The organism is Nocardia sp. NPDC127526, assembly GCF_042672265.1.
Taxonomy (GTDB): Bacteria; Actinomycetota; Actinomycetes; order Mycobacteriales; family Mycobacteriaceae; genus Nocardia.
Genome location: NZ_JBHXVO010000011.1, coordinates 1 through 115,343, shown reverse-complemented (window position 1 = coordinate 115,343; position 115,343 = coordinate 1). Strand labels below are relative to the sequence as shown.

Here is a 115,343-nt window from a genome sequence, read left to right as displayed (position 1 = left end):
GCGATGTTGTGAGCGCCCGGCTGAGGAGGCGCGGAATGGGGCGGATTCCTACCACGGTGGGGTTGGCGCGCGGAGACGGGCTGGTCGCGCGATTCGGCAATGTGGTGATCTTCCTGGCCGGTGAAAGTCCTTCCACCGAAAGGGTTCTCGGCGCGGCGGAAACTGCCTCCAGCGCCGGCGATCCCGGCGTGGCCATTGCCCAGCGCCTGGCCGCCACCGTCTTCACCAGCGGGTCGGCCCACCCGCCCGCCTTCGGCGTCGTGGCCCCCACCTCCGGCGGCATCCTCATCCTGCTGCGCGGCCCGGTCCGCGCCGTGGTCGACGGCCCCGAAGGCACCCGCCAGCTATCCGGCGTCCGCGCCATGACCTGGGCCGACGAAATCCTCCGAGACCCGGTGCGCCGCCTCACCATTGCCGCCGACGCCCGCACCACCACCGAAATCCCGCACACCGACCTCCGCGCCGGCGTAGCCGCCGCCGGCGGCTTCATCCTCCACGCCCCACCCACCGGCATCACCCCCCACTCCCGCACCACCAGCAGCGCCCTCCCCAAACCCACACCCCCACCCACCGACCCAGCAGCCTCCACCCCCACCCCCGACCAAACCCGCCGCGCCCCCCTCCCCACCCCCTCCCACACCCGCTTCGCCTCCGGCGAAACCCCCGCCCGCCACACCCCACCCACCTCCGCCACCTCCGAATCCCCACCCGAACCACCTGTCACCCGCCCGCAAACCCGCGCCCCCGAACCACCCGCGCCCCAACCGAAAACACCCCCGAGCGCTGCGCCCGCCGCCCGCCACCCGCAGACCACCGCCGAGCCGCCGCCCGCCGGTCCGGAAACCATCGCAGCCGGACCAGAAGCATCCGCCCACTCGAAAGCCAGTACCGCCGGTCCAGCGGCGTCCCGCCGCACAACCTCCCCCGAACCGGCGGAGACACAGGCCATGCCCGCCGACGACCAGAAGAACTTCGGACCCTCCGCCGCCTCTCCACTCGCCCACCGAGATCCACCGTCCAGCGGCCACCCGATCGCCGGATCGGCCGCGGCCCGCGCGGCAAGGTCCTCGAGTGAGCAGGCCGCGGCCCAAGGTGCGGCAATCCTGGCGCGGGGTGGCGAGCCGGGAGCCGCGTCGCCATCCGCACGTCGGGTTCCGTGGTCTTCGGACGATCCGGTCGCCTCGCCGGCCGGGCCGAGTTCGCCGGCCGAACCGGATGTCACCCGGGTTGCTGCGGCCGAAGGTCCGGCGGGCGAGCATGGGGCCGTCCACCCGCAGGACCCACAGGCAGAGGTACCGACCGTCACCCGTGGGCCCAGGCAGCAGCCGCCGACTCCGCCTGCGCCGGAATCCGATCCGCAGGCGGCCGTGCCCACGATCGACCGTGCGACCGGGTCGCCGAAGGACCGGGCGACGCCGGTCTTGTCGGATCCGCCGCCCTACCCGTCGCTCGGCAAGCGGTCGGGGAAACCTCCGCGCGAGGCCACCACCGAGGCGCGGATGCCCGGACCGGTGCCGAGTTGGCCGGGCGAGAAGGCTCCGCAGCGTCAAAACGCCTCTTCCGCATGGGATTCCGAGCCGGGTAGCCCACGCGGGGACGCCGGTCGAGCCCAGGATCCGCTGGGTCCACGCGCGAGCGAGCCCGCGGCGGGAGGGCAGCGCGGCAATGTATCGAGCGGAGGTCGTGGCGAGTCGGAGGTGGCCGGAGCGCCGGCGGCCTGGCCGCACAGCGGCGCGAGCGCAGGTGCTTCCGATTCGGATGCGGCACGGGCACAAGCAACGACGCGTATGGACAATGCGACGCCGGGTGCGGGTTCGTCCGGTGGTGAGGCGGTGGATGCGGGCGGCAGGCGGCTCGGTGATCAGGGTGCGGCACCCGCCATGCCGGGGGCGGATGCGCCGCATTCCTTCGGGTGGCGGCCGAAGATCTCGGAACCCGGTGCGGGTGCAGGCGGGCCGGGCGGGCGCGCGGGCAGGCCGGATCCGGAATCGCAGCCGCCGACGGCCGAGTTCGATGCGGAGGCGGCGGCTTTCGAGGATGTGGCTTCTGGTCAGCAGGCCGCGGCCGGGGGTGGGCGGCCGGCGGCCGCGCAGGCTGTGGCGCCGGGGGCGTTGACCACGTCGGATGGGTCGGTGTATCCGCTGGATCGGCCGTATGTGGTGGGGCGGGATCCGATGATCGATGATGCGGTGCGGCGGGCGCAGGCGGCGCCGATCGTGATTCCGCGGAATCGGCATGTGTCGCGGGTGCATGCGTATGTGTATGTCGAGGGCGGGGTGGTGTTCGTGCGGGATGCGGCGACCCCGGGCGGGACGTTCGTGGCGGCCCCGGGGGCGGCGGACTGGATTCGGGTGGGGCAGCGGCCGATCGAATTGAAGCCCGGGTGGAGTGTCCGCATCGGCCAGCGCATTCTCACTTACCGGGCAGACCCGGGCCGGCGATATCTGGACGGGTGATCACCGGGAACTGGTGGCGGCATTTCGCGAGTAGCGGCCGCCACCAGTTCCCGGTCGGTGATGTTTCAGATCAGGTGCGCACGCGGTCGCGATCGCGATCGCGGTGCAGGCGGACGTAGCGGTAGCGTTTGCCGATGCGGCGGCAGCCGGTGGCGAAGGCCAGGCCGGCGGCGGCGCCCAATGCGGCGCAGGCGATTACGGCCGTGACGGTCGGTTCGTGGCCGAGCAGTATCCAGGAGGCGCCGACGGCCACCACGCCGAGCAGGGCCGCGCTGATGGTCAGGCCGATGGTGGCGGCGAAGCGGGCGCTGCCGCGGCGGAGGGCGCGGGCATTGGATTCGGTGTAGGCGGTGGCGAAGAGCAGTAGCAGGGCCAGGGCGATGGCGGTGACCGTGGTGGTGGCGCGCTGGGTGGTGCGGATGTCGAATTCGTAGGTGGCGGTGGTGGTTCCGCCTCGGGACAGGGTCAGCTCTCCGGTGAGGTCGCCGGCCAGGACGTACTGGTTCACCGGGGTGGGCAGTTCGGCGGTGGCGGGATTGCCGGGCTGCAAGGGTGTGGTCGCGCCGCCGATGCCGGCGCCCAGCACATTCAGGCCGAGTTTCGCCGAATCGGCGTCGGCTCCGGTGATCTCGATCGGCACCGGCTCGGACAGGTCGAGATCTATTGCGCTCACGGCCGGATCGGCGCCCGCAATGCGAACCACACCGGCGGGCGGCGTATTCGGCTCCGCCGCGGCGCCCACCCCGAGCACGGCCGCCCCGCCCGCGACCACTGTGAGCACCGCCGCGGCCAGGAACGGCAGGCGCGGCGACGGCAGGGTGACCACCCGCTGGATCGGCACCAGATCGCCGCGATCCACATCGATCAGCCGAACACCGTTGTGCTGCACGGGTTGTAGCGGGCGCACGCGCACACCCGGTGCGGCGCGGAAGCCCGCCCCCTGCTGCCCGCGCGCACCGGCGTAGGGATCCGAAACCCGGTAACCGCCAGGAGTGCCCGGCGGCACCCGGAATCCGCCCGGAGCTCCCGGGCGGCCGGACGGTCCATTCGGCCTGTCCCCTCCAAGGGGCGCTGCCGGCCGCAGATAGTCCGGGCGGGCGGGCTGGGGTCGCATCGTCGTACCCTGGTGCGCCGCAGGCTGTATCGGGCGCGCGGGACCGGATCGCCGCTCGGCCTCCCGGGCAGGGTAGGGCGCGGCCTGGTTCGGTCCCGATGCCGGTGCGCGGCCCGCTACGGGTGGCGACGCCAGGTTAGGATTGGATGCGGTGCCCGGCAATGGGTTTCGGTTCGGATCGGATGCGGCGCCCGGGGGCGGGGTCAGGTTCGGGTCCGATGTGTCGGCGGGGTGGGCGATCGAAGATGGGGCGGTGGTGCCGTAGGGGTCGGGCAGGGGGCGGGGGGTGTGGGGTGGGCGCGGGATCGGCCGGGGGGTCATGACCGAGCGGGTGGCGCCCGTGGCGGCGGCGACAATGGTGTCCGCGCCTATCACCGGAATGCCGATGGGGGTGAGCCAATGTGCGCCCCAGCAGGAGACGGCGGGTTCGCCGAGGGCGATGCCGAAGGCTTCGGCGGAGTCGTAGCGGTTGACCGGATCGGAGGCGAGGCCGTGCATGACGACTTCGGCAATGGGTTCGGGGACGGTGGGCGCGACTTCGCCGAGCTGGACGGGTTCGCCGTAGGCGTGTGCGAAAAGCACCGCGAGGGCGTCGGCGCCGGGCGGGAAGGGCAGCGTGCCGGAAAGCAGCTGGTAGAGCATGGTCGCCAGCGCGTAGACGTCCGTGGAGGGCGAAAGCTGCTGGCCGCGAACCTGTTCCGGGGCGATGTAGGACGGGGTGCCGATGATCTCGCCGGCCCGCGTCACCAGCGTCTCGTCACCGCCGACGATCTTGGCGATGCCGAAGTCGGTGAGCTTGAGCGTCCCATTGGCCGCGAACATGAGGTTCGACGGCTTCACATCGCGATGCAGGACGCCGTGCCGGTGCGCCGCGTCCAGCCCGGCCGCACAGGACAATGCCACCGCGACCGCCGCCATGGCCTCGAATCCCGCTGTGATGAAACGGTTCTCGACCGTCCCGCCGGGCAGGTACTCCAGGACCAGCAGGCACAGGTCCTCGTGCTCGATGTAGTCGTACACCGGCACCACATGCGGGTGGTCGAGGGCGGCCATCACCCGCGCCTCGTCCACGAAGCGCCGCCGCACCTGCATATCGTCGGCGAACTGCGGCGGAATCTGTTTGATGGCGACCCGCCGGTGCAGCCCGCGATGCGTGCCGGCCAGCACCACCCCGCAGCCGCCGCGCCCGATCTGGCCGTCGATGTCGTATCCGGGCAGCGCGGCGCGCACCCGCCCGATATCGGTGCTGTTGAGATCCTTCACGCTCATCCGACCGCGCCTCCGGGCCGGAGCCGGTGCGTCCCGCCGGGCCCGGTGCGAATGGTCGGCTCGTCCGCCGGATCACCGGTTGGCCTGTGCGCCTGCGGATCCCGCCCGATGGTCACATCGTCGGGCCCGCCGACCGCCGGGCCGAAGACCTTCGAGGCCGGACGGCCGACCGGATACGGAGGCGGCCCGCCACCGGGCGCCACGGCCGGGTCGGGTGTGGTGGCCTGGTAGCCGGGGGCGAGCTTGTGTGTCGCGCCCAGATCGGGAGCGCCGCCGACCGGATAGCCCTGCGCACCCATATTGAGGGCGACGGTCAGGTCGTCGGCCGCGCTCGCCGGATAGCCCTGGGCGTCGAGTTCGCGGGCGGCCGCGAGTTCTTCGGCGTCCAGGCCGAGGTCGTCCTCGTCGCGCGGGGTGGGTGAGAGGTACCCGGCCAGGAAGAAGACGGTGGCGGTGACGCCGGCGAGAGCCAGCCACAGCCCGGTGCCGGGCGCCCACCAGCGGATGACCGAGGCGGTGAAGCCGACCATGAGCCCGATCCCGATGCCGGGCGCCAGCAGGCGCAGCCCGCGCTGCCAGCGGTTGGCGGCCAGCCGGTGCCGCGCCACGGTCAGGGCGGCGTCGGCGATGGCGAGGGCGGTGAGCACGGCCAGGATGATCCCGAACAGCCCGTATATCGACACGAGTGAACCGCGCACGTCGATGACGGTGCCCACGCTGGTGATCGGATCGCCGTCGGCGCCGATGAGCGTCAGATCGGAGCCGATCAGTCCGGTGGCCTGTCCGCCCAGCCCGGCCGGGTCGAGGCGATAGGTGAGCTGCTCGGTCTTGCCCGCGGCGACGGTCAACTCGACCGAGGTCGAATAGGAGAAGAAGTTCAGTCCGAGCACATGCCCGGCCAGGTCCACCCGGCGGATGGTCACCGGGTTCGCGGAGCCATTGGTGATCTCCACCGTGACCTCGCTGACCTTGGCGGGGTCCAGCCGCACCGGATTCTGCGCATTCGCCCCGGCAATGGCGCGGCCGTCCATGGTGGCGGTCGCGCTCACCGAGCCCTCGGCCGCGGCGGGACCGGATCCGAACAGCGTTGCGGCACCGAACAAGCCGAGCACGGCGAGGAGCGTGACGATTGTCTTCCGGAGCGGGCGAAGGTGACGGCTGATCATCGGGGCCTCCGGGCGGGCAGGTGGGATACCAGGCGGTGGCCGTAGAACCAGCCGCCGATGAGCAGGAAGAACAGCAGCACGGTCGCGGTCGCCGCGCCGCCGCCGACCCGGCTGACCAGCACGACATCCAGGTCGGCGGCGAGTTTCACACCGCATTCGGCGGTCACCTGGTGATGCCCGATCTCGGTGGACCCGGTCGGCAGCGTCGCGTCGAAGACGCCGTCGGAGCCTGCACGGGTGTCGGCGACCTTGGTGTCGCCGATCGAAAGTCGCACCTGCGCACCGGGATCACAGCCGCGGCCGGTGGCGGTGACCTCGGTCCCCGGTGTCGCGGCGGGCGGATCGAGCTCGAGGCCGGTCGTCACCGCCGGGTTCGGGAAGACATCGTTGTTGCCCGGGCTCGTCGGCTCGCCCTCGGGCCGGTCGGTATTCGGATCCGGTTGCGCCGGTTGACCGCCGGGATTCGTGATGTCACCCGGGTTTCCAGAACCCGGATTTGTCCCGGGATTCGTGCCGGGGTTCGTGCCCGGATTGGTTCCGGGGTTCGTGCCCGGATTGGTGCCAGGGTTCGTCCCACCGTCGGTGCACTGCCCGTTCGACGGCTTCACACTCCCGTCCGGGCACTTCTCCGGCGCGACCGGGCACTGCCCGTTCGAAGGTTTGTCACTCCCATCCGGGCACTTCTCCGGCACGGTCGGGCACTGCCCGTTCGAGGGCTTCACGCTGCCATCGGAGCAGTACTCGATGGGCTTGGGGCACTGGCCATTCGACGGCTTCACACTGCCGTCCGAGCAATACTCGATCGGCTTCGGACACTCACCGTTCGACGGCTTCACACTGCCGTCCGAGCAGTACTCGATGGGCTTGGGGCACTCACCGTTCGACGGCTTCACACTGCCGTCCGAGCAATACTCGATCGGCTTCGGACACTCACCGTTCGACGGCTTCACACTGCCATCGGAGCAGTACTCGACCGGCTTCGGACACTGACCATTCGACGGCTTCACACTGCCGTCCGAGCAGTACTCCACCGGGTCCGGGCACTGCCCGTGTGACGGTTTCAGGCTCCCGTCCCAGCAGTACTCCGGTGTGGTTCCGCCGCAGGACGGCTGGCCCCAGTCACCGCATTGCGGCGTCGAGCCATTGCCCTCTCCATTGCCCTCCGGGGTTCCGCAGGTGGTTCCGCACGGTTGCTGCTGGGGTTGCTGGCCGGGGCCGTCCGAGGTTCCGGAGCCGTCGCCGGGATTCGGGTTCGAATCACAGCCGCCGCCACTGCAGTCCCCGCCGCTGGTTCCGGGAGAGGCGCCGCCGTCCTGGGTTCCGCCGTCATAGGTTCCGCCGCCGGTATCGGGTTGCGCCGGAACCGGGGTGAGGGGTGCGCTGGTCGCGACCGGTGAAACTCCGCCGGCGGGAGGCAGATTCGCCGGCAGCTCGGCCTGCGCCGACCCATCGGGGCTGGTGAACGATAGCGCCGGGACGGTGATGGCGGTGTACGCCGCGCCGAGGGCCGCGGGCACCGCCAGGGCGAGCAGGGCGGCGAGGAGCGCGATCATCCTGGCGGTGCGGTTCGAATACCGCTCGCCGCGTATCGGTTTCGCCTGCCGGTGGGAGCTCCCGGCACGCCGACCGTATTGTGCACGTGTCATCATCCGGCGTGACCTCGCTCGTTCGATGGTAAGGCCGGGAACCCCCGCTGCGGAGACTTCTCACCCAGCCTTTACCTGCTGGACGCCAACCGCATTGGACCCCCGGGCCGATTGGGAGACTGTGCGAAACCGTCGCCTCGTATATCGCGCCCGGGGCACGCCGTGTTCATGCGCGACGAGAGCCGAATCCCGGGGGGCATACGATCCAGTGGCCGATACCGCCTTCGCCACCGAGAGGACAATGGTCGTCATGCATCGTGCCGCGCCGAAAGCCGATATCGACGAGTCAGCCCTGACGGTCTCCGCCCCGAAGACCGAGGCCGCGGGCGTCAAGGCGGTCACCGTGGCCCTGGAGCGGGCGGTGGAGGAGATGGGCGTGGTGCGGACCGCGCGCACGCTGGCCCGGGTCAATCAGCGGCACGGTTTCGACTGCCCGGGCTGCGCCTGGCCGGAACCGACCGGTATGCGCAGGCCCGCCGAGTTCTGTGAGAACGGCGCGAAGGCCGTCGCCGAGGAAGCCACGCTGCGCACGGTCACGCCGGAGTTCTTCGCCGCGCACTCCCTCGACGAGCTGTCCGAGAAGTCCGGATACTGGCTCGGCCAGCAGGGCCGCATCACCCATCCGATGGTGCTGCGCCCCGGCGCGGCCCACTACTCCCCCATCGACTGGGCCGAGGCCTACCGCCTCATCGCCGACACCTTGCGCGGGCTGAGCACCCCCGACGAGGCCGTCTTCTACACCTCCGGCCGCACCGCCAACGAGACGGCGTTCCTCTACCAGCTGCTGGTCCGCTCCTTCGGCACCAATAATCTGCCGGACTGCTCGAATATGTGCCACGAGTCCTCCGGCACCGCGCTGACCAGCTCCATCGGCATCGGCAAGGGTTCGGTGACGATCGACGATTTCAAGAAGGCGGATCTGATCATCGTGGCCGGGCAGAACCCGGGCACCAATCATCCGCGCATGCTGTCCGCACTCGGCGAGGCGAAGGCGCACGGCGCCACGGTGGTCGCGGTGAATCCCCTGCCGGAGACCGGGCTCATCGGGTTCAAGGACCCGCAGACGGTGAAGGGTCTCACCGGCGGCATCACCATTGCCGACGACTTCCTGCAGATCCGCCTCGGCGGCGATATGGCGCTGTTCCAGGGCCTGGCCAAGCTGCTGTTCGAGGCCGAGGACCGCAAGCCCGGCACGGTCGTCGACCGCGTCTTCGTCGACACGCACACCGCCGGCTTCGACGAGTACGAAAAGCACATGCGCGCAGTCGATCTCGGCGTGGTCGAGGAGGCGACCGGCCTGACCCGCGAGGATCTGGACCGCACCGCCCGCCTGCTCGCCGAATCGAACAACATCATCATCTGCTGGGCCATGGGGCTCACCCAGCAGCTGCACGGCGTGGCCACCATCGAGGAAGCCACCAATCTGCTGCTCCTGCGCGGCATGATCGGCAAGCCCGGCGCGGGTGTGTGCCCGGTGCGCGGCCATTCCAATGTGCAGGGCGATCGCACCATGGGCATCTGGGAGAAGATGCCGGAGACCTTCCTGGCGGCGCTGGACGACGAATTCGGCATCAAGAGTCCCCGCGAACACGGCTGGGACACCGTGCATGCCATTCGCGCCATGCGCGACGGCCGCGCCAAGGTCTTCTTCGGCATGGGCGGCAATTTCGCCTCCGCCACCCCCGATACCGAGGTGACCGAGGCGGCGCTGCGCAGCTGCGAGCTCACCGTGCACGTCTCCACCAAGCTCAATCGCAGCCATGTGGTGCACGGCCGGACCGCGCTCATCCTGCCGACCCTCGGCCGCACCGATGAGGACGTGCAGGACGGTGTGCGCCAACAGGTTTCGGTCGAGGACTCGATGTCCATGGTGCATCTGTCCACCGGGCGGCTGAAGCCGGTGAGCGAGCACCTGCGCAGCGAGGTCGCCATCGTGTGCGAGCTGGCGGCGGAACTCTTCGGTCCGGGACATGCGGTGCCCTGGGCGGATTTCCGGCGCGATTACGACAAGATCCGCGATGCCATCGCCAATGTCGTGCCCGGGTGTGCGGGATACAACGACAAGGTGCGCGGCCGCAATGGCTTCGAGCTCCCGCACCCTCCTCGCGACGCCCGCGAATTCCGTACCGCCAGTGGGAAAGCCAATTTCGCGGTCAACGAGCTGCATTGGCTGCCGGTCCCCGAGGGGCGGCTCATTCTGCAGACGCTGCGCAGCCACGATCAGTACAACACGACCATCTACGGTCTCGACGATCGCTATCGCGGGATTCACAACGGCCGGCGGGTGGTGCTGGTCCATCCGGAGGACATCGCGGCTCTCGGTTTGGTGGAAGACGAACTGGTGGACCTGATCTCGGAGTGGACCGACGGGGTCGAGCGCCGGGTGACGGGCTTCCGCGTGGTCGGCTACTCCACGCCGCGCGGCAATGCGGCGGCCTACTATCCGGAGACCAACCCCTTGGTGCCGCTGGATCACGTTGCGCTGCGGTCGAATACGCCGGTGTCCAAGGCGGTCACCATTCGCATGGAACGGCACGTCCACACCGCATGAGCAGAGTCACCGCCCGCCGACCCACGCTGCGCATCTCCCCCACGGGAACGGTGCGGCGGCCCGATACCCTGGCCGTCGAGGAACCCCTGGAGATCCGCACGCGCGGGGAATCCCTCGCCGTCACCATGCGCACGCCCGGGGCGGACATCGATCTGGTCCACGGCTTCCTCTTCAGCGAGGGCATCATCACCTCCGCCGAGGACATCGTGACCGCACGGTATTGCGCCGGTACCGACGAGAACGGCCAGAACACCTATAACGTGCTCGACGTTCAGCTCCGCAACCCGGTTCCGGTCACCCCGCGCAACTTTCTGACCAACAGCTCCTGCGGCTTGTGCGGCAAGACCGCCCTCGACGAGGTCCGTACGCGCACTCGTTACCCGCTGCCGGAGGGTGTTCCGCTTCTGGAGGTCGATACGCTCGCCAAGCTTCCCGACGAACTCCGTTCCCGCCAGCAGGTTTTCGATGCCACGGGCGGGCTGCATGCGGCCGGGCTGTTCACTGTCGACGGTGCTGCGCTGGCCGTTCGGGAGGATGTCGGGCGGCACAATGCCGTGGACAAGGTCATCGGGTGGGCGCTGCGCGAGGGACGGCTGCCTGCGCATGATCTCGTGCTCATGGTCAGTGGGCGGGCGTCTTTCGAGCTGGTCCAGAAGGCGGTGATGGCGGGTGTACCGGTGCTCGGTGCGGTGTCTGCGCCGAGCTCGCTGGCGGTCGACCTGGCGGCTGATTCGGGGCTCACGCTGGTTGGGTTTCTTCGGGGCGCGAGTATGAATGTGTACAGCTCGGCTGAGCGGCTGGCGCTGTGATATGAGGGCATGCCTGCCGGGAAGTGGTGGCGGAGTATTGCGGTGCGGATAGCTGGGGGCTGTGTTTGATTTGTGGGGGACACCCCCACGCCCCCGGCGGGGACACCCCGCACCCCGCAGGGGCTCGCCCCCGCACCCCCACAAGGGGCTCCGCCCCCTTGACCCCCCTTTGGGGATGGTCCCGCCCAGTGACGTGGGGTGTTTCGGGGTGGGCGGGAGATTGCTACGCTGCGCGATTAGAACACGTTTCAATCTGTTGGGAGTTGTCGTGGCAGTGCAGCCTCGTGATGTGGTCGAACAGTACGTGAAGTTGGTGGCCACGGGGCCTACCGAGGAGATTGTGGCGTTGTATGCCGCCGACGCGGTGGTGGAGGATCCGATCGGGAGTGAGCGGCGGCACGGGCACGAGAAGATTCGGGAGCTGTATACGGCGCTGGAGAGTCTGGAGCGGTCCACCGAGCTGCATGCCGTGAAGGTGAACGGGAAGCATGCTGCCGTGTCGTTTACGCTGGTCACGGCGTTCAACGGGCAGCGGATGACGCTGTCGCCGATCGATGTGATGGAGTTCGACGAGGATGGCAAGATCGTGCTCATGCGGGCCTACTGGGGTCCCGAGGATCTGAAGATGGAGCAGATCTAGCGCGGGTGCTTGTTACCGCCCGTCGCGCGAATTACCGTGATCACACAGCGATTCGGCGATGGGCGGAGGGCCGATGCGGATCTCGTTTCGCGGCACCGGGGACGGCATCAATGTGCGCATGCGGCTGGAGGTGAATCGCCGCCGCTGGCTCGCCCTGCTCATCATGCTGGGCATCCTGGCCGCACAAGGCTTCGTCGTCGGCCTCTGGGCGGTGTTCGCACCGGAGTCCTTCTATGACGACTTCCCGGGCTTCGGCACCCGATGGGTGAGCCCCGACGGGCCGTACAACCACCATCTGGTCGGCGATGTCGGCGCGTTCTTCCTGGCCTTGGGCGCTATCGCGGCCTTCGCCCTGTACCACCGCGACAGCATGATCGGGCGAGCCGCCGGACTCGGCTGGCTGGTCTTCAGCGTCCCCCATTTCGTCTACCACGTGACCCACCGTCCCGACGCCATGAGCACCGCCAGCTACACGATCAGCCTCATCTCGATCCTGGCCCTCGGAGCTCTCGGCGCGGCCTGCCTGATAGTCGCACCCCGCGAACGCCATCCGGTCCCGGAACCCGCCCCGATGAACATCCGTTTCCCCCGCCGCCCGAACACCGAAACTTCTCGCCGCCGCGGCCCGTCGAACCGCTGAATTCTCAGCTGCCGCACCGTCGTAACAGGTGAGGCTTCCCGTCCGATTCCCGGATATCGGAGTAAAGGTTCAATGGCGAACCACGGGGGATCACCGTCGATCCCCAGCACTGGGCGCGATCGGCACCCCCGACCGTCACCATCTCCGCGACCACCCGAACCGGCCGTCGGGTCCGAAACCGACGTGACAGCACCTTGCCGGCATCCCATAATGTCGGCGCGTCGGTTTCCGAACGGACGCACCAGGTTCGAGGGGACGGTACGCCGATGGTGGTCGACGACGCATGGAACAGCGGGGCACCCGGTGCGAGGGGAGGGCGCGGTGATCTTCGCCCGCTGCGGAAACCGGCGGTCGCCTCGATCGCACTGCTCGGAGTGACGGTCGCATTCTCCCTGTTCACCGCGATCGCGAATGCGTTCGCGCTCGCGGATTTCGAGAGCTATCAGCCCACCTCGGCGGACCACAGCAAAGAGTGGCGCACGAACGACCGGCTGGTCGGTCTGTGGGCGCTGGCATTCATCGCGACGGGAATCGCCTTCCTCATCTGGTTGTGGCGCGCCCGCCGCAATGCGGAGACGCTGTGCGCGGCACGGCATCGGCGATCCATGGGATGGATACTGGGCGGCTGGTTCTGCCCGGTGGTCAATTTGTGGTTCCCGGCAATAATTCTCGCCGACGTCGTACGCGCCAGCGATCCGCGCACCCCGGCCGACGCGCCCACCCTACGCGGGCGACCCGGCGCCGGACTGGTCACCGCGTGGTGGGCGGCGCTGCTGGTGCACTGGGCGCTCGCCTGGCTCGGCCTGGCGCTCAGCATCCCGAAGTTCGAGGTGCACACGAGCGGCGACGACGTCGTGTTGACCCGTGCACCGCTGGGCGGCTGGTATCTGATCGTCACCGAGTTCGTCGCGACGGGCGTCCTCGCCGTGGCAGCGATCCTCCTGGCTCTGATCATCGTCCGAGTCGGCCGGTGGCAGCGGAATCGAAGTGGGGCAGTTGCCGATCCGGTCTCGCTCAGCACGCCGATCTCGCTCGGCAAGCCGGTGCTGCCGCCCGCGGCCGGCGCCGGAAAGCCGAGGACCGGTGGCGTCGCGGTCATGGTTGTCATCGCGGTGCTGGTGACGACCGGCATCGTCCTCGGTGTGATCGCCGCCTACGGTTTCCGCCGCGATTCCGGTGACGAGGCATCCTTGTCCGCGCCGACCTCGACATCCACATCGACTTCCTCGGTGATTGCGGCCACGACGACACCGGTACCGCTGGAATCCCGGCAGCGGATCGCCGACCTGTTTCCCGGGCTCGTTCCGGCCCCGGGCCTCGGGCCGGATGGACGCGGGTATCTGAACGCGACGTGCACATACTCCACGTACAACGGGATCGACCGGGTCGCCTGCTCTCCCCAGGACGGCGGCTTCGACAGGCTGACCTACGGCGTGAACTGCGATGCGAACGGCGCGCTCTATCGCGAACCGCCCTACAGCCAGGAACTCGACGATCGTTTCTTTCGGACCGAACCGTGGCAGCGAGCGTCCGAGTCCGGCTACTTCCGCGTGACGCTCCAGAGCGTCTCCGCTATGGAGCACCTCATAGCCCATTTCGACGAGATGCCCCGTGCCACGTGCAAGCTCTGGTTCCGCTGGTACCAGCACAAGGGCGAGGATGTCATCGCTCAGGTGTGGCCGGGCGTGCCGCTCTGACCAGCGCCTACGTATTCACCGGGCGCAATTTCCGCGAGCCCGTCACGTCCGGCGGGGCTGTCTCGTCCAAGGGGTAGCAGCACACTCCCGGATCGAAGGAGACCGCCATGGGCGTCACCCGTATTCCCGCCGTCACGCCGAAGCAGGCCGGACTGCTGACGCGAATGACGTACTGGTACAGCAAGCGCCGGTTCGGGGAGGTGCCGGAGCCGTTCGCCGTGCTGGCGAATCATCCGAAGCTCATGCGTGCCGCCGGGGTGCACGAGACGCTCGTCGAGCGTGGGTCGACCAAGCTGGCGGTTCCCATCCGCGAGATCGCCGTGTACTACGTGGCCCGCACTGTCGGCTGCTCGTGGTGTGTGGACTTCGGTTCGATGCTCATGCGCTTGTCCGATCTGGATCTCGATCGGCTGCGGCATATCGACGACTATCAATCCTCGGACCACTACAGCGAGGACGAGCGCGCCGCGATCGCGTACGCCGAAGCCATGACCGCGACTCCGCCTACGGTCACCGACGAGCAGGTCACCGATCTGAAGAAGCGGTTCGGGACCGAAGGCGTCATGGAGTTGACCTATCACATCGCGCTGGAGAATTCGCGCGCTCGCAGTTATCACGCGCTCGGCATTACCGATCAGGGGTTCAGTCAGGACTCCTGCCGGGTGCCCTGGGCGGAATAGCGGAGGGCGACCGAATGCCAACGGCCCCGCGATATTTCGCGGGGCCGTTGGACCGTGCGCCCGGATGTCCGGGGGAAGGCGGCTCAGCTGAGGGCCTTGCGGGGCAGCAGCAGGGCGGGGACGATCGCCAGGGCCAGCACCAGCACGGCCCAGCCGTAGGTGCCGCGGAAGGCGTCCGCGAGGGGTTCGGCAATGGCCGCGCGCTCGACGGTCCGGGCCACCGAATCCAGTGTGGCGCCGGGGACTTCGCGCGCCATGGCGGTGGTCAGCAGGACCGAGATGGCGGCGATGCCCACGGAGCTGGCGACCTGCGAGATGATGCTGAGGGTGGTGTTGGCGGCGGGCATCTCATCCTTGGGCAGCGTCCGCGCCGCGGTGGTCATGGTCGGCATGATGGTCGCGCCGACGCCCACACCCATGACCGCACCGGCCAGGGAGACCGCCCAGTAGGGGCTGTCGGCATGGATCTGCGTGGTGATCAGGCCGAAACCGAAGGCCGCCAGTGAGATTCCGCCGAGCACGATCCGACCGGGCGGGATCCTGTCGATCAGCCGGCCCGCGACCTGCATGGTGATACCGGTGGCCAGCACCTGCGGAATGCCGAGCAGACCGGCCTCGGTGGCGGTGGTGTCGCGCACCAGCTGCCAGTACAGCGGGCCCAGCAGCATGGAGCCGAAGTACGCGCCGTTGAACAAGGTCAGGGTGGCGGCGGCCGAGCGGAATGCGCGGTGGCGGAACAGGTTCAGATCGAGCAGCGGATTCTGGATGCGCAGTGCGCGCAGCACGAAGGCGATCACCAGTGCCAGGCCCGCGAGCGTGGGCGCCAGGATGGACGGCCGGGTGAAGTCGGCGTGTTCACCGCCGGTGGCGACACCGTAGATGAGCAGGGCCAGGCCCGGGGACAGCATGAGCAGACCGGGCAGGTCCAGGCGGCGGCCGGGCTGCGGCTGCTCATCGGCCAGCACCCGCACCGCGCCGATCAGGGCGACCGCGGCGATCGGCAGATTGATGAAGAAGGCCCAGCGCCACCCGGCATTGTCGACCAGCCAGCCACCCAGAATGGGTCCGGCCAGCGGCCCGACGAGCACCGGGATGCCGAGCAGGGCGGTGGTGCGGCCCATGTGCTTCGGGTCGGCGGCGCGCATCACCATGCTCATGCCGACGGGCATCAGCAGTCCGCCGCCCAGGCCCTGCAGCACGCGGAAGGCGATGAGCGACGGGGCATTCCAGGCCAGTCCGGCCAGCAGCGAGCCCAGCGTGAACAGGATGATCGCGGTGAGGAAGGTCCGCTTGGCGCCGAATCGGCCCATGGCCCAGGCGGTGAGCGGGATGACGGTGGCCAGGGCCAGCAGGTAGGCGGTCGACACCCAGGCGATGGTGGACAGCGGCACGTGGAAACTGGCGGCCAGCTGGTTCAGGGCCACATTCACGACGGTGGTGTCGAGAACCGACATGATGCCGGCCGCGATCACCACGGCCGCAATGGCATTGACGGAGGGTGCGGGACGGCCGGTGGTCGTCACCTCCGGGGCCGGAGCGGAGATCGTTGTCATGCCGATGACGTTATGAACCGGCCGCCCGGTACCGCCTCTGTCGAATGACCTGGTTCGACCGGATCCGGCGGACCCGGTCATTGCCGCGGCCGAACCCGGTCATCCGACAGAGGCGACCGGAATACCCGTCTCCCTAGCGTTTCCGGCATACCGATACACCGCCCCGATGGGAGATCCCAATGTCCACCACCACCCCGCTGCGCCTGGCCGTCATTGTCGCCAGCACCCGCGACGGCCGCTTCGGCCCCACCGTCGCGAACTGGTTCACCGCCCGCGCCACCGAGCACGCCGGATTCCAGCTCGACGTCATCGACGTGGCCGATCATCCATTGCCCGCCGTGCTCAGCGCCCACCCGGACCCCGCCTTCCACCCCCTGCGCGAACGCCTGGGCGCCGCCGACGCGGTCGTCGTGGTCACCCCCGAGTACAACCACAGCTACCCGGCCTCGCTGAAGACGCTCATCGACTGGCATTACGAGGAATGGCGCCTCAAGCCCATCGGCTTCGTCTCCTACGGCGGTATGGCCGGCGGCCTGCGCGCGGTCGAGCACCTCCGCCAGGTCTTCGCCGAACTGCACGCCGTCACCGTCCGCGACACCGTCAGCTTCCATGTGGCGTGGGACCGCTTCGACAACGACGGCAATGCCCTCGACCCCGACAGCGCCATCGCCGCGAAAACCATGCTGGACCAGCTCCTGTGGTGGGCTTACACCCTGCGCAACGGCCGCGCCGCCCGCCCGTACACCCACTGACTCCCCCCGCCCCCGCCGAGCCGCCCGCCGACCTCATTAGAGTCGCTAACCGTGCTATTCGGTCGTGCCGACGAGACCGCCGTCGTCGAAGAGTTGCTGACCCGGTCCGCCGCCGGCCACGCCGCCACGCTGGTGCTCCGAGGCGAGGCGGGCATCGGCAAATCCGTCCTCCTCGACCACGCCGCCCGGCTGGCCGCCGCATCCGGCCACCGCCTCCTCCGAGTCAGCGGCACCGAGGCCGAACGCGACCTCGCCTTCGCCGGCCTGCACCTGCTCCTCGGCCGAGCCCGCACCGACCTCACCGCGCTCCCCGACGCCCAAGCCACCGCCCTGCGAGCCGCCCTCGACTCCGGAGAAGCCGAGCACCCCAACCGGTTCCTGGTAGGCGCAGCCACCCTGACTCTGCTGGCCCACCTATCCGATCGAACTCCCGTCCTCTGCCTGATCGACGATGCCCAATGGCTCGACCGCGCCACCCTGGACACCCTGCTCTTCGCAGCCCGCCGCCTGGACGCCGAACCGATCGCCCTGCTCTTCGCCGTCCGCGACGACCACCTACCGGAACTCCACGAACTCCCCGGCGCCACACTGCCTTTGGCCCGCTTGGCCGAAACAGCGGCAGCGACCCTGCTCAACGCGGCCCACGGCCCCCTCCCCGCCGCCACCGCGACCTGGCTACTACGCGAAGCGAACGGCAACCCCCTCGCCCTCCAGGTCCTCCCCACCCTCCGCCGCGCCGACCGCATGTACACCTCCCCCTTCAGCGCGAAAACCCCCACCCCGCACCGCATCCAACGCGCCTTCACCGACCGCATCCTCGCCCTCCCCGCCACCACCCAGGATTTCCTGCTCATCGCCGCCACCGACGACACCTCCGACCCCGCAGTCATCCTCTCCGCCGCAGCACACCTCACCGCACACACCGCGCGTCACACAGATCCGGACGCACCCGCGCACACGAATACGCATCACACAAATCGGGCAGCCACCCACCTCAGCGACCGCCACGCAGTAGCCGAAACCGCTCCTCGAACCGCTGCGGATGGCCCCGGCCATCTCGATGTGAACCACCCGGATCCAGAGGTCGGCTCTACGCTCCGGATAGACGCCGAGAACGCCACACATGTGAAGGCCGACCAGCCGGGCACCGAAATCGCCACACCTGTTGAGGCCGGCCGGGTGGGGACCGAAATCGTCGGCGTGGAGGTAGGGGGCGCGGCACAGCGTGAGGCGGCTCGGGCGGACTTGGCGCGGGCCGAACAGGCCGGGTTGATTCGGGTGGAGGATGGGCGGATCGTGTTCAGCCATCCGCTCGTTCGGGCCGCTGCCTATGACGGGGCGACGGCTGCTCGGCGGCGGGAGGCGCATCGGGTGCTGGCCGGGATGCTCGATGCGGTCGCGCATGCCGATCGGCGGGCATGGCATCTCGCTGCTGCGGCGGAGGCGCCGGATGAGGCGGTGGCCGCGGCGCTGGACGAGGCCGCGCGGCGGGCGCTGGGGCGGGGCGGGCTGGTCGAGGTGACCGCGGCCTATCGGCGGGCGGCCGATCTCAGCCCGGATCCGGTGGCGCGGGGACGGCGGCTGTACGCTGCCGCGCGGGCAGCGGCCGAGGGCGGGGATCTGGATGCCGCAACGGAATTCGTGGAGCGGGCGCTGCCGCTGACCACGACGCCGGTGGCGCTGGCGGGGCTGTCGGAGTTGCAGGCCGAGATCGCGCTGGCGCAGGACCGGCCGCAGGCGGCGCAGCAATCGCTCGGCACCGCCGCTGCTTTCGTGGCCGCACAGGATCCGGAGTTGGCGGGCAGTCTGTTGTTCCGGGCGGCCGAGGCGGCCTGGAGTGCGGGGGATCTGGCGGCCGTGGCGCATACCGCGGCCCGGGCCGAGAGTTCGGGGCTGCCCGGGGCCGATCGGGTGCGGGCGCTGGCGGACCTCATGGGCGGGCTCAATCCGGGGGCGGACGTGGATGCCGGGCAATCGATTACGGCGCTGCGATTTCTCATGTCCGGCATCGCGGACGATCAGCTGCGGGAGCGGGCGACGGCCGCGCATTGGCATCTGCTCATTGCGGATATCCCGGCCGCCCGGGATCTTTCGGCCGCGCTCGCCGATGACTGCCGGCGGCGCGGGGCGGTGGGTGTGCTCACCCGGGCGCTCCAGTTGCAGGCGCGCACCGAACTCGTGCTCGGCCGGCTCACCGCCGCGAGCGCCGCCGCCACCGAGGGGTTGGGGCTGGCCGCCGAGAGCGGGCACCGGGCCAGTCTCATCTACCAATCCACCACTCTCGCATTGCTTGCCGCGATCCGCGGCGACGAACGGCAGTGCGCGGAATTCACGGCCGAACCCCTGGAACGCTATATCGCCCCGGCCAATGTGCACGCCATCGCGGCGCTGAGCCTGCTCGATCTCGGCATCGGCAGACCCGACGCCGCTGTGGACCGGCTGCTGACCGTCCTGTCCGGAGCCAATCGGCACGGTGCGATCGCGAGCATTCCGGATCTGGTCGAGGCCGCGCATCGCACCGATCGTCTCGCGGAGACGCGTGCCGTCTTCGACTGGTATCGGATCTGGACCGATCATGTCGGCCAGCCGTGGGCGCAGGCCATCGCGCAGCGCTGCCTGGCACTGCTGGCCGACAACGATACTGCCGAAACGCATTTCACCGCCGCCCTGCGACTACACCACGCCCAGTCCGAGTTCGCCTTCGACCGCGCCCGCACCGAACTCCTCTACGGCGAATGGCTGCGCCGTCATCAGCGGCGCGCCGAGGCCCGCACCCATCTGCGCGCCGCGGCGGAAACCCTGCGCCGCCTGGGTGCGCTCCCATGGGCCGAACGCGCCGAGGGCGAGCTGCGCGCCACCGGCGAGACCCGCGCCACCGCGCCCACGGTCGATGTCCTCGGCCGCCTCACCCCGCAGGAACTGCAAACCGCCCAGCTGGCCGCAACCGGCTTGTCCAACAAGGACATCGGCGCGCAGCTGTTCCTGAGCCCGCGCACTGTCGGCTATCACCTGTCCAATGCGTATCCGAAGCTCGGCATCACCTCCCGCCGTGAACTCGCGGCGATCTTCCGGGACTTCTGATGTGAAACGAGAACGGCCCCGCGATTTCTCGCGGGGCCGTTCTCGTAAAGGCTGGTGGTTACGCCGACTTCTCGCGGCGCTCCGGGCCGGACTGACGCTTGCGCGGCACGATGGTCGGGAGCACGTTGTTATTGACCGTGTCCTCGGTGACGACGACCTTGGCCACGTCATCGCGGCTGGGGATGTCGTACATGACCGGGAGGAGCACCTCCTCCATGATGGCGCGCAGGCCGCGGGCTCCGGTGCCGCGCAGGATGGCCTGGTCGGCAACGGCTTCCAGGGCGTCCTGGGTGAACTCCAGGTCCACGCCGTCCATTTCGAACAGGCGCACGTACTGCTTGACGAGGGCGTTCTTCGGCTCGGCCAGAATGCGGACCAGGGACTCCTTGTCCAGGTTGGTGACCGAGGCGACGATGGGCAGGCGGCCGATGAACTCGGGGATCAGGCCGAACTTGATCAGATCCTCGGGCATGACGTCGGCGAAATGGTCGGCGGTGTCGATCTCCACCTTGGAGCGCACCTCCGCGCCGAAACCGATGCCGCGCTTGCCGACTCGATCCTGCACGATCTTCTCCAGGCCGGCGAAGGCGCCCGCCACGATGAAGAGCACGTTGGTGGTGTCGATCTGAATGAATTCCTGGTGCGGATGCTTGCGGCCGCCCTGCGGCGGCACCGAGGCCTGGGTGCCTTCCAGGATCTTCAGCAGCGCCTGCTGCACGCCCTCACCGGAGACGTCCCTGGTGATGGACGGGTTCTCCGACTTGCGGGCGATCTTGTCGACCTCATCGATGTAGATGATGCCGGTCTCGGCGCGCTTGACGTCGTAATCGGCGGCCTGGATCAGCTTCAGCAGGATGTTCTCGACATCCTCGCCGACATAGCCGGCCTCGGTCAGGGCGGTGGCGTCGGCGATGGCGAACGGGACGTTGAGCATCTTGGCCAGCGTCTGCGCCAGATAGGTCTTACCGCATCCGGTGGGGCCGAGCATGAGGATGTTGGACTTCATCAACTCGACGGCTTCGCCACGGGAATCGCGGCCCTTGTCGCCCGCCTGAATTCGCTTGTAGTGGTTGTACACAGCCACGGCGAGCGTGCGTTTCGCGGCGTCCTGCCCGATCACGTACTGCTCGAGGAAATCGCGGATTTCCGCGGGCTTGGGCAACTCGTCGAGTTTGACCTCGCTCGATTCGGCGAGTTCCTCCTCGATGATCTCGTTGCACAGATCGATGCACTCGTCGCAGATGTACACCCCCGGTCCCGCAATGAGCTTCTTGACCTGCTTCTGGCTCTTTCCGCAGAACGAGCACTTGAGCAGATCGCCGCCATCACCGATGCGCGCCATCTCCTGGGTCCCTACTTCCTTGTCCGCGTGCAACCGTCTGTCCCCGGTTGTCGGCGAAGTGCCTTCTTCGAGCGTAAGCCGTGACCCCCTGAAGCGGATCCGGCGATGCGGCGGGCAGAGCCGACAACCACGAGCAAAGGTCCCTAGAGTGACCGTACCCGCTTCCCGCGACCGAGGTCGACAACTTGGGCACGTTTCTCACCGGACATGTGCGTGGACTCACCCCTGCCCGGGTGGCGAGGACGCACCCGCCCCGCCACCCGTAGCCCTCACTTCTGGGCGCTGAGCTTGCGGTACTCGAACACCGTGTCGATGATCCCGTACTCCGCGGCCTCGGCGGCGGTGAGGATCTTGTCGCGATCGGTGTCCTTGCGGATCGTGTCCGCATCTTTACCGGTGTGGCGAGCCAGCGTGGTCTCCATGAGACGGCGCATGCGCTCGATCTCCGCGGCCTGGATTTCCAGATCGGAGACCTGCCCCTGGATGCCGCCCGAGGTGGACGGCTGGTGGATCAGCACCCGGGCGTTCGGCAGCGCGGCGCGCTTGCCGGGCGCACCGGCGGCCAGCAGCACGGCGGCGGCCGAGGCGGCCTGACCCAGGCAGACGGTCGCGACATCGGCGCGCACGTACTGCATGGTGTCGTAGATGGCCATCAGCGCGGTGAACGAGCCACCGGGCGAGTTGATGTACATGGTGATGTCGCGATCCGGATCAAGGGATTCCAGCACCAGCAGCTGCGCCATGATGTCGTTCGCGGAGGTGTCGTCCACCTGCGCGCCGAGGAAGATGATGCGCTCCTCGAACAGCTTGTTGTACGGGTTGGACTCCTTGACGCCGAAGCTCGAATGCTCGACGAAGGAGGGCAGGATGTAGCGCGATTGCGGCATCTGGGCGGCCGACCCGGCGGCGGCGAAGGTGATGCCCGCGGACCGCGGGTCGATCATGTTCGACATGTGCGTCTCCAAAAAGTCTCGTGGATGGGCGTGATCAGTTGGCGCCGTTGGCCTGGCGCGCGTGCGTGATCACGTGGTCGATGAACCCGTACTCGAGCGCTTCCGTCGGCGTGAACCAGCGGTCGCGGTCGGCGTCCTGGGTGACCTGCTCCACGGACTGACCGGTGTGCAGCGCCTGGAGTTCGTTCAGCTCACGCTTGGTGTAGGCGAACTGCTCGGCCTGGATGGCGATATCGGCCGCGGAGCCGCCGATGCCGGCGGACGGCTGATGCATCATGATCCGCGAGTGCGGCAGGGCGTAGCGCTTGCCCTTGGTGCCGGCGGCGAGCAGGAACTGGCCCATGGAGGCGGCCAGGCCCATGCCGTAGGTCGCGATATCGCACTCGGCGAACTGCATGGTGTCGTAGATGGCCATGCCCGCGGTCACCGAACCGCCCGGGGAGTTGATGTAGAGCGCGATGTCCTTGGTCGGATCCTCGGCCGTCAGCAGCAGGATCTGCGCGCACAGCTTGTTGGCGATGTCGTCGTCGACCTGGCTGCCCAGGAAGATGATCCGATTGCGCAACAGGCGCTCGTAGACCGAATCACCGAGGTTCAGACCAGCAGTCTCGGATGCCATGCGCACCCCTGCCTGATTGATTGTCACGGATACCTGCCCTCTCTCAACGGCTCGGTTAACAAGCCCCTACTGATTCGCTGACACAAACCCTAACGAAGCAGGGCGGCACCGAACTCCCGGTACCGCCCTGCTTCGCTCATAGCGCAAAACTTACTTGGCGTCGGCCTCAGCGGTGTCAGCGACCTCGGCGAGCTCCTCGGCGGAGACCTCTTCGGCCTCCGCGGCCGGGTTGCCGAACATTTCCGCGGTGTCCACCGCATTGCCGGCGGTGTCGGTGACGGCGGCCTGGACCACGACACCGGCGAGGGCCTTGCCGCGGCGGACGTCGGCGAAGACGGCGCCCAGCTGACCGGCCTGCTGGATCTGCTGGATGAACTGATCGGGCGACATGCCGTAGCGCTGCGCCTGGAAGATGATCCGCTCGTACAGCTCGTCCTGGCCGACCTGGGTGTTCTCCTGCTCGGCGACGGCGTCGAGCAGCAGCTGGGTCTTGACCGACTTCTCGGCCGACTCCTGGGTGTCCTTGTTGAACTCCTCCAGCGAGGAGCCCTGGGCCTCGAGGGCCTCGGCCAGCTTGGCCTCGTCGTGGTCGAAACCGTGGACGGCGTCGTGCTTGACGGCGTCGACCTCGGCCTGCACGACCTTCTCCGGCAGCGGGATCTCGACGGTCTCGAGCAGCGCCTCGAGCACCTTGTCGCGGATCTGACCGGCCTGCTCGACCTTCTTGACGCGCTCGACGCGCGACTTCAGGTCGGTCTTCAGCTCGTCGATGGTGTCGAATTCGCTTGCCAGCTGGGCGAACTCGTCATCGGCCTCGGGCAGCTCGCGCTCCTTGACCGACTGCACGGTCACGGTGATGACGGCTTCCTTGCCCGCGTGCTCGCCGGCGACCAGGGTGGAGGTGAAGTCCTTGGACTCCTCCGCCTTCAGGCCGATCAGGGTCTCGTCCAGGCCCTCGATGAGCTGGCCGGAGCCGACCTCGTGCGACAGGCCGGTGGTGGAGGCCTCTTCGACCTCGACGCCGTCGACGGTGGCCGACAGGTCGATGGAGACGAAGTCGCCGTTCTCGATGGCGCGCTCGACCGAGGTCAGGGTGCCGAAGCGCTGACGCAGCGAGGTCAGCTGCTCCTCGATGTCGGCATCGGTGATCTCGATCGGGTCGACGGTGACCTTGATGTCGCCGAAGGCGGGCAGGGTCACGTCGGGGCGGATGTCGACCTCGGCGGTGAAGGCCAGCTCCTGGCCGTCCTCGATCTTGGTGATCTCGATCTCCGGCTGGCCGAGGACCTTCACCTCGGTGGCGATGACGGCCTCGCTGTAGCGCTTGGGCAGCACGTCGTTGACGACCTGCTCCAGCACGGCGCCGCGACCCAGGCGGGCCTCGAGGAGCTTGGCCGGGGCCTTGCCCGGGCGGAAGCCCGGAATGCGGACCTGCTGCGCCAGGGCCTTGTAGGCCTTGTCGAAGTCCGGCTTCAGCTCCTCGAAGGGCACCTCGACGTTAATCCGGACCCGGGTCGGGCTCAGCTGCTCGACGGTGCTCTTCACGGACATGCTCCTTGTTCGTAGTTCATGGTTGACGGCTAGTTCCCCCCTAACGCATCCCGACCAGGTTAGTTGACGGGTCGCGGACACCGGTAACCGGTCAGGGCCCAGGGCAGCGCGGCGGCTGACGCACTGCTCAGCCGCCCTGGTACAGCGCTTATGGATCCGGCGGGAGGGTCCGGGTTTCCAGCTAACCGACCTTGACGGCGTCGGTGACGAAGACCAGCGTCTCGTTCGGCTTGATGCCATTGCCGCCCGCGCCGTAGCCGAGATCCGGCGGCACGATCAGCAGCCGGCGCGTGCCCTGCTGCACGCCGATCAGGCCCTGATCCCAGCCCTGGATGACCTGGCCCGCGCCGAGCGCGAGGGGGAAGGGCTTGCCGCGGTCGAAGGAGCTGTCCAGCTTCTTCTTGTCCGACCAGGTGACCAGGCTGTAGTTCATGGTCAGCTGCTGGCCGGCCACCGCGCCCGGGCCGGAGCCCGCGACCAGGTCCTTGACGATGAGCTGCTCGGGCGGATCGCAGTCGTCCGGAATGGTGATCTTCGGGTTCTCGCCGAAGCCGCCGTCGACCTTGATGTCCTCGGCGGTGCACTCGCGGCCCTTGCTCTGGGCGGCGGCCGAGGTGGTGGCCTTGGCCGAGGTGGTGGCGTCCGACGCCGAGTCGTCACCGCCGCCGCAGCCCGCCAGTACCAGCGCCGCCGCCGCGATCGTGCCGATTGTGCCTGCCAAGCGCATTCCCGCTCCTCACCGAGTCCCGGACTGCCGCAGGGTGCGGCACCGCGCCGAACCTACACGTGTCGGGGTGCGAGGTTGGGAATTGGGTTGCGGTGCTGGGCCGATGCGATGAATCTGAGCTGATGCTGTTGACGATCACCTGCACCCGTCCGCAGGGGGCCGCGTGGGTGGCCTCCGATCTGGGGTTTCTGCTGCACAAGAACCCCGCGCGGATACAGGGATTCGAGCAGTCCTACGGCACCGCGCGGGTGCTGTATCCCGAGGCCGGGGACGAGCGGTGCACGGCGGCGCTGCTGCTGGACATCGACCCGGTCCGCCTGGTGCGCGGAAAGTCCAAGAGCGCACCGGAATTCAGCCTCGGCCAGTACGTGAACGACCGCCCCTACGCGGCGTCGTCGCTGCTGTCGGTGGCCATCTCCACCGTCTTCGGCACCGCCCTGCACGGCCGCTGCAAGGCCCGTCCGGAGCTCGCGGAAACCGCGCTGCCGCTGCACCTCGCGCTGCCCGCGGTGCCCTGCAAAGGCGGCCCCGACCAAGTGGTGAAGATCTTCGAACCACTCGGCTGGACGGTCACCGCCACTCCCCTGCCCTTGGATCCGGCCTTCCCGGACTGGGGTGAATCCCATTACGTCCGACTGGAACTCACCGGCGTACAGCGCCTGTCCGAGGCCCTCTCCCACCTCTACGTCCTGCTCCCCGTCCTCGACGGCAGTAAGCACTACTTCCTCGACTCCGCCGAGATCGACAAGCTGCTCCGCTTCGGCGAAGGCTGGCTCGTCGGCCACCCGGAGCGCGCCTGGATCGCCCGCCGCTACCTGGCCCGCCGCCATTCACTGGTGCAGGCCGCGCTGACACGGCTGGCGGAACTCGATGACGCCGAGCCGGAAGAACTGGGGATCATAGAGACCCTGCCGGAGGACATCGACGACACGCCCGAAGCGCTCGGCGACGCACCGGATGGACCGCCCGCGACGGCCGAACGGCTCACCGCAACTTCCAAGGCAGGGGCCTCGGTCGCTCCGCCCAGCGCCCCTGATACCTCCGGAAACGAGTCGCCTGCTGTGGCGTGCGGCGCTGGAGCCGCGGGAGCGGCGAGTCCCGTCGAGACCGGGTTCGTGGCCGATCGGGCTGGTGTGCGCATGCCTTCGCTGGCTGTGCTGCGGCGGGCGGCTGTCGTGCAGGCGCTGCGGGAGGTCGGGGCGAGCCGGGTGCTCGATCTCGGGTGTGGTGAGGGGGCCTTGCTGCGGGAGTTGGTGGCGGAGCGGAGTTTTGCCGAGATCGTGGGGGTCGATGTGTCGATGCGGTCGCTGCATATCGCCAAGCGGCGGCTGCGGCGGTTGCCGGAGTGGCAGGCGCGGCGGGTGACCGTGCGGCAGGGGGCGCTGACGTATACCGATGCGTCGCTGCGGGGGTATGACGCGGCGGTGCTCATGGAGGTGATCGAGCATGTGGACGAGCCTCGGCTGCAGGCGCTCGGGCATGCGGTGTTCGGGGCGGCCGCGCCGGGGGCGGTGATCGTGACGACGCCGAACGGGGAGTACAACTCGCTCTACGAGGGCATGGCGGCCGGGGCGTTCCGGCATGCGGATCACCGGTTCGAGTGGAGCCGTGCGGAATTCGCGCGATGGGCGGAAGGGGTCTGCGAGCAGTACGGGTACGCGGTGCGCATCGAGCCGGTCGGGCCGGTGCATGCCGAGCTCGGGGCGTCCACGCAGATGGCCGTGTTCACCAAATCGGTGAGCGGCGCGGAGAAGGGGGTGGCGTGATGGCCGAATTGCTGGTTCCGGAATTGTCGCTGGTGGTGCTGGTCGGCAGTACCGGGTCGGGGAAGTCCACGTTCGCGCGCAAGCATTTCCGGTCGACGGCCATTGTGTCCTCGGATGCCTGCCGGGGGATCGTGAGCGATGACGAGAACGATCAGGCCGCGACTCCGGAGGCGTTCGCGCTGCTGCATCACATTGCGGGAGTGCGGTTGCGGCGTGGGCTGCGCACGGTCGTGGACGCCACCAATGTGCAGCCGAAGGCGCGGCAGGCGCTGATCGAGCTGGCTCGCGATCATGACGTGCTGCCGGTGGCGATCGTGCTGGATGTGCCGGACCAGGTGTGCGTCCAGCGCAATGCGAATCGGCCCGATCGCGCGGATCTCGGCCCGCACGTGATCCCACGGCAGCAACGGGAGCTGCGGCGCAGCCTGAAATACCTGGAGCGCGAGGGCTTCCGGAAGGTGCACGTGCTGCGCGGGGTCGAGGAGATCGACGCGGCGACCATCGTGAACGAGCGGCTCTGGAACGACAAGCGCGAGCTCACCGGGCCCTTCGATGTGATCGGCGATGTGCACGGCTGCCGGTCCGAGCTGGAGACCCTGCTGGGCGAGCTCGGGTACGAGCTGGCCCGCGACGGTTCCGGGCGGCCGGTGGACGCGCGGCATCCGGAGGGCCGGACCGCCGTATTCGTCGGCGATCTGGTGGACCGCGGTCCCGACACCCCGGGTGTGCTGCGCCTGGTCATGGGCATGGTGGCGTCCGGAAACGCCCTGTGCGTCACCGGGAATCACGAGTTCAAGCTGGTGCGCGCCCTGGACGGCCGCAAGGTGAAGGTCGCGCACGGCCTGGCCGAATCCCTCGCCCAGTTGGAGGCCGAGGACGGCGACTTCCGCAAGGCGGCGCACGAGTTCATGCGCGGCCTGGTCAGTCACTACGTGCTCGACGGCGGCAAGCTCGTGGTCGCGCACGCGGGGCTGAAGGAGGAGTACCACGGCCGCGCCTCGGGCCGGGTGCGGTCCTTCGCCATGTACGGCGAAACCACCGGGGAGACCGACGAATACGGGCTGCCGGTCCGCTATCCCTGGGCCGACGACTACCGTGGCCGCGCCCTGGTGCTCTACGGGCACACGCCCATGGCCGAGCTGGCGTGGGTGAACAACACGCTGTGCCTGGACACGGGTGTGGTGTTCGGCGGCAAGCTCACCGCCCTGCGCTATCCGGAGAAGGAACCGGTTTCCGTTCCGGCCGAACAGGTCTGGTACGAACCGGCCCGCCCGCTGCAGTCGCCCACCCCGCAGCGTGATCCGGGCGTGCTGGATCTCGACGATGTCATCGGCCGGCGCGTGGTGGAGACTCGCCACCTGGGTCGCGTGGGCGTCCAAGAGGATTCGGCCGCCGCCGCGCTCGAGGTGATGAGCCGCTTCGCCACCGACCCGCGCTGGCTGGTCTACCTGCCGCCCACCATGTCGCCGTGCGCCACCTCGGCCTTGGACGGCTACCTCGAGCATCCGGCGCAAGCCTTCGAGTACTACCGCGCCGAGGGCGTGCGGACCGTGGTGTGCGAGGAGAAGCACATGGGCTCGCGCGCGGTCGTGGCCGTGGCCCGCTCGGCCGAGGCCGCTCGCAGCCGCTTCGGCATCGAGCACGGCAGCACCGGCGCCGTCTACACCCGCACCGGCCGCCCCTTCTTCGACGACGCCGCGCAGACCGAGACCCTGCTGTCCCGTGTCCGCGCCGCCGCCGAGCAGGCCGGTCTGTTCGAGGAACTCGGCACCGACTGGCTACTGCTCGACACCGAACTCATGCCCTGGTCGGCCAAGGCCATGGGCCTGCTCCGCACCCAGTACGCCGCCGTCGGCGCGGCCGCCCGAGCCTCCCTCGACGCCGCCGCCGGGGTCCTGGCCGCCGCGGCCGATCGCGGACTGGACGTGGCAGACCTCGCCGAGCACACCGCGGCCCGCCGCACCGACGCCGCGGCCTTCACCACCGCCTACGGCCGCTACTGCTGGCCCACCGAGGGCCTCGACGGCATCCGCCTGGCCCCGTTCCAGATCCTGGCCGCCCAGGGCGCGAACTACGCTGTCCGCGAACACAACTGGCACCTGGAACGCATCGACCGCCTGGTCACCGCCGACCCGGACCTGTTCACCCCCACCGGCCGCCTGCTGGTCGATCTGACCGATCCCGACAGCGAAGCCGCGGCCACCGCCTGGTGGACCGAACTGACCTCCGCCGGCGGCGAAGGCATGGTCGTCAAACCGCTCGCCTCCCTGGTCGCGGGCACCGCCACCCGCAGCGGCCGGCCGGTCCAGCCCGGCGTGAAATGCCGTGGCCCGGAATACCTCCGGATCATCTACGGCCCGGAATACCTACGCCCGGCCAACCTGCACCGCCTCCGCCAGCGCGGTCTGGGCGCCAAACGCTCCCTGGCCCTCCGCGAATACGCCCTCGGCCTGGAAGCCCTGGACCGCTTCGTCGACAACGAGCCCCTCTGGCGCGTCCACGAAGCCGTATTCGCCGTCCTGGCCCTGGAAACCGAACCGGTCGACCCACGCCTCTGAGGCAGTCCCGCACGCCGCCCCCGAACCCGCCGCCCATCACCCACAGACAGGCGCCTGTCACCTGTGACCCGTAGACCCGCCACCCGTCATTCCGGCGCGCTCTTGGCCGGAATCCACCCCGCCCGTCGGCACGCCGCGGGTGTGGATCCCGGCCGAAAGCGCGCCGGGATGATGATGCCGATTTCCGGGCCGACGACCTAGCCGACTCGTGGACCGACAACCCGGCCGATTCCCAGGCCGACTCCGGGCCGACAACCCGGCCGATTCCCGGGCCGATGACGAGGGGCGACTCCAAGGGTGGGGTCGCGGGTCAATCCTGGGGTGAGAGGGCCTGTTCGGCGAGGTGCTGGGTGAGGCGGTCGAGGAAGGGGCGCTGGCCCTTGCCGAGTTTGTCGAGGGCGATGTCCGGGGTGAACCAGGCGGCGCGGTCGATTTCGGGGAATTGCTGGATGCGGCCGGAGCGAGGTGGCCATTCCATGTCGAAGTGGCCGGGGACGATCTCGGACGGGTCCAGGTCGGCTTCGACTGCCCAGACGGTGACCTGCTTCTTGCCGCGGCCGCTGCCGTATTGGACGTCGCCGAGGGGCGTCCAGTCGCCGGCGGGGACGGGGAGGCCGAGTTCCTCGGTGAATTCGCGGCGGGCGGCGGATTGCGGATCCTCTTCGGCGGGTTCGTATTCGCCCTTGGGAATGGACCAGGCGGAGGCGTCCTTCTTCGCCCAGAGCGGGCCGCCCATATGGCCGAGCAGTACTTCGAGGCCGGATGTGCGGCGGAACAACAGGACTCCCGCGCTGTACCTGAGGCTCATGTTCGCAGTCTGCCCGGTTCCACTGACAGGCGCACACTCGGGGCGCTACAGTGAGCGACGTTGCGGCAAACTGGTCGGCCGGATCAACTCTGGATAACCGCCGGATAATTTCCGTCCGTTTTCGCATGCCCGAAACTCTTTCGCTAACTGAGCTTTCCACTAGGCTTGCTGGCTGGGCCGGCTGGGAATTCGGGGTTTGAAGCTCCTGAGCGTCCCGACAGTGACACACCTGATGACGGATGGGATACCGCATGGAGTTCCGCAGCGCCACGACGGCAGCCGCCCTGGTGATCGGCGCACTGACCGTGGCAACCGGATCGGCGAATGCCGAGCCCGAGGCCCCCGAAACCCCAGAGCACATCACGTACTCGACCAAGCTGGTGGACAAGACGGTCGTCACCACGCTCAAAGGCGGAACCTTCGAACTCTCGCGAGCCCTGGACAGCCAACTCGAAGCCGGCGGCGGCGAGCGGCTGATCGAGAAGAACGGCGTGCTCGTCGCACCGGACGGCACTCCCGCCGACCCGGCCGCCGTGGTGGATGTCGTGGACGTGAAGGACGGCGAGGGCAATGTGCTGCTCACCCTTCCCCTCGAATTCAATCTGGGACCGGTCCCCATCCCGGTGAAGTCCGAGGTCGACAAGGACGCCACCGTCCTGTCCATCACCCCCGACAAGCCGTCGGACGCGGACCTCACCCAGCCGCTGGCCGTGAAACCCGTTGCCTCGCAGCTGGAGAACCAGCGCGCCCTCAATGACTTCACCACCCAGTTCGGCCTGGCCACCACCATCGGCGGCTTCGTCGGCACCGCCATCGGCGCGACCATCGGCTGTATCGTCACGCTGGTGGCGGGCTGTATCCCCGGCCTGACCACGGGCGCGACCGCGGGCGGCATCATAGGCACCATCGCCCTGGGCGGCCCCACCCTCATCGCCTCCGGAATCGACCTGCTCACCACCATGAACGCCGCCGACGGCACCACCAAGTGGGCCGAGAAGCCGAAGGTCACCACCCAGGCCCCCCAGCCCGAACAGCCCAAGTAGCGGCTGGCCCGCCGCCGCGGAACCGCCTGCCGCTCAGTCTTCTTCGTAGACCACGTGGTAGCGGCGGGTGTGGCGGTTGAGGGCGGCGGGGTCGAAGCGGCCACCTCGGCCGACTTCGGCGCGATGCTCGATCAACGCCTCCACCACGCATTCCCAGCCACCGGGCGAGGAGATCTGGACGACCCGCGGCGGCGGCGTCGAACCCGGGCGGATGGCGTGCGGAACACCGTGCGGCAGCAGGACGAACTGTCCCGCGCCCACGGTGTGCACACGGTCGTCGAACTCGACCTCGAGCACACCGTCCAGCACGTAGATGCACTCATCGGCCACATGATGGGTGTGCCGCGGAACCGGCTGGGCGACAGTGACTTCCAGTACCGAGAACAGCCCGTCGGTGTCCTCGGAGCGGGCCTTGACGCCGAAGGCGGGCGGAATCGGGATGCGCCCCGGCCGCACCGCGCCCTTCTCCAGCGTGAAAAACCGTTCCGGATCACCCCATTCGGCGGGATCGCCCTGCCCGAGGTGATAGCGCATCCCATGCCGCTTGCCGATCTCATTGGCCTTGTCCCAGTCGCGATCTCCGGTCCAGTCGCCGCTCTGACGGGCCTCGGTGATGTCCTCCAGATACCGCTCCCAGCCACCCGGCGCCGACAGCTGCAGGGCATGCACGATCGAGCCGTCGCCGCCGAGATTGCGCATGGCGTGCGTGACTCCGCGCGGCACCAGGAAACACATTCCGCTGGTGATCCGGTGGGTCGCGCCGCCGAAGTCGACGCCGAGCTCGCCATCGACGACATAGACGAATTCGTCGAACGTGTCGTGCACGTGCGCGGGGATGTCACCGCTCCCCCGGTTCTCCATCAGCGTGAACCGCCCTTGGGTGTCGTCGATACCCGCTTTGATCGTCGTCCACGGCGGCAACGGCACCCGGGTCGGGCGGGAAGCGCCGGGATCGAGCACGAAGAAACGGTCTTCTGACATGACAAACCCTTCAATAAACGGAGTCGGATTCCGGTTCCGTCAGCCTGCCCGAGCCCGATCCCGATGTCAATGCCACGTATGCTTCCGCCATGCCGACGCCGTCCCGCCGACCTCGCGCCGACGCCGGACGTAACCGCGCACGCGTCCTGGAGGTCGCCGCGCACCTGTTCACCGAACGCGGCGGCGAGGTCCAGATGGCCGACGTCGCCCGCACCGCCGGAGTCGGCATCGGCACCGTCTACCGCCACTTCCCGACCCGCCAGGCCCTGGTCGAGGCAATCGCCGAGCAACGCTTCCTCGAAATCCTCGGCTTCGCACGAACAATGTGCGAGAAGGCAGCATCCGGCCGCGAGGCCGTGCGAACCCTGCTGGAGCACATCGGCCAGGTGCACGAGGACGGGCGCGCACTGTCCCGGGTGATCGAATCGACACTGGGCAACACCGCACCACGCGGCCCGGTCCAGGCCGAACTCCGAGAACTGGGCGACACCTTGATCGCACGAGGCACAGCCGACGGAACCCTGCGCCAGGACGCGACTTTCGACGACCTCTACATGCTCGTGGGAGCCCTCGCCACCGTCGCCCGGGCGAACATCGGCGACTGGCACCGCTTCATCGACATCACACTCGCGGGCCTGGAACCCCGCACGGATCCGGCCTCCCCATGATCACGCCCGGCCGCACGAGAACCTGTTCCGCACGACCCCTACCCGATCCCCTACCGTGGGGCTGAGCACACGGGCACGGAGAGGGGTGCGGACACCATGCGCAGAACGATGGCCAGAGAACTCCACCGCGATGAAATCGATCTGTACGAACCGGTCGGAACAATAGATATGGCGCTCAGCCGATTCGGCGCCGCCGACATCCACGGCGCCATCGACGAGGTGGCCCGCGCCGCCGCGGAACTGGGCGGCGACTACTTCTGGGTGGCCGAGAGCCTGGGCGATCACATCGTCGCCGAAGTCTTCCGGCGTCCGGTTGAGCGCCGATAGCCCGCAGATCCGGGGCAGCGAGAATCGAAAGATGGTCGGGGTGACAGGATTTGAACCTGTCATTTATCACGATCTTGGTAGCAGTATGACGTGCCGAAATGTCTTGTCTGCCAGGTAGAATGAGATGTGATGATGGTGACCGGGAGAGACACGAACGGTCACGTTTTGACCCTTGTTAGGCAGAGATTAGGCACGAATATGGCACAGGCGAAGCGATCGTTCGGCGCTCCTCGTAAGACTTCCTCCGGTCGGTGGCAGGCGCGATACACCGGACCGGACGGTCAGCAGCACAAAGGCCCGCGCACCTGGGAGTCGAAAGACGACTGCATCGGGTGGCTGTCGGAGGAACGCAAGCTGATCGAACTTGGCGTGTGGACGCCCCCGGCGGAGCGGCAGCGCGCCGAGGAGGCAGCAAAGACCGCGCACGTGCTCACTGTGCGCCGCTACTGCGATACCTGGCATGAGGAGTCGGAGAACCGGCTCAAGCCGCGCACGCACAAGCTGTACCGGGGCTACCTGGACAACGTGATTTTTCCCGAGCTGGGAGACGTGCCGTTGGACGAGTTGACGTTGCCCCGGGTGCGGGCCTGGTTCGCCAAGCTGGACCGGTTCCCGACGCGCAACGCCAATGCATATTCGCTGCTGCGGACGATCATGCGGCAGGCGGTGGAGGATGAGTTGATTCCGGCGAATCCGTGCCGGATCAAGGGGGCGGGGTCGAAGAAGCGCACGGTGGAGCCGATTGCGTTGTCGGCGACCGAGATTCGACAGCTCGCCGACCACATGCCGGAAAAGTGGCGAGCACTGGTGCTGGTGGCCGGTTTCGGTGGGTTGCGGTGGGGTGAGGTGAGCGCGTTGCGGCGCGGTGACTTCAAACTCACCGGTAAGGACTGCGAGGTGGCAGTGGCGCGTGCTGCGGTACGGATCAAGAAGGACGTGATCGTGGGAACACCAAAAACCAAGGCCGCGCTGCGAACGGTGTCGTTGCCTACTCCGCTGCGGAAAGTGCTTGCGGCCCATCTGGTCGCGCATGCCGCTGGCGGTCGTGATGGATTGGTCTTCCCGTCCGATCGTGGCGAGGTACTGCACGCGAACACGATTCGAAAGCAGTTGAAGAAGGCTGCCGACAAGCTCGGATACCCGGCATTGCGGTTCCATGACTTGCGGCACTCGGCGGCGACGTTGTTCGCACAGCAGGGCGCGACGCTGTCGGATCACATGGCGTTCATGGGCCACGCCAGCGTGGCGATGAGCCAGCGCTACGTCCATTCCAGCGCCGCGCGCAATCGGCAACTGGTCGCCAAAATGTGGGCTGCGTAACACTTTCCGTACCGCCCCGCCCGATCGTCGCAGGTCGCGCGGGGCGTCCGCGTATCTGACTGGTCGTGACTGACAGAATCATCTCGAGACAGCAGTTGACCCGCGATATTCTCATTTCCAGAACGCAACAGCGTTCGATTCCGGTTAAGGCATGCTCCGCGCGTGCGAGATTCTCCAGGCTCACACCTATGCGCGCACCTTTGACCCTCCCAGCTGCAAGGACAACTAAATATGGCAAACATGGCACGCACCTACCCTCGCTACGTCTCACTCGAAACAGCGGCGGAACAGTGGGGTATTTCCGCACGCACTCTGCGGCGTCGCATCTCGGACGGCACCATCACTGGTTATCGCGTTCCAGGCACTCGTGCTGTTCGGGTGGACTTGAACGAACTCGACAGGCTCATGAAGCCAATGCGGTAACTCCGTTGAATTGTTCCTTCGGTTCGTTCATTTCGATCGTTCACAACTGAATAGGGGTTGCCATGAGTAGACGGGAATCGGAAACGTTTTCGATCGTTCCGCATGCGGTGTTGGACGCGATGGCCGAGGGCAAGGTGTCGGCGCAGGCGGTAGCGTTGTATGCGGTTATAGCGCGTCATGCGGGTCGTGACAGCGGCCAGGCGTGGCCGTCTCGCACCACGTTGGCACGGGCGCTGGGGTGGAAGAAGGCCGATTCGATTGACAAGTACCTGAATCAACTTGAGGCGGCAGGAATTCTCAAGGTGGCAGCGCGGTACGGCAACCGAGCCGATGCGGTTTCCGACGTGCGTGATGACGTCCACCGAGGCCGCCTCAGCAGCCTCTACACCCTGCTGATACGCCACGCTCCCTTGCCCGCCGACAGGGGTAAGGGTCACCCCGCGCAGCGGACAAGCGTTACCCCCGAGAACAAGCAAGGGGCTACCCGCTGGCGGGGGTACAAACAAGAATTCATTCAACAAGAATCAAAAACCAGAGGCGCGCGGCCCGCCCCAGCGGGGGCGCGGCCCGCCGAGCTGCCGTCGTGGCTGATGTCGGTGAAGCAGCCCGAGGATGCTTCTCCGTTTTCACCGCCGAAGCGACCCTTGCCGAGCAACTGGCAACCCAAAGCCGAAGAACAAGAACACGCGCAGCGTCTAGGGCTCAACTTCGGGGACCTGGTGCCGCAGTTCCGGGAGTTGATGGCAGGGCATGAGCGTTCCGAATGGGATACGACCTTCGAACTATTCATCAATGATGTTGCTGCGCAGCGAAACCCGGCGACGCTGCCGATGAGCGCGTGAGCCCAGTACAGGACATCCCTTCCTGCCGGAAGTGTCCCCGACCCCACAAGAGAGCACCAAAATGCCCGAAGATCCAACGTGCCCGCTCCCGGCTCGCATCCCCAATGACCGGCGGGGCTGGCTCACATTCACCACCGAACTCTCAGCACCGTTGCAACGCGCCGAGGACACCACGCACGCAGCTGATTTCGATGCGTGTCCGCGTGACCGCACGCGTCCGGCGACCGAGACGGAGAAGGCGTTGCTGCGGGCACTGGGATTGCGATTGCCCGAAGACCAGCCCGGTGCAACTGAAGCCGCTCGGCTGCTCACGAAAGTCGAGTACCTCGCGCCGACCTTGCGCCGCCGGACATGGCCCGCCTTGGCTGAACAGAACCCCGATTCGCTGACTACCGATGGAGAACAAGAATGAATGCCGATGACGCCGTGAACGATCACGCCGCAACCGATTCCGACGCCCTGAATGCCTTGCAGAGCCACGAAGACGGTTCCGCCAACCATCCGCCCACCCCCACTGACGATAGCGACGCTGACAGCAACGCGAGTGACAACCCGAATGCCGAAGCGGCGAAGTGGCGACGCAAGCTCCGCACCACTGAAGCCGAACTGGCCACCGTGCGCGAACAACTCGGCCGATACCAGCGCGCAGCAATCGAACTGGTAGCAGCGAAGTATCTAGAAGTGCCTGCCGATCTGTTTGATATCGGCCTTGTCGATATGGCCGCTCTGCTGGACGAGAACGGCGACCTAGACGCCACAAAGATCCACAACGCCGCCGAGGAGCTGCTGGCGAAACGCCCTCGTTTGGCAACCGTTGCCCGCCGAACTGGCGTGCGTCATCCAAATTGGGGACAGGGGCAAACCGGGGAAGTTCGCAGAAGCGGCGGCTCATGGAACAAGCTGATCAGCGGCTAGCCAGGGATCATCTAGCCATGTTCTGACAAACCACCGATAATCGAATCAGAACTGCGCGCTACGAAAATTGTTCACAGTTCCCAGCGTTCGCCTTTGATGGCAAACGTCCGAAGCTCCGAGAGCCGGACGAACAGTATCCACGTTCGTTTCTCGGAGCTTTCTCATGTCTCTTTCTACCGTTACCGGCGCTGCCATCCTCAATCATGCACAGATCGAGGAAAGCCTCGTAAAGCCGCTCGAATCCACTGCGGCAATCGCCTTGTGCTCCACCATCGTTCGCACGCCCGGCGCATCGGCGCTGCGTATCCCGATCACCGCTGCCACGCCTACCGCGTCGTTCGTCGCTGAGGGCGCGGAAATCCCTGTCACCGACGCCGATTTGGAAGAGCTGGTGCTCACGCCGCGCAAGCTAGCTGGCCTGAGTGTCATTACGTCCGAACTTGCACAGACCTCCACGCCTGCCGCTGCTGACATTGTCGGCGGCGGGCTGGCGAAGGACATCGCGAAGAAACTCGATATGGGCGCATTCGGGAATCTGCCCGCCCCCGCCCCACCCGGTCTCGCCGCCCTGTCCGGCGTGAAGGCCGTGACCGCGCATGTATCCGGCGGCAAGATGACCGATTTCGATTGGGCCGCAGAGGCGGAAAGCCTGTCCGCGATCGCTGGCGGGAACATTACCCACTGGGTAGCCGCTCCCGATGCCGCCTTGCTGGTGGCTACAACGCCCCTGGGCGGCACGGGCGGGCTCATGCCAGCCTTGCAGCCCGATCCGACGCTGCCGACGCGCCGCCAGGTGCTGGGACGGCCGTTGATCGTTTCCCCCGCCGTCGCGCCACGAACCATTTGGGGAATCGACAACAGCCGCAGCTTCCTCGCCATTAGCGAGGAAGTGACGCTGGAATCCGACCGCAGTGTGTACTTCACCTCCGATCGCATCGCCATCCGCGCGAAACTGCGCGTCTGCTACGGCTGGCCCGAACCGGCGACCGTCGTGAAGATCACCATCCCGGAGTAGCCAAATGAGCGACACCACAACAGTTTCCAACAGCTCGTCGGTGCTCTGCCGTGTCCGAGGACCGCACCTGATATTCGACTCTGCCAGTAACAGCCACATCGGCGCTGACGGACTCGTGCGAGTGCGCCCTATGACGGCAGCGAAATGGGCTCGGCGTGGATGGGCGGACATCGTTCCCGACAACTCCGAGGGGCATGCGGAGAGCAAGACCGAAGCGGCTTCCGCAGCGCGGAAGAAGACGGTTCGAACCACTCGCCCCTCAGTAGTAGCAGCACCCAAACGACCCACAGCCCCAGCCGCACAGCGAGACCGGGACTGACCAGGGGCAACGCCAAATGCCGGGCTATGGGAAGCCCCATGGCTCCCATTTATTGGGCACCGGGTCGCTCTGTTGTTTCTACCGGGTACGGCATCCCAGGCCCTTTTTTCGGGTCAGGTGAGGACACGCGATACCCGGTGTCCCGGAGGCTATCGAGCGTCGGGGCGCGGGTCTCGCATCGACGCCGGCCGCTCTTCGGGGAAGAACGCACCCGGCACCGTTGCGGGGATCTTCCGGCGCTGCTTCCGAACGGCAGTGTCGAGCTGGTCGAAGCGCTGAAGCAGCGCGATGCCAGCCAGCACGGTCTGGCGATGGGACTCCATCGCATCGTCGAAGGACACGGCAGGGTCTTCGTACCGGAAAATCCTGGCAATGGCATGCATCGCATCGTTGCGGGCCGCCGACCATGTCTTGATCTCGGCGACCACCTCACGGAAGGCTGGATCAACCTCCACACCCGCACTGTTCTTGTGACCAACCAACTTGCCGCACAACGTGCCGACCGCAGAAACCGCGATCGAGTCCGTACCCACCAGATGAGCGAGGCGACTCGCGAGCCTGTCCCCGATCAGGGAGTCGAGAATCGCGATCGCCTCGAGGTGGTACCCCTGGCTCAGGCAGCGCTCGACCCTGTCGAATGCGTCGGCGTAACGACGCCAGCGCTTGTTGCCGAGCCCGTTCCCACGCGACTTCTCGCGCATGAGATCAACCATTGCTCCCCCTTTGTACGGTGTGTTCAGCGGTCCGACCCTACCGTGAGATACCTTTGGTTGCTTGCGATCTCATCGCCGAAGCTATGAGCCTGGCTGGTCGTTGTGTCGCTCGCTTCGCCTGCTGATGGCTGCACGGATCAACGCCCGAGCCGCCTCACCCGTGACTGATTGACTCGCCAAGGTGTCGAACGCTCGCCCGTACAACGCGACCTCCCTCGGTTGCGTCACAGTCAATTCGGCGGTGTGTGCCTCGACCTTCACCATGCGGTTGTCGAACATCACGAATCCTTCGAGGACCACGAGCGCTTCGGCAGTCAGCGGAACGATGCCCAGCGTGACGCGGGGCATTCCGATGATCGTCTGAAGTCGGTCGAGCTGGCCTCGCATCACGTCGTCATCTCCGACTGTCGTATACAGCGATGTCTCGCCGATGAGGAAGTGGAACTGGTGGCCTCGCCTGTACAGGACTTGTTGCCGCTCCATGCGCTTGGATACCCCGGCATCCAGGTCGTCAGGTAGGCGGTAGAACTCGATTACTCGTCTCAGCTTGGCCTCGGCGTACTCTGCGGTTTGCAGTAGTCCGGGGATGATCTGCGGCTCGTAGTTCCGGACGAGGGCCGTCTCGGCCTCGAGCCTCAACGCCAGTTGTTGGCCGCGCTTCACACCTGTTCCGAGTAGTCGCCGCCACTCGAGCCATGCGGAGTCGATGTTGTGGAGGCTGGCAAGCAGGTCGGGTAACTGCTCGTTCGCGTCGCAGTGGGAACAGTAGGCGCGAAGGTCAGCTGTTGAGGGCCTAGCTTTTCCATGTTCGATGCGCGAGACCTTGGACTCGTGCCAGCCCTCACGGGCGGAAAGCTCTCGGCCGGTGATTCCGGCATCACGGCGGATCTCCCGGAGCCGCTTGCCAAGAGCCTCCCGCGCCTCCTGTACCGAATCGGTCACTACTGGCTAGTCACCGGAGATTCGTCGATGTACTCCCGATACGGCGTCGCTACGGCCAACAGCCGGTCCTTCACGCCACGGCAATACGTCGCGATCCTCGGATCGGTCGTAATTGCAACGCCAGCTGGCCGCCCCGCCTGGTCAACCAGGTTGAAGGCAACGCGACTGCCGTCGAACAACCACCAGTCATCGCCAGGCACATCGGCTGGATCAACGAGATGCCTTGGCAGATAACGGATGTCCTCGCCCGCCTCGACGTTCTCGCCGGTGACCGACAGCAGCCACCGCTGGTAGTCGCTGTGCGGAACAGTGACAACCCGGACACGGCTAACGGCGACGCCGCGGCCCGTCATCTCCCGGATCATGTCGGTCCAGTCGGACTTGTCGTAGTCCGGCGGCGGCTCACCGTCGAGGAATCGCCGGAGCGGCTCGTACTCGCTCGCGACCGCGTAGGTATCGCGAACTTCCATGTGGTAGGCCGACTCTCGGCATTCGTGAAACAGGTCGTCCCAGTCGTCAACGCCGCGAAATTCCACCGAAGTAGATCCTCTCAGCTCTCGGAACCTCGATCGCTGTCTCGAAGTCTTCCATGGTCAGCTGCTCAAGCGTTCCGCTATCGGTGATCGGCCGTCCCGACAGGATGAAGGACCCCCTGCCTGTATCGGTCATCGCCGTCGCGATGAAACCCTCCTCCCCCACGAATCCGAGCAGCGCGTGCGGAATCTCGATGGTTTCAGGGCGGTCGGTCCTCCAGCCCTGGACGACAAAACTCCGCCGATCAGTGGCGTACAGGGTGGGGCAGTTCTTCTTATCAGAGCCACACTTACCGAGGAAATTCAGATGCATGATCCCAGCCTCCGGCTGACTACTTGCGTGTATTTGGACTAGCGACCTCTATGGTCCTCTGGCCCTGCAAATATCGCTAGCAGATGCATCTAACTGCGCAAGTATTCGCAAGTTCGTAGACATCGGTGCAGGCAGATTCGTAGCGTCGGTTCATGGCGTTCGGGGCTAGTGCAGTCGTCCTAGCCCCGGACTGCCTTGCCAGTGTGGGCCGTCTGCCGGGGAGAGATCGTGAAGCGTCAACTACCACAGCGGAAACCAGGACCGTACCGCTTCATGGCGTGGACGGTTCCGATGCTGTCCGTCGAACTGTTGGCACGGTTTGCCGATGCCGTGGACCGCCGGGCTGCTGAGGCTGCCGAGAAGAGCCGATCACGGACATGGGGCTGAGATGGCTTATCAGCGAAGGGTCTACGAGTTCCCCGGCGGCTTCCTGGAAACCAACGCCTACGGGGACGAAGACGACTCAGGGGTCTATCTGGAGTTCTTCCGGTCGGATGACGACACCAGCGACAACGACGAGCGACCGGAGGCGGGACATGCGGTATAAGCCAACGATTCTCGGCTATCTCCGGACCGACATCAGCGGAATGGCATTGCTGTGGGATCAGTCCCAGATCCGCAAGCGAGCCGATCAACTCGGCTACGACTTTGCCGACATGATCGTCTACGACCCCCGATTCGGTCGGCCACCACTGGCCCGGCTGAAGGCACAAGCCACCCGGTTGCATGCTGAGGCCGTAATCGTGCCCAGCGCAGACCATTTCGGCGGGGAGATTCCGGTCGATCTGATCCGACGGGTGGATGTAGTCACGGTGTCGCCGGAGGAAACCTACGCACGGCGCGCTGTGCCACCGCTTCGCGACCTCCCGCCCGCACAAGCAGACGGGGCGTAGCCGGTGATCGTTGATCCATTCAACAACCCGGACAGCCCGTCAGGGCGCGTACAGGACTGGATCACTCACAGATTCGGGCGGTTCATCGCGGCGTACGCCGTGGTGTGTGTAGCGACCTGGCTTACCGCTGGATCATGGTTGACGATTTTGTCGGCGGTGGTGGTCATCGCGTTCTGCATGTCGTTGTCGGTCGCCCTCGTGCACAGCCAGTTCACACGTATCTGTGTGCTGTGCATGCGGGAAGTGCCCGTGGATGCCGCCGAGCGCGCCGAGCGTCGAAGATGGCTGTTACGGGTCTGGCACATCTGGACTGGCTTCGGTGCCTTGCCGATTGTGGCTGTGCTGGCGGTCATCCCGCTTCTGATCTCCGGACACCTCCCCGCCGCTGTCCGCAGCGTGGCTCTTGCGCTCCTGGAACTCTGGGGAATCGCTACGGCAAGTTCGCTTCGCGTCCATCACCGGTTACGGCCGTGGTGCCCGTACTGCCGAGATTGGGGAGAAGACGGCGACATCAAAAAACCGTCGCCCGATCCGGTCAACCATGACGTTCTGACCACCTAGACCACTCCGACGCTCGGGCACCTGGAAGGGGGTGGACCGTTGGCCGGACCGTAGCAGCGGAATCCGCTGCCCTTCTGCACTTCACATAGCTATTGGCACACTTTGGCTATGGGCAGACCCCGGCAGCCGCAACCGCGCCGGGGGTCTGCCGTGCGACGAGAACCGTCTCCGGTCGGATCGAGGCTGCGTCCTCCCTGACAACGGCTTGAAGACGGGTGGCGGCGCGTCGGGTGGCGATCACGGCGGCCGTGGAGCGTTCAGTTCATAGGATCCCTGCGTGACGGATCCCGCACAGATCACCGACGAGCAGATCGCAGCAAAGTGGAGCGAAATCGGGCCATTAATCGAGCAGGCGATGCAACGAGTAGGTGCGATGAACGAGTTTCCAGTCAAAGCAGGTTCTTCACTCGCTGGGGACGATCGTGCCAGCCAGCCTTATCAGGTGTCACACACCGTTCGCTGCTGCATCCATGCGGGAGTGGATCACCTGCATGCGCTGAAGCGTCAAGTTGTTGACGCAAGTGTCCTACATACGATGGCACCGTTCAGCCTCGCGCGTGGAGCGCTCGAGAACCTTTCCATCGCCTACTGGATTCTGCGCCCGCAACGGCGGGATGAGCGAGTGGCACGGACACTCCGATGGCATGCGCGGAACGTTAGGGATGCCGAGCATGCGAAAGCTCCACGGGGCCTTCCCAACAGCCTGTCCGAGCCGTACTTGCTCAAGATCGAGGAAGTCGCCGGTAAGCGCTCTGGCATAACGGCAAAGGTCCGTGACGGGTACAAGAGCTACGACGCCGTGAAGTACTCCCAAGACAATGCTGTAGCCGCTGGATCAGTCTTGTGGGCCTGGCAGCTCTGCTCGGGTTTTGCTCACGGCCGCCCCTGGGCCATCCTCGGTGCCTCAGACCGCGAAACGTACCCAACCTCTGATCCGGATGTGGTGAACCTCCGGCTAAGTGCAAATCCTGTAGCGGTACAGTTCGTGGCACTCGAAGCGCTTCACCTGTTGACCGATGTCCTGCACACGTACGACCAGCGCGCAGGCTCGCATCTGGAGCAGATCGTCATGGCCTGAGTAGCCCGCAGCGCCGGGCCGGACTCCTCCCTCGGCGGTATGAGATCGGTCACCAACGGAGTCAGGCACGGAGCCGAGGGATGGGATCGCGCAGCGATTGAACCTGCTGTGCGGTCTGGCGATCAGGCACGAATCTGGCACAGGCATCTGTAGGCACTTATAGAAACGAGTCGGCCCCTGAACATACGCAATGCTCAGGGGCCGTTTCGTGTCTCAACCACACGAGTCGGGGTGACAGGATTTGAACCTGCGACCCTCCGCTCCCAAAGCGGATGCGCTACCAAGCTGCGCTACACCCCGTTAGGCATCCCGAGGGATCAGAGCGGGTGACGGGAATCGAACCCGCACCATCAGCTTGGAAGGCTGAGGTTCTACCATTGAACTACACCCGCAGGCCGCACACCGGCGCCGCCGGTGTCGCATGCGTTGAGCACTGTACCGAACCTCACTCGCGGAATGCCAATCGGGCCCCGTTCTCCCATGTCGCCGCCGGTCGGGCGGGCGAAACGGCGCGTCGCTCGAGACGCGCGGAAATTGGGTGTAACACCGGCGGGATCTGAGCGATCAACCATCCGATCGCCATTCGCGAGGTTACGGGAACCTGTTCTGAATCAGGGGTTTTCGAAGCCGGGTGGCTTGCTAGGATCCTTTTTGTCCGGACGGGGGTATCTGGAAAGGGGGCGGTGAGCGTGCACCAGTGGTGTAGCCGACCGCGAGGCAGTGAGTTCCAACCGAAGGGCGCGACCGGCGCTGCCGGCACCGACACCACCCGCGCGAGGTGAGTGGGATGCCGGTGCGAATCGATACCCGAACCTCGGCCGTAGTCGCGGCCACCATCCGGGAATGGGTGCGCGCGGTGCATCCGGCCTGGAACGGCGACGGACCCGAACTGTCTCCCGACGAACTCGAAACCATCTTCGCCCGCATCATCGACGAGCTCCTGGAACTGGCCGGGTGCGAACCGTTTCCGGTGCCCGCCGCCCGCGCGGTCGGCCGCACGCTGGCCGAGGCGCCGTTCGACCGGACCCGCATGCTCGCCCCGGCCAGCCGGGCGCTGCTGGGTCTCGCGCCGGGCGATCCGGGCTCGCTGATCGCCACCCGCTGGCCGTTCGTGGCCAGTCAGGCCATCGACAGCTATGCCGAGGCGCTGCAGCAGCGGGCCCTGGCCCAGCAGGAGCGCAGCCTGTCCGAGGCGGTGTCGGTGCGGGTGCAGGAGATCGCGGCGCTGCAGACCCGGCTGCGGCACGAGGCCACCCATGACGCGCTCACCGATCTGGCGAACCGGTCGCTGCTGCAGGAGCGGGTGCGGATGATGCAGACCGATCCCGCGCGCGGGGTGGGGCTGCTGCTCATCGACCTCGACGATTTCAAGGCGATCAATGACGGTTACGGGCATTCGGTCGGCGACGAGGTGCTGGTCACCATTGCCCAGCGGCTGCGCTCGACCTGCCCGCCGGAGACGGTGATCTCCCGCTACGGCGGCGACGAATTCGTGGTCGCGCTGCCCGCGCGGCGCAATACTCTGGGCGAACTGGCCATGCGAGTGCTCGCGGCGCTGTGCGAACCGGTGCCGACGGCCGCGGGTCCGGTGCCGGCCTCGGCGAGTGTGGGCACCGCCTTCTGCCCGCCCGGCCGGGACTGCGATTTCTCGGATCTGCTGCGCAGCGCCGATCGCGCCATGTACTCGGCGAAGACGGCGGGCAAGCGCCAGTTCGCGGTGTCGGAACTCGACGCCGAGGAGGTCGATCCAGGGGGGCGAGGCTCCCGCTTCGCGGCGGTCGCCGGATGACGGCAGCATAGAGCAATTCGTCAGCAAACTACGCCGGGTAGGCTGGTCGGCGTGGCTACGGTAGTCGTTCTGCTCATTGTCATGGTGGTCGTGCTGCTGGCGGTGCTGCTCGTCGGCCGGGCGCAACGCTCGCGCGCCAGTACCCGGCTCGCGGATGCGAAAGCCGATGCGCGCCGGGTGATCGAGCGCCTCGGCGGACAGGTCTACAACCTGAACGGCACCGACGAACCGTCCAAACAGGCCCTCGCCGACGCCGCCGAACGCTTCACCGCCGCCGGCTCGCAGATCGAGCAGGCGCAGACCCCGGCGCAGGCGCGGCTGGCCAAAGAGACTGCGCTGGAAGGGCTCTACTACGTGCGCGCGGCCCGCACCGCCATGCGCATGGATCCGGGCCCGGCGGTTCCCGAACTCGACGGGCAGCGCAGCGCGGGGCGGGTCACCGAGGATCGCGTCGTCGACTACGACGGGCGGCGCATCGAAGCCTCGCCGAACCCGACATCCCGCACGCCCAACTACTATCCGGGCGGCCGGGTGGCCGGACGTCCCGTTCCGGCCGGCTGGTACTCCGAACCCTGGTGGAAGACAGCGCTCGTCGCGGGCGCGTGGGGCGTCGGCTCGGTCCTGCTGTTCGACGCGCTCTTCGGAGGCATGGCCGGCGTCGGTTATGACGCGGCCGCCTTCGAGAACGGTTACGGCGACGGCTTTCAAGCGGGCCTCGACGCCGGCGACAACGGATACGGCGACGCGGATCAGGGCGGCGATCCCGGCTACGACGTGGGCGCAGGCGACCCGGGCTACGGCGACGCCGGATACGATCCGGGCTACGCCGATCCGGGAACCGATACCGGCGGCGGTGATTTCGGCGGTTTCGACGGCGGAGGCGATTTCGGCGGTGGCGGCGATTTCGGCGGCTTCTAGCCGGGTCTCGGCCGGCGGCGGCATGGGTTGGGGCGGCGGCCGCACGGGTTCGGCTCTGGAGAGTGGAGCGCAATGAACTACGGGCAGGCGAACTACGGGCAGGCGAACTACGCTCCGGCGCGGTACTCGGACGGCGACCTCGGCTGGATCGGCTGCGCGGTCAACCTCGGCGCCGGCCTGATCGCGGGCGCGCTCCTGACCTTCGTCTGCTTCGCCCTCGGCGTCTGGTTCTTCGCCTCGGCCCTCTGGGTCGCCTCGATCTACGTGGGCCCGGTCGTCGCCCTGCTGCTGTGGATCGGCCTCGCCGCTTTCATGCTCCCGAGACTGCGCCGCGACGGCGGCCATCCGGCCGGCCTGGTCTTCCTCGGCGGCCTGGGCGCGGTGCCGGTGACCCTGGGCGTCATCGCCGGCACGGTCTGGCTGCTCTACGCCCTGGCCACCTAGCCGTCATCCGGCCTCGAGCACCTCGTCGGCCGCCCGCTCGCCCGCCTGAACAGCTCCGCTGAGGAAACCCATCCAAACGTCGGCCGTTTCGACGCCCGCGAAATGCACACGGCCGACAGGTGTTTTCGGCAAACGGCGCGCGGTGGTGAGCGCACCCACGGCCAGTCCGCCTTCACACCCGTGGGCATACGGCTCGTCCTGCCAGTTCTTTTCGAGATAGTGGCTGGGTGATCCGGCACGCGGCCCGAACAGTTCGGTGCACACGCCGAGCACGGTGCGGCGGCGCTCGGCGGGGTCGGCGGGCCCGCGATCGCCGGGGAGATAGCCGCCCAGGACGCCGGCGTGCCCGTCCGGCGGCGAGACGTCGAGCAGACCCGGCACCGCATCGAGATCCGTCAGCGCCGCGCCTGACAGTCCGGCCTGCCGCCAGAACGGTTGGTCGTAAACAATATTGATCTTGCGCCCGTGCACCGGTTTCCACGCTTGTTGCAGCACTTCGCGATCGGCGGGCAGCGGAGGATCGAAGGACAGCTCCCCGATGCCGGCGGGCCCGATGGCGGCGATCACCCGATCGGCCTCGAATTCCGTTGCGGCACAACGCACCGTGACACCGTCCGAGCGCCGGACGATCTCCCGGACCGGGCTGGAGACCACGATGCGCTCCCCCAGTCCGGCCGCCAGCGCGCGGGTCAATTCCTGTGCGCCACCGCGGAATCGATAGACCGATCCGGAACCTCCGAAGAGAGCGCCGAGACCACCCCAGGTGCGCAGGAAGTGCAGGGCGTACAGCAGCGAGGTCGAATCGGGCAGATACCCGGCGAAATTGGCCTCGAACAGCAGTCGGGCCCGAGGATCGGGCACTTGTTCGCGCAGCCAGGAACCGAAGGTGCGCTGATCCAGCATTTCGGCCTCGGGAGCGGCCCACGGCGCGGCAGCCGGAATCTGCGCGGCCAGACCGTCGAGGGCCGCGAGTGCGCCGAGCACCTGCATGATCACATCGGGTGGCAGCGGCGGCGCGGTCCATCGCGCGGCGAGGTGCAGCGACGCCCTGAGCAAGGGGCGTAGCGCCCGCCGCCCGAACAGTTGCACGGCACGCGAATTCCCGAACCGGAAACCGTGTGCGACACCGGCGGTATAGAGCAGGAACCGGCCTTCGGAGTTGCTCTCGAACAGGTCGACGCCGTGCGCCCGCGCCAACCGGAAGACATTGTCGTGCACCGGGTAGACCAGCGTCGCCCCCTCGTCCACCACGACATCACCCACCCGCCCGGTCAGCGTTCGCCCGCCGACCCTGGGCAGAGCCTCGAGCACGACCACCGAGCGGCCCCGGTCGGCGACTCGCCGGGCGGCAGCCAGCCCGGACAGCCCCGCGCCGACCACTGCGACATCGACCTTGTTCCTGGAGATTGTGGGCATCATGCCGCCCCGCTTACTCGTGCGATAAAGCGATTCGTACGGTGAACGGTTTCCGTACAACGTACGACTTTCGTTCAGTGTACGAGATTTGTATGATCGGTCAATGCCGGAGAGGACCTCGATATGGCTGCGCACCGGAAAGCCCGTGCGCGGCCGGCCCGCCCTGGACCGAGACCGGATCGTCGCGGCCGCGGTGACCCTGCTCGACGAGGAATCCGCATCCGGCTTGACCATGCGCAAGCTGGCCGACCGGCTCGGCGCTCCGCCGATGACGCTGTACGGCTACGTCGCCACCAAGGACGATGTGCTCGAATACGCCGTGGACGCGGTGTTCGCCGAGACGCTCGAGGACGACGACACCGGCGGCGACTGGCGGGACGCATTGACGAGCATCGGGACCCGCACCTTCGAGGCCCTGCTCCGCCACCACTGGGCGGCACCGCTGATCGGCGGAACCCCGCCGCTCGGCCCGGCCGCGGTCGCACAGTTCGGCACGATCCTGCGAGTGCTCACCGCGGCCGGTTTCCACGGCGAACGGCTGGAGGCGGTGACGACCGGCTTCTACTACTACGTGCTGGGCGCGGCCCTGGCGGAATCCGCCTGGGCGCGCGCCGGTCACCCGGCGGTGGAAATGCTGTCCGGGTACGCCGGAACCGATTCGGGAGCACGCTTCCAACGCGGTTTGAGCGCTGTGCTCGAGGGCCTGCGACCGGCGTGAATAAAAAGGCTGGTGAACGGTCTTTTCCAGGAGATCCAGGACACTGAAATTTCCTGGCGAATTCCGCAGCGGATTTCCCGCCCACAGCATTTGACCTGCGATTATCCCATTCCGCGGCGTCAGGTGCGTTGATCGGCCCAATTGCCGATCCGCATTCTGTTTTCCCCGCGCCTGACGGCGCACACCGAAAGGGAAAACAATGACCAAGTCGAAACTGGCCATCTTCTCCATGTTCGCCGCCGCCATTCCGGTGGCGGTCTGCACGGCCACCGCTCCGGCGGCGGGTGCCACTCCGATCACGGCCATTGCGCAACCCGCCCGCGCCGCGGAGCCGGTTGCACTCGCGCAGCCGATTGCACTCGCTCAGCCGGTCGCCCCGGTTCAACCGGTTGCGCTCGCGCAGTCGGCGGACGGCATCGCCTACCTGGCGCCCGCCCCGTTCGATCCGACCCGGGGACTGCGGTCCGACGTCCGGACCAAGCCGGTGACCATCGACAATGCCGCGCGGGCCGGGGCCGCCCGGGGCGCGGCGGTCGGCGGCACCGTGGGCGCGGTGGTCGGCGGTGCGGCGGGCACGCTGCCCGGCGCCATTGTCGGCAGCGGCGCGGTCGGCCTGGTCGGCATGGCTGCCGGCGGACTCGCGGGCGCGGCCATCGGTGCGGGCGTCGGCTGTCTGGTCGGCCTGCCGTATTTCCTGATCGGCTGTGTGGTGGGCGCACCCATCGGCGCCGCGCTCGGCTTCCCCGTCGGCTTGGCCATCGGCGGCACCACCGGTGCGGTGCTCGGCGCCGCGACCGGTGCGGCGGCCACCGCGCCGATCGCGTTCCCGCTGGGCGCGGCCGTGGGCGGGCTGGTCGGCGCGGGCGTGGGCGCGCTGGCCGGGGCCGGGCTGGGTGCGGCCGACTTCTTCGCCGTCGACGAGATGACCCCGAGGGAGGAGGTCTCGCCCGTGGCCGCCCTGGTGAACCAGGTCGCGGCTCCCCTGATGGCGGCTCCCGTCATCGAGGCCCCGGTGATCGAGGCCGCCGCTCCGGCGCCGGTGCAGGCCGACCCGATTGCGGCGGCCATCCAGGATATCGGCGCGGCCGGCGCCGAGCTCGCCGCCTCGTTCGGCGTGCAGCTGCCGGCGTTCTGATTTCCCCGGGAGGCGGGTTCGATCCCAGCACGGGTCGATCCGCCTCCCGGCCTGTCCGGCAGCGAGGCGAATCGTTGCCTAAAGTTTGCCGATTGAGCGAAAGTGGCTGCTAACGTCGGTCGCACCCGAGTTGCCGCCAATGTTCGAATCGAATCGCCAGAGTTCCGAGGAGCCATCGGGTGGTAGCAGTTGGTGCGCGCAAGCGCTTCGCCGAGCGGCTGGGCCTGCTGTTCGAGGCGGCCGGATCACCGACCATCAAATCGATTGTGCGACGGGCGAACACCCGGGGTGTGCCAGGTAGCAGCGCGGTGACCGTGCAGCGGGTGAGCGATTGGCGCCGCGGCAATCGGGTGCCCGCCACCTGGGAGTCGGTACTGCCGGTGCTGGCCGTGCTGACCAGTGACGCCAAGGTGCGCGAGCAGCCCGCGGATCTCGATCCGGAGCTGCTCGAGCTGCATCGCTGGCGGGTTGCCTGGCAGCAGGCCAAGAACGATCAAGGGGATCTCGCCCTGCGGGTGCGCGAGCCCGGCCATCCGCCCTACCGGGGCCTGTCGCCGTACCGCGCCGCCGACGCGGATCTGTTCTTCGGCCGCGAGAACACCCGGGAGGCCGTCCTCGACGCGATCACCGCGCTCGAGGAGGACGACTACGCCCCGCGGCTGGTCCTGCTGGTCGGCGTCTCCGGGGCGGGCAAGTCCTCGCTGCTGGCGGCGGGCCTGCAGGCACGGCCGGAAGACCATGTGCCCGTACTCTTCACACCGGGCGCGCACCCCGCCGCCGCCCTGGACGAGGCGCTGGCCCGGCTGCCCGAGGCGGGCGACGGACTGCTGCTCATCGACCAGGGCGAGGAATTGTTCACCCTGTGCGGCGACACCGTGGAGCGGCGGCGGTTCGTGGAGGAACTGACGCGGGCGACCGCACCCGAGTCCGACCGCCGGATCACGGCCGTGCTGGCGATCCGCTCGGACTTCTTCAACGACGTCATCCAATTCCCGGCCCTGGCGCAGGCGATGCGCGAGAGCTCGGTGATCGTCGGCGCGATGAGCGATGACGAACTGCGCGAGGTCATCACCGGACCCGCGCTGGCCTGCGGCCTGAAAGTGGAGCCCGCGCTCGTGGACATCATCCTGCGCGATCTCGAGACCGCGACCTCCGAGGACGGCAAAGCCGCACTGCTGCCACTGCTTTCGCATGTGCTGGAGGCGACGTGGTCCAGCCGCAGCGGCCGCACGCTCACCCTGGACGCCTATCGCGCGGCGGGCGAGATGGCGGGCTCGGTCGCCGCGGCGGCCGAGCGGATGTGGTCCGGGCTCACCCCGGGCGAACAGCGCACGGCGCGCTCGGTGCTGCTGGCCCTGACGATCATCGGGCAGCGCTCGGTCTCCCGGAATCGCCTGTCGCGCAGCGTGCTCGTCACCGAATCCGAGGATCCGGGCGCGACCGAGGCGGCGATCGGCCGGTTGGTCGCCGCCCGCCTGGTGATCGTGCACGACGACGAGATCGAACTGCTGCACGACGCGGTGCCCAGGGTGTGGCCGCGAATGGCCGAATGGGTCGCGGAGGAAAAGGAATTCGCCCCCGCCCGCCATCGCATCGAGGAGGATGCGCGCGCCTGGAACGCACAGGGGCAACCGGATTCGCTGCTGTACGGCGCCAAACGGCTGGAGCAGGCCGCGCCGGTGCTCGGCGGCAACGGCACGGTCAATCGTGTCGCGCGGGAGTTCATCGCGCGATCGGGCCGGCGACGCCGCGAAATCGTCAGGCGGCGACGGATCCTGCGGGCCGCCGCCGTGTTGCTGGTGGTGGGCGCGCTGGTCGCCGCCGTGCTCGCGGGCACGCAGCGGCGGGCGCTGGTGCGGGAGCAGCACGACGCGCGAATCGCGGCGCTGGTGGCCGAGTCCCGCCGCGCGGTGGACTTCGATCCGGCGGAGGCGACCCGTATGGCCTTGGCGGCCTATCGGCTCCGCCCGGGTGATGCGGAGACGCAGGCGCGGCTGCTCGCCACCCAGTCCACGCCCGTCATCAATGCCTCCTCCGATCGCCACGCCGGGCGGATCAACGCACTCGCCTACGATCCGCGGACCCGGGTGCTCGCCAGCGCCGGCGACGACACCCGAATCCGGTTGTGGGCCACCCACGGTGGCCTGCGGCCGACCGCCCTGGGCGCCGGTCTGCGCGGTCATTCCAAGGCGGTGGGCTCGATCGCGTTCGCACCCGGCGGCGCCGTGCTCGCCAGCGGGAGTTACGACGGCACCGTGCGATTCTGGGCTACTCGCGACCCGGAACAGCCGCGCGCACTGGGGGTTTCCGATCTCGGCTCACCCGTGCTCGCGCTGGCGTTCACACCGGACGGCCGCTCGCTGATCGCGGCGGACCGCAACGGCGCCCTCACCCTGCTCGATACCGGCGATCCGGCGGCCCCGCGCGTGCGCACAACCATTGCCGCACACACCAATTCGATTTCGACGCTGGCGCTGAGCGCCGATGGGGCGCTGCTCGCCACCGGGGGCGAGGACCGCACCGTCCGGCTGTGGGACATCACCGACCCGGGCAGCCCGGCCCCGCTCGGCGGGCCACTCGTCGCCGCGAACGACAGCGTGCACGCGCTCGCCATGAACCCGGACGGATTGCTGGCCGTGGGACTGGCGAACGGATCGGTCCGGCTGTGGTCGCTCGCGGACCGGAACGCACCGCGCGAGTTGGGCATTCAGCAGACGCGGCACGGCGGCGCGGTCGACGCGCTCGTCTTCGGCCCGGGCCAGCTGAGCTCGGGCGGCGCCGACGGGGCGGTGGTGCTGTGGCAGCTCACGCCGTCCGGATTCCAGCCCGTGGGTCACCCGGTGCGCGGCAATCGCGGGGCCATACCCGCCCTGGGCCTGACCCAGGACAACAATCTGATCTCCGCCGGCGGCGACGGCCGGATCCGGGTCTGGTCGCTGCCGCCCGCCGATATCCCGGTGCTCACCGACTCACCGTTCACCTCGATCGATATGGATGCCGCGGGCACCCGGCTGATCACGGGTGAGGACGACGGCGACTTCCAGGTGTGGTCTCTCGCGCACGACAATCGGGTGACCTTCGCCGGCGCGGCCCGCGCCGCGGTGGCGCCGTACAGCGGTGTGCGGGTGGGGATTCGGCCCGACGGCAAGACGTTCGCAGCTTCGGATTCCGGCGGCGGCGGCTTCCAGCTCTGGGATATCGCCGACCCGGCCCGGCCCACCGCACTGGGATCACCGCAATCGCTGCGGACGCACTACTTCACCGAGACCGTCTTCGGACCCGACGGCAGTTTCCTGATCACCGGCGACGACGACACCTCGCTGCGCATCTGGGATGTCGGCGATCCCGCCCGGCCGGTCCCGCTCGGCGCCGGATCGGCGCAAACCACGAGATCCTTTCGATCGCTGGCTGTTTCGCCTGACGGCAAGCTCGCCGCGACAGGCTCCGGCGACGCGATCATCTACCTGTGGGACATCTCCGACCACCGTCGCCCGACCCTGCGCGCCCGCCTGACCGGCCACGAGGGCCCGGTCGCCGCCCTCGCCTTCGCCCCGGACGGCCGCTACCTGTTCAGCGGCGGCGACGACGAATCGATTCGCTCCTGGGACATCACCGATCCCGCCGCCCCGCGCCCCTCCGGCCGCACCCCCGCCCACACCGCCCCGGTCGCCGAACTGTCGGTGGACAGCACCGGCCGCCGCCTGGTCTCCTCCGGTGTCGATCAAACCGTCCGCCTGTGGAACATCACCGACCCGGCCGACATCCGCCCCCTCGGCAGCTCCCTCTCCGCCGAATTCGGCTGGCGCTGGTTCGTCCGCTTCGACCGCAATCGCGACGACCACGTCTTCGGCATCGGCGACTCGGTATCCCAACTCTGGGCCACAGACCCCGCGGAAGTGGCCGCGGACCTCTGCGACCTGGGCATAGGCGACACCGGCAACGAAGTCGGCCGCACCGACCTCCTCGACGGAATCACCCTGTGCCCCTGAAGGGTCCGGCGTCAGCCCGGCTGACAGGTGGGGCACCAGAACAGGTTTCGGCCCTCCATGTCCGCACGCACGACGGTGGCGCCGCACAGACGGCAGGGTTCGCCAACCCGGCGATAGACGTAGGTGCGAGGCCGGTCGGAGGCGTAGGACGGTGCGCCGTGATCGTGTTCGGGGCGCACCACGTGCATCTTGCCGCGACGGACGCCGACCTTCATGAGTTCCACCAGGTCGGCCCACAGCGCATCCCATGCGGTGCGGCTCAAGGATTTTCCGGGGCTGTGCGGTGAGATGCCGTGGCGGAACAGGACTTCGGCCCGGTAGACGTTGCCCACTCCGGCCAGAACCTTCTGGTCCATGAGGAGGGCGCCGATGGGGCGCTGGGAGCGGTGGATGCGGGCCCAGGCCTTGTCCGGATCGGCGTCCTTGCGCAGAGGGTCGGGGCCGAGGCGGGCGGTGAGGGCGGTGACCTCGGGGTCGAGGAGGATTTCACAGGCGGCGGGGCCGCGCAGGTCGGTGCCGTAGAGGTCGCCGTTGCGGCCGCCGCCGATCAGGCGCATGCGGACCTGGCCGACGGGATCGCCCAGGGGGTAGGGGGATTCGGTGAAGGTGCCGTACAGGCCCAGGTGGACGTGCACGGTCAGGCCCGAATCATAGTGGTGGAGCAGGTGTTTGCCCCAGGCCTCCGCGCGGGTCAGCACTCGGCCGTCGAGGCGGGCGGCGTCGGCGGCGAAACGGCCCTGGGGGCTCGACACTCGGACCTGACCGCCGGCGAAACGCTTGTGGTGCAGTTTCGCCAGGCGGTGCAGCGTATGGCCTTCCGGCACAGGTCAGTACGCGGGGACGGCCGGGGCGATGCCGGTCTTCTCGTACTCGGCCAGGATGTCGATGCGGCGCTGGTGGCGCTCCTCGCCGGACCAGGCGGTGGTGAGGAAGGCGTCGACGATGGCGAGGGCCTCGGGGAGCGGGTGCATGCGGCCGCCGATGCCGATCAGCTGGGCGTTGTTGTGCTCGCGGGCCAGCTTGGCGGTCTCGACGCTCCAGGCCAGGGCGCAGCGGGCGCCGGGGACCTTGTTGGCGGCGATCTGCTCGCCATTGCCGGAGCCGCCGAAGACCAGGCCCAGGGAGCCCGGGTCGGCGACGGTGCGGCGGGCGGCCTCGATGCAGAAGGCCGGGTAGTCGTCGAGGGCGTCGTATTCGAGAGCGCCGCAATCGACGACCTCGTGGCCTTGGCCCTCCAGGTGAGCCTTGACGTGGTTCTTCAGTTCGAAGCCGGCATGGTCGGCACCCAGGTATACGCGCATGGCCCGATTCTGTCAGGGCCCGGCTCACGGAAAACCGCAGGGGCCGTGACCGAACTAGAGTGCAGGTCATGACGTCCGACGATCAGTCAGTACCGCCGGCCGCGCATGCGGGGGGTCCTCCGGCCGGTGAGCGGCCGGGGTGGAATCCGGTGACCGGCATGTCCGGGTGGAATCCGCAGGTGGGGCCGCCGGGGTGGGCGGCACAGGTGCCGTATTCGCCGCCGCAGGTTCCGCCGCATCAGCAGACGCGGGGGTTGTCGCCGTTCGGGATGCCGGCGCGGCACAGCTGGGAGATTCCGCTGCTGGTGGTCGTGGTGGTGACGACGGCGCTGGTGTATTTGTTCGCGTTGCTGATGCTGGTCACGGGATCGTTGAACGACTATGTGCTGCTGATGGTGTTCGCGCCGGTGCTGCTGTGGATCGGGCGCGGTATGAATTACGCGACGCTGCGGGTCAATGGCGTGAAGATGTCGCCGACGCAGTTTCCCGAGGGTTATCGGATGGTGCAGGAGGCGGCGGCGCGGCTCGGGATGAAGAAGCCGCCGGACGCGTACGTGGTGCTCGGCAATGGCGCCATCAATGCCTTCGCCTCGGGGCACGGGTTCCGCCGGTTCGTCGCGGTGTACAGCGATCTGTTCGAAGTGGGCGGCGCCGCACGGCAACCCGATGCGCTGGCGTTCATCATCGGCCACGAGGTGGGGCACATCGCGGCGGGGCATGTCTCGTACTGGCGGCAGTTCGGCATGTTCCTGGTGCCGTTCCTGCCGGTGCTGGGGAGTTCGCTGATCCGCTCGCAGGAGTACACGGCCGACAATTACGGCTACTGCAACCGGCATACGGGCGCGCCGGCCGCCATGCAGACCCTGGCGGCGGGCAAGTACCTCAACAGCCTGGTCGGCTTCGACGAGATGGCCGATCGCGCCGCCGCCGAGAAGGGCGGCTTCGTCTGGTTCGTCAATGCCATGTCCAGCCATCCGGTGCTGACCTGGCGCATGTGGGCGCTGCGCGACCGCAGCCGCCACGGCCGGCTGTTCCTGCGCCCGAGCGCGCCCGCGCAGCCGCCGCTGGCTCCGCCGCCGTACGGGTATCCGCCGTATCCGCAAGGGCCGCAGGGTCGGTACCCGTACCCGGGCGGTTACGGTGGCGCGCCGATCCAGTACAGCGTCGGCGGACCCGGCGGCGGATCCATGCCGTACCCCGACCCCGGTGGGTACGGCGGCCCGTCGCCCTACTCTCCCGGCGGATACGGCGACAGCGGCTGGGCCGGTCCTGGTGGCTACGGCGAGGGTCGCCCGTCCGATTCCGGTGGATATCAGACCCCGTCGCAGTCCGAGCCCGGTTCCTCGGACTGGTCCGGCTCGGGCAGTTCCTCGGGCTCCTCGGACTCGAGCTCGAGTTCTTCCAGCTGAACGGGTCCGGGAGTCGGTCCCGGACCCGTTCCACCGGGCTCAGTCGAATTCCGGGTCTTCGGTGCGGGTGCGCTTGAGCTCGAAGAAGTGCGGGTAGGAGGCGAGGGCGACGACGCCGTCCCACACCTTGCCCGCCTCTTCACCACGCGGAATGCGGGAGAGCACCGGCCCGAAGAAGGCCACATCGTTGACGTGGATGGTCGGGGTGCCGACATCCTTGCCGACCTTGTCCATCCCGGCGTGATGCGAGGCGCGCAGGGCCTCGTCGTGGTCGGTGCTGTCGGCGGCCTCGATGAGCTCGGCGGGCAGACCGGCCTCGGCGAGCGATTCGGCGATGACGACCTTCAGCAGGTCCTCGCGCCCTTCGTACTCGGCGCGGCGATTGTGCAGGCGGGTGCCGAGCGCGGCGTAGAGCGGCGGCAGCACCTTGTCGCCGTGGGCCTGGGCGGCGGCGATGGCCACGCGCACCGGACCCCAGCCGGTCCGCATGAGTTCCTGGTACTGCTCGGGCAGGTCCTCGCGGTCCTCATTGAGCACCGACAGGCTCATCACATGGAACTGGACCTCGATATCGCGGACCTGCTCGACCTCGAGGATCCAGCGGGAGGTGATCCAGCACCACGGGCACAGCGGGTCGAACCAGAAATCAACCCGGTCCTTCTTGGCGTCGCTCACGAGAGCTTCCTTTCACGTCAGGTCGCGGCCGGTGGGGACGGCCGTACTCCATGCGCAACAACGGACATTCTTCCCGGTATTTCCGCCGGGGCCCCGCAACCGCGCGTTAGGGTCGGGTCATCAAGCCTCATCGTCGTCGGCCGCTGTGCGCGGTGCAGGGAGGTTCGGCCATGACCACCAATTCCAGGTTCGTGATCGCGGGCGGCGGACTCGCGGCGGCCAAGCTCGCGGAGGCCTTGCGAGCCAATGATTTCGACGGCACCGTGCATCTGATCTGCGCGGAGGAGCGGCTGCCCTACGAGCGGCCGCCCCTGTCCAAGGACTGCCTGCTGGGCAAGAAGACGCCCGAGGACGCCATTGTCGACCCGGCGCAGTGGTATCGCGATCACCATGTCGAGGTGCTGCTGGGCACCACCGTCACCGCGGTCGACCGCGCAGCCAAAACCGTTGCGCTGCCGGACGGTACGACCCTGAACTACGACAAGCTGGCGCTGGCCACCGGATCCCGGCCGCGCACCCTGCCGATACCCGGCTCCGATGCGACCGGGGTGCACACGCTGCGCAATGCCGAGGACGCCGAGGCGCTGCTGGAGATGTTCCGCGCCGCACGGAAATTGGTGGTGATCGGGGCCGGTTGGATCGGGCTGGAGGTGACGGCCGCGGCCCGCAATGCCGGGCTCGAGGTCACGGTGCTGGAGACCTTGCCGGTGCCGTTGCAGAACGCCCTGGGCCCGGAGATGGGCGCGGTCTTCGCGCAACTGCACCGCGATCACGGCGTGGACCTGCGCTGCGAGACCAAGGTCGCCGAGATCGTGACCGCCGACGGCCGCGCCACCGGCGTCAAGCTGGCCGACGACACCGTCATCGATGCCGACGCCGTGCTGGTGGCGGTCGGCGCGCGGCCGAATATCGAGCTCGCGGTGGACAGCGGCCTGGCCGCCGAGGGCGGTGTCCTGGTGGACGAGAGCCTGGCCACCAGCGATCCGGATATCGTCGCCGTCGGCGATATCGCCGATCAGCAGCATCCGGTGCTGGGGCAGCGAATCCGGGTGGAGCACTGGGCCAATGCGCTCAATCAGCCCGCGGTCGCGGCGGCCACCATGATGGGCAAGCAGGCCGTCTACGACCGGCTGCCCTACTTCTTCACCGATCAATACGACCTCGGCATGGAGTACACCGGCTACGTGGCCCCGGGCCGGGAGGCCCGCGTGGTGGTGCGGGGCGATCTGGGCAAGCGCGAGTTCGTGGCGTTCTGGCTGGATTCCGGCAATCGGGTGCTGGCGGGCATGAACGTCAATGTCTGGGACGTGACCGAGCGGATCAAGGAACTGATACTCAGCGGCGACCCGGTCGATCCGCAACGATTGGCCGATACGGGCGCACCGCTGTAGCCGCCCGGCGAAAGTATGTCGAAAATGCGGGCGGGGTTCCGACCTCTCCGCGAGAGCGCCACCGCGGCGCTCGGAATCGAGGAGCTCCACCGTGAAATACATGCTGCTGAAGACCTACGGCCCCGCCGCCCACTGCGATACCCCGATCACCGAGTGGACGATGGAGGAGATCCAGGCGCACATCGACTTCCAGCGCGTCCTCGGCCAGGAACTGGCCAGATCCGGTGAGCTGATCGACGCCCAGGGTCTCGCGGGTCCGGACGAGGCCCGGCTGGTCAGCTCGGACGGGCGGTCCGCGCCGGTGGTCACCGACGGCCCGTTCCCGGAGACCAAGGAATTCCTGGCCGGCTACTGGATCGTCGATGTGGACAGCCCGGAGCGGGCCATCGAGATCGCGGCCAAAGCCTCGGCGGGTCCCGGCCCGGGCGGTAAGCCGATCGGCGAGTACATCGAGGTGCGGGCGATCATGAGCGCTCCCTCCACCGAGGTCTAGCCGGTCCCGATCCGCCGATGTCTGCCGCTACCTATGAAGTCGACGACCTGCTGCGCGAACTCGCGCCGCAGGTCCTCGGCGTGCTCATGCGCCGCAATGGGGATTTCGACGCCGCCGAGGACGCTCTGCAGGAGGCCATGCTCGCCGCGGCGACGCAATGGCCCGAGCAGGGGCTGCCGGAACATCCGCGCGCGTGGCTGATCTCGGTCGCCCAGCGCCGGCTGGTCGATACGATTCGCGCCGAGGTGGCGCGCCGCAATCGCGAGGCCGCCGACGCGCTCCGGGAAGTCCCGATGCCGGCCGATGTGCTGTCCGACGGCGATGCCGACCGCGACGACAGTCTCACCCTGTTCTTCCTGTGCTGTCATCCGGTGCTGTCGGCGGCGAGCTCCATTCCGCTGACGCTGCGCGCCGTGGGCGGCCTCACCACCGAGGAGATCGCCCGCGCCTTCCTGATCCCGGAATCGACCATGGCGCAGCGCATCTCGCGCGCCAAGAAGCGCCTCGCGAGCGTCGACCGGCCCTTCGCCATGCCGGGCGAGGACGACGCCTATCCGGCCGCCTGGCGGGAACGCGTCGGGGCCGTCCTGCACGTGCTGTATCTGATCTTCACCGAGGGCCACACCACGACCGGCGCGCACTTGCACCGCGCCGACCTCGCCGCCGAGGCCATCCGCCTGACCCGCGCCCTGCATCGCCTGCTGCCCGGCGACACCGAGGTCACCGGCCTGCTGGCGCTGCTGCTGCTCACCGATGCCCGCCGCGCCGCCCGCACCGGTGCGCACGGCGAGCTCATCCCGCTGGCCGAGCAGGATCGCGGCCGCTGGGATCGCGCCGCCGGACTCGAGGGCGTCAAGCTGGTCACCGCGACGCTGTCCACCGGCCTCACCGGGCCGTATCAGATCCAGGCCGCCATTGCCGCCCTGCACGCCCAGGCCGGGCGGGCGGAGGATACGGATTGGGGGCGAATCCTGGTGCTGTACAACAAACTCGAAGCCGTGGCGCCCAATCCGATGGTGACGTTGAACCGGGCCGTGGCCACCGCCATGGTGCACGGCCCGCAGGCCGGGCTGGAGCTGGCCGCCACGCTCGACGACACGCTGTCCGGCTCACACCGGCTCGACGCGGTCCGCGGCCATCTCTACGAGATGTCGGGCGACCGCGACCGCGCCATCGCTCACTATCTGGCCGCCGCCAACCGCACCACCAGCACGCCCGAACGCAACTACCTCACCCTGCGCGCCGCGCAACTGCGCACCGCGTAGCTCAGGCCGCGACCGTCGCCGAGCTGCGAAACGCCTTGGGGCTCACGCCCCGATAGCGCTTGAAGGCGGCGCTGAAGCCGAAAGCGTCGGCGTAGCCGACCTTCTTGGCGACCTGGGCGACGGTCAGGTCGGTGTCGGCGAGCAGTTCCTCGGCCTCGTCCATGCGGGTCTCGGTGAGGTAGTTCAGCGGCGGCCGCCCCATGACCGCGGCGAAGCGTTTGGCGAAAAGCGCTCGGGAGACACCGGATTCGGCGGCAAGAGAGGCCACCGTCCAACCCTTGCCGGTGTAGGTGTGGATGGCCTGCAAGGCCGGGGCCACGATCTCGTCGGCCATACCGCGATACCAATGCGGGGCGTCCGCGCCCGCCTGCTCGAACCAGGTGCGCAGCGTGCACACCAGTCCCCAGTCCAGCAGGCGGTCCATCATGGCCTGGGATCCGGCGCTCAGTTTGGCGGCATCGCTCGCAGCGGCCTCCAGCCAGGGGCAGACGTCGGTCTCCTCGCTGATCACCAGGACCTTCGGCAAGACCCGCAGCAGCCGGTCATGCCGGCGGGCCGAGGTCTTGTAGGCGCCCACCACCAGGGCCGTCGCCTCCGGTTGGTCACTGCCCCAGCGGATTCCGCGCAGTTCCTCACCGCAGCAGTCCTCACCCGAAGTGAAGCAGGAGATTTCGTATTCGGTGGGCGGGCCGGTGAGCGAATCCGGGTCGTCGACCAGGCGGAAGGGTTCGGGACCCTGCACGATCGCGGTGTCCCCCATGGTGATCCGGGTGCGGGTGCCGTCGGCGAGGATGAGGGTGCCGCCGCCGCGGAAGACGCTGATCATGGTCAGCGGGGCGCGGTCGGCGAATTGAATGGTCCACGGGCCGTCCAGCACCGCGGAGGTGACGACCGAGCCTTCGGCGCGAATGCCGCTCAACAAGCAACTCAAGGGGTCCACACCTCGAGCGTAGACGAACTCCTATCCATCGAAGAGTTTCTCCCATGGAACGTCCACGCCATTCCGGATGTACTGGTTCTACCGAACAAGATCGCATCGCAGGAGGAACCCCATGTCGCAGACCGAAAACCCCAGCGCCCGCACCGCTCTCGTGGTGGTCTCGCATCATCGCGACGATTCGCTTACAGCGTATCTGGCCGGTCGCACCGCGCAGCGACTGGAGGCGCAGGGCTACACCGTCGACCTGCTCAACCTGCACGCCGAGGGCTTCGATCCGCGCATGACGGTCGCCGATCAGCCCGATTGGGGCAATCGGGAGAAGGTCTACTCCGAGGAGACCGAGGCCCACATGCGCCGTATTCTCGCCGCCGAGCTCGTCGTCGCGGTCTTCCCGATCTACTGGCAGAGCGTTCCGGCCCTGCTCAAGGGCTGGATCGACCGGGTCTGGAACTACGGCTTCGCCTACGGCCGCAGCAAGCCGCGCCTGGCCGGCAAGCGCATGCTGTGGCTGGGCTTGGCGGGCGCCACCGAGGACGACGCCATCATCCCCGCCATGCGGCAGGTGCTGGACAACCAGCTCAGCGCCGGCATCGCCTACTACTGCGGCTTCAGCCAGTCCACCGTCGCCATCGTTCCCGACGCCGAGGAGCGCCCGCAGCGCGTCGACGCCGCGGGCAATCTGTCCATCGGTGACGCGGTCGCCGGCGCGGCCCGCGAGGCCCACTTCGCGGCGCTCGAGGAGCGCGCCCTGGGCTACGTCGACGAATTCGTTGCGCTGGACCGGGTTCCGGCCTGAAGCACGACGGCCGCGCATCCGCGGGGGATGCGCGGCCGTGCTTCCGAGCGGTGCTACCCGATCAGCTCCAGGACCGGCCGGTGATCAGCTCGTAGGCCTGCATGTACTTCCGGCGGGTGGCCTCGACGATATCGGCCGGGATCTCCGGGCCGGGGGCTTCCTTGTTCCAGCCGGTCGAGGTGGACCAGTCGCGCACGAACTGCTTGTCGAAGGAGGCCTGCGGGCGGCCGGGCTCGTAGGAGTCGGCGGGCCAGAAGCGGGAGGAGTCGGAGGTCAGGACTTCGTCGGCGAGGGTGAGAGTGTCCCCGTCCCAACCCCATTCGAGCTTGGTGTCGGCAATGATGACGCCGCGGGCGGCCGCGTGCTCGGCGCCGCGCGAGTACACCTGCAGGGTCAGGTCGCGCAGCTGCTCGGCGACCTCCTTGCCCTCCTGGTTCACCACATCGTCGAAGGTGATGAACTCGTCGTGGGTGCCGACCTCGGCCTTGGTGGTCGGGGTGAAGATGGGTTCGGGCAGCTTGTCGCCCTCACGCAGGCCCGGCGGCAGCGCGATGCCGGAGACCGCGCCGGTGCGCTTGTACTCGGCCAGGCCGGAGCCGGTCAGGTAGCCGCGGGCAATGCATTCGACCTTCACCATGGTCAGCTTCTTGGCGCGCACGGCGCGGCCGGCGAACTCGGCGGGCACGTCGGTGGTGGAGACGAGGTGGTTGGGCACATCGGCGAAGAACTCGAACCACCAGTTCGACAGCTGGGTGAGCATCGCGCCCTTGTCCGGGATCGGGGTGGGCAGCACCACGTCGTACACCGACACCCGATCGGAGGCGACCAGGATCAGCTCATCGCCGTCCTCGTACAGGTCGCGCACCTTACCGGCGTGGATGTGCTTCAACGTGGTCCTCCTCATAGCGGCGCGGAACAGCGCGGACGGGCGCTGCGCCGCACAGCCTACCGACGGCCGTCCGGCGGCCCGCAGCCCGGCGAGCACCCGGCGGCGGGACCGCCGCCGCGGCGGCGAATGATCAGGTCTCGGCATGCGCCCGCCAACCGGTCCGGCGACGTGGCAAGCTGGGCTGCGTTGCGTCTGCGCCCGTGGCGCCGAGTGGAGAATTGTTCCGGGTCCGGGTGGGCGCACCGCATGACGGTGGGCAGCGTCGCCCGCACCGCTGCGTGAACGCACGGCACAGTACTCCGAGAGCGAAGGAGCCCCCTTGTCCGCACCGAATCTCACCCGCGAGCAGGCGATCGAACGCGCCGCGACGGTCCAGGTGGAGAACTATCGCGTCGAATTGGATCTGACCGGGCAGCCCACCAGCGCCGAGGCCACGCGGAGTGAAACCTTCTTCTCGCGCTCGACGGTGAAGTTCACGGCAACGCCCGGTGCGCAGACCTTCGTCGACATCGTGGGCGCGGGCGTGCGCTCGGCAATCCTGAACGGGACGCCGGTGGATGTCAGCGACTACGACGAGTCCAAGGGCATCACCCTCACCGGGCTCGCCGAGCGCAATGAACTGGTGGTCGAGGCCGACTGCGAGTACTCGCACACCGGTGAGGGCCTGCACCGTTTCGTCGACCCCACCGACAACAAGGTCTACCTGTACTCGCAGTTCGAAACCGCCGACGCCAAGCGGATGTTCGCCTGCTTCGACCAGCCGGACCTCAAGGCCACCTACGATCTGATCGTCACCGCGCCGGAGGACTGGGAGGTCATCTCCAATGGCGCGACCACCTCGACCCGCAAGATCGGCACCGTGGTCGAGCACACCTTCGACACCACGCCGCGGATGAGCACCTATCTGGTGGCGCTCATCGCCGGGCCGTACGCCAAGTGGACCGACACCTATGTCGACGAGCACGGCGATATCCCGCTGGGCATCTACTGCCGCGCCTCGCTGGCCGAATTCATGGACCACGAACGGCTTTTCACCGAGACCAAACAGGGCTTCGGCTTCTATCACGCCAATTTCGGTGTGCCGTACGCCTTCGGCAAGTACGACCAGCTGTTCGTGCCCGAATTCAATGCGGGCGCCATGGAGAACGCGGGCGCGGTCACCTTCCTCGAGGATTACGTGTTCCGCTCCAAGGTGACTCGCGCGTCGTACGAGCGCCGCTGCGAGACGGTGCTGCACGAGATGGCGCACATGTGGTTCGGTGATCTCGTCACCATGAAGTGGTGGGACGATCTGTGGCTGAACGAATCCTTCGCCACCTTCGCCTCGGTGCTGTGCCAGGTGAGCGCGACCGAATACACCAATGCCTGGACCACTTTCGCCAATGTCGAGAAGTCCTGGGCGTACCGGCAGGATCAGCTGCCCTCGACCCACCCGATCGCGGCGGACATTCCGGATCTGGCGGCGGTGGAGGTGAACTTCGACGGCATCACCTATGCCAAGGGCGCGTCGGTGCTCAAGCAGCTGGTGGCCTATGTCGGCGAGGAGCCGTTCCTGGCGGGCCTGCGCGAATACTTCACCGAACACGCTTACGGCAATGCCACTTTCGACGATCTGGTGGGCGCGCTGGAGAAGGCGTCCGGGCGCGATCTGTCGGATTGGGGTGCGCAGTGGCTCAAGACCACCGGCCTGAACATCCTGCGCCCCGACTTCACCGTGGACGCCGACGGCAAGTACAGCTCGTTCAGCGTCATCCAGGAAGGGGCCGCGCCCGGCGCCGGTGAGCGCCGCGTGCACCGCCTGGCCATCGGCGTGTACGACGAGCAGGACGGAAAGCTGGTGCGCACCAAGCGCGTCGAGCTCGATATCCACCCGGCCGAGCGCACCGAGGTGCCCGAGCTGGTCGGCGTCGCGCAGGGCAAGCTGGTGCTGGTCAATGACGACGACCTCACCTACTGCTCGGTCCGCCTGGATCCGGCCTCGCTGGAGACCGTGGTGGCCCGCATTGCCGATATCGCCGAACCGCTGCCCCGCACGCTGTGCTGGTCGGCCGCCTGGGAAATGACCCGCCAGGCCGAGATGCGCGCCCGCGACTTCGTGGCGCTCGTGCAGCGCGGCGTGGGTGAGGAGACCGAAATCGGTGTGGTGCAGCGCCTTCTCATGCAGGCGCACACCGCACTGGCCAGCTACGCCGACCCGGCCTGGGCCGAGACCACCGGCTGGCCGGAGTTCGCCGACCGCGTACTGGATCTGGCCCGCGCCGCCGAGCCGGGCTCGGACTACCAGCTGGCCTTCGTGAACGCCCTCACCGGCGCCAAGCTGGCGGTCCGCCACATCGAGGCGCTGCGCCAGATCCTCGAGGGCGACCTCACCGCCGCGAACCTGCCCGGCCTGACCGTCGACACCGACCTGCGCTGGCGCCTCATCCAGGCGCTCGCCGCGGCCGGTGACATCGACGCCGACGGCCCCCAGTCCCCGGTCATCGACGCCGAACTGGAGCGCGACCCCACCGCCGCCGGCCGCCGCCAGGCCGCCGCCGCCCGGACGGCCCGCCCCCAGATCGGTGTCAAGGAATCGGCCTGGGCCACCGTCATGCACGACGACACGGTTCCGAACATCACCGCCCGCGCCATCGTCAGCGGCTTCGCCCCGGTCGGCCAGTCGAACCTGTTGTCCGGCTTCACCGAACGCTACTTCGCCGAAATCCCCGGCGTCTGGGAGCGCCGCTCCAGCGAAGTAGCCCAAACCGTGGTCGTCGGCCTGTACCCGCACTGGGCCATCACCGAGGAAGCCGTCGCCCTCGCCGACAAATTCCTCTCCGCCGAACACCCGCCGGCCCTGCGCCGCCTGGTGATCGAGGGCAAGGCCGGCATCGAGCGCTCCCTGCGCGCCCGCGCCTTCGACCAGCAGTAACGACAACCCGCTCGCGCCCCCGCGGAATCCGCAGGGGGCGCGGCCATTTCCAACCATAAGGAGCCCGGCCATGGAAAGCCCCCGCACGCCGCGGGAGCAGTGGGCCGCCGAGGTCTCGAGTGCCGCTGCGGGTGGCGCGGATGACGTCACTTCGGCAGTGTGTGCGCGGGGCGAAGATCCTTCGCCGGGTGCCGCAGCTCGACGCGTCGACGGGCACCCGGACCGCTGGAGGGTCCCGCCACGATGATGGAAAGCCCTCGGCTGCGCGAGCTGCTGCATGCGGTGCGAGCTCGCGGTAGCGCTGCTGTCGATGAGTTCTGGGATGAGATCATCGGGTCCGGAATGCCGCTCATCGAGCCGGGGCGGGAGCCGGATCGTTGGCTGGTGACGCTGCTGTGGCGTGAGCGGGAGCCGATCGCGGGTGTCTATGCGCTGGTCAACAGGCTGACCGACAAAGGCCGCGTGGCCGACGGGATGATGCGGCGGCTTTCGGGCACCGATGTGTGGTTCGTTACTTTCGATGTTGCGGACACACTGCGCAGCAGCTATCGGTTCTATCCGTTCGGCGAGCGGGATCGCTTCTTCGGCAATGGTGTTCCCGCGCATCTCGATGCGAAGGCGCTCATGGCGCGGGTCATGCCGGACCCGCACAATCCCGGCTCCGGGAGTTCCGGCGGCCGGGGTTTCGGGTCGGTGCTCGAATTGCCTTCGGCGCCTTCGCTTGCCGAGTGGAAGCAGATGGAGGCGCGGCCGGCGGGCACGCTCTCGGCTTATGACTTCACCACTGCGACAGGTGCGGACACCTATCGCATCCGGCAATATATTCCGGCCGGGCCGATGCCAGCGGGCGGGCTTGCGATGCTGGTTCTGCTCGATGCGCAGCGCTGGTTCGATGATTTCAATGTGCCCGCCGCGATCGACGCGGCGATACGTGCGGGCCGATGCGCACCCGTCGGCGTCATCGGCGTGGAATCGCCTGCGGCACCGCAGGATCGGATGCGGCAGCTGGGCGCGAATCGGCGGTTCGTTCGGATGCTGGCGGACGAGCTCATACCGTTCGCCGAGTCCTCGGGTGTGCGGTGGGCGGGCCGCGAGCGGCGAATGCTGTGCGGGCAGAGCCTCGGTGGGCTCACGGCGCTGGCTGCCGCGCTGTGGACACCGCAGGTGTACGGTGCCGTGCTGGCGCAGTCGCCGTCGGTGTGGTGGCGGCCCGACGGGAGTGTGAATCCGAATACCTACACCGACAGTTCGAACTCGTGGCTGTTCGAGCAGTTCGGAGCGGCGGCGGTGGGACCGGTGCGCATCCTGATCGACGCCGGATCGAATGAAGGGCTGCTCACCGAGCATTTGCACCGGCTCCAGGACATGTTGTCGGACAGAGGTTTTCGAAGCCGGTTGCAGGTTTACACCGGTGGGCACGATTACGCCTGCTGGGCCGCCGCCATGATGAGCGGGCTGGCCGAGCCGTGCGGCGCTATGCCGGCGGACGCACCGTCGCGACGGGGAGCCGGCCGGTCGCCAGCATCAGAAGATCGATAGCGGAGGCGCTGAGTTCATCCGGGCCGTCACCGTAGGTCCAGTCGGCATCGGTGGCGCTCAAGCGCAATCCGCGCACCCGCTTGGGTGCGCCGTAGAAGCGGCTGGCCAGAACCTGGTCCAGGGCGGGGAGCACGCGGGCGACAGGGGTGCGCCAGGTGCGGCCGAGCGGCCGGGCGATGTCCTGGCCGTGAACGATGATGTCCACCAACGGATCCAGCGGGCTCGCACCCGGTGCGCGCTTCATGGTGCCCGCGGCTTCGCGCAGCTGGCCGAGCAGCTGCGCCGGTGTATAGGACGCGGCGCGGTCACGGGCTTGATCGGCCGTCATCCGGTTCCAGTCGAAGCGGGCGCGGACGATTCCTTTCACGGTGTCCCACACCGTTTCCCGATTGGACAGCGTGATGTGCGCGAGCACCTCGTGCGTCGTCCAGCCGTCGCACAGTGAGGGCTGCCGCCATTCGGCCGCGGTCAGGTCGTCCAGGAAGTCGGCGAGCTCGAGTCGCTCGGTTCGAATCCAGGTCGGGATCAGCTCGGGGTCCACGGGTACCTCCCAGGTCGATGCGCGTCATCGATGCAGACGGACCGCACCGGGAAAAATCATCGGACCACGCGCTGAACTGCGGTTTCGCCCCACGCTGCTGTGAGCGGATCCGCTCACAGCAGCGTGGGGCGAAATCCGGGAGGCCGCTGCGGCACGGTGGGTGCATGGGAGACAACAAGCCGATGTTCAACTGGCGCACACGCGAACAACTGTTCAGCCGACGGATTCTGGTCCTCGACGGCGCGCTCGACGACGACAATGGCGCACTGCTCATGACGCAGCTGCTCACCTTGGCGACCGAGGATCCGGAGGCGGGGATCTCGCTGTGGATCCACTCGCCGGGCGGTTCGGTGCCGGCCATGCTCGCCATTCGCGATGTCATGCGCCTGGTGCCCTGTGAGGTATCCACGCTGGCGCTCGGATTGGCCTGCAGCGCCGGGCAATTCCTGCTGTCGGCCGGATCTCCCGGCAAGCGGTTCGCGCTGCCGCACGCCCGGATTCTCATGCATCAGGGTTCGGCCGGCATCGGCGGCAGCGCCGTCGAGGTGGAGGTCCAGGCCAGCGATCTGCGCCATACCGTGCAGACCGTCCTGGGTCTCATCGCCGAGGACACCGGGCAGTCCTACGACCAGATCTTCGAGGATTCGCTGCACGATCGCTGGTTCACCGCCACCGAGGCCCGCGAGTACGGATTCATCGATGCCATCGTCGATTCCTTCTGGCAGGTCGTCCCCCAGCGTCACAAGGTAGGTATCTCCTGATGACCAGCTACACCATCCCCAATGTCATCGCCCAGCACCCGCGCGGCGAACGCATCATGGACGTGTACTCGCACCTGCTCACCGAGCGCATCGTCTACCTGGGCACCCCCATCGACTCCGGCGTGGCCAATGCCCTCATCGCCCAGCTCCTGCACCTGGACGCCGACAGCCCCGGCCAGGACATCAACCTCTACATCAACTGCGAGGGCGGCGACCTGTCCGCCATGCTCGCCGTCTACGACACCATGCAGCACATCAACTCCCCCGTGGTCACCACCTGCGTCGGCCAGGCGATCGCGGTGGGCGCGGTGTTGCTGGCGGGTGGCTCGCCCGGCCGCCGCACCATGCTCCCGCACGCCCGCGTGGTCCTGCACCAGCCCGCCGCCAGCGGCCGCGGCACCATCCCCGACCTCATCATCCAAGCCGATGAAATCGTCCGCATGCGCGCCGAAATCGAGCAGATCCTCTCCAAGCACAGCGGCCAATCCCTGGAAACCCTGCGCCGCGACACCGACCGCGACCGCGTCTTCACCGCCCAAACGGCCCTGGACTACGGCCTCGTCGACCAGATCCTCGGCCCCCGCGAATGAACTGAAACATCACCGACCGGGAACTGGTGGCGGCCTCTTCTCGACAAACGCCGCCACCGGTTCCCTCTCGGCGTGACTCAAGCGGCGAGGGCCATGAGCACCGGCCCCGCAGGCCGATGATGCGCAGGCGGCCGGGAAATCAAAGCCATCCGCTGACGGCGCAGCTCATCGGCCACCTGTCCGGTGAGCTCCCCCAGCGTGGTCCCCAGCGCCCCCGCAAGATTCGAGATCATCTCACTGGACGGATCCTTGCGCCCGCGCTCCACCTCGGACAGATACTGCGGCGAAATCCCGGCCCGCCCCGCCGTCTCACTGAGCTTCTCCCCCTGCTCCTGCCGCAACGCCCGCAGCCGCTCCCCCAGCACCTCCCGCCACAACGGCTCCCCCACCACCCGCTCCCGCGGCCTCTCTTCGCGCCCACCGGGAATCGAACGCAGACGCGGAAACTCCGGCACGGCCGGAACAGCAGGCTCGGACATACCCCGAGCCTAGATCGCCGGGCCCACCCCCGAGCCCCAGTTACGCTCTGGGCGTACAACCCGCCCCGCACGGAGCGGCGGGAGCCGGGCATCCCGTATCGCCCACTCTCCTGCGGGGTTTCAGGGGCGAAGCCCCTGAATTCACCCTTTTCCCGGGGGTTTCAGGGGTGAAACCCCTGAGAGCCCTACGAGAGTTGTCAGACTCGCCCGATGGCCGCGGCCATGACGCGCACGGCGGAGACGAGTCCGTCGATCAGGTCGCCCTGGCGGAAGGAGCTCAGCGCGGCGGTGGCGCCGAGCTGGCAGACGCGGTCGTTGGCGCGCTCGGCGACGTCACGGCCGGAACGGACCTCGACGGAACCGGTGTTGGGGTCCACGGCGATGAGGACGGAGCGGGCCGCCTCGGGGGTTCCGGGGAAGACGGCGTCCGCGCCGGAGGCGGAGTCCGCGCCGAGGTCGCCGATGAAGATGTTGAAGCGCACCTTGGTGGCGCGGGTGGCGTCGGTGAGGGCGTTGTCCATGAGCAGGCGCTCACGATCGGTGAAGGGCACCTCGTTGAAGACGTCGCCGGCTTCGTGCACGCCGGATACGCGTCCGCTGGTGGTGATGGCGTAGCCGTGCGGTAGGTCGGCTGCGTTCACCGCGGGCCAATTAGAACTTGCCACTTGCCCGGCCTCCGATCAGGTCCGCCTCGGCGGATTCGATAGCCGCATGATTGCCATGCGACGACTCAGCAATATCGTGATGACCGGCGCCGGTCACCTCGTCGGTCGCGCTCCACAGCACCGGTGGCTGGGTCCACTGCTGTCCGAGTTCGTAGTGGTCCGGCTTCTTGCCGGGCAGCGGCTTGCCGAGGAACGACAATCCAGCGATCACCAGATAGATCGCAACCGGGATGCCGACATAGATCAGCACTGTCTGGAGAATGCTCACGGCACAACGGTAATCGATGCCCGGATCGTCACCCTAGACCGGTGAGCGAGCCCACGCTCGTGTCGTCGCGTTCCCGGTCAAATCAGCCAGGCCGTAGAGTTTGCCGGAAGTTTTCTAGCGGTAATAGGAGCACTCGCCAGCAACACTTCGCCGGCGGGCAGCAGAATCGGAGCGTCGGTGGCGTTCAGCACGCACAGCAGTCCGCCGCCGCGCCGGAAGGCCAGACAGCCGGGCGGGCTGCCGTACCACTCCAGGCTCGGACCGCGGAATTCCGGGCGCATGGACCGCAATTCGATGGCCATCCGATACAGCGACAGCATGGAATCCAGTCGTTCGAGCTGCCGCTCCACCGTCAGCTGCGCCCAGTACGGCGGCATGGGCAGCCAGGGGCGGCCGGCGGTGAACCCGAACGGCGGCTGCGCGCCCTCCCACGGCAGCGGCACCCGGCACCCGTCGCGGCCGCGCTCGGTGTGGCCGGAGCGCTCCCACACCGGATCCTGCAAGGCCGCCTCGGGCAGGTCGTCGACATTGGGCAGGCCCAATTCCGCACCGTTGTAGACGAATACGCTGCCCGGCAGGGCCAGCTCCAGCAGGATCAGGGCCCGCGCCCGCGCGAATCCGGCCGGGCCGCCGCCGTAGCGGGTGACCTCGCGCTCGATATCGTGATTGGACAGCGTCCAGGTGGGGCTGGCGCCCACCGTCGTGACCGCGCACAGCGAATGGTCGACGGCCTCCCGAATCCGGTCCGGGTGGAAAGGCGTCTCGGCTAATCGGAAGTTGAACGCCAGATGCAGCTCATCGGGTCGCACGTACTCGCCGAAGCGGGTGTTGTCGTCCACCCACACCTCGCCGATGGCCACCGCGTGCGGGTACTCGTCCATGACTTTGCGGATCTTGCGGTGCAGTTCGTGCACGCCGGGGTTGTTGAAGCGCGGGTCCTCATCGTCGTGGCCGAACATCTTGGAGTTCGGGTTGGCCATATCCGGCAGCCCCTCGGGCTTGGCCATGCCGTGCGCGACATCGATGCGGAACCCGTCCACCCCGCGATCCAGCCAGAATCGCATGGTCTGCTCGAAATCGGCGGCGACCTCCGGATTCTCCCAGTTCAGGTCGGGTTGTTCGGGCGCGAAGATGTGCAGATACCACTGCCCGGGCCGGCCGTCCGCCTCGATGACGCGGGTCCACGCCGGCCCGCCGAAGATGCTGGGCCAATTGTTCGGCGGCACAGAACCATCCGGGCCGCGCCCGTCGCGGAAGAAGTACCGGGCCCGCTCCGGACTGCCCGGCCCGGCCCGCAGCGCGGCCCGGAACCACGGATGCCGATCGCTGCTGTGATTGGGCACCAGGTCCATGGTGACCCGGATCCCCCGGTCGTGCGCCTCGGCAATGACCTCGTCCAGCGCCGCGATACCGCCGAAGAGCGGGTCCACATCGCGCGGATCGGACACGTCGTAACCGCCGTCGGCCATGGGCGAGCGCATGATCGGGCAGATCCACAGCGCGTCCACCCCCAATAGCTCCAGATACCCGAGCTTTTCGCGTAACCCGCCGAGATCTCCGACGCCGTCGCCGTCGGAGTCCGCGAACGAGCGGGGATACACCTGATAGAAGACGGCCGATCGCCACCACGGCATTGCCTGCGCAGCCGCGGCCCCCGGCCCGGCGGATGTTTCGGTCACAGTCGTAATGGTGCCAAAGCACACCGCCGCCCGGGGCCGCAAAGACGACACTTGTCCAGTTTCAGCAAATCGTCAGCGGTGTCGCGATCGCACCGGAAACCGTCTGGGCGGCTTCACCTTCTGCGCAATGAATTCAGAAGGGCGAGTTCATGAGCGAATTGGCGGCCATCTCGAAGTAGTCGAGCAGCTGCTTGCGATGGGCATCGTCGAGCACCTCCGGCTCGATCTCGGCCACCGCGATGTGCATGGCCCGCAACCAGGCGTCCCGCTCGATCGGCCCCACCTTGAACGGGTGATGCCGCATCCGCAACCGCGGATGCCCCCGCTCCTCGCCATAGGTCCGCGGCCCGCCCCAGTACTGCTCCAGGAACATCCGCAGCCGCCGCTCGGCGGGCCCGAGATCCTCCTCGGGGTACAGCGGTCGCAACACCTCGTCGGCCGCGACCTCCCGGTAGAAGGCCGCGACGATCCGATCGAAGGTCGCGGCCCCGCCCACCGCGTCATAGAAGGATGTCGTCGTCTGCTCACCGGAAGTCACGGCTCCATTGTGCCCACAGTCCGCGATCGCGGCCCGTCGCGTCCCTCACTTCGGCGTTCGCGGCCGCCGCGCACCAACGTGGCGGCCTCTCGTATACCCCCCGCTGCGCGACCGGCACGGGTACGACGCCCCAGGTCACGTCCTGTTCACCCGTTTGTGCCCGAGAATCTGCAAAATCACCGTGCATTCTGCGGACTTCCATGGTCAACTGGGTGGCAGTCTGCCGAGACGAAGCACCCATCGGACGAATACGGATTCGGGGTATGCCCATGAAGCAGCGGCACAGCGCCAGGCATGAGGCGCGGACACATCGACAACTCCAGCCCGCCGACGTCCACAATCGTGGGTCGGGGGCCATTCCGCTGCATGTTTTGTCCGACCATCATCCGGGTGCGCATCATGATCATCACGCGCATCGCCCGCCCGAAGTCTCCACCGGTTCCAGCTGGGCCAAACGCCGCGTCCTGCTGTTGAACGCCACCTACGAACCTCTCACCGCCCTGTCCGCGCGCCGCGCCATCGTGCTGCTGATCTGCGACAAGGCCGATACCGTTCACGACAATCCCGAGGGCCCGGTCGTGCATTCCGCCGGCACCTCGGTGGCATTGCCCTCGGTCATCCGACTACGCAATTACGTGCGTGTCCCCTACCGCGCTCGCGTCCCGATGACCCGCGCGGCGCTCATGCACCGCGACCGGTATCGCTGCGCCTATTGCGGCGGCAAGGCGGAAACCATCGACCATGTGATTCCGCGCAGCCGCGGCGGGCCGCACACCTGGGAGAACTGCGTCGCCTCCTGCGCGCCCTGCAACCATCGCAAGGCGGACAAGCTGCTGAGCGAACTGGGCTGGACCCTGGTGCATCCCCTGGAATCGCCCAAGGGCCCACACTGGCGACTGCTCTCGGCCAGCTCGGAGCTGGACCCGACCTGGTTGCAGTACCTCGGTGAGGGTGCGGCCTAGTCCGCCGCACTCGGCTTCCGAGAGTTCGTCGGCCGATATGCCGAACGTTCGCTATGCCGTGCGCGCTCGCCCGGCCGGGATCAGCTGTATTCGCTGATGAGCATGGCCCAGGTGCCGGGTTCGAGCGCCTCGAAGACGTGCGGTTCGTCACCCGGATAGCAGATGTAATCCCCCGGCCGCAGTTCCACCGGCGACGCGGCGAGGCCGGCATTGGCGTGGCCCGCGCACAGCATCACGTGCTCGGTGACGCCCCGCGCATGCGGATCGGAGCGGCGGGGCTGCCCGGGTTCGGCGGTCATGCGGTAGATGTCGCGCCGGACGTTCGACGGCGCGGCCGACAGCAGCGTGATCCGGTACTCCGCCTGCGCCGAAGCCAGTTCCGCGCCCTCGCCGGCCCGGATCACCTGCACCTGCGGCCGCGGCGGATCCAGTAGTTGCGAGAATTGGATACCGAGCGCCAGGCACAGCGCCCACAGCGTTTCGATGCTGGGATTGCCGGATCCCGACTCCAGTTGGGACAGCGTGGATTTGGCAATGCCCGCCCGTTTGGCCACCTCGGTGAGCGACAGCCCGGAGCGGGCGCGCTCCCGGCGCAGGGCGGCCGCGATCGCCTCCTGCGGCGAGGTGGTCGGAGGGCTCTCATCGTGGATCATGATGGGTTCACACAGTACCGGCTCGCTGCCGCACCCCTTTGACTATTCGGACTCGATGCGTTCAATATAGACAACATGCGTTCGATATGGCGAACACTGGATCGGGGTGTATTGACCGGTATCGCGGCGATCTGCCTGGCAGTCGCCATGATCGGCGTCTCTTACGGGGCGACGGCCGTCACGTCCGGGCTGCCGGCCTGGCTGCCCATCCTGCTCAGCCTCGCGGTCGTCGCCGGCGGCTCCGAGTTCGTCTTCATCGGCATTGTCACCGCGGGCGGCGGCCTCATCGCCGCGGTGCTGGCGGGCCTGCTCGTCAATGCCCGGCATCTCCCCTACGGCCTGTCGGTCCCCGATGTCGTCGGGACGGGCTGGCGACGTCTCGTCGGCACCCAGATCATGAACGACGAATCCGTCGCCATGGCGCTGTCCCAGCCCGACCGGGACCGGCGGCGCGCCGCCTACTGGCTCTGCGGCCTGGCGGTGGTGGCGGCCTGGCCGATGGGCGCGGCGATCGGCGCGCTGCTGGGCTCGATCGTTCCCGACCCCAATGCCTTCGGCTTGGACGCCGTCTTCCCGGCCGTCCTCATCACCCTGGTCATTCCGGCCCTGAGCGATCCGCAGACGCGTGTCGCGGCCCTGACCGGTGCGGCGGTCGCCGCGGTGACGACGCCCTTCCTGGGCGCGGGGCTCCCGGTCCTGCTGGCTCTCACCGCGGTATTGCTGGTCGCCCGCCGGGGCGACAAGGCCGACGAGCCGTCGAGCGAGGTTCCCGCATGACGAAGGCCCTGTTGCTGGGGGTGTGCGCCCTGGCCGTGGGCACCTATGCCTTCCGCTTCGCCGGGCCCGTCCTGCGCAGCCGGGTCAAGGTCTCCGCCCGTACGGTCAAACTCCTGGAAATCGCCTCGGTGGTCCTGCTGACCGCCCTGGCCGTGACCACGCTCATCCCCTCCGGCGACCATCGAGTCGGAATCGCGCTCCCCGCAGGCGTTCTCGTCGCCGCCGTGCTGGCCTGGCGTAAAGCGCCCTTGCTCGCGGTGATTCTGGCCGCCGCCGTCACCACCGCGGGCCTGCGACTACTCGGTCTGCACTGACCCGCGGCGACCACCGCGACGGGCCGGACACCGCCGCGCCCAGGGTTCACCCGGCCGCACACGGGTATTGCGAGGCGAAGTGCCGAGCAAACGAAGAGGTGCAGATTCATGGCTATTCCCGACCGAATCGTGCGTGGAGTATTCGCCGGCGGGGCGTGGGTGCGCCGCAATCGGGTGTTCCATCCGGCCGGGCTCCCGTTGACGGGTGCGCTGCATGCCGTCGACGGCGAGTACAAGCACCTATTGGGAAGCGCGGATCGTCCTGTGCTGGCACGGATTTCGAAGGGCATCGGACTGCCCGCCGATCTCCCCGACGCGCTGGGCCTGGCTCTGCGGGTGCTGGACCGGCACAACCGGCCCTGGGATCTCGTGCTGGCCACCACCGGCACCGGACCGTGGAGCCGATTCCTGATCCAACCGGCGCGCGGCTGGGCGAGCGCCAGCTACGGCAGCCTCATGGCCTACCGGTTCGAGCAGGGGCCCGTCGAATGGATATTCGCCGAACCCGATGGGGCGCAACCGGAAACATCGTCGCTGGCGGCGCTGCAGGCGCATTTGAAGCGGCAGCGGCTGGGGTTCACCCTCGCGGCCGCACCGCGCACCGGCCCCATGCGCACACTGGCCGAGATCACCATTGCCGAACCCGAGATCGGCGAACAGGCGGCGCCCGGATTCTTCGACCCGGTCCGGAATATGCCGCCGGAGGTGGAACTGCTGCCGCGCGCGGTGGCGGCGGTGCGCGAGTGGGCCTACAGCGGAAGCCGGCGCGGGCGCGGGGAATCGGAGAATGTGGCCACGCAGGGGGTGGCCGGATTCCAGGGCATGAAAGACGGCCATCCCCGTCCGCGCCCGCCGGAGATCTAGCGCCTCAGCTGGTCAGGAGCGGCAGGCCCGGGCCGCGGCGGCGCGCCACGGAACCGTAGCGGGCGTCCAGGCGCAGCCAGGTGCGGGCGGCGCGGACCCGGACGATCTCGTCCACCGAGATGCGGCGGGAGTCGGTCTTCTCGCCGCCGTGCGGGATGAAATCCATTGCGGCGAGCGCGAAGACGACGCGCATGGGGACTTCGACGCTCTCCCCGGCATTGGAGACGGTGAGCACGGTCTGGTCCAGCAGGGAGGCGGGCGGCCCGTGACCGGCGGAGTGCTCCTGCGCCAATTCCGCTCCGCGCTCGGCCAATTCGACGAGCATGCGGGCCGGGACGTCGTCCACGTGGACGAACCCGGACTCGGGCGGCAGCGCCGAACGCCAAGCCGAGTCCATGCGGTAACCCAGCTCCAGCGGTGCGCCGGGCTCGGGCCCGTGCAGGCGGGACAGGACGATATCGCCGCCGACGGTGACATCGTCGGTGCCGAGGGAGCCGACGACCGTGCGCACCGCCAGCGCCTCGAAACCGGTGGCGGCCCAGGCGGATACGTAACGGTCGCCGCGGCGGCGCAGCCGGATGACGGCGGCCGGGTCCAGGCGCATCGCGTGCGAGACGAAGGTGGCCAGGTTCTCCCGTTCCGCCGGATCCGGGATGTGCAGGGTGAGTTCGGACGTCACTGTCGCGGGACTCGCCTCAGTCGTTCAGCCACAGCGACAGGTAGTCGCGTTCCTCGGTGGTGAGGCGGCGCAGGCGCTGGGTGTCGATATCGAAGGCGGCGAGCTGGGTGGAGGCGATCACCGCCGGCGGGGAGTCGGGTGCGGCCGCGGCGGCACGCACCTCATAGGCGACGGTGAAGTCCACGGCGCGCAGCCGCTCGACCCACATGGAGATGTCGAGCGGCGAATCCTCGTGCCGCAGCTGGCCTTTGTACTGCACCCGCAGATCGGCCAGCACGCAGCCGGACTTGAGGCCGACGGTGGGCCGGTCGTCGAGGAACAGCCACGGAATCCGGGCCTCCTCCAGCAAGGTCACCATGCGGGCATGGTTGATGTGCTGGAAGGCGTCCATATCCGACCAGCGCACCTCGACCTTGGTGTGGAAGCGCTTGGGCGTGCCGAACGCCTGCTCTTCCAAAGACGTGCTCTGCACATCCAGCGACTTGCTATGCCCGTTCAGCGAACCGACACTGGTCAACGCGGTACCTCCGATTGCGCACCCACCCCGCTCACCATGCTGCGCACCTGCCGCGCCGCAACCGACAGCGTGGCCAGGTCGTGGGTTCCGGATTCGAACAGTTCCGAGAGGGCGCTACGCGCGCGCCCCAGCCGGGACTGATTTTTCGACTCCCAGTATGCAATCTTTTCCTCGGCCGTCTCCTCCGGGTCGCCGGCGGAGAGCACGTCGAGGGTCAGCGAGCGCAGCGATCCGTACATGTCGTCGCGCAGCGCGAGCCGGGCCAGCGCATGCCAGCGATCACCGCGTTCCAGGTGGCTGACCGCCTGCAACAGCCAGTCGATCTTGAGGTGGTCATTGAGCGCGTAGTACAGCGCGCCCACCTCCTCACCGCGGCGATCGGTGATATCGGCGATATCGATCACATCCAGCAGCGGGAAGAGATTCAGCAGCCCGAACACCTCGGTCGCCAGCTCGGTGGGCGCGCCCTTGCCGATGATCGCCTGCGACTGCACGTTCAAGGTGTCGATGTGATGCCCGCGCAGCCAGCCCGGCACCTTGGGCGCGAGCCGGTGCACCTCGGTGGCATAGCGGTGGATCTCCGCGCCCACCGCAATCGGCTGCGGCCGGTTGTTGAGCAGCCAGCGCGAGGCGCGATCCAGGGTCCGCTTGGTCTCCAGTTCCAGCGCGTCCTTCATGCTCGTGGAGATCTCCGCGGCGCGAATGCGCTCCCAGATGGTGTGCAGTCCGAAGATCTGCGTCGCGGCGGTGAAGGCCCGCACGGCATCGGAGGCGGTGGCGCCGATCTCCTCGTTGAGCCGGTGCGCGTAGGTGATGCCGCCCAGATCCACCACCTCGTTCACCAGCATGGTGGTGGTGATCTCGCGCCGCAGCCGGTGCCGCTTGATGGCGGCCCCGAATCGATTGCGCAGCGGCGTCGGGAAGTACTGCACCAGCCGCGCGGAGAAGTAGGCGGTGTCGGGCAGATCGCTGGCCAGCAGGTCGGTCTTGAGCGAAAGCTTCACGTGCGCCATGAGATTGGACAGCTCCGGCGAGGTGAGCCCGGTGCCCTCCTCCATGCGCCGCTTCATCTCGATATCGCTGGGCAGCGCCTCCAGTTCGCGGTCCAGGCCGCGCCGGTCCGCCAGATCGTCGATGACGCGCATGTGCACATTGAGCATGCGCGGCGCCTCGGCCCGCGACATGCCCATCAGATAGTTCTGGGACACATTGTCCTGCAGCACCAGCGCCGCGACCTCGTCGGTCATGGAGGCCAGCAGCGGATTTCGCTCGTTCTCCGGCAGCTCGCCGCTGGAGACCACGCCGTCCAGCAGCACCTTGATATTGACCTCGTGGTCGGAGCAGTCCACGCCCGCCGAGTTGTCCAGCGCGTCGGTGTTCATCTTGCCGCCGTGCCGGCAGAACTCGATGCGGCCCAGTGCGGTGGCGCCCAGGTTGCCGCCTTCGCCGATGACCTTGACCCGCAACTCGTTCGCATTCACCCGGACCGCGTCATTGGACTTGTCGCCGACCTCGGCATTGGTCTCGGTGCTCGCCTTGATGTAGGTGCCGATGCCGCCGTTCCACAGCAGTTGCACCGGCGATTTCAGGATGGCGCGCATGAGCTCCGGCGGCGACAGCGCCGTCACGTCGGCGGCCAGCCCGAGCGCCTCGCGGGCCTGCTCGCTGATGGGGACGGATTTCACGGTGCGGTCCCACACGCCGCCGCCCTCGCTGATGAGCGAGCGGTCGTAGTCGGCCCAGGACGAGCGCGGCAGCGCGAACATGCGCGTCCGTTCGGCGAAGGAGCTCACCGCATCCGGATTCGGGTCCAGGAAGATGTGGCGGTGGTCGAAGGCCGCCACCAGGCGGATGTGCTCCGACAGCAGCATGCCGTTGCCGAAGACGTCGCCGCTCATATCGCCGATGCCGACGACGGTGAAATCCTCGCTCTGGGTGTCGATATCCATTTCGGCGAAGTGCCGCTTCACGCTCTCCCACGCGCCGCGGGCGGTGATGCCCATGGCCTTGTGGTCGTAGCCGGCCGAGCCGCCGGAGGCGAAGGCATCGCCGAGCCAGAAACCGTATTGCCGCGCAACGCCATTGGCGATGTCGGAGAAGGTGGCGGTGCCCTTGTCGGCGGCGACCACCAGATAGGTATCGTCACCGTCGCGGCGGCGCACCCGCGCGGGCGGGATGACCTCGCCGGTCGCGCGGTCCACATTGTCGGTGACATCGAGCAGGCCGGAGATGAAAGTGCGGTAGCAGGCCACGCCCTCGGCCTGGAAGGCCTGCCGGTCGGTGACCGGGTCCGCGGTGGCGGCCGGCGGCTGCTTCACCACGAAACCGCCCTTGGCGCCGACCGGCACGATGACAGCGTTCTTCACCGCCTGCGCCTTGACCAGGCCCAGGATCTCGGTGCGGAAGTCTTCGAGGCGGTCCGACCAGCGCAGCCCGCCGCGCGCGACCGGGCCGAAGCGCAGATGCACGCCCTCGACCCGCGGGGAGTACACGAAGATCTCGAATTGCGGCCGCGGCCTGGGCAGTTCGGCGATCTGATGCGGTTCCACCTTGAACGACAGGTAATCCCGCGACCGGCCCTCGGCATCGGTGACGTAGTAGTTGGTGCGCAGCGTCGCCTTGATCAGGCTCAGGATGGCGCGCAGGATGCGGTCGGCGTCCAGGCTCACCACATCGTCGATGCGGCGGCGCACGGCCGCTTCCAGATCCTTGGCGTGGCTCTCGTCGGCGGAGTCCGGATCGAAGACGGCGGCGAACAGGTCCACGAACAGCCGCGCCACATCCGGGTAGGCGAGCAGGACGCGGGCGATATTCGCCTGGGAGTAGGGGAAATCCGCCTGCTGCAGGTATCTGGCGTAGGCGCGCAGGATCGAGACCGAGCGCCAGTGCAGCCCGGCGCGCAGCACCAGCTCATTGAGACTGTCGGCCTCGGCGCGGCCGTACCAGAGCGCCTCGAAGGCCTCGGTGAAGCCTTCCCGCAGGCCGCGCACCTGTTCGTCGAGCACGTTCAGCCGCGCGGAGGACTCCACCAGCTGGGCGTCCATGCTCTGGTCCAGGGCGCTGCGCAGCAGTTCCGGCCGGGCCAGCAGGCCGAAGTCGTAGATCCACTGTTCGGGCCCGCCGTCGAGCTCGAGCTCGTGCGGGCGTTCGTCGATGACCTCCACGCCCAGGCTCTGCAGCACCGGCAGGACCTGGCTCAGCGAGATGCCCTTGCCGCCGATGTAGAGGGAGAAGCGCCACGAGCCGGGCTCGGAGTCGGCATCCCGATACAGGTACTGATCGATGCCGCCGTCCTGCAGGCCCTGCAGCCGGACGATATCGGCCAGGCCGCGCCCGGCCGGGAAGTCTTCTTTGTAGCTCTCCGGGAAGGCGTCGGCGTAGCGCTCGGCTATGGCCGGATCGAGCACGTTGGAGGTCGCCGTCTCATCGCGCAGGTGGTCTTCCCAGGTGCGGCTGGCCTCGGCGAGCAGATGCTGGATGCGCAGCCGGTTCGGTTCGGTGGTGTCGGCGGCGCCGCCCTCATCGGGCAGGCGCACCGTGAAATACACACTGGCCAGGTCGCTTTCGGAGACGCGCGCCGAGTAGTCGATGGAGACGCCGCCCAGTTCGCGCATCAGGATGTCCTGCATCTCCAGGCGCACCCGGGTGGTGTAGCGGTCGCGCGGCAGGTAGACCATGCAGGCCACGAAGCGGCCGTAGCCGTCCATACGCATGAACAGCCGAACCTGGCGGCGCATACCGACATTCAGGACCGCGCTGGCGGTGCGGCGCAGGGTCTCGCCATCGGAGGAGAACAGTTCGGTGCGCGGGAAGGACTGGATGACCTCGAGCATCTCCTGACCGGAGAAGGAGTCCATATCGAAGCCGCTGGCCTCGATGATGGAGCGCACCCGCCGCGAGATGACCGGAATGTCGAGCACGTTCTCGTGCAGGGCATTGACGGTGAAGACGCCGATGAACAGGTGCTCGCCGAGCAGGGCGCCGGAGTCGTCGATCTCGGCCACGCCCACGAAGTAGGGGTAGACCGCGCGGTGCACGGTGGCGGGCACCAGGCCCTGGGTGAGCATGAGCAGCGGCTGGTCGCCGCTGTTGTCGGGCACCCGGAAGTCGGTGCCCACCCGGGGCTGCAGCACGCCGAGGCTGGTTTCGGGCAGGATGACCGACTTCGCCTGCCCCTCGACGGTGGTGCGCTCGTAGCGGGCGTAGCCGAGCACGGTGAAGTTCCCGTCGGCCAGCCAGCGCAGCAGATTGGCGCAATCGCCGAGATCGGTTGCGCTGAAAGGAGATGTGCCGTTCTTGGCGGCCGCCTCGAGCTGCTCGGCCACCCGGGCCTGCGCCTCGCGCATGGCCTCGGTGTCCTCGATGACGCGGCGCACGTCGGTGAGCACGTCGGTGAGGGTGCTGCCGACCCGCTCCAGCAGGTCGCGGCTGGTGGAGGGATGCAGCTGCACGTGCATCCAGGATTCGCGTAATCCGGTGGCGCCGTTGCCGTCCACCTCGTGCGGGACGGCGGTCTCGAGCGCGCCCTCGCCGTCGCGGGTCACCTCGAAGATGGGGTGCACCACCTCGCTCACGCTGACGCCCATGCGGCTCAGCGAGGAGGTGACCGATTCCACCAGCAGCGGCATATCGTCGGTGACCATTTGCACGGCGGCGCCGAGGCCGGACTCGTCATCGGGGTGGTGCACTCGCACGTTCGCAATGCCGGGGGTGCGGCGCATGGCGAGATCGACGTGGCAGCGGAAGATCTGGGTGGAGGTGGCCGGAATGGCGCAGTCCGCGTCCCCGGCGTCGACGTGACGGAAGTACGCCTCCTCGAGGGAAACCAGATTGCCGCGCAGTGAGGCGGGCAAACTCGCAGCCCACGCCGCGCTGGACAATTCGGACGAGACCGTCATTTTCGCCAACTCCTGGGATTCGGTTCCGTAACAAAGTGACGCCGGGTCCGAGAGTAGCTGAGCGGCGGATGTGCCGGGCTGAGTTCTTGCCAATGCCGCGCCCGCGTCGCACACTCCGGACAAACCGGACGGTTCGGCGATTGCCGATGCCACGCGGAATCGCCAGGTCGAGTACGACAAACCTTGCACCAAAACGGATTTCACGCACAAATGCGTACGCGAAATCGACGAGTTCGCTCCTCGATAGCCGTTCACTCTGAAGACATGGAAGAGCCCTCTGGCAAACGTCGAGCTGTCCAGCTATCGACTCCCGGCCGATGCGGGGATGACGAGCGCCATCCCCGCGCGAGCCGGGCTGAGACCGGACCCCGCGGGCCCGGTGCGGATATCGGTTCGAGCTATCCGCGGGTGAGCTTGCGGTGGGTGACCCGGTGCGGACGCGCCGCTTCCGGACCCAGCCGCTCGATCTTGTTCGCCTCGTAGGCCTCGAAGTTGCCCTCGAACCAGAACCACTTGGCGTCGTTGTCGCCGTCGCCCTCCCAGGCCAGGATGTGGGTGCAGGTGCGGTCCAGGAACCAGCGGTCGTGGGAGATGACCACCGAGCAGCCCGCGAAGTTCTCGAGGGCGTTCTCCAGCGAGGACAGGGTTTCGACGTCGAGGTCGTTGGTGGGCTCGTCGAGCAGGATCAGGTTGCCGCCCTGCTTGAGGGTCAGCGCCAGGTTCAGGCGGTTGCGCTCACCACCGGAGAGCACGCCGGCCGGCTTCTGCTGATCCGGGCCCTTGAAGCCGAATGCGGAAACGTAAGCGCGGGACGGCATTTCCTGATTGCCGACCTGGATGAAGTCCAGGCCGTCGGAAACCACCTGCCACACCGTCTTGTTCGGGTCGATGCCGGCGCGGTTCTGGTCGACATAGCTCAGCTTGACCGTCTCGCCGACCTTCACGGTGCCGCTGTCGGGCTGCTCGAGACCGACGATGGTCTTGAACAGCGTCGACTTGCCGACGCCGTTGGGGCCGATGACGCCGACAATGCCGTTGCGCGGCAAGGTGAACGACAGGTCCTTGATGAGCTGGCGGTCGCCGAAGCCCTTGTCCAGGTGGTCGACCTCGACCACGATATTGCCCAGGCGCGGACCGGCCGGAATCTGGATCTCCTCAAAGTCCAGCTTCCGCATCTTCTCGGCCTCGGCCGCCATCTCCTCGTAGCGGCCCAGGCGCGCCTTGTTCTTGGCCTGGCGGGCCTTGGCGCCGGAACGGACCCAGGCCAGCTCGTCCTTGAGGCGTTTCTGCAGCTTCTGGTCCTTCTTGCCCTGGACCTCGAGCCGCTCGGCCTTCTTCTCCAGGTAGGTGGAGTAGTTGCCCTCGTAGGGGAAGGTGCGGCCGCGGTCGAGCTCGAGGATCCAGCCCGCGACATTGTCGAGGAAGTACCGGTCGTGGGTGACGGCCAGCACGGCGCCCGGGTAGTTCGCCAGGAACTGCTCGAGCCACAGCACCGATTCGGCGTCGAGGTGGTTGGTGGGCTCGTCGAGCAGCAGCAGATCGGGCTTGCTCAGCAGCAGCTTGCACAGCGCCACGCGGCGGCGCTCACCACCGGAGAGGTTGGTGACCGGCTCCTCCGGCGGCGGGCAGCGCAGGGCGTCCATGGCCTGCTCCAGCTGGGAGTCCAGATCCCACGCGTCGGCGTGATCCAGCTCCTCCTGCAGCTTGCCCATCTCCTCCATGAGCTCATCGGAGTAGTCGGTGGCCATGAGCTCGGCGATCTCGTTGAAGCGGTCCAGCTTCACCTTGATCTCGCCGAGCCCCTCCTCGACATTGCCGCGAACGGTCTTCTCCTCGTTCAGCGGCGGCTCCTGCTGCAGGATGCCGACAGTCGCGCCCGGCGCCAGCCAGGCATCCCCGTTGTTCGGCTGGTCCAGTCCCGCCATGATCTTCAGCACGCTCGACTTACCGGCGCCGTTCGGACCGACGACACCGATCTTGGCCCCGGGAAGGAAGTTCAAGGTCACATTGTCGAGCACGACCTTGTCGCCATGCGCCTTTCGAACCTTCGTCATCTGGTAAATGAACTCAGCCATATCGGCAAGCCTATCTGTGTTGAGTTGCCGGTTCTCCGGCAGTGTCCGCATCGTCGCGTGGCCCGGGGGCCGGGTCCGGATGGGTGGTGGGGGCGAAGTGTTTGCGCTGTACCGGGGCGGTGCAGCGGGCCAGGTCGGGGCCGAGGGCGAGGGCGCGCATTTCCAGGTCGCTGCGCTCGGCGCCGTCTCGGCTGGTGTATTCGTTGGAGCGGAGTTGGCCGTAGGCGATGATCGGGTCGCCGCGTTGGAGGGAGGACTCGACGCCTTCGACCAGTTTGCGCCAGCAGGTTACCGTCAGATACAGGGTGCCGCCGTCGACCCAGTCGCCGGTGGCCTGATCGAAGCGGCGTGAGGTGCTGGCCAGCCTGAAGGACAACACCTGGTCACCGTTTCCGAATTCCCGTCGTGTGGGATGGGTGACCACTCGCCCGATCACCGCGGTATTCGCCTCGTACATCGCACTCCCCCTTGCTGTTTCGGCTGTGATTCGTTCGTGCCTCCAGCTTGGCCCGTGGCGGGCCCGCGCAACAGCCCTGTTCCGGGGATTGTGGACAACCGCGCGGCATGTGAACAACCGCCACATCAGTGGCGTGAATCCGGTTACAGCGTCGCGAGATCCGTATTGGCCCCGCACAGCACGATGACCGGCCGCTCCCCGGCGGCAGGCACGTACGCACCGCTCTGAATGGCCGCCACGGCGGTCGCCCCGGCCGGTTCGACCACAATGCGGAATTCGCGCCACAGGTATTCGCGCGCCATCACGATGTCGTCATCGCTGACCAGCAGGGATCGCACCTGATAGCGCTTGGCGACCTCCATGGCGATATCGCCGATGCGGCTGGCGCCCAAGGCGTCCGAGGCGACGCTGGACACATCGACCTCGACGGGGTGGCCCGCCGCGAGGGCGGCGTGCAGGGTGGGCGCGCCCTGGGGTTCGACGCCGATCACCCGCCCGCGCAGGCCCAGCGCGATGGCGATGCCGGCCACCAGGCCCCCGCCGCCCACGGCCACCAGCACCGGCGGGCGGCCGCGCACCTGCTCCTCGATCTCCAGCCCGACCACGCCCGCCCCGGCCACGACGGCCGGCTGGTCGTAGGCGTGCAGCTGCATGGCCCCGCGCTCCACGGCCAGTTCCCGGGCGTAGCGGTGGGCCTCGGCGTAAGTGGTTCCGTGCCACAGCACTTCGGCGCCGTGCGACCACATGGCGGCGACCTTGGTGTGCGGGGCCGATTCGGGCACCACCACGGTGCAGGACTTGCCGCGCAGGGCGCTGGCCAGGGCGGCGGCGATGCCGGCATTGCCGCCGGAGGCGAGCACCACGCTGCTGTTGTCCTCGCGGGCCTGCAACAGCGCGTTGAGGCAGCCGCGCACCTTGAACGTGCCCCCGTGCTGCAGGTGCTCGAGCTTGAGCGTGACCGGGACCGGACCGCGCGGCCCCTGGATATCGGTGTGGAAAACCGGTGTCTTGCGGGTGTGCCCGTGCAGCAGGCGTCGTGCCCGCCGGACGTCGGATCGATAGAGCCGCTTGACCTTCCGCGTCAAGGCGACATCACTCACTTGGGTACCTCTCGATCACGCCGGGCGAGCTCGGCGAACATGGCGTTGTGCGCGGCCAGCGCCGCGTCGTCGTCACGGTCGGCTTGGCGGTCGAGCCGTTTGGCCATCCGGTCATCGCTGCGCGACCACTGGATGAGCAGGGCGAGCATCACCACCACGAGCGGGATCTCCCCGCTGGCCCAGGCGAGACCGGCGCCGGTCTTCTGATCGTCGAACAGGTCGATGTTCCAGCCCAGTCCGAGGCTGCGATAGAACCAGCCGCCCATGACCGTCTGCATGCTCATCAGCGCGATGCCGAAGAAGGCGTGGAAGGGCAGCGAGCCGAACACCATGCCCAGCTTGGTGAGCGGCTCCACCTGCCGGGGCTTGGGGTCGATGCCGATGACCACCCAGTAGAAGAGGTATCCGCTGAGCAGGAAGTGCGCGTTCATGATCAGGTGCGCGCCGTGCGAATCGAGCACCTTGTCGAAGATGCCGCCCAGGTAGAGCGCGTAGAACCCGCCCACGAAGAAGACCGACGCCACCACGGGCTGGGTCAGGAAGCGCGAGACCGGATTGTGCACCGCGGCCAGGATCCATTCGCGCGGCCCCGGCGGCTGGTCGCGACCGGCCGGTTGAATCGCCCGCAGCGCCAGCAGAACCGGGCCGCCGAGGGCGAACAGGATGGGCGCGAGCATCGACAGCAGCATGTGCTGGCCCATGTGCACGCTGAACATGGCCGGGGCATAACGGCCGATACCGGAACTGGTCGCGATCAGCAGCGTGGCACAACCCGCCAGCCACGCGATGGTCCGCCCCACCGGCCAGGCGTCGCCGCGGGTGCGCAGCCTCGCCACGCCCCGCAGATAGAGAACGGCCAGCACGATCGAGAGCGTTCCGTAGATCAGATCGAAGCGCCAGTCGAACATGATGCGCGCGACGGTCGGCGGACCGGCCAGGTTGTAGCCGATCTCCACCTCCGCGGGCGTGGGCACCTCGAGCAGGGGCGGCGGCGGGGTGCGGCCGAGACCGACCGCCAGGCCGACGGTGGCCGCGAAGACCAGCGCCTCCACGCCCGCGAACCGGATCAGTGCGGCGCGATCGCTCGGATCCTTCTCCAGATCCGGCAGCGCCCGCTGCCGCTGCAGATAGCCGATCAGCCCGAGCACCAGCAGGGCCGCGGTCTTGGCCAGGATCAACTGCCCGTAAGTAGTACTGAACAGGTCGCCGAATTGCGGCAGCCGCACCCAGGAGTTGATGACGCCGCTGGCCGCGATCACCACGAACGAGATGGTCGCGATGAGCGAGAACCGCCGCGTGGCCAGCGCCGTGTACTTGCCGTCCCGCAAGGCGTAGGCCAGCACCGCGAACAGCCCGCCCACCCAGAAGCACGCGGCCACCAGATGCAGGATCAGGCTGTTGGTCGCCAGGTCGTGCGCGCCGCCCGAGGACGAATGCCCGGTCAGGGCGACCGGCATCAGGCAGATGATCGACCCCCACAGCAGCACCGGAGTCCATCCCCACCGCAGGGCCACCCGGCACCCGACCGCGAGCGCCAGCACGAAGAACACGGTCAGCCGCCACGACGAGGCCACGTCGACCTGATTCGCCGCGCGCCACACCGCTTCCGGCCGCAGATTGTCCAGCACCGGTTGCCCGGTGGTGTCCGACAATGTCAGCGGCACCAGCAATGCGGCCGACGCCGCCCACACCACCGCCGCGTTCCCGGCGCGTCGCAGGGCCCGATACCCCCCGGCATCGAGCACCCCATTGCCCTGCGGCGGCACGAAGAACGCTGCGAACAGCAGCGAGCCCACCACCACCGCGGCGGAAAGATCAGCGAGCGCCCGCACCGCCGGCAGCCCGTACGTGGTGAGCGCCCCCGGATCCGGAATCCCCAGCAGCGTCAGGGCCTGCGCCGCCGACAACGCCACCACCAGCGCCGCAGTCACGGCGGCCACCGCTCCGCCCACAGCGGCGATCGCCGCGAACGTCCCCCCCGAACCCGACCGGGTAGCTCGAACGTCGGCTGCTGCGGGCGGGTCCTGCGGTGACGACATACGCCCAGGGTAGTTCGGACTACCCGTCCCGACTCCCCTGGGGTTTCCCGTCCCCCGGTCTGCACAACGGCCCCGACGCGCCGAACAGTTGCTAGGCGACCACCCATTCCCGATCTGGACGCTCGCTATACTTAACCCGCTGGACACCAAGACCGATTTCGGTCAAGGTGTTTGGTGCCCGCATCAACGCCGATGCCCCGCACTGCCTCCGTAGCTCAGTTGGATAGAGCAAGGGCCTTCTAATCCCTAGGTCGCAGGTTCGATTCCTGCCGGGGGCGCTTCTCCACCCTGCCGTGCGCACAGCACGACAGGTTCACAGGTACCCATACCGATCGGCTCTCAAACCGGCGGGTTGTGGTGGCGCTCCTATTCCTCTTAATTGATGTGTATCGGCGGGGTTGCTGGGGCGGCGAATTGGAGACCATTTGGTTTGGTGGGGGTGGGGGCGCGGATAATATTCGGGGGTCTTGTAGGAACGACTCCGGGCGGTCGAGATTTTTGGGCGTTTACCAGCCGACGTTCGGGACCGTGCTGCGGCGGCTGCGGGATGAGCGGGGGGTGTCGCGGGAGAGGCTGGCGGCGGCCACGAATGTGAGTGCCAGTTACATCACGCACTTGGAGAATGGGCAGCGGGGGCGGCCGACGCATGCGGTGGTGGAGGTGTTGACGGGGTTTTTGCATGGGGTGCGGCCGTTGAGTACGGCGGAGCGCCGGCATTTGTTCGATCTGGCCAAGCTGGATGTGGTGGGGCTGCCGTCGCTAGACGATCTGCGGGGGGCGCTGTCGCAGAGTTCGCTGGATGCGCTGCGGCGGCATGAGCCGTGGCCTGCGGTTTATCTCGATACTCGCTCGAATGTGCTGGCTTGCAACGAGTCCTATGGGCGGACCTTCAGCGGGATCCTCGACAACGGGAGCATTCTGCGCTGGCTGTTCCGGGACGAGCGCTCGAAGCGGGTGCTGGTCGAATGGGAGCACGAGGCCATGCTCACGGTGGCGCTGTTCCAGGGGTTCATGGGCAGGTCCGACCATCCGGAGTGGTGGGCCGACAGCATCGACGAACTCTCCGATTGCCCGGAATTCCAGCGCATCTGGAACAGCTGTGAGGCCGGATATGGGCGCGATCCGGCATGGATGGCGCTGCGGCGGGCGGATTCCGGCGAGGAGTATCAGCTGGATTTGCGAGTATTCCAATTCGATTCCGTCGAATATCGCGACCGGATTCTTTTCGTGGCGGGATTCGGAACGAGCACCGAGAACAACGGCTGATTCGTTCCCGGCTGCGCACGGGGCCGGTTCGGGGGCTGTGGCCGGTTCGGCCAACCATGTGACGTGCGCCGTCAACGCGCGGGCCGGCACGGGGTCATACAGTCGGCGGCACGACTCGATGTTCCGGGAGATGGGCATGACCGGTGGCCGGTGGAAGCGCGGCGCGGCCGTGTGCGCGGTGGCGACCGCCCTGCACGTGGCGGCCTCGACTACGGCTCTGTCCGATCCGGGCGGGCAGGTGTTCGGGCCGGAACGCGCGGTACCGGTGACGGTCTGCGGCAACTCGCCTACGGCGGAGGCCATTGCGACCGGTGATTTCACCGGTGACGGACGCGCCGATGTGGCGTTGACCGATCTGTGCGCCTTCGGCATTCGTGTGCTGGCGGGGCGGGGCGACGGCACTTTCGAGCCGGGGCGGCACTTCTTCACCGGTGTGGTGCCGGACGGGATCACCGCCGCCGACCTCGACGGGGACGGCCGGCTCGATCTGATCGTCGCCAATGGGCTCGGCGATCTCGTGGTCCTCTTCGGCGATGGTCTCGGCGGATTCGCCGAGCAGGGCAGGTATTTCGCGCAGGGACTCGCCCCGGGGGCGGTGCGGGCGGCCGACTTCGACGAGGACGGGCGGCTGGATTTCGCGGTGGCGGCGACACCGTCGGCGGTGTTCCGCAACAATGGCGACCGGACCTTCACCGGCAGCACGCTCATGGCCGGGATTGCCAGCGTCGGGCTGGAGACGGCCGATTTCGACGCCGACGGCAATGCCGACATCGTGGTGGCGAGCGGCTTCCCGGTTGTACTGAATGTGTTGTACGGCAATGGGACCGGGGGCTTCGGCCGGAATCGCACGCTGCTCGCCCCGGATCTGGTCCAGGAGGCCATCCGGGTCGCCGATATCGACCACGATGGCCGTCCGGATATCGTCGGCGTGACCAGCCTGGGCGGGGTCAATGTGTGGCTGGGCGGGGAAACCGGTCCGCGACAGTCGAACTGGACGATCGGCACGCCGGGGAATGCCGGGCTCGCGCTGGCCGATTTCGACGGTGACGGGCACGTGGACATGGTGGCCGCGGATTCCATCACGCTCAATATCACGCTGTGGCGCGGTGACGGCACGGGCAGATTCACACGCGCCGAATGGCATTCCGCGCCGGCCTCGGTCGAATCGGTGGAGGCCGTCGATCTCAACGGCGACGGAAGGCTCGACCTCGTGGCCGGTCCCATGATCGGTCCGTGGCTGTCCACCTACCTGCACAACTGAGGGTCTCGATCATGGATGGACTGGGCTGGCCCGCACCCCGCGAACCACGGTTGCGTCCGCGCTGGGGGTGGCTGCGCTATGCGTTCCCCGGTTCCACCCAGGTGTGCTGGATCGGCACGGCGCACCCGCGCCTGCTGGCGGTGCTGTTCGCGCTGGAAGCGCCCGCCGAATTCGGGCAGGGCCTGCTGGCGACGCTGCGGCACCGGGATCTGGAACTCCTTGTGCTGCGGGCCAGCTGGAATGCCGGGCACTTCTATCACTATTCGGTGCACGCGCTGTGGGCGCGCATCCGCGAGCGCGCGGGCTTCCTGGACTCGGTGCACGCGGGTTCCGCCGACCGTCGCTGGAACGACCGTCAGGCGGCTCTGTTGTGCGCGGCCGACGAACTGCACGAGCACCTCGCCATCACCCCGGAGACCATCGCCCGCTTGCGCGAACTCGGGATCGGTGACCGTGAGTTGGTGGAAATCTGTTTCGTCACTGCCCATTACGAGCTCATCGGCATGCTGGAGGAGAGCGCCGGTATGCCGCCGGAACCGCTGCTGGGCAGGCCGCGCTCGGGCACGGGCGCACAGCCTCGCCGGCGGCGCACCGGAATCCGCGGGCGGGCACCGGGATTGAACCCCGCCACCCCGTGGACTCCGGGCGATACCGCGCTCGCCCCGCATCGCGCGCTCCGCACCATTGTGGGCTGGTACGGCCGCACCATGGCACGCGTCAGCACCCTCGATGCCGTTGAAATCGGTGCGTTGCTGCAACCTTCGCCCGATACCGGCACCGAGCGGGCGCGGCTGCTGCACCGCGCGATCACCGAACTCGACCGCGAGTACTTCCTGTCCGACGGCACCTGGCGAGAACTGCTGAACCACCTCACGATTCGGCAGATCATGGAGTTGTGCGTGCTGGTCGGTCACTACCGCACCCACGAGATGCTGGCGAACACCATGGCCAACACCGCCGACGTCTCCGAGTGATCAATCCACTGGCACGGCCGCGCGGACGCGGGGCAGCAGGGTGATGCGGGCATTGTCGGCCGGACTGAGGCCGGTGTGATAGCGGCGCGGCGGTTCCGGGGGGCCTGGAATGGCGGCGATGCGGCGCTGTTCCAGGACGGTGCGGAAGAGGATGCGCGCCTCGGCCAGGGCGAATTGGGCCCCCAGGCAGCGGTGCGGTCCGGCGCCGAAGGTGAGCCAGGTGTGGCCGTTGGGACGGTCGTCGAGGAACCGTTCGGGGCGGAAGGTCAGCGGATCGGGATAGTGCTGCTCGGATTCGTGAATGAGCAGGATGGGCACGATGACAATGGCGCCCTTGGGAATCCGCACGCCATTGACCACGGTGTCGCGCAGTGCGCGCCGGCCGGTGAACGGGGACACCGGTCGCAGGCGCATGGTCTCGGCGACGACGGCATCGAGGTAGGCGTCCAGACGCGCGTGGTCGCCCGCGTCGGCGGCGGCGTCCACCTCGGCCATGGCCTCGGGGTGGCCGGCCAGCATGGCGGCGATCCAGCCGAGGGTGATGGCGGTGGTCTCGTACGCGCCGAGCAGGACGCCGCGCATATTGCGGGCCAGCGCCGGATCATCGTGCTGGTCCAGATCGGTATTGATGTAGCGGGACAGCACATCCCGCCGCCCGGCCTCGGCGGGCTTCGCACGGCGGGCGGCGATCTCCTCGAGGATGACCACGTCCACCTCGGCCCGGCGGCGGTTCAGCGGCGGGTACGGCGGGGTCCAACCACCGAACAGCGGGGTGAGCAGGGTGACGGCGAGGAAGCCGCGGCTCTCGATCTCGCCGAACCACGCGGCGATCGCCTCCTTCAGGCGGTCGCGGCGCTCCGGCGCCACATCGCCGAAGACGACGCCGAGCAGGACGCCGATGGCCAGGTCGTAGCCGGCCTTCAGGAATTCGAACGGTTCGCCGACCGGCCACTTCGGCAGTTCCCGCCGCACCACCTCGACCATGAGCTCTTCATAGGACTTCAGTGCCTTGCTCTGGAAGGGCGGCGAGAACAGCTTGCGCTCACGGCGATGATCGTCGCCGTCGAGGAAGATGAGGGTCTGCGTGCCGAACATGCGGTCGTGGCTGGACAGCCGGCTCAGCACCTGGCCGACGGAGAAATCGTCGTGGTTGGTGAAAACCTCGCGCACATCGTCCATGTCGTGGGTGATCATCATGGTCGGCAGGCCCGGCGGCGAGATGACGAACCGTTTCCCGAGGTCCAGCAACGGCGAACGGTGGGTGCCGGGGCGCAGCAGCGCCCCGAGTCGCCCCAGCTCGCGGGTGCGTAGCCGGGGAAGTTGCCGCAGCGATACCGGGTTGTCTGACACGTAGCCATCCTCACTGCAAGATCGTCGACTGGCAAACGCCAAATCGCTTCGGCAGCAACATGTGTCACGCATGGTGCTGCCCCCAGTTTTCGGGGCACCGGGTGGCGGCCGCGGGCTCGCGGACGCCGTGCGACAGGTGGTAAAGATGGCTATGTTGTGGGCGCTGTTCGCTCACAAAGCGCCGTCTGCACTTCCTCGCCCGGCAGGGACCCGAGGACCGGCCGAATCTCGAATTTCACTGGTAGAGGATGTCGTTCGTGCTCAACACTTTCGTCGAAACACTGTTCGCCCAGGTCGACAATCGGCCCACCGAGTTGGTGTACCGCTTCCTGGACAGTGGTGATGTCGACGGGGTCGTGCGTGAGCTGTCCTACGCCGATCTGGGGGTCCGGGTCCGGGCCGTCGCCGCCGCACTTCAGGATTCGACGCCGCAGCGAGCGCTGCTGCTGTACCCTGCGGGTCCCGAGTTCGCCGAGGCGTTCCTGGGCTGCCTGGCGGCGGGCGTGGTCGCCGTGCCCGCGCCGCTGCCCGAATGGGACAACCGCTCGCTGCGCCGGCTGCGGCGGATGGTCACGCACGCCGAGGTCGAGGTGGTGCTGGCGCCGCGGCGGATCGTCGCCGATTCGGCCGCACTCGGCGCCGAGATTCCCGAGCTGACGGCCCTGCCGTGGCTGGCCACCGACGAGATCACCGACGAGCAGGGATCGCGGTGGCGGGAGCCGGATCTCGGCCCGGATTCGGTCGCGTTCATCCAGTACACCTCCGGCTCCACCAGCGCGCCGCGCGGTGTGCTGCTCACCCACGAGAACCTGCTGCACAATCAGGCGGCCATTGCCGACGGACTCGGGCACGACCGCGCGTTCGCCGACTCCTGGGACGGCGCGCTATTCGCCAGCTGGTTGCCGATGTACCACGACATGGGGCTCATCGCGCCACTGCTGCACACCGTCTACCTCGGCGCGAACTCCGTGCTCATGTCGCCGCTGCACTTCCTGCAGCGTCCCGAACGCTGGTTGCAGGCGATCTCGACCTACCGCGCCCACACCAGCGGCGGCCCCAACTTCGCCTACGAGCTGTGCGCGCGCAAGATCACCCCGGAGCAGCTCGACCGGCTCGATCTGAGCCGGTGGCGGGTGGCGTTCAATGGTTCCGAACCGGTGCGGGCCGCGACGGTGCGCAAGTTCGCCGATACCTTCGCCCGGGCCGGATTCCGGGCCAAATCCCAGCAGCCGGTGTACGGCCTGGCCGAGGCCACCCTCATCGTGAGCGCGTCCGCCGCCACCGAGACGCCGGTCATTCGCGAGCTCGCCGGGCACGACTCGCGCCGGGAGCTGGTCGGCGTGGGCCGGGCGGTCGAGGGCATCTCCATCGCGATCGTGGATCCCGAGACCGGGATCGAGCGCGCCGACGGCGTCGAAGGCGAAATCTGGGTCGCGGGAAAGAGCGTGGCGGCCGGGTACTTCCGGGACGAACAGGCCAGCGACGAGGTGTTCGGCGCGACGCTGCCCGGTGTGGATGGCCGCTTCCTGCGCACGGGCGACCTCGGAATCCGAGCCGATGGCGAGCTTTTCGTGACCGGCAGGCGGAAGGACCTGCTGATCGTCGACGGCCGCAATCACTATCCGCAGGACATCGAGGCCACCGTCGAGGCCGCGCACGGCGGCATCCGGCCGGGCTGTGTCGCCGCCTTCTCCGTCGAACTCGGATCCGCCGGTGAGCAGCCGGTCGTGGTGGCCGAGGTGCGCGGCGAGGATCCGGGCGAACTGGCCGAGATCGAGGCCGCCGTGCGCGGTGCGGTCTCGACCGAGCACGGGCTCACCCTGGCCACGGTGCTGCTCATCCGGCCGGGCACGATCTTCAAGACCAGTAGCGGGAAGATCCAGCGGTCGGCCTGCCGGGCGGCGTATCTGTCCGGCGAGCTGCTGGCGCTCACCGCCGGTCCGCTCCGTTCGCCCGAGGACGAGCTGTTCGACTACGAACCGGAGACGGCGGCAGCGGAATTCACCGCGGCGGCCCCGGCGGATCCGGCCACGCCGTCCGCGGAGGCGATCCGGTCCTGGCTGGTGCTCGAGATCGCGCGGCAGGCGGCGCTGGATCCCGAGCGCATCGACGTGAACCTGCCGCTGGTCGAATTCGGTTTGGGCTCGCACGATCTGGTGGAGCTGGTCATCGAGCTGTCGGATTTCGTCGGCAGCTACGTCGACACCAATATGTTCTTCGACCACCCGACCATTGCCGGGGTGGCGGCGGCGCTCGCACCCGCCGCGCCCATCGAACCGGGTGCGGCCGAGCCGGTCACCGCGAGCGCGGCCGACGACAGCGTGGACGCGCTCGACGAGGCCGCCGATGACGATGCGATCGCGATCCTGTCGATGTCCTGCCGTTTTCCGGGCGCCGCGGATTCCCCCGAGGCCCTGTGGCGGCTACTGGACGGCAAGGGCGACGCGCTCAGCGAGGTGCCCGCCGGCCGCTGGGACATCGACGGCCTGTACGACCCGGATACCACCGCGACCGGTAAGGCGTACACCTTCCGCGGCGGATACGTGGACGGCATCGATCGTTTCGACGCCGCCTTCTTCGGCATCGGGCCGCGCGAGGCCGCGGTCATGGATCCGCAGCAGCGCATGATGCTGCAGCTGGCCTGGGAGGCGATCGAACGGTCGGGGCGCGATCCCCGCACGCTGCACGGCAGTGCGACCGGTGTGTATCTGGGTGTGTACGGCACCGGCTATCTGGCCGATCCGGCGCCGGAACAGCTGAACGGTCAAGTCGGCACCGGGCTTTCGCCGAGCGTGGCCTCCGGCCGCATCTCCTACACGCTGGGATTGCACGGCCCGGCGGTCACCCTGGACACCGCCTGCTCCTCCTCCATTGTCGCCATGCATTCGGCCATGGCCGCGCTGCGGGCGGGCGAATGCGACCTCGCCCTAGCGGGCGGGGCCACGCTGCTCATGTCCCCGATCGCGCATATCGAGCTGTGCAAGCTGGGCGTGCTCTCGCCCACGGGCCGGTGCGCGCCGTTCTCGGCCGAGGCCGATGGAACGGTGTGGGCCGAGGGTGCGGGCCTGGTGCTGCTCAAGCGGCTCGGTGACGCGCGCCGGGACGGGGATCGGGTGCTCGCGGTCATTCGCGGGTCGGCGGTCAATCAGGACGGCCGCAGCCAGGGGCTGAGCGCACCCAATGGCGCTGCCCAGGAACAGGTGCTGCGTTCCGCGCTGCGGGTCTCCGGACTGACGCCGCACGATATCGACTATGTCGAGGCGCACGGCACCGGGACCGCGCTCGGCGATCCGATCGAGGCGCGCGCGCTGGCTCGGGTCTTCGGGCCGGATCGCGATCCGGCGCGGCCGCTCGGCATCGGATCACTGAAATCCAATGTGGGGCACACCCAGGCGGCCGCCGGCGTGGGCAGCGTCATCAAACTGGTTCTCGCCCTGCGCCATGGGCGCATTCCGGCCACATTGAACGCGAGTACGCCGTCGCCGCAGGTCGATTGGCAGCGCAGCGGGATGACGGTGGCGGCCGAATCGGTGCCGTGGGAGCGGGGCGCGCGTCCGCGGCGGGCGGGTGTGAGCGCGTTCGGGCTCAGCGGCACGAACGCGCACCTGATCCTGGAGGAGGCGCCGCTCGAGCTCGCGACCACACCGGAGACTGCTGTCGACGGCGGTGGTGTTGCGCTGCTGCCCATTTCGGCGCGCAGTGCCGCCTCGCTGCACGGTCAGGCGGAGCGGCTGCTCGATCTGGTGCTCGCCGATCCGGGACTGGAACCCGGGCCGGTGGCGCGCGCACTGGCGTTCCAGCGCACCCAATTCGAGCGGCGCGCGGTCGTGGTGGCCGCCGATCGGGACGAGATGGTTTCCGCGCTGCGCGATCTGGTGGACGGCACGCCGTCGCCGAATGTGGTGGCCGGCGCGGGCGCGGTGCTCACCAATGCCAAGACGGCCTTCGTCTTCCCGGGCCAGGGCACGCAGTGGGTCGGCATGGCGCGCGACATGTTCGCCGCCTCCGAGGAGTTCCGGGCCGAATTCCAGCAGTGCGACAAGGCTTTCGGTGCGCTGACCGGTTGGTCGCTGGTGGATCGGCTCGACGGCATGACCGCCGCGGACCTGCTCGATTTCCCCGTGGTGCAGCCGCTGTTGTTCGCCACCATGGCCGCCCTCGCGGCCACCTGGCGTGCGGCGGGGGTCACGCCGGACGCGGTGATCGGCCACAGTCAGGGCGAGATCGCCGCCGCCTACTGTGCGGGCGCGATCGAATTGAGCGATGCCGCCCGGATCGTGGTGACCCGCAGCCGGTTGATGCAGACCATTCCCGAATCCGGGGCCATGGCGATCGTGGGACTGTCCGAGGCCGAGATCGCACGGCGGTTGGCGGACTTCGAGGGCCGGGTATCGGTTGCGGCGGTCAATATCCCACGGTCGACCGTGGTCGCCGGTGAGCAGGCCGCGGTGGAGGAACTGCTGGCAGATCTGGACCGCGCGGGCGTGTACACGCGCCTCGCCGCCACCGGTCGTGGTTATGCCGGGCACTGCCGGCTGATCGAATTCATCCGCGAGCCATTGCTGGCCGAGCTCGCCGATCTGACCGCTAATCCGCCTGCCACACAGTGGTATTCAACGGTGACCGGCGAGCTCGTGACGGATGCGCCGATCGAACCCGGCTACTGGTACAGCAATGCGCGCGAGACCGTCCGCTTCGCGCCCACCGTGGAACGGATGATCGCCGACGGTTTCCGGTACTTCGTCGAAATGGGCGTGCACCCGTCGCTGACCACGGCGGTCACGACGGTGTCGGAAGGACTCGCGCGCGAGGTGGTAGCCGTCGGCTCTCTGGTCCGCGACGAGGACGGCCCGGTCTGCCTGGCCCGCGCGCAGGCGGCCCTCTACGTCGCCGGTCACGAACTCGACTGGACCAGCCTGGTTCCCGAGTCGGCCCCGGTGGACCTGCCCACCTACGCGTTCGATGAACGCCGCTTCTGGACCGAGCGGATCAACCGCGACACCACGGCCCTCGGCCTCGACGATGTCGACCACCCGATCCTGGGCGCGATTGTGCCGCAGCCGGATTCGGGTGGCGTCACCCTGACCGGCCGGATCTCACGCCGTTCGCAGCCGTGGGTAGCTGATCATGCCGGACCGAACGCAGTCCTACTGCCCGGAGCCGCGCTGGCCGAAATGGCCATACGCGCCGGTGACGAGGTGAACAGCACCGTCCTGCACGAGCTCGTCCTGCGTGAACCGCTGCTCGTCCCGGAACGTGGAGTGGTACAGATTCAGACGGCGGTAGGCGGCGCCGATGCCGAGGGCAGACGGACGGTACGCATCCACGCCTGCGAGGAGAACGAGCCAGACGCCCAGTGGACGCTGCACGCCGAGGGCGTGCTGACCGAAGACTCCGAACTCGCTCCCCCACAGCCTGTTTCGGACACTTGGCCACCGACGGACGCCGCACCCATCGACGTGGACGCCCTCTACGCCGGGCTGTTCGCTCGCGGCCACCAGTACGGTCCGGCATTCCGCGCCATGCGAGCGGCCTGGCGGCGCGGGGACGAGATCTTCGCCGAGGTCGAACTCCCCCAATCCGCACACGGCGATGCCGCGCGGTTCGGCATCCACCCGGCCCTGCTGGACGCCACCCTGCACGCCACCACCCTGTTCGCCGAGGATGGCGAACACGCGCTGCTCCCGTTCGTGTGGTCCGACGTGGCGCTGTGGGCTTCCGGCGCCACCGCCCTGCGCGTACGGCTCACCAGGTCCGGCTCCGATACGGTCACCATGTCGGCCACCGATCACACCGGACGACAGGTGGTTTCGGTCGGTTCGCTGCTGTCGCGCCCCGTCGCCGCCGCGCAATGGGATGGCGCCGCGCTCGCGCCCGCGTACCGCCGCCTGTTCCGGATGGAGTGGTCACGGCTCGCGCTCCCCACGCCGGATCGAGCGCTCACGCTGCGCGCATGGGATTCCGCCGGCGCGGCGACGGCCGACGCTCTCATTCTCACCGTACCGCAGGGTGATTCACCAGCGGAAGTGCACACCATCGCCCAGCACATCCTGACCACGCTGCAAAAGATCCTCGGCGACAGCCGATTCGACACGACGAAGCTGATCGTCGAAACGCGCCGCGCGATATCGGTCACCGGTGATGTCGCCGCTGACCGTGACGCCGCCGCCGCACCGGGGACGGCCGCCTTCACCAGGGCCGCCGACGCCGTGTCCGGACCGGAGGTTCCGGATCCGGCAGGGGCGGTCGTGTGGGGGCTCGTGCGCTCGGCGCAGTCGGAGAATCCCGGGCGGATCGTCTTGATCGACACGGCCGAGGAGGGCGTGGACTTCGGTGCGCTGCTCGCCACCGGGGAGCAGCAGGTGGCTGTGCGCGGTGGGGTGGCGTTCGCACCGCGGTTGGCTCGGCTGGCCGAAGGTGCGGGACGGGTTGTGGAGGGGCGGGTGTCGTTGGGGGACGGCGCGATGCTCATTACCGGTGCGCCGGGGCGGCTCGGGTCGGCGCTGGCGCGTCATCTGGCCGATGCGTACGGGGTGCGGGATCTGGTGTTGGTGAGTCGGCGGGGGATCGACGGGCCGGGGGGCCGGGAGTTGCGGGCGGATCTGGAGGATCGTGGGGTGCGGGTGCGGTTCGCGGCCTGCGATATCACCGATCGGGAGGCGCTCGCGGGGTTGCTCGACGGGTTGACGCTGGCGGGGGTGGTGCATGCGGCGACAGTGCTCGACGACAGTACGCTGGGGGCGCTGACGGGCGAGCAGCTCGAGCGGGTGCTGCGGCCGAAAGTTGATGCGGCACAGTATTTGCACGAGTTGACGGCGGATCGGGGGCTGTCGCATTTCGTGCTGTTCTCGGCGGCGGGCGGGTTGTTCGGCACGCCGGGGCAGGCCAATTACGCGGCGGCCAATGCCTATCTCGATGCGCTGGCGTTGTATCGCCGATCTGTGGGGTTGCCCGCGCAGTCGCTGGCGTGGGGTGCGTGGGAGGTCGATATGCACGACCACTACGGGCAGGCCGATATTCGGCGCATCGAGCGCGCGGGGATTCGCACGTTCTCGGTGCCGCAGGGCATGGCGTGCTTCGATGCGGCGCTCGCGCAGGGTGATCCGATGCTGGTGCCGCTGCTGCTCGACACCGAGGTGCTGCGGCGTTCGCCCAGCGTGCCGCCGCTGCTGCGCGGGCTGGTGCGGCGGGCGGCGCGGCGGGCCGTGGCCGGTGCCGCGACGGTCGACGCGGCGGCGGAATCGCGGTTCGCCGAACAACTTCGGGCCGTGCCACGGACCGAGGCGGTCGCGCTGGCGATGGTCGCGGTGACCGAGTGGACCGGGCAGGTGCTCGGTCACTCCGGCACCGGGACGCTCTCGGCGGAGGAGACATTCCAGAGTCTGGGCCTGGACTCCCTGATGGCGATCGAGCTGCGCAACAAGGTGCGCGAGCACACCGGGATATCGGTGCCGCTGGGCACCATCCTCGCCGAGCAGAACCTCGGCGATCTCGCCGGCTATCTGGTCGGAGAGGTGTTGCGGCAGCAGGAATCCAGCGGATCCGACATCGCGTCGGTCGAGGTTCCCGAGGTCGAGGTGCTGCCGGTGACCCGGGACATGATGCGCCTGCTGCGGACCGAGCAGCTCGGCATCCCCAGCGCCGCGCAGACCGGCGGCGTCGCCGTGCGGCTGCCCGCACGGGTCACCCGCCCACAGCTGGAACAGGCGCTCATGCGGCTGGCACGGCGACATGCCGCACTGCGCACCACGATTCGGGTCGGTGCGGAGCACGGCAGGCAGCTGGAGATTCGGCGCGAGCCGGGCGATCTCGCCGCGTGGCGCGATCTCGCTCACCTCGATGACGCGATCGTGCAGGAGCATTTCCGGAATCTCATGGCGCTGCCGTTCGATCCGGAGACGGGGCCGCTGTGGCGCTTCGAGCTGTTGAATTGCGAATCCGCCGGCCAGGTACTGCTTTTCGGCGCGCACCACGGTATGAGCGATGTGCAGTCGATGCTGCTCGTCGCCGGTGAGCTCGCCGCCGACCTGTCCGGCGCGCCGCTCGGTGACACGGTGACCAACCGCGATATGCATCAACTTCTCGCCGCGCAGCCGAACAGCCGTGACCGCGACGATGCGGCGGTCAGCGAGTGGCGCGAGGCCTTCTCCGGAGCCCGCAGGCTCGAGCTGACCTTGGCGAGTCCGCGTCCGGCGCAGCGCACGTACGGTGCGGGAGCGGTCGCGCTCGATATGCCCGACGGCCTGCACGACCGCGTCGCCGACCGGGCTCGCGACCTCGGGCTCACTCCCGCCGCGGTATTCCTCGGCGCGCTGACCGTGCTGCTGGCCCGCCGGCAGCAGGTCGACCGTTTCGCGGTGGCGGTGCCGGTCGACACCCGCATGCACGCCGACGCGACCGATGCCGTGGGGTATTTCGGTGTGCCCGTGCCGTTCCCGGCCGTCGTCACGCCGGGCGACCTCGTCGCCGATGTGCTGCGGCGCACCGGTGACCGGCTGCGGAATCTGCTCGCGCCGGGTGCGGGCTTCGCCGAGGTGCTCACCGCGCTGGCTGGCGCGGGCCTGCACCGCGACAACGCGCCCCTGGTCGAGGTGTATTTCAACTACCTGCGCGCCAACTCCGCGGTGGCCGCGGCCGAAATCGTCCCGGTGAGCACCGGATACTCCGATCTCGACCTCATGGTGGCGGTGCTCCCCGATACCGGGCAGGTGTGGTTCACCTACAACAGCGACATCATCGACGCCGGTACCTGCGCCGAATTCGGCGCGGAATATCTGGCGACGGTCGCGGCTGCGGTCGCCGAGCCAGGAGTCACAGCCCGGCCCGAAATGGCTGGACAGCAATCCATTCCGACCGAGGCCGTCGCGCAGAGTCCTGTTTCGGGCGTTCGTGCGGCCCTGGGCGCGACGTTCGCGGTGGGCAGACTGCCGGAATTGGTGGCGGCCGCATCCTCGGACGCCGAGGCGATCACCGTAGCGGAAGCGCCCTACCACCATGTGCTCGCCGCCTTGCGTGACCCGTCGGGCGTTTTCGCGAGCTCGTCGACAACGCTGTGCATCGTGCTGCTGCGAGCGGCGGACCTGGAACGGTTCGGCGCTGTCTCCGACGATCTGCTCGGTGAGCTGGCCGACGAATACCCCGCTGCCATACGCGATCTGGCCGAACGCACGCGCAAGCCGGTCATCGTCGGCATCCTCCCGGCAGCGGACGCGGCGGAGCGGTTGCTCGCTTGGGAGCGACTGGTCGCCGACCGTCTGCGCGAAGTTCCCGGTGTCGCAGTGCTGGATTCCGGCGAATGGACCCGCCACCACGCGGTGGACAACCCGTTCGACGAACGAACCGAAGTCCTGGCGCACCTGCCGTTCTCACCCGAGTTCCAGGCGGCCGTGGCGCTGACCCTCGTCGATACCGTCCACGCCGTCACCGAACCCGCGCCGAAGGTGATCGCCGTGGACGGCGACGACACCCTGTGGAGCGGCACCGCAGGCGAGATCGGTTCCGACGCCGTCACGTTCGATGCACCGCGCCTGGCCCTGGCCAAGCGGCTGACACAGTGGCGCGCGGCGGGCACCCTGCTGGTGCTGGTGACCAACAATGACGCCGATATTGTCGACGCCATTCTCGAGCGACCCGAAAGCCCGCTACGGCGAGCCGATTTCGCCGCCGTCTCCACCGGCTGGGGCGGCAAGCCCGACCGCCTGGAGGAGGTCGCGCACTCATTGCGACTGGGCCTCGACAGCTTCTGCTACCTCGACGACAATCCGGTCGAAGTGGCACGCATGCGCGCCCAGCTCCCCGAGGTGCTGTCGGTGACCTGCCCGCCCGCAGACGAACTGAAACCCTTCCTCACCCGCCTCTGGCCCCTCACGCCGGTCGCGGCGACCGCTGAAGACCGCGCCCGAGCCGACTTCTACCAACAGGAACAACAGCGCGACCTCGCCCGCGCCACAGACGAATTCACCGAGTTCCTCGACCACCTGAACCTCGAGGTGGACATCGAACCCCTGACCGACGCCACCCTCGACCGGGCCGCCCAACTAGTGCGCCGAACCAACCAGTTCACTCTCGCCCACGTCACCGTCGACGACCTCGACCACTGGCGATCCGACGGCGAAGTGTGGACCGCCACCGCCCGCGACCGCTTCGGCGACTACGGCCTGATCTCCGTCCTCGCCCTGCGCCCCGACACCGACACCCTGTGGATCCAAGGCTGGCAACTCAGCTGCCGCGCCCTCGGCCGCGGCATCGAGGAACGCCTCCTCGCCCACGTGGCAGACCGCGCCGAAGCCCTCGGCTGCTCGACAGTCCACGTCGCGATCCACCGCACCGCCCGCAACGAACCCGCCCGGCAATTGTTCACCCGGCTGCTCGGCGGCCCCTCCGGCGAACAGCGGCTCGACGTGTCGGTGACACCGGAACGCCTACGAGCCTTCCGCTCTTGGGCGACGCGAACCACCGACGAGGAGACGGCCCGGTGACAGACTTCGAAACGCTGCCCCCGGCCCGCACCACCGCTATCGACCGCCACGACCACAGTGCCGAGAAGCGGCTGCTGACAAGGGCGGCGGATCGAACCGACACCCTCGACGGTGCGACGGTCCGGATATCCGTCGAACACAACGTCTGCGGCAAACCCGCTCGGAAACCGGCGGCGCGCCTGCATGGCAGCACCGGCGTGAGTCCGGCGCTGGACGTCTCGGTGACACCGGATCACCCGCGGCGGTTCCGCTCCTGGGAGACGCAGCCCGGCAGCAAGGAGGCCGCAGCATGACCGCCCAGGACGAGGGGCCACCGGTACGCAATCCGGCCGTCGATCGACGCGCACGCGGCGAGAATCTCGAACGAGGCACCGCCGCAATGGATATCGCCGCCCTGCTCGCGCGAACGAGCACCGCGCCGCGGACAGAAACACCCGCTGTGCGCGGCAGCGAGCCCCGACCCGCAGCGCGGCCGGATGGCACTCCGCTTCCGGAGTCACAGCGCTCCCACAGCCTCGGCGCTCCGGCTGAGTCGGCACCCGAGGCCGCCCACCCGCCGACCGCCGAGGCACTGTCGGCGCCATCCGGCGACGGCGAGCCGCGACCGGCTGAGGTTGAAGCGGGTTCCTCGCCGGGGATCGGCGAGCCGCCTGTCTCGAACTCCGAGGGATCGCGCGTCGCGGGCCCGTGGGACGTCGACGCGCTGGCCGCGGCGATCACCGCTGTGGCGAATCGGTTCAGCGCGCAGCCGCTCGACGCCGACACCGACTTCTTCGATGCGGGTGGGACGTCCATCGCGGCGGTGGAACTGCTGGCAGCGCTGGGGCGCGAGCTCGATATCCACCCGGATCTCGATACGGTGTTCTTCGATGCGCGGCCGCGCCGGTTGGCGCGTCGCTGGCTGGCCGACCACCCGGAGGCCGAGCCTGCGCACTCCTCGGGTGGCGCGGGGCACCCTGCCCGGGATTCCGGCGATACGTTCCCGGCCGGAATCGATCACCTCGCTGGAGATCCCGGCCAAGAGCATGCCGGGATGACGGGGAGGTCTCATGCCGGGATGACGGGCGGGACTCATGCCGCGATGACGGGCGGGACTCATGCCGCGATGACGGGCGGGACTCATGCCGCGATGACGGGCGGGACTCGTGCCGGGATCTCAGGTGGGGCTTCCGTACGCGCGCTGAGTGCTGGGTCGTTTGCCGACACCGACGACATCGCGCAGATCTTTGCCGATCTCGCGGAGGCGGATCGGTTGCCGGTGGTGGGTGCGCCGGAGCGGGTTGCGCCGGGGCGGATTCTGCTGACCGGAGCTACCGGGTTTCTGGGGAGTCATTTGCTGCTGGATCTGTTGCGGCACAGTGGGGCTCATGTGGTGTGCCTGGTGCGGGCGGAGGACGATGAGGCGGCCGCCCGGCGGTTGGAGGCGGCTGTGCGGGGGTATGGGCAGCCGTGGTCGCGGGAGGTGTTGCGGCGGGTGACGCCGTTGGCGGGGGATCTGCGGCTGCCGCGGCTCGGGTTGACCGATGCGCGGTGGAAAGGGCTTGCCGCGGAGATCGATTCGATTGTGAACGCGGGAGCGGCGGTGGACTTCCTGCGGGGGTATCCGTCGCTGCGGAAGACCAATGTGGCTGGGCCGCTTACGCTCGCGGAGCTGGCGTGCACCGGGCGGCCCAAACCGGTGCACCACATCTCGTCGCTGGCGGTTTTCAATGGGTCGGAGGCCGCGGAACTGGGTGAGGACGAGCCGACTGCGAATGTCGCGGCGCTGCCCATCGGGTACGACCGGTCGAAGTGGGCGGCGGAGGCGGCGCTGCGGCGGGCTGCCGAGCACGGGGTTGTGGTGACGATTCTGCGGGCCGGCGGGATCGGCAGCCATCCGGAGACGGGCGCGCACAATCCCCGGGATCTCAATGCGGGTATTACGGCGGCGCTCATGCGATTTCGCACCGTGCCGGGGTTCCGGTATCTCAATGCCGCGCCGGTCGACTGGGTCAGCCGGGTGGCGGCGGAAATCATCGCAACACCGGATGCGTGGGGGCACACCTACCATCTCACGGGGGCTCCGACCTCGCTCGAGCAGATCGTCGCCGAAACCACGCTGGGCGGGTTGGGAATTCGGGTACAGCCCTGGGAACAGTGGTGTACGGACGTGGTCCGGGCGATCAAGGAGGGACCGGTCCCGGAGCTGGAATCGCTGGCGCAGGTCTTGCAGAGCCCGGTGGCGCGGCGACAACTGGCTGCCATGGTGGTCGCGCCGCCTGCGACCTCCGCGCGCACGGATGCGTTCGTGGCCGCGCGGGGGCTGCCCGCGCCCACCGCGTCCGGGGTGGCGGCGCGCGGGAAGATGCTCGCGACCCTGGCGGGCGCGGGGCCCCGAGCGAGCGCGGACCCCTATCTGCGGTTCTACGAAACGCTCAGCGGCACAGTGGGTCCGGTCGGCGAAGCCGCCGATATCCGGTGCGATCTGCGGCTGACGCTGTCCGTGGCGAGCAGCGCCCAGGTGTTCAGCGCGCGCACGCTCGATGTCAGCGGGGAGCTCGTGTGCGCGAGCCTGCACGAGGAGCCGCTCACGGTCGAGGGCACGGCGGTGGTGCGACCGCACGACGGGATACCGCTACGGCACGAGCTGCGGCATCCGATCATGCATTACCGGCTCACACTGCGGGATTCGTCCGGCGGCTGCTGGTGGCTGGAGGGCTACAAATTCGCGGCGGCGCAGCGGCGGGTGGTGCGCCAGCTGGGCACCCAGGTGATCGAGATCGGGCGCGCCGGAGAGGCGGCGGCGTATCGCGGCGAGGTCGCCGTGCCGATGCACACCTATCTGCCCGATCAGATCGACGGCATCGAGATCGATCCACGATTGCCGGAGCGGCAGCGAAGGCTGGCGAAGCTGTTGTGGCTCAGCTGGTTCGGCGGTCAGCTGGGCAAGAGCCTGCTGGAGCCGATGCTGCGGGTGGGCACCGATCTGCTGGATCTGCGCAGGGCCATGCGGAAGGAGCACCGCCGGTGACGGATATGCGATCGCATGGCACGGAACTCAGTGCCGCGGAGGTGATCTCCTTCCGCACCGCGGACGGTGTGGAGCTGCGGCTGCGGCGGGTCGGCCCCGACGGCGCACCCGCGGTGCTGCTGGTGCACGGGCACGGTGTCTCTTCGGAGATGTTCGCGCTGCCCGAGATTCGCAATGTGACCGATGTACTGGCGGATGCGGGCTACCAGTCCTGGCTGCTCGACTGGCGGGGCAGTTCCCGCCTGCCCCACAACACCTCCGGGCGGCCCTACACCTTCGACGATGTCGCCCTCTACGATCTGCCGGCTGCGGTCGCGCAGATCCGGAAGCGCATCGGCGACCGGCCGCTGTTCGCGGTGGCGCACTGCATCGGCGCGCTGGCACTGTCGCTGGGCCTGACCGGCGGGCTGCTGCCCGGCCTGGCGGGCGTGGTCGCGCAGGGCGTCTTTCTCACCCCGAAGGTCAGCACGTCGGCCCGGATGCGGGTGCTGGTGGGCAGTGAGCTCATGGGCTCACGCGTCACCCATCTCGAATCCGACTTCCGCAGGGTCGGGCTCTGGTCCAAGCGCACGCTGCTCTACGCCGCGCTCTCGCGCAAGGGCGACTGCCCGGATCCGACCTGCCGCATGGTCCATCACGGCTGGGGCATGGGCGCCGAACTGTTCGAGCACGACCACCTCGATGCGCGCACCCACGACCGGCTGGCCGAATTGTTCGGCGCCATACCGCTGTCGGTGCTGCCGCATCTGCGGCAGATGGAGCTGGCGCACGCCGTGCTGCGCTGGAATGTGGACGACGAACGCTATCGGGCGCTGCCGGAGAACGCCCTGGACGCGGCCGACCGGATCGACTGCCCGGTGCTGCTGCTGTCCGGCAGCCGCAACCGGGCCTGGCTGGATTCCAACAAGCTGTGCCACGAGGTGCTGTCGGCCCGCAATCCGGGCCTGGACGTCCGCTACACCGAGATTCCGTCCTACGGCCACCTCGACACCTTCATCGGCCGCGGCGCGGCGCTGGACGTGTTCGGCTACATCGTCGATTTCCTCGACGAGCTGTCAGCTCGGCACGCGTAGCGGCAGGCCGGCGGAGTGGTAGACGGCATCGATGACAGTCATGGTTTCCACGGCATCGCCCGGTCCGGTGGCCACCGGCTCGCCGCGCAGCACCGCGGCGGCGAAGGCGTCGAGTTGATAGTCGTAGGAGGGGCGGTTCCCGAACCGGCGCAACCGCTTTCCCTGGTCCGTGCGCACCCGCAGCGCGTGGCCCAGATGCGGCAGCACCGGATTGATCAGCCGCATCCGGCCGCGCTCACCGATGACGGTGGCGCCCACGCGCAGCACGTCCGAGGACCAGATCGAGCAGCGGACGGACCCGGTGTGCCCCGACGGGAACCGCAGTTCGGCGGTGATGGCGCGATCGATCCGCGGGTCGCGCAGCTTCGCCTGCGCCGTAACCACTTCCGGATTCTCCCCACCCAGCACGCGGGCCATGTGCACGGCGTAGCAGCCCGCGTCCATCAACGCGCCGCCCGCGAGGTCGTAGTCGTAGCGGATATCGGAGAACTTGGGCAGCGGGAAGCTGAACGCGGCCTCCACCCGCAGCAGCTTCCCCAACTCACCGGAGGCGATGATCTTCTCGGCCGCGGCGATCATCGGGTGGTAGCGGTAGTGGAACGCCTCCATCACCACCCGATCGGAATCGCTTGCCAGCGCCGCGATCTCCCGCGCCTCCGCGGCATTCGCGGTGAACGGCTTCTCGCACAGCACATGCTTGCCGGCCGCCAGTGCGGCGCGCGTCCAGCGCCCGTGCAGGCCATTGGGCAGCGGGATGTAGACCGCGTCGATATCGGGCGCGTCGACGAGCGCCTGGTAATCGTCGTAAACCCGGTCGATGCCGTGCTTGCTCGCGAACTGCCCGGCCCGCACCCGATCCCGGGCCGCGACGGCCGTGACGGTCACCTCCGGATTGCGCCGGGCCGGTTGAATCACGGCCGCGGGCGCGATGCGGGCGGCGCCGAGAATCCCGATCCGAACCCCGGGGCGCATGTCTTCGGTCACCAGGCGACACTAACAAGATTACGAACGGAGTCGAGAGTATGCGCATCGCATTGTTGACGGCGGGAACCCGGGGCGACCATCAGCCGTATCTCGCCCTGGCCGATGAATTGCGTTCGCGCGGACACCATGTGGAGATGACCGCCACCAAGAACTACGCCGAGGTGGTGCGACGCTCGGGCTTCGAACCGCACGTCATCCCGTTCAACTCCGCGGAACTGCTGGAATCCCCCGCCGCCAAACGCGGTCTGTCCTCGGGCAATCCGCTGCCGTTCCTGCAGATCATGCTGGACACGGTGAAGATCATGGCGGGCGAGCGTGGTGATCAGATGCACGAGGTGCTCAGCGGCGCTTGCGAATCGGCCGATGTGATCGTCTCGTGCGCCTCGACCCTGCCGTGGGCCATGGAGCGCCGGGAGAAGACGGGACAGACCGTGATCGGCGGGCTGCCCTACCCGCTCGAGCGCACCGCGGAATTCCCGTCCTCGTTCATGGTCAAGCACATGATCTCGTCGCGGCGCCTGCGGCTGGCCAGCTATACGGCCTTCGAACTCGCCTACGGCGTGGCGTACCGCAAGATGGACCGGCGCGTGCGCGAGATGATGGGCCTGCCCGGCAAGCCGCGCAACCCCTTCCGCCGCATTCGCGAGGACGGAATTCCACTGGTGCACATGGTGAGTCCGGTGCTGCTGCCCAAGCCCGCCGACTGGCCGGAGCGCGCGACGGTGGTCGGCGCGCCGATCCTGCCGCGGCACATGCGCGGCGCTTGGGGCGAGGCCGAGGTCGATCCGGCTCTGGACGCCTGGCTCGGCGAGGGCGAGCCGCCGATCTACTTCTGCCTGACCGGCATGCCGATTCTCGACCCCGCCGGTTCCTGCGATCTGATCGCGGACGTGTGCCGCAGGCTGGGCGCTCGCGCGCTGGTGACCGTGAAGGGCGAGGGCTACCCCCGGGGCATCGGTTACGACCGCCGCCTGTTCGTGCTGGACTCCTTCGACTACGACCGCGTCCTGCCGCGCTGCAGCGCGGTGGTCCATCACGGCGGAAGCGGCAACTCCCACGATGTGCTGCGGGCGGGCCTGCCCGCGGTGGTGATCGGTGTGCACAGCGACCAGTTCTTCTACGGCTGGCGCATGTCCGCGCTCGGCATCGGCGCGGATTTCCCGTACCCGTCGCTCACCGCGGATCGGCTGTACGACGCCCTGGTCCGGACGCTCACCCCCGAAGCGCGCAGCCGCGCCGCGGAACTCGGGCGCCGGGTGGCCGCCGAGAACGGCATCGGCGCCACGGCGGACGCGGTGGAGAAGCTCGCCGTCGCGGCCTCGGCATGAGCATGGCCGATTCCCTGCACGTCGCCGTCTTCACCGATTTCCACCCGGCCACCCTGGGCGGCGTGCAGACCGCCATGCGGTCGCTGTGCGACAGTCTGCGCGGCCGCGGCCATCGCGTGACCGTATTCTGTCCCGCCGCACCGGAATCCGCGGCGACCGATCCGGATATCGTCGAGCTGCGGTCGGTCCCGGCGCTCACCATGTCCAGCGGCGGGCCGGTGGTGCTGCCGACCCGGGCCAACCGGCGGCTCATCGCCTCCGCATTCGCCGAGCGCGGCCCGATCGACCTCGTGCACACCCTGACAACCTACGGCTGTGGGATCGCGGGCATCCGCGCCGCCCGCGAGCACGCCATCCCGGTCGTTCAGACCATGCAGAGCCGCGATGACACTGTCATCGAAAAGTACTCGCCCGCACCGTATCTGGCCGCCGTGACCATGCGCCTGCTGCACGGCTGGTTCGTGCCGCTGCGCCACCGGCCGGTCTCCACCGGTGACAGCCGGACCGCCCGGCTGGCGTGGCGGCCGCTGATCGCGCAGGCGCAGGCCACCGACCGGGTCGTCGTCCCCACCCAGCATTTCGCGCGGCGACTGGCCGCCCGCGGCGTGGACCGCCCGATTCACGTGGTGTCCAATGGAATCGACGACGAGCTGCTCGACCGCATCCACGCCTCGGCCGCTCCGGACGCGAACCCGGACGCCCCGCTGCGCGCCCTGTGGTGCGGGCGGCTGTCGGCCGAGAAACGCCCGCTCGAAGCGATCGAGGTGGTGCGCCTGGTCGCGGATTGCACCCTCGACCTCTACGGCAGCGGTCCGCTCACCGAGCAGGTCGGTTCCGCCACCGCCGACGCCGCCCTGAACGGCCGTGTCCGCCTGCACGGCGAGGTCGCCCAGTCCGAATGCCTCGCCGCCATGCGCGATCACGATGTCCTGCTGCTCACCTCCGACTGCGACACCCAGGGCATGGTGCTGCTGGAGGCCGTGGCCATGGGCCTGCCGATCGTGTACTGCGATCCCGAACTCGCCGAAACGGTCCCCGAGGCGGGCGGAGCACTCGTGCCCGACCCGTCCGTGGAGACCCTGGCCGACGAGCTGAAATCCCTGGCGCACGACCGAACCCGCCTGCAGGCCATGCGCGAGGCCCTCGCCCCGCACGCCGACGAACCCCGCCAGTCCCGGCACCTCGCCGGAATCCTGGCGGTGTACGCCGCCGCGCTCGCGGATCAGTCCGAGGCGCGCTCGGATCGCGACCGATAGGCGACGCGACAGGGGCGCGCGGGCCACCGGGACTTGTTTCCGATATCGGGTTTCGGGTCTCCGGTGGTGAGTTCCAGCTCGTAGTGCCGCAACAGGTGCGCGAGGATGATCGTCATCTCGAGTTTCGCGAATCGCGTGCCCAGGCATTTGTGGACGCCACCGCCGAAACCCATGAGTTTCGCGCGTTCCTGTTTGGCGTCCGGGCCGAGATAACGGTCCGGGTTGAAAACGCCCGGATCGGCATGCTCGTCGGGCAGCAGGTGATTCACCAGGGGCGAAGTGAATACCTGGGTGCCCGAGCGGAGGGTGTAGCCGTCGATCTCGACCTCGGCGACGGCCTTTCGCATGAGCACCGGCGCGATCGGATACATCCGCTCGGATTCGTGAATACAGGCGTCGATGAACCGCAACCGCTTGACCGCCTCCAGATCCAGGGGCCCGTCCCCGAGTTCGTCGGCCTCGGCGCGAGCGCGGGCGAGCATCTCCGGATGCCGCAGCAATTCGACCACGGCCCACGACAAATGCCCCGTCGTGGATTCATGCCCCGCCCACAGCAGCAGTAACACCAGATTGACCAGCACCGCGTCGGGAACCGCCGAGCCATCGGAATAGGCGGCGGTGGACAGGGTTTGCAGGAAGTCGGCCTCGTCGAGCGGCCGGGTGCGGCGGCGCGCCAGCATCGCGGTGAGATCCGCCTTCAGGCCGGCCCCGGCGCGGGCTCCGAAAACCCGGCCCACCGTGGGCACGAATCGCGGCGCGAAGGTCATCTGCTTGGAGAACCAGCGGAATCTGCCGAACACGTCGCCGCGCATTTCGGCGGTGAACCGATCTCCGAGAAAGGCCTGTGCCGCGATATTCATGACCAGCACGCCGAGTTCCTCCGCGAGTTCGAATTCACCCCGCGCACCGAGCCGCTCGCGGAACGCCCGCGCCTGCGCGTCCATGACCGCCGCATAGATCTCGTGCTGCCGCCCGGTGAAACGCGGCAGGATGATGTTCTTCTGCTCGCGATACTCCGCCGGGCCCGCGAGACTGAAGAAGTCGGGCGCGAACATGGTGCGGAAGAACGGATACGCAGCCTCCGTGGAGAGATTCTCATCGTGAAAGAACCGCTGGCAGTTCGCGCTGCCGAGCACCACGACCGCGTCGGAGTTTCCGGGCACCTTGATCCGGAAAACCAGCCCGCGTTCGGTATATCCGCGCCGCACCAGCCCTTCGGGATAGGCGGCCAGCTCCCGGATATGACCGAGCAATGGCAGCCCGCCCGACAGCATCGGCGGGCGGCCGGCATCGGACATGGATGTTTTCATGCTTCCCCCTGGAAGATTCGAGCGTTTCCCCACCCCGGAGATCCGGATTCATGATTACACGCACGGCATGCCACCGGTCACGTTCGCCGGATTCGTGTGGCCCGCCGCCCGGCGGATCAGCCGGAACCGAGCTGTCATCGGAAATTTCCCGGCAAACAAACAGCCGTTCACAAGGGCATTCGGGCGCCTCGAGTACCGTTGCTTATGGAGTTGTCACGGCGCCAGTTGTTGCGATTCGGTGCGGCCGGATCGGCCGCGGTGCTGGTCGGCGCCTCGGCAGCCGGCAGTATCAGATTTCCCGCACCGCGATGCCCGGGGGACGATCCGTTCACGCTGGGCGTGGCCTCGGGTGATCCGACGCCGGACGGCGTGGTGCTGTGGACCAGGCTCGCACCGGATCCGCTCGCGCCGGACGGGCACGGCGGTATGACGAACGCGCCGGTCACCGTCGACTATGAAGTAGCGCACGACGAGGGCTTCAGCCGGATCGTGGCGCGCGGCAGCGCGGTCGCCACCCGGGAACTGGGGCACAGCGTGCATCCGGAGATCAACGGCCTGGATCCGGATCGCTGGTACTTCTACCGATTCCGGGCGGGCTCGGCCATCTCGCCGATCGGGCGCACCCGCACCGCGCCCCCGGCCGCGCAGGCCGTCGCGCGCATGCGGTTCGCCTTCGCGTCCTGTCAGTCGTGGAGTTCCGGCTATTTCACCGCCTACGAGCACATGAGCCGCGAAGACCTCGATCTGGTGGTGCATCTGGGCGACTACATCTACGAGCGTTCCTGGCGGCAGGGCCGGCAGGGGTTGAACGTGCCGGATCTGCCCGGTGAGGCCGTGGATCTGCGCGGCTACCGGTTGCGCTACGCGCAGGCGAAATCCGATGCGCCGCTGCGGGCCGCGCATGCCGCCTTCCCGTGGCTGGTGACCATGGACGATCACGAGGTCGACAACAACTGGGCCGGGGACAAGGGCGGCATCGGCATCGATATCTACCGGGTGCCCGCATTGTTCCGGCGGCGGCGGGCGGCGGCCTTCCAGGCCATGTACGAGCATCAGCCGCTGCGGCTGGCGCAAATGCCGTCGGGGCCGAATATGTTGCTGCACCGGCGGTATCGGTTCGGCGATCTGGCCGAGATCACCATGCTCGACACCCGGCAGTACCGCACCCGGCAGGCGTGCGGGGACGGCAGCCTGACCTCCGACTGCGATGCCCGCTTCGACGGGGATCGCACGCTGCTGGGCGCGCGGCAGCGGCAGTGGTTGCTCGACGGGTTCGCCGACTCGCCCGCGCGCTGGCAGATCCTGGGAAATCAGGTGGCCATGGCGCGCTCGGACTACGACCCGGGCGAGCAGGTGCTGCTGGGCACCGACGCCTGGGACGGCTATGTCGCCGACCGCAATGCCATTCTGGGCTCGGCCGCCGAACGCGGGGTGCGCAATCTCGTCGTCCTCACCGGCGACCGCCATCACAACTACGCCGCCGATCTGCGGCGCGACTTCGACGATCTGCGCTCACCGGTGGTGGGCGTGGAATTCACCGGCACCTCCATCACCAGTGGCGGCGACGGCGCGGATATGAACGAGACCGGGCGCAATCTGCTCGCGGCCAATCCGGATATGAAGTTCTTCAACGCCCAGCGCGGCTATGTGCGGGTCGAGGTGGATCACGGGGTGCTGCACAGCGATTTCCGCGTCCTGCCCTTCGTGCACCGGCCCGGCGCGCCGATCGTCACCCGCGCCGGTTATGTGGTGCAGGACGGCGTGCCCGGGGTCACCGAGGCCTGGCGGCCCGATTATCCGGCCGAGACGCCGCCTGTTTCCGATACGGTGGCGGCGCCTTCGGGCGACACCCCGCGCTGAAGGACCGCGATCGCGCTCGATCCGGCGGGCAGGGTCACGTGAATTCGCGCGCCCGCCACGCAGTTCGAGGGCCTGTCGCTCGTGCTGCCGAGCCACACCGTGTTTGCGCTCATCGCGCGCCTCCCATCCAGGGTTCAGAAATGCCGGTCATACGGATTATCGATAGCGGAGAGGTAACCGAGACCAACGTTACTCCCAAAATCGGTGTGCGATATGCCACCGTGTCCAATTCGACACGCAAGCGCCACGCCGGGCGGAGAACATATTGTGGCGCAACAACACTCGATATGCGTTCTGCGCATTGGCCTCGACGGCCGGTTACGCGATAACTTATACGCGTGATGAGGGATTCCGCACCTACAACGGCAGGAGCATGGCGAGCGGCCGACGGCACGGCGGTGCCGTTCCGCGAGGCAACGGTGGCATGGGCCCTGGCGGCACATGCCGAACTGGCCGAAACAGCCACCGGGTACGGACATTTCGTCACCGTCAACGAACTGGCCGAGCGGGTGCAGGAATCCTCCGGCGTGCACACCCAGGCGCCGACGCGCACCTGGATGGACGCCATTCTGCGCAAGGTCGCGCGCCGCTGTCACAGCGCGGGTGAGCCGCCGCTGACCGCGCTGTGCGTTCGCCAGAACCACACCATTGGCGACGCCTACAAGTACGTGCTCGAACTCGCCGGGCTCCCCATCCCCGACGATCTGGAACTGCACGCCGCCTACGCGCGCTGGCAGTGCTACCAGCATTACGGCGCGGCCGTGCCCGCCGACGGCGGCATTCCGCCGCTCACCCCCAAGGTCGCCGCCAAGCGCCGGGGCACCATGAACGCCGCGGCGCCCGAACCCAAGCCGGAGCCCGAGCGCGCACCGGTGTGCGCCGACTGCTTCACCCAGCTCCCAGCCAACGGCATCTGCTTTTATTGCGCCTAATTTGTGGGGGACACCCCCACGGCCCCCGGCGGGGACACCCCGCACCCCGCAGGGGCTAGCCCCCGCACCCCCGCAAGGGGCTCCGCCCCTTGACCCCGATCACTGTTGGTGACCTTGGGGGGG

General features: G+C 68.3%; 91 protein-coding genes, 3 tRNA genes and 2 pseudogenes. 56 read left to right on the top strand and 40 right to left on the bottom strand.

The genetic code is table 11. From position 1 onward, the window contains the following. Nucleotides 1-35: 35 nt before the first annotated feature. Nucleotides 36-2,456, top strand: a complete 2,421-nt coding sequence (locus ACFVIV_RS20210) for an FHA domain-containing protein (protein ID WP_379198400.1) — start codon at nucleotides 36-38, stop codon at nucleotides 2,454-2,456. Between the two features lie 70 nt (nucleotides 2,457-2,526). Here the strand turns inward: ACFVIV_RS20210 and ACFVIV_RS20205 are convergent, their stop codons facing one another. From ACFVIV_RS20205 to ACFVIV_RS20195, 3 genes are read right to left on the bottom strand one after another with little or no spacing between them, the layout of a single operon-like run. Beyond that, nucleotides 2,527-4,839, bottom strand: a complete 2,313-nt coding sequence (locus tag ACFVIV_RS20205) for a protein kinase (protein ID WP_379198398.1) — start codon at nucleotides 4,837-4,839, stop codon at nucleotides 2,527-2,529. Beyond that, nucleotides 4,836-6,005 carry a hypothetical protein gene (locus tag ACFVIV_RS20200; RefSeq protein ID WP_379198396.1) on the bottom strand — a complete coding sequence of 390 codons (1,170 nt, stop codon included), beginning with the start codon at nucleotides 6,003-6,005 and terminating at the stop codon, nucleotides 4,836-4,838. The genes ACFVIV_RS20205 and ACFVIV_RS20200 overlap by 4 nt, the downstream gene beginning before the upstream one ends. Continuing rightward, nucleotides 6,002-7,558, bottom strand: a complete 1,557-nt coding sequence (locus ACFVIV_RS20195; RefSeq protein ID WP_379198394.1) for a hypothetical protein — start codon at nucleotides 7,556-7,558, stop codon at nucleotides 6,002-6,004. Before ACFVIV_RS20195 ends, ACFVIV_RS20200 begins: the two co-directional genes overlap by 4 nt. Nucleotides 7,559-7,901: 343 nt before the next feature. Between ACFVIV_RS20195 and ACFVIV_RS20190 the strand changes: the two genes are divergently transcribed. The 6 genes from ACFVIV_RS20190 to ACFVIV_RS20165 all read left to right on the top strand — a co-directional run bounded on the left by ACFVIV_RS20190 (nucleotide 7,902) and on the right by ACFVIV_RS20165 (nucleotide 14,668). Further along, on the top strand, nucleotides 7,902-10,202 hold the full coding sequence (locus ACFVIV_RS20190) for an FdhF/YdeP family oxidoreductase (protein ID WP_379198529.1): 2,301 nt from the start codon (nucleotides 7,902-7,904) through the stop codon (nucleotides 10,200-10,202). Continuing rightward, on the top strand, nucleotides 10,199-11,011 hold the full coding sequence (gene fdhD / locus ACFVIV_RS20185) for a formate dehydrogenase accessory sulfurtransferase FdhD (RefSeq protein ID WP_379198392.1): 813 nt from the start codon (nucleotides 10,199-10,201) through the stop codon (nucleotides 11,009-11,011). Before ACFVIV_RS20190 ends, fdhD begins: the two co-directional genes overlap by 4 nt. Before the next feature lie 268 nt (nucleotides 11,012-11,279). Then, on the top strand, nucleotides 11,280-11,651 hold the full coding sequence (locus ACFVIV_RS20180; RefSeq protein ID WP_379198390.1) for a nuclear transport factor 2 family protein: 372 nt from the start codon (nucleotides 11,280-11,282) through the stop codon (nucleotides 11,649-11,651). Between the two features lie 73 nt (nucleotides 11,652-11,724). Then, entirely contained in the window at nucleotides 11,725-12,291 is a 567-nt protein-coding gene (locus ACFVIV_RS20175; protein ID WP_379198388.1) for a hypothetical protein, read from the top strand. Between the two features lie 374 nt (nucleotides 12,292-12,665). Beyond that, complete coding sequence (locus ACFVIV_RS20170) at nucleotides 12,666-13,988, top strand: DUF4328 domain-containing protein (RefSeq protein WP_379198386.1); 1,323 nt, start codon at nucleotides 12,666-12,668, stop codon at nucleotides 13,986-13,988. Nucleotides 13,989-14,095: 107 nt separating this feature from the next. After that, a complete protein-coding gene (locus ACFVIV_RS20165) occupies nucleotides 14,096-14,668 on the top strand; it encodes a carboxymuconolactone decarboxylase family protein (RefSeq protein ID WP_379198384.1) in 573 nt (190 codons plus the stop codon). Nucleotides 14,669-14,751: 83 nt separating this feature from the next. Here ACFVIV_RS20165 and ACFVIV_RS20160 read toward each other — a convergent pair whose 3' ends face one another. Beyond that, nucleotides 14,752-16,221, bottom strand: coding sequence for a DHA2 family efflux MFS transporter permease subunit (locus ACFVIV_RS20160; protein WP_379198382.1), 1,470 nt, complete (start codon nucleotides 16,219-16,221; stop codon nucleotides 14,752-14,754). A 179-nt stretch (nucleotides 16,222-16,400) separates the two neighbouring features. Between ACFVIV_RS20160 and ACFVIV_RS20155 the strand changes: the two genes are divergently transcribed. Continuing rightward, nucleotides 16,401-16,973 (top strand): NADPH-dependent FMN reductase, encoded by a 573-nt coding sequence (locus ACFVIV_RS20155; protein WP_379198380.1) that lies wholly within the window; start codon nucleotides 16,401-16,403, stop codon nucleotides 16,971-16,973. A 51-nt stretch (nucleotides 16,974-17,024) separates the two neighbouring features. Continuing rightward, a complete protein-coding gene (locus ACFVIV_RS20150; RefSeq protein WP_379198378.1) occupies nucleotides 17,025-20,054 on the top strand; it encodes a LuxR C-terminal-related transcriptional regulator in 3,030 nt (1,009 codons plus the stop codon). A gap of 58 nt (nucleotides 20,055-20,112) precedes the next feature. Here ACFVIV_RS20150 and clpX read toward each other — a convergent pair whose 3' ends face one another. From clpX to ACFVIV_RS20125, 5 genes are all read right to left on the bottom strand, one after another. After that, the gene (gene clpX / locus ACFVIV_RS20145; protein ID WP_067539833.1) at nucleotides 20,113-21,396 is read right to left on the bottom strand and encodes an ATP-dependent Clp protease ATP-binding subunit ClpX; all 1,284 of its coding nucleotides are present in this window, start codon (nucleotides 21,394-21,396) and stop codon (nucleotides 20,113-20,115) included. Nucleotides 21,397-21,665: 269 nt separating this feature from the next. After that, nucleotides 21,666-22,340: an ATP-dependent Clp protease proteolytic subunit gene (locus tag ACFVIV_RS20140; protein ID WP_379198527.1), complete on the bottom strand. Its 675-nt coding sequence runs from the start codon at nucleotides 22,338-22,340 to the stop codon at nucleotides 21,666-21,668. A gap of 43 nt (nucleotides 22,341-22,383) precedes the next feature. Further along, nucleotides 22,384-22,968 carry an ATP-dependent Clp protease proteolytic subunit gene (locus ACFVIV_RS20135; protein WP_067538893.1) on the bottom strand — a complete coding sequence of 195 codons (585 nt, stop codon included), beginning with the start codon at nucleotides 22,966-22,968 and terminating at the stop codon, nucleotides 22,384-22,386. Nucleotides 22,969-23,118: 150 nt separating this feature from the next. After that, complete coding sequence (gene tig / locus ACFVIV_RS20130) at nucleotides 23,119-24,513, bottom strand: trigger factor (RefSeq protein WP_379198375.1); 1,395 nt, start codon at nucleotides 24,511-24,513, stop codon at nucleotides 23,119-23,121. Between the two features lie 187 nt (nucleotides 24,514-24,700). Further along, nucleotides 24,701-25,240 (bottom strand): FKBP-type peptidyl-prolyl cis-trans isomerase, encoded by a 540-nt coding sequence (locus ACFVIV_RS20125; RefSeq protein ID WP_379198373.1) that lies wholly within the window; start codon nucleotides 25,238-25,240, stop codon nucleotides 24,701-24,703. Nucleotides 25,241-25,368: 128 nt separating this feature from the next. Here ACFVIV_RS20125 and ACFVIV_RS20120 point away from each other — a divergent pair, with 128 nt between their 5' ends. Next, nucleotides 25,369-27,012: a 3' terminal RNA ribose 2'-O-methyltransferase Hen1 gene (locus ACFVIV_RS20120; RefSeq protein ID WP_379198371.1), complete on the top strand. Its 1,644-nt coding sequence runs from the start codon at nucleotides 25,369-25,371 to the stop codon at nucleotides 27,010-27,012. Further along, nucleotides 27,012-29,570, top strand: a complete 2,559-nt coding sequence (locus ACFVIV_RS20115; protein WP_379198369.1) for a polynucleotide kinase-phosphatase — start codon at nucleotides 27,012-27,014, stop codon at nucleotides 29,568-29,570. Before ACFVIV_RS20120 ends, ACFVIV_RS20115 begins: the two co-directional genes overlap by 1 nt. Before the next feature lie 310 nt (nucleotides 29,571-29,880). On the opposite strand, the gene ACFVIV_RS20110 is transcribed toward ACFVIV_RS20115, so the two are convergent. Further along, nucleotides 29,881-30,378 carry an NUDIX domain-containing protein gene (locus tag ACFVIV_RS20110; RefSeq protein WP_379198367.1) on the bottom strand — a complete coding sequence of 166 codons (498 nt, stop codon included), beginning with the start codon at nucleotides 30,376-30,378 and terminating at the stop codon, nucleotides 29,881-29,883. Between the two features lie 251 nt (nucleotides 30,379-30,629). Here ACFVIV_RS20110 and ACFVIV_RS20105 point away from each other — a divergent pair, with 251 nt between their 5' ends. Beyond that, a complete protein-coding gene (locus tag ACFVIV_RS20105) occupies nucleotides 30,630-31,421 on the top strand; it encodes a hypothetical protein (protein WP_379198365.1) in 792 nt (263 codons plus the stop codon). A gap of 33 nt (nucleotides 31,422-31,454) precedes the next feature. On the opposite strand, the gene ACFVIV_RS20100 is transcribed toward ACFVIV_RS20105, so the two are convergent. After that, nucleotides 31,455-32,402, bottom strand: coding sequence for a cupin domain-containing protein (locus tag ACFVIV_RS20100; protein ID WP_379198363.1), 948 nt, complete (start codon nucleotides 32,400-32,402; stop codon nucleotides 31,455-31,457). An 89-nt stretch (nucleotides 32,403-32,491) separates the two neighbouring features. Here ACFVIV_RS20100 and ACFVIV_RS20095 point away from each other — a divergent pair, with 89 nt between their 5' ends. The 8 genes from ACFVIV_RS20095 (at nucleotide 32,492) to ACFVIV_RS20060 (ending at nucleotide 37,912) form a co-directional block, all read left to right on the top strand. After that, nucleotides 32,492-33,070 (top strand): TetR/AcrR family transcriptional regulator, encoded by a 579-nt coding sequence (locus ACFVIV_RS20095; RefSeq protein ID WP_379198361.1) that lies wholly within the window; start codon nucleotides 32,492-32,494, stop codon nucleotides 33,068-33,070. Between the two features lie 108 nt (nucleotides 33,071-33,178). Then, on the top strand, nucleotides 33,179-33,397 hold the full coding sequence (locus tag ACFVIV_RS20090) for a hypothetical protein (RefSeq protein ID WP_379198359.1): 219 nt from the start codon (nucleotides 33,179-33,181) through the stop codon (nucleotides 33,395-33,397). Between the two features lie 198 nt (nucleotides 33,398-33,595). Then, nucleotides 33,596-34,717, top strand: a complete 1,122-nt coding sequence (xerC, locus tag ACFVIV_RS20085) for a tyrosine recombinase XerC (protein ID WP_379198358.1) — start codon at nucleotides 33,596-33,598, stop codon at nucleotides 34,715-34,717. Nucleotides 34,718-34,948: 231 nt separating this feature from the next. Then, the gene (locus ACFVIV_RS20080) at nucleotides 34,949-35,140 is read left to right on the top strand and encodes a helix-turn-helix transcriptional regulator (RefSeq protein WP_379198356.1); all 192 of its coding nucleotides are present in this window, start codon (nucleotides 34,949-34,951) and stop codon (nucleotides 35,138-35,140) included. Nucleotides 35,141-35,202: 62 nt separating this feature from the next. Next, the gene (locus ACFVIV_RS20075) at nucleotides 35,203-35,982 is read left to right on the top strand and encodes a helix-turn-helix domain-containing protein (protein WP_379198353.1); all 780 of its coding nucleotides are present in this window, start codon (nucleotides 35,203-35,205) and stop codon (nucleotides 35,980-35,982) included. 61 nt (nucleotides 35,983-36,043) lie between these two features. After that, complete coding sequence (locus ACFVIV_RS20070; protein WP_379198352.1) at nucleotides 36,044-36,394, top strand: hypothetical protein; 351 nt, start codon at nucleotides 36,044-36,046, stop codon at nucleotides 36,392-36,394. Further along, nucleotides 36,391-36,897, top strand: coding sequence for a hypothetical protein (locus tag ACFVIV_RS20065; protein WP_379198350.1), 507 nt, complete (start codon nucleotides 36,391-36,393; stop codon nucleotides 36,895-36,897). Before ACFVIV_RS20070 ends, ACFVIV_RS20065 begins: the two co-directional genes overlap by 4 nt. A gap of 163 nt (nucleotides 36,898-37,060) precedes the next feature. Beyond that, nucleotides 37,061-37,912, top strand: a complete 852-nt coding sequence (locus tag ACFVIV_RS20060; RefSeq protein WP_379198348.1) for a phage major capsid protein — start codon at nucleotides 37,061-37,063, stop codon at nucleotides 37,910-37,912. A gap of 468 nt (nucleotides 37,913-38,380) precedes the next feature. On the opposite strand, the gene ACFVIV_RS20055 is transcribed toward ACFVIV_RS20060, so the two are convergent. The 4 genes from ACFVIV_RS20055 to ACFVIV_RS20040 all read right to left on the bottom strand — a co-directional run bounded on the left by ACFVIV_RS20055 (nucleotide 38,381) and on the right by ACFVIV_RS20040 (nucleotide 40,732). Next, nucleotides 38,381-38,944 (bottom strand): hypothetical protein, encoded by a 564-nt coding sequence (locus tag ACFVIV_RS20055; protein ID WP_379198346.1) that lies wholly within the window; start codon nucleotides 38,942-38,944, stop codon nucleotides 38,381-38,383. Between the two features lie 81 nt (nucleotides 38,945-39,025). Continuing rightward, nucleotides 39,026-39,886: a helix-turn-helix domain-containing protein gene (locus ACFVIV_RS20050; protein ID WP_379198344.1), complete on the bottom strand. Its 861-nt coding sequence runs from the start codon at nucleotides 39,884-39,886 to the stop codon at nucleotides 39,026-39,028. Further along, nucleotides 39,886-40,422 carry a DUF6879 family protein gene (locus tag ACFVIV_RS20045; protein ID WP_379198342.1) on the bottom strand — a complete coding sequence of 179 codons (537 nt, stop codon included), beginning with the start codon at nucleotides 40,420-40,422 and terminating at the stop codon, nucleotides 39,886-39,888. Before ACFVIV_RS20045 ends, ACFVIV_RS20050 begins: the two co-directional genes overlap by 1 nt. After that, entirely contained in the window at nucleotides 40,403-40,732 is a 330-nt protein-coding gene (locus tag ACFVIV_RS20040; RefSeq protein WP_379198340.1) for a hypothetical protein, read from the bottom strand. Before ACFVIV_RS20040 ends, ACFVIV_RS20045 begins: the two co-directional genes overlap by 20 nt. A 388-nt stretch (nucleotides 40,733-41,120) precedes the next feature. On the opposite strand from ACFVIV_RS20040, the gene ACFVIV_RS20035 reads away from it, so the two are divergent. From ACFVIV_RS20035 to ACFVIV_RS20020, 4 genes are all read left to right on the top strand, one after another. Continuing rightward, complete coding sequence (locus tag ACFVIV_RS20035; protein ID WP_379198338.1) at nucleotides 41,121-41,279, top strand: hypothetical protein; 159 nt, start codon at nucleotides 41,121-41,123, stop codon at nucleotides 41,277-41,279. After that, nucleotides 41,269-41,625 (top strand): hypothetical protein, encoded by a 357-nt coding sequence (locus ACFVIV_RS20030; RefSeq protein ID WP_379198336.1) that lies wholly within the window; start codon nucleotides 41,269-41,271, stop codon nucleotides 41,623-41,625. The genes ACFVIV_RS20035 and ACFVIV_RS20030 overlap by 11 nt, the downstream gene beginning before the upstream one ends. 3 nt (nucleotides 41,626-41,628) lie before the next feature. After that, nucleotides 41,629-42,186 carry a hypothetical protein gene (locus ACFVIV_RS20025; protein ID WP_379198334.1) on the top strand — a complete coding sequence of 186 codons (558 nt, stop codon included), beginning with the start codon at nucleotides 41,629-41,631 and terminating at the stop codon, nucleotides 42,184-42,186. Between the two features lie 277 nt (nucleotides 42,187-42,463). Then, the gene (locus tag ACFVIV_RS20020; protein ID WP_379198332.1) at nucleotides 42,464-43,264 is read left to right on the top strand and encodes a hypothetical protein; all 801 of its coding nucleotides are present in this window, start codon (nucleotides 42,464-42,466) and stop codon (nucleotides 43,262-43,264) included. 226 nt (nucleotides 43,265-43,490) lie between these two features. Here the strand turns inward: ACFVIV_RS20020 and ACFVIV_RS20015 are convergent. Continuing rightward, nucleotides 43,491-43,564: transfer RNA gene (locus tag ACFVIV_RS20015), tRNA-Pro, on the bottom strand. A gap of 21 nt (nucleotides 43,565-43,585) precedes the next feature. Beyond that, nucleotides 43,586-43,656 (bottom strand) — tRNA-Gly (locus ACFVIV_RS20010). Nucleotides 43,657-44,051: 395 nt separating this feature from the next. Between ACFVIV_RS20010 and ACFVIV_RS20005 the strand changes: the two genes are divergently transcribed. The 3 genes from ACFVIV_RS20005 (at nucleotide 44,052) to ACFVIV_RS19995 (ending at nucleotide 46,415) form a co-directional block, all read left to right on the top strand. Next, nucleotides 44,052-45,053 (top strand): diguanylate cyclase domain-containing protein, encoded by a 1,002-nt coding sequence (locus tag ACFVIV_RS20005; protein WP_379198330.1) that lies wholly within the window; start codon nucleotides 44,052-44,054, stop codon nucleotides 45,051-45,053. Between the two features lie 81 nt (nucleotides 45,054-45,134). Beyond that, nucleotides 45,135-45,971 carry a DUF1542 domain-containing protein gene (locus ACFVIV_RS20000; RefSeq protein ID WP_379198525.1) on the top strand — a complete coding sequence of 279 codons (837 nt, stop codon included), beginning with the start codon at nucleotides 45,135-45,137 and terminating at the stop codon, nucleotides 45,969-45,971. Between the two features lie 72 nt (nucleotides 45,972-46,043). Next, nucleotides 46,044-46,415: a hypothetical protein gene (locus tag ACFVIV_RS19995; protein WP_379198328.1), complete on the top strand. Its 372-nt coding sequence runs from the start codon at nucleotides 46,044-46,046 to the stop codon at nucleotides 46,413-46,415. Nucleotides 46,416-46,418: 3 nt separating this feature from the next. Here ACFVIV_RS19995 and ACFVIV_RS19990 read toward each other — a convergent pair whose 3' ends face one another. Then, entirely contained in the window at nucleotides 46,419-47,834 is a 1,416-nt protein-coding gene (locus ACFVIV_RS19990) for a flavin monoamine oxidase family protein (RefSeq protein WP_379198327.1), read from the bottom strand. A 100-nt stretch (nucleotides 47,835-47,934) separates the two neighbouring features. Here ACFVIV_RS19990 and ACFVIV_RS19985 point away from each other — a divergent pair, with 100 nt between their 5' ends. The 3 genes from ACFVIV_RS19985 to ACFVIV_RS19975 all read left to right on the top strand — a co-directional run bounded on the left by ACFVIV_RS19985 (nucleotide 47,935) and on the right by ACFVIV_RS19975 (nucleotide 53,673). Next, a complete protein-coding gene (locus ACFVIV_RS19985; protein ID WP_379198325.1) occupies nucleotides 47,935-48,549 on the top strand; it encodes a TetR/AcrR family transcriptional regulator in 615 nt (204 codons plus the stop codon). A gap of 199 nt (nucleotides 48,550-48,748) precedes the next feature. Then, on the top strand, nucleotides 48,749-49,684 hold the full coding sequence (locus ACFVIV_RS19980; RefSeq protein WP_379198323.1) for a hypothetical protein: 936 nt from the start codon (nucleotides 48,749-48,751) through the stop codon (nucleotides 49,682-49,684). Nucleotides 49,685-49,863: 179 nt separating this feature from the next. Continuing rightward, nucleotides 49,864-53,673, top strand: a complete 3,810-nt coding sequence (locus ACFVIV_RS19975; protein WP_379198321.1) for a hypothetical protein — start codon at nucleotides 49,864-49,866, stop codon at nucleotides 53,671-53,673. 11 nt (nucleotides 53,674-53,684) lie between these two features. Here ACFVIV_RS19975 and ACFVIV_RS19970 read toward each other — a convergent pair whose 3' ends face one another. Together ACFVIV_RS19970 and ACFVIV_RS19965 are read right to left on the bottom strand one after the other, a co-directional pair. After that, nucleotides 53,685-54,497: an Fpg/Nei family DNA glycosylase gene (locus tag ACFVIV_RS19970; protein ID WP_379198319.1), complete on the bottom strand. Its 813-nt coding sequence runs from the start codon at nucleotides 54,495-54,497 to the stop codon at nucleotides 53,685-53,687. A gap of 3 nt (nucleotides 54,498-54,500) precedes the next feature. After that, on the bottom strand, nucleotides 54,501-54,974 hold the full coding sequence (locus ACFVIV_RS19965; RefSeq protein ID WP_379198317.1) for a ribose-5-phosphate isomerase: 474 nt from the start codon (nucleotides 54,972-54,974) through the stop codon (nucleotides 54,501-54,503). A gap of 269 nt (nucleotides 54,975-55,243) precedes the next feature. Here ACFVIV_RS19965 and ACFVIV_RS19960 point away from each other — a divergent pair. After that, nucleotides 55,244-56,077: pseudogene (locus ACFVIV_RS19960) on the top strand (M48 family metallopeptidase); the annotation flags it as partial. Nucleotides 56,078-56,422: 345 nt separating this feature from the next. Here ACFVIV_RS19960 and ACFVIV_RS19955 read toward each other — a convergent pair. Continuing rightward, nucleotides 56,423-57,058, bottom strand: a complete 636-nt coding sequence (locus ACFVIV_RS19955) for a DsbA family protein (RefSeq protein ID WP_379198315.1) — start codon at nucleotides 57,056-57,058, stop codon at nucleotides 56,423-56,425. A gap of 170 nt (nucleotides 57,059-57,228) precedes the next feature. On the opposite strand from ACFVIV_RS19955, the gene ACFVIV_RS19950 reads away from it, so the two are divergent. The 3 genes from ACFVIV_RS19950 to ACFVIV_RS19940 all read left to right on the top strand — a co-directional run bounded on the left by ACFVIV_RS19950 (nucleotide 57,229) and on the right by ACFVIV_RS19940 (nucleotide 60,207). After that, entirely contained in the window at nucleotides 57,229-58,449 is a 1,221-nt protein-coding gene (locus tag ACFVIV_RS19950; protein WP_379198313.1) for an NAD(P)/FAD-dependent oxidoreductase, read from the top strand. Between the two features lie 91 nt (nucleotides 58,450-58,540). Continuing rightward, on the top strand, nucleotides 58,541-58,942 hold the full coding sequence (locus ACFVIV_RS19945) for a YciI family protein (protein ID WP_379198311.1): 402 nt from the start codon (nucleotides 58,541-58,543) through the stop codon (nucleotides 58,940-58,942). Between the two features lie 17 nt (nucleotides 58,943-58,959). Continuing rightward, nucleotides 58,960-60,207: an RNA polymerase sigma factor gene (locus ACFVIV_RS19940; protein ID WP_379198309.1), complete on the top strand. Its 1,248-nt coding sequence runs from the start codon at nucleotides 58,960-58,962 to the stop codon at nucleotides 60,205-60,207. A gap of 1 nt (nucleotide 60,208) precedes the next feature. Here the strand turns inward: ACFVIV_RS19940 and ACFVIV_RS19935 are convergent, their stop codons facing one another. Continuing rightward, nucleotides 60,209-61,147 (bottom strand): AraC family transcriptional regulator, encoded by a 939-nt coding sequence (locus ACFVIV_RS19935; RefSeq protein WP_379198307.1) that lies wholly within the window; start codon nucleotides 61,145-61,147, stop codon nucleotides 60,209-60,211. 112 nt (nucleotides 61,148-61,259) lie between these two features. On the opposite strand from ACFVIV_RS19935, the gene ACFVIV_RS19930 reads away from it, so the two are divergent. Beyond that, nucleotides 61,260-61,943 carry an NAD(P)H oxidoreductase gene (locus ACFVIV_RS19930; RefSeq protein ID WP_379198305.1) on the top strand — a complete coding sequence of 228 codons (684 nt, stop codon included), beginning with the start codon at nucleotides 61,260-61,262 and terminating at the stop codon, nucleotides 61,941-61,943. A 61-nt stretch (nucleotides 61,944-62,004) separates the two neighbouring features. Here the strand turns inward: ACFVIV_RS19930 and ACFVIV_RS19925 are convergent, their stop codons facing one another. Beyond that, nucleotides 62,005-62,847, bottom strand: coding sequence for a phosphoribosylaminoimidazolesuccinocarboxamide synthase (locus ACFVIV_RS19925; RefSeq protein WP_379198523.1), 843 nt, complete (start codon nucleotides 62,845-62,847; stop codon nucleotides 62,005-62,007). 304 nt (nucleotides 62,848-63,151) lie between these two features. Between ACFVIV_RS19925 and pepN the strand changes: the two genes are divergently transcribed. Both pepN and ACFVIV_RS19915 read left to right on the top strand, forming a co-directional pair. After that, nucleotides 63,152-65,743 (top strand): aminopeptidase N, encoded by a 2,592-nt coding sequence (gene pepN, locus ACFVIV_RS19920; RefSeq protein ID WP_379198303.1) that lies wholly within the window; start codon nucleotides 63,152-63,154, stop codon nucleotides 65,741-65,743. A gap of 243 nt (nucleotides 65,744-65,986) precedes the next feature. Then, nucleotides 65,987-67,282, top strand: a complete 1,296-nt coding sequence (locus tag ACFVIV_RS19915) for an alpha/beta hydrolase-fold protein (RefSeq protein WP_379198301.1) — start codon at nucleotides 65,987-65,989, stop codon at nucleotides 67,280-67,282. Here ACFVIV_RS19915 and ACFVIV_RS19910 read toward each other — a convergent pair. Next, nucleotides 67,218-67,823 carry a maleylpyruvate isomerase family mycothiol-dependent enzyme gene (locus ACFVIV_RS19910; RefSeq protein ID WP_379198299.1) on the bottom strand — a complete coding sequence of 202 codons (606 nt, stop codon included), beginning with the start codon at nucleotides 67,821-67,823 and terminating at the stop codon, nucleotides 67,218-67,220. The two genes, ACFVIV_RS19915 and ACFVIV_RS19910, sit on opposite strands and share 65 nt — an antisense overlap. 164 nt (nucleotides 67,824-67,987) lie before the next feature. On the opposite strand from ACFVIV_RS19910, the gene ACFVIV_RS19905 reads away from it, so the two are divergent. Both ACFVIV_RS19905 and ACFVIV_RS19900 read left to right on the top strand, forming a co-directional pair. After that, nucleotides 67,988-68,584, top strand: coding sequence for a ClpP family protease (locus ACFVIV_RS19905; protein ID WP_379198297.1), 597 nt, complete (start codon nucleotides 67,988-67,990; stop codon nucleotides 68,582-68,584). Next, nucleotides 68,584-69,174: a ClpP family protease gene (locus ACFVIV_RS19900; protein WP_379198295.1), complete on the top strand. Its 591-nt coding sequence runs from the start codon at nucleotides 68,584-68,586 to the stop codon at nucleotides 69,172-69,174. Before ACFVIV_RS19905 ends, ACFVIV_RS19900 begins: the two co-directional genes overlap by 1 nt. A gap of 77 nt (nucleotides 69,175-69,251) precedes the next feature. On the opposite strand, the gene ACFVIV_RS19895 is transcribed toward ACFVIV_RS19900, so the two are convergent. The 5 genes from ACFVIV_RS19895 to ACFVIV_RS19875 form a co-directional block, all read right to left on the bottom strand. Beyond that, on the bottom strand, nucleotides 69,252-69,629 hold the full coding sequence (locus tag ACFVIV_RS19895) for a helix-turn-helix domain-containing protein (protein WP_379198521.1): 378 nt from the start codon (nucleotides 69,627-69,629) through the stop codon (nucleotides 69,252-69,254). Nucleotides 69,630-69,850: 221 nt separating this feature from the next. Further along, entirely contained in the window at nucleotides 69,851-70,294 is a 444-nt protein-coding gene (locus tag ACFVIV_RS19890) for a DUF5130 domain-containing protein (protein WP_379198293.1), read from the bottom strand. A gap of 10 nt (nucleotides 70,295-70,304) precedes the next feature. Beyond that, the gene (locus ACFVIV_RS19885) at nucleotides 70,305-70,586 is read right to left on the bottom strand and encodes a hypothetical protein (protein ID WP_379198291.1); all 282 of its coding nucleotides are present in this window, start codon (nucleotides 70,584-70,586) and stop codon (nucleotides 70,305-70,307) included. Between the two features lie 77 nt (nucleotides 70,587-70,663). Then, nucleotides 70,664-72,220: a glycoside hydrolase family 13 protein gene (locus ACFVIV_RS19880; RefSeq protein ID WP_379198519.1), complete on the bottom strand. Its 1,557-nt coding sequence runs from the start codon at nucleotides 72,218-72,220 to the stop codon at nucleotides 70,664-70,666. A gap of 178 nt (nucleotides 72,221-72,398) precedes the next feature. Further along, entirely contained in the window at nucleotides 72,399-72,803 is a 405-nt protein-coding gene (locus tag ACFVIV_RS19875) for a globin (RefSeq protein ID WP_379198289.1), read from the bottom strand. A 269-nt stretch (nucleotides 72,804-73,072) separates the two neighbouring features. On the opposite strand from ACFVIV_RS19875, the gene ACFVIV_RS19870 reads away from it, so the two are divergent. After that, nucleotides 73,073-73,765, top strand: coding sequence for an HNH endonuclease (locus ACFVIV_RS19870; RefSeq protein WP_379198517.1), 693 nt, complete (start codon nucleotides 73,073-73,075; stop codon nucleotides 73,763-73,765). Nucleotides 73,766-73,845: 80 nt separating this feature from the next. Here ACFVIV_RS19870 and ACFVIV_RS19865 read toward each other — a convergent pair whose 3' ends face one another. Further along, a complete protein-coding gene (locus tag ACFVIV_RS19865; RefSeq protein ID WP_379198287.1) occupies nucleotides 73,846-74,418 on the bottom strand; it encodes a helix-turn-helix domain-containing protein in 573 nt (190 codons plus the stop codon). 75 nt (nucleotides 74,419-74,493) lie between these two features. On the opposite strand from ACFVIV_RS19865, the gene ACFVIV_RS19860 reads away from it, so the two are divergent. The 3 genes from ACFVIV_RS19860 (at nucleotide 74,494) to ACFVIV_RS19850 (ending at nucleotide 76,373) form a co-directional block, all read left to right on the top strand. Next, the gene (locus ACFVIV_RS19860) at nucleotides 74,494-75,195 is read left to right on the top strand and encodes an AzlC family ABC transporter permease (protein WP_379198285.1); all 702 of its coding nucleotides are present in this window, start codon (nucleotides 74,494-74,496) and stop codon (nucleotides 75,193-75,195) included. Next, nucleotides 75,192-75,509, top strand: a complete 318-nt coding sequence (locus ACFVIV_RS19855; protein ID WP_379198283.1) for an AzlD domain-containing protein — start codon at nucleotides 75,192-75,194, stop codon at nucleotides 75,507-75,509. Before ACFVIV_RS19860 ends, ACFVIV_RS19855 begins: the two co-directional genes overlap by 4 nt. 108 nt (nucleotides 75,510-75,617) lie before the next feature. Further along, a complete protein-coding gene (locus tag ACFVIV_RS19850) occupies nucleotides 75,618-76,373 on the top strand; it encodes a phosphodiesterase (RefSeq protein WP_379198281.1) in 756 nt (251 codons plus the stop codon). 4 nt (nucleotides 76,374-76,377) lie between these two features. Here the strand turns inward: ACFVIV_RS19850 and ACFVIV_RS19845 are convergent, their stop codons facing one another. From ACFVIV_RS19845 to ACFVIV_RS19815, 7 genes are all read right to left on the bottom strand, one after another. After that, entirely contained in the window at nucleotides 76,378-76,977 is a 600-nt protein-coding gene (locus ACFVIV_RS19845; protein WP_379198515.1) for a hypothetical protein, read from the bottom strand. Between the two features lie 91 nt (nucleotides 76,978-77,068). Beyond that, nucleotides 77,069-77,524 carry an acyl-CoA thioesterase gene (locus ACFVIV_RS19840; RefSeq protein ID WP_379198513.1) on the bottom strand — a complete coding sequence of 152 codons (456 nt, stop codon included), beginning with the start codon at nucleotides 77,522-77,524 and terminating at the stop codon, nucleotides 77,069-77,071. 41 nt (nucleotides 77,525-77,565) lie between these two features. After that, the gene (locus ACFVIV_RS19835) at nucleotides 77,566-82,467 is read right to left on the bottom strand and encodes an NAD-glutamate dehydrogenase (protein WP_379198279.1); all 4,902 of its coding nucleotides are present in this window, start codon (nucleotides 82,465-82,467) and stop codon (nucleotides 77,566-77,568) included. A 398-nt stretch (nucleotides 82,468-82,865) separates the two neighbouring features. Then, complete coding sequence (ettA, locus tag ACFVIV_RS19830) at nucleotides 82,866-84,542, bottom strand: energy-dependent translational throttle protein EttA (RefSeq protein ID WP_379198277.1); 1,677 nt, start codon at nucleotides 84,540-84,542, stop codon at nucleotides 82,866-82,868. A gap of 10 nt (nucleotides 84,543-84,552) precedes the next feature. Next, a complete protein-coding gene (locus ACFVIV_RS19825) occupies nucleotides 84,553-84,999 on the bottom strand; it encodes a single-stranded DNA-binding protein (protein ID WP_379198275.1) in 447 nt (148 codons plus the stop codon). Nucleotides 85,000-85,142: 143 nt separating this feature from the next. After that, nucleotides 85,143-86,099 carry a threonine/serine dehydratase gene (locus ACFVIV_RS19820; protein WP_379198273.1) on the bottom strand — a complete coding sequence of 319 codons (957 nt, stop codon included), beginning with the start codon at nucleotides 86,097-86,099 and terminating at the stop codon, nucleotides 85,143-85,145. Further along, a complete protein-coding gene (locus tag ACFVIV_RS19815) occupies nucleotides 86,096-88,138 on the bottom strand; it encodes a cytochrome c oxidase assembly protein (RefSeq protein WP_379198271.1) in 2,043 nt (680 codons plus the stop codon). Before ACFVIV_RS19815 ends, ACFVIV_RS19820 begins: the two co-directional genes overlap by 4 nt. A gap of 204 nt (nucleotides 88,139-88,342) precedes the next feature. Here ACFVIV_RS19815 and ACFVIV_RS19810 point away from each other — a divergent pair. From ACFVIV_RS19810 to ACFVIV_RS19790, 5 genes and pseudogenes are all read left to right on the top strand, one after another. Beyond that, nucleotides 88,343-88,416 (top strand) — tRNA-Arg (locus ACFVIV_RS19810). Between the two features lie 76 nt (nucleotides 88,417-88,492). After that, nucleotides 88,493-88,795: pseudogene (locus ACFVIV_RS19805) on the top strand (helix-turn-helix domain-containing protein); the annotation flags it as partial. Nucleotides 88,796-88,831: 36 nt separating this feature from the next. Then, entirely contained in the window at nucleotides 88,832-89,404 is a 573-nt protein-coding gene (locus ACFVIV_RS19800) for an XRE family transcriptional regulator (RefSeq protein ID WP_379198511.1), read from the top strand. Nucleotides 89,405-89,540: 136 nt separating this feature from the next. Next, entirely contained in the window at nucleotides 89,541-90,665 is a 1,125-nt protein-coding gene (locus tag ACFVIV_RS19795; RefSeq protein WP_379198269.1) for an FG-GAP repeat domain-containing protein, read from the top strand. Nucleotides 90,666-90,676: 11 nt separating this feature from the next. Then, nucleotides 90,677-91,639, top strand: coding sequence for a carboxymuconolactone decarboxylase family protein (locus ACFVIV_RS19790; RefSeq protein WP_379198267.1), 963 nt, complete (start codon nucleotides 90,677-90,679; stop codon nucleotides 91,637-91,639). Here ACFVIV_RS19790 and ACFVIV_RS19785 read toward each other — a convergent pair whose 3' ends face one another. Next, complete coding sequence (locus tag ACFVIV_RS19785; protein ID WP_379198265.1) at nucleotides 91,640-92,989, bottom strand: cytochrome P450; 1,350 nt, start codon at nucleotides 92,987-92,989, stop codon at nucleotides 91,640-91,642. A 257-nt stretch (nucleotides 92,990-93,246) separates the two neighbouring features. On the opposite strand from ACFVIV_RS19785, the gene ACFVIV_RS19780 reads away from it, so the two are divergent. From ACFVIV_RS19780 to ACFVIV_RS19765, 4 genes are read left to right on the top strand one after another with little or no spacing between them, the layout of a single operon-like run. Further along, complete coding sequence (locus ACFVIV_RS19780; RefSeq protein ID WP_379198263.1) at nucleotides 93,247-103,467, top strand: HAD-IIIC family phosphatase; 10,221 nt, start codon at nucleotides 93,247-93,249, stop codon at nucleotides 103,465-103,467. After that, a complete protein-coding gene (locus ACFVIV_RS19775) occupies nucleotides 103,464-103,760 on the top strand; it encodes a hypothetical protein (RefSeq protein ID WP_379198261.1) in 297 nt (98 codons plus the stop codon). Before ACFVIV_RS19780 ends, ACFVIV_RS19775 begins: the two co-directional genes overlap by 4 nt. Next, nucleotides 103,757-106,477, top strand: coding sequence for a thioester reductase domain-containing protein (locus tag ACFVIV_RS19770; protein WP_379198259.1), 2,721 nt, complete (start codon nucleotides 103,757-103,759; stop codon nucleotides 106,475-106,477). Before ACFVIV_RS19775 ends, ACFVIV_RS19770 begins: the two co-directional genes overlap by 4 nt. 5 nt (nucleotides 106,478-106,482) lie before the next feature. Further along, entirely contained in the window at nucleotides 106,483-107,550 is a 1,068-nt protein-coding gene (locus tag ACFVIV_RS19765) for an alpha/beta hydrolase (protein WP_379198509.1), read from the top strand. Here ACFVIV_RS19765 and ACFVIV_RS19760 read toward each other — a convergent pair. Next, the gene (locus tag ACFVIV_RS19760) at nucleotides 107,533-108,522 is read right to left on the bottom strand and encodes a Gfo/Idh/MocA family protein (protein WP_379198507.1); all 990 of its coding nucleotides are present in this window, start codon (nucleotides 108,520-108,522) and stop codon (nucleotides 107,533-107,535) included. The two genes, ACFVIV_RS19765 and ACFVIV_RS19760, sit on opposite strands and share 18 nt — an antisense overlap. Nucleotides 108,523-108,572: 50 nt before the next feature. On the opposite strand from ACFVIV_RS19760, the gene ACFVIV_RS19755 reads away from it, so the two are divergent. Together ACFVIV_RS19755 and ACFVIV_RS19750 are read left to right on the top strand one after the other, a co-directional pair. Beyond that, nucleotides 108,573-109,862: a glycosyltransferase gene (locus tag ACFVIV_RS19755; RefSeq protein ID WP_379198256.1), complete on the top strand. Its 1,290-nt coding sequence runs from the start codon at nucleotides 108,573-108,575 to the stop codon at nucleotides 109,860-109,862. Beyond that, nucleotides 109,859-111,118 carry a glycosyltransferase gene (locus ACFVIV_RS19750; protein ID WP_379198254.1) on the top strand — a complete coding sequence of 420 codons (1,260 nt, stop codon included), beginning with the start codon at nucleotides 109,859-109,861 and terminating at the stop codon, nucleotides 111,116-111,118. Before ACFVIV_RS19755 ends, ACFVIV_RS19750 begins: the two co-directional genes overlap by 4 nt. Here the strand turns inward: ACFVIV_RS19750 and ACFVIV_RS19745 are convergent. Continuing rightward, nucleotides 111,085-112,428 carry a cytochrome P450 gene (locus tag ACFVIV_RS19745; RefSeq protein ID WP_379198252.1) on the bottom strand — a complete coding sequence of 448 codons (1,344 nt, stop codon included), beginning with the start codon at nucleotides 112,426-112,428 and terminating at the stop codon, nucleotides 111,085-111,087. The two genes, ACFVIV_RS19750 and ACFVIV_RS19745, sit on opposite strands and share 34 nt — an antisense overlap. A 204-nt stretch (nucleotides 112,429-112,632) precedes the next feature. Here ACFVIV_RS19745 and ACFVIV_RS19740 point away from each other — a divergent pair, with 204 nt between their 5' ends. Further along, nucleotides 112,633-114,288, top strand: coding sequence for an alkaline phosphatase D family protein (locus tag ACFVIV_RS19740; protein ID WP_379198250.1), 1,656 nt, complete (start codon nucleotides 112,633-112,635; stop codon nucleotides 114,286-114,288). A gap of 341 nt (nucleotides 114,289-114,629) precedes the next feature. Further along, entirely contained in the window at nucleotides 114,630-115,220 is a 591-nt protein-coding gene (locus ACFVIV_RS19735) for a hypothetical protein (protein WP_379198505.1), read from the top strand. The last annotated feature ends 123 nt before the right edge of the window (nucleotides 115,221-115,343 follow it).

Excerpts from the sequence above, each read along its gene's own strand:
- ACFVIV_RS20210 (WP_379198400.1), top strand. The coding sequence starts at position 36 with ATGGGGCGGATTCCTACCACGGTGGGGTTGGCGCGCGGAGACGGGCTG.
- ACFVIV_RS20205 (WP_379198398.1), bottom strand. The coding sequence starts at position 4,839 with ATGAGCGTGAAGGATCTCAACAGCACCGATATCGGGCGGGTGCGCGCC.
- ACFVIV_RS20200 (WP_379198396.1), bottom strand. The coding sequence starts at position 6,005 with ATGATCAGCCGTCACCTTCGCCCGCTCCGGAAGACAATCGTCACGCTC.
- ACFVIV_RS20195 (WP_379198394.1), bottom strand. The coding sequence starts at position 7,558 with ATGATCGCGCTCCTCGCCGCCCTGCTCGCCCTGGCGGTGCCCGCGGCC.
- ACFVIV_RS20190 (WP_379198529.1), top strand. The coding sequence starts at position 7,902 with ATGCATCGTGCCGCGCCGAAAGCCGATATCGACGAGTCAGCCCTGACG.
- fdhD (WP_379198392.1), top strand. The coding sequence starts at position 10,199 with ATGAGCAGAGTCACCGCCCGCCGACCCACGCTGCGCATCTCCCCCACG.
- ACFVIV_RS20175 (WP_379198388.1), top strand. The coding sequence starts at position 11,725 with ATGCGGATCTCGTTTCGCGGCACCGGGGACGGCATCAATGTGCGCATG.
- ACFVIV_RS20165 (WP_379198384.1), top strand. The coding sequence starts at position 14,096 with ATGGGCGTCACCCGTATTCCCGCCGTCACGCCGAAGCAGGCCGGACTG.
- ACFVIV_RS20160 (WP_379198382.1), bottom strand. The coding sequence starts at position 16,221 with ATGACAACGATCTCCGCTCCGGCCCCGGAGGTGACGACCACCGGCCGT.
- ACFVIV_RS20155 (WP_379198380.1), top strand. The coding sequence starts at position 16,401 with ATGTCCACCACCACCCCGCTGCGCCTGGCCGTCATTGTCGCCAGCACC.
- clpX (WP_067539833.1), bottom strand. The coding sequence starts at position 21,396 with ATGGCGCGCATCGGTGATGGCGGCGATCTGCTCAAGTGCTCGTTCTGC.
- ACFVIV_RS20140 (WP_379198527.1), bottom strand. The coding sequence starts at position 22,340 with ATGATCGACCCGCGGTCCGCGGGCATCACCTTCGCCGCCGCCGGGTCG.
- ACFVIV_RS20135 (WP_067538893.1), bottom strand. The coding sequence starts at position 22,968 with ATGGCATCCGAGACTGCTGGTCTGAACCTCGGTGATTCGGTCTACGAG.
- ACFVIV_RS20120 (WP_379198371.1), top strand. The coding sequence starts at position 25,369 with ATGCTGTTGACGATCACCTGCACCCGTCCGCAGGGGGCCGCGTGGGTG.
- ACFVIV_RS20115 (WP_379198369.1), top strand. The coding sequence starts at position 27,012 with ATGGCCGAATTGCTGGTTCCGGAATTGTCGCTGGTGGTGCTGGTCGGC.
- ACFVIV_RS20110 (WP_379198367.1), bottom strand. The coding sequence starts at position 30,378 with ATGAGCCTCAGGTACAGCGCGGGAGTCCTGTTGTTCCGCCGCACATCC.
- ACFVIV_RS20105 (WP_379198365.1), top strand. The coding sequence starts at position 30,630 with ATGGAGTTCCGCAGCGCCACGACGGCAGCCGCCCTGGTGATCGGCGCA.
- ACFVIV_RS20100 (WP_379198363.1), bottom strand. The coding sequence starts at position 32,402 with ATGTCAGAAGACCGTTTCTTCGTGCTCGATCCCGGCGCTTCCCGCCCG.
- ACFVIV_RS20095 (WP_379198361.1), top strand. The coding sequence starts at position 32,492 with ATGCCGACGCCGTCCCGCCGACCTCGCGCCGACGCCGGACGTAACCGC.
- ACFVIV_RS20090 (WP_379198359.1), top strand. The coding sequence starts at position 33,179 with ATGGCCAGAGAACTCCACCGCGATGAAATCGATCTGTACGAACCGGTC.
- xerC (WP_379198358.1), top strand. The coding sequence starts at position 33,596 with ATGGCACAGGCGAAGCGATCGTTCGGCGCTCCTCGTAAGACTTCCTCC.
- ACFVIV_RS20080 (WP_379198356.1), top strand. The coding sequence starts at position 34,949 with ATGGCAAACATGGCACGCACCTACCCTCGCTACGTCTCACTCGAAACA.
- ACFVIV_RS20075 (WP_379198353.1), top strand. The coding sequence starts at position 35,203 with ATGAGTAGACGGGAATCGGAAACGTTTTCGATCGTTCCGCATGCGGTG.
- ACFVIV_RS20070 (WP_379198352.1), top strand. The coding sequence starts at position 36,044 with ATGCCCGAAGATCCAACGTGCCCGCTCCCGGCTCGCATCCCCAATGAC.
- ACFVIV_RS20065 (WP_379198350.1), top strand. The coding sequence starts at position 36,391 with ATGAATGCCGATGACGCCGTGAACGATCACGCCGCAACCGATTCCGAC.
- ACFVIV_RS20060 (WP_379198348.1), top strand. The coding sequence starts at position 37,061 with ATGTCTCTTTCTACCGTTACCGGCGCTGCCATCCTCAATCATGCACAG.
- ACFVIV_RS20055 (WP_379198346.1), bottom strand. The coding sequence starts at position 38,944 with ATGGTTGATCTCATGCGCGAGAAGTCGCGTGGGAACGGGCTCGGCAAC.
- ACFVIV_RS20040 (WP_379198340.1), bottom strand. The coding sequence starts at position 40,732 with ATGCATCTGAATTTCCTCGGTAAGTGTGGCTCTGATAAGAAGAACTGC.
- ACFVIV_RS20035 (WP_379198338.1), top strand. The coding sequence starts at position 41,121 with ATGGCTTATCAGCGAAGGGTCTACGAGTTCCCCGGCGGCTTCCTGGAA.
- ACFVIV_RS20030 (WP_379198336.1), top strand. The coding sequence starts at position 41,269 with ATGCGGTATAAGCCAACGATTCTCGGCTATCTCCGGACCGACATCAGC.
- ACFVIV_RS20005 (WP_379198330.1), top strand. The coding sequence starts at position 44,052 with ATGCCGGTGCGAATCGATACCCGAACCTCGGCCGTAGTCGCGGCCACC.
- ACFVIV_RS20000 (WP_379198525.1), top strand. The coding sequence starts at position 45,135 with ATGGTGGTCGTGCTGCTGGCGGTGCTGCTCGTCGGCCGGGCGCAACGC.
- ACFVIV_RS19995 (WP_379198328.1), top strand. The coding sequence starts at position 46,044 with ATGAACTACGGGCAGGCGAACTACGGGCAGGCGAACTACGCTCCGGCG.
- ACFVIV_RS19990 (WP_379198327.1), bottom strand. The coding sequence starts at position 47,834 with ATGATGCCCACAATCTCCAGGAACAAGGTCGATGTCGCAGTGGTCGGC.
- ACFVIV_RS19985 (WP_379198325.1), top strand. The coding sequence starts at position 47,935 with ATGCCGGAGAGGACCTCGATATGGCTGCGCACCGGAAAGCCCGTGCGC.
- ACFVIV_RS19980 (WP_379198323.1), top strand. The coding sequence starts at position 48,749 with ATGACCAAGTCGAAACTGGCCATCTTCTCCATGTTCGCCGCCGCCATT.
- ACFVIV_RS19965 (WP_379198317.1), bottom strand. The coding sequence starts at position 54,974 with ATGCGCGTATACCTGGGTGCCGACCATGCCGGCTTCGAACTGAAGAAC.
- ACFVIV_RS19950 (WP_379198313.1), top strand. The coding sequence starts at position 57,229 with ATGACCACCAATTCCAGGTTCGTGATCGCGGGCGGCGGACTCGCGGCG.
- ACFVIV_RS19940 (WP_379198309.1), top strand. The coding sequence starts at position 58,960 with ATGTCTGCCGCTACCTATGAAGTCGACGACCTGCTGCGCGAACTCGCG.
- ACFVIV_RS19930 (WP_379198305.1), top strand. The coding sequence starts at position 61,260 with ATGTCGCAGACCGAAAACCCCAGCGCCCGCACCGCTCTCGTGGTGGTC.
- ACFVIV_RS19925 (WP_379198523.1), bottom strand. The coding sequence starts at position 62,847 with ATGAGGAGGACCACGTTGAAGCACATCCACGCCGGTAAGGTGCGCGAC.
- ACFVIV_RS19915 (WP_379198301.1), top strand. The coding sequence starts at position 65,987 with ATGATGGAAAGCCCTCGGCTGCGCGAGCTGCTGCATGCGGTGCGAGCT.
- ACFVIV_RS19905 (WP_379198297.1), top strand. The coding sequence starts at position 67,988 with ATGGGAGACAACAAGCCGATGTTCAACTGGCGCACACGCGAACAACTG.
- ACFVIV_RS19900 (WP_379198295.1), top strand. The coding sequence starts at position 68,584 with ATGACCAGCTACACCATCCCCAATGTCATCGCCCAGCACCCGCGCGGC.
- ACFVIV_RS19880 (WP_379198519.1), bottom strand. The coding sequence starts at position 72,220 with ATGCCGTGGTGGCGATCGGCCGTCTTCTATCAGGTGTATCCCCGCTCG.
- ACFVIV_RS19870 (WP_379198517.1), top strand. The coding sequence starts at position 73,073 with ATGAAGCAGCGGCACAGCGCCAGGCATGAGGCGCGGACACATCGACAA.
- ACFVIV_RS19865 (WP_379198287.1), bottom strand. The coding sequence starts at position 74,418 with ATGATCCACGATGAGAGCCCTCCGACCACCTCGCCGCAGGAGGCGATC.
- ACFVIV_RS19860 (WP_379198285.1), top strand. The coding sequence starts at position 74,494 with ATGCGTTCGATATGGCGAACACTGGATCGGGGTGTATTGACCGGTATC.
- ACFVIV_RS19855 (WP_379198283.1), top strand. The coding sequence starts at position 75,192 with ATGACGAAGGCCCTGTTGCTGGGGGTGTGCGCCCTGGCCGTGGGCACC.
- ACFVIV_RS19850 (WP_379198281.1), top strand. The coding sequence starts at position 75,618 with ATGGCTATTCCCGACCGAATCGTGCGTGGAGTATTCGCCGGCGGGGCG.
- ACFVIV_RS19845 (WP_379198515.1), bottom strand. The coding sequence starts at position 76,977 with ATGCGCCTGGACCCGGCCGCCGTCATCCGGCTGCGCCGCCGCGGCGAC.
- ACFVIV_RS19835 (WP_379198279.1), bottom strand. The coding sequence starts at position 82,467 with ATGACGGTCTCGTCCGAATTGTCCAGCGCGGCGTGGGCTGCGAGTTTG.
- ettA (WP_379198277.1), bottom strand. The coding sequence starts at position 84,542 with ATGGCTGAGTTCATTTACCAGATGACGAAGGTTCGAAAGGCGCATGGC.
- ACFVIV_RS19825 (WP_379198275.1), bottom strand. The coding sequence starts at position 84,999 with ATGTACGAGGCGAATACCGCGGTGATCGGGCGAGTGGTCACCCATCCC.
- ACFVIV_RS19815 (WP_379198271.1), bottom strand. The coding sequence starts at position 88,138 with ATGTCGTCACCGCAGGACCCGCCCGCAGCAGCCGACGTTCGAGCTACC.
- ACFVIV_RS19795 (WP_379198269.1), top strand. The coding sequence starts at position 89,541 with ATGACCGGTGGCCGGTGGAAGCGCGGCGCGGCCGTGTGCGCGGTGGCG.
- ACFVIV_RS19790 (WP_379198267.1), top strand. The coding sequence starts at position 90,677 with ATGGATGGACTGGGCTGGCCCGCACCCCGCGAACCACGGTTGCGTCCG.
- ACFVIV_RS19770 (WP_379198259.1), top strand. The coding sequence starts at position 103,757 with ATGACCGCCCAGGACGAGGGGCCACCGGTACGCAATCCGGCCGTCGAT.
- ACFVIV_RS19765 (WP_379198509.1), top strand. The coding sequence starts at position 106,483 with ATGCGATCGCATGGCACGGAACTCAGTGCCGCGGAGGTGATCTCCTTC.
- ACFVIV_RS19760 (WP_379198507.1), bottom strand. The coding sequence starts at position 108,522 with ATGCGCCCCGGGGTTCGGATCGGGATTCTCGGCGCCGCCCGCATCGCG.
- ACFVIV_RS19755 (WP_379198256.1), top strand. The coding sequence starts at position 108,573 with ATGCGCATCGCATTGTTGACGGCGGGAACCCGGGGCGACCATCAGCCG.
- ACFVIV_RS19750 (WP_379198254.1), top strand. The coding sequence starts at position 109,859 with ATGAGCATGGCCGATTCCCTGCACGTCGCCGTCTTCACCGATTTCCAC.
- ACFVIV_RS19745 (WP_379198252.1), bottom strand. The coding sequence starts at position 112,428 with ATGAAAACATCCATGTCCGATGCCGGCCGCCCGCCGATGCTGTCGGGC.
- ACFVIV_RS19740 (WP_379198250.1), top strand. The coding sequence starts at position 112,633 with ATGGAGTTGTCACGGCGCCAGTTGTTGCGATTCGGTGCGGCCGGATCG.
- ACFVIV_RS19735 (WP_379198505.1), top strand. The coding sequence starts at position 114,630 with ATGAGGGATTCCGCACCTACAACGGCAGGAGCATGGCGAGCGGCCGAC.